The sequence below is a fragment of the Paenibacillus sp. 7541 genome (assembly GCF_002276395.1).
GTDB classification, from domain to species: Bacteria; Bacillota; Bacilli; order Paenibacillales; family Paenibacillaceae; genus Paenibacillus_AQ; species Paenibacillus_AQ campinasensis.
The window spans coordinates 57,672-168,319 of sequence record NZ_NQLZ01000021.1; the positions used below are offsets into that span (position 1 = coordinate 57,672).

General features: G+C 50.0%; 82 protein-coding genes (1 of these 82 only partly in view). 70 read left to right on the forward strand and 12 right to left on the reverse strand.

The annotated features are described in order from the left end of the window. The 23 genes from flgK to argH all read left to right on the forward strand — a co-directional run. On the forward strand, positions 1 to 112 hold the end of the coding sequence (gene flgK / locus CHH75_RS13145; RefSeq protein WP_095398380.1) for a flagellar hook-associated protein FlgK. The gene continues 1,460 nt to the left of window position 1, outside the view; only the last 112 of its 1,572 coding nucleotides appear in the window; its start codon lies beyond the left edge, outside the window; its stop codon occupies positions 110 to 112. 9 nt (positions 113 to 121) lie between these two features. Then, on the forward strand, positions 122 to 1,018 hold the full coding sequence (gene flgL, locus CHH75_RS13150) for a flagellar hook-associated protein FlgL (protein ID WP_230875810.1): 897 nt from the start codon (positions 122 to 124) through the stop codon (positions 1,016 to 1,018). Between the two features lie 13 nt (positions 1,019 to 1,031). Then, positions 1,032 to 1,607: a DUF6470 family protein gene (locus CHH75_RS13155; protein WP_095398382.1), complete on the forward strand. Its 576-nt coding sequence runs from the start codon at positions 1,032 to 1,034 to the stop codon at positions 1,605 to 1,607. Positions 1,608 to 1,681: 74 nt separating this feature from the next. Further along, complete coding sequence (gene fliW, locus CHH75_RS13160; RefSeq protein ID WP_095398383.1) at positions 1,682 to 2,146, forward strand: flagellar assembly protein FliW; 465 nt, start codon at positions 1,682 to 1,684, stop codon at positions 2,144 to 2,146. A 13-nt stretch (positions 2,147 to 2,159) separates the two neighbouring features. Beyond that, entirely contained in the window at positions 2,160 to 2,369 is a 210-nt protein-coding gene (locus CHH75_RS13165) for a carbon storage regulator (protein ID WP_342351964.1), read from the forward strand. A gap of 156 nt (positions 2,370 to 2,525) precedes the next feature. Further along, the gene (locus CHH75_RS13170) at positions 2,526 to 3,350 is read left to right on the forward strand and encodes a flagellin N-terminal helical domain-containing protein (RefSeq protein WP_095398384.1); all 825 of its coding nucleotides are present in this window, start codon (positions 2,526 to 2,528) and stop codon (positions 3,348 to 3,350) included. Between the two features lie 78 nt (positions 3,351 to 3,428). Then, positions 3,429 to 3,776, forward strand: a complete 348-nt coding sequence (locus tag CHH75_RS13175) for a flagellar protein FlaG (protein ID WP_095398385.1) — start codon at positions 3,429 to 3,431, stop codon at positions 3,774 to 3,776. 18 nt (positions 3,777 to 3,794) lie between these two features. Beyond that, positions 3,795 to 5,282, forward strand: a complete 1,488-nt coding sequence (fliD, locus tag CHH75_RS13180) for a flagellar filament capping protein FliD (RefSeq protein ID WP_095398386.1) — start codon at positions 3,795 to 3,797, stop codon at positions 5,280 to 5,282. 57 nt (positions 5,283 to 5,339) lie between these two features. Further along, entirely contained in the window at positions 5,340 to 5,735 is a 396-nt protein-coding gene (gene fliS / locus CHH75_RS13185; RefSeq protein WP_244908261.1) for a flagellar export chaperone FliS, read from the forward strand. Continuing rightward, the gene (locus CHH75_RS13190) at positions 5,732 to 6,043 is read left to right on the forward strand and encodes a hypothetical protein (RefSeq protein ID WP_095267038.1); all 312 of its coding nucleotides are present in this window, start codon (positions 5,732 to 5,734) and stop codon (positions 6,041 to 6,043) included. The genes fliS and CHH75_RS13190 overlap by 4 nt, the downstream gene beginning before the upstream one ends. 13 nt (positions 6,044 to 6,056) lie before the next feature. Beyond that, positions 6,057 to 9,221: an IPT/TIG domain-containing protein gene (locus tag CHH75_RS13195; RefSeq protein WP_176475559.1), complete on the forward strand. Its 3,165-nt coding sequence runs from the start codon at positions 6,057 to 6,059 to the stop codon at positions 9,219 to 9,221. 304 nt (positions 9,222 to 9,525) lie between these two features. Next, positions 9,526 to 9,723, forward strand: coding sequence for a cold shock domain-containing protein (locus CHH75_RS13200; RefSeq protein ID WP_009594275.1), 198 nt, complete (start codon positions 9,526 to 9,528; stop codon positions 9,721 to 9,723). Between the two features lie 368 nt (positions 9,724 to 10,091). Next, the gene (hpf, locus tag CHH75_RS13205; protein WP_095267035.1) at positions 10,092 to 10,652 is read left to right on the forward strand and encodes a ribosome hibernation-promoting factor, HPF/YfiA family; all 561 of its coding nucleotides are present in this window, start codon (positions 10,092 to 10,094) and stop codon (positions 10,650 to 10,652) included. A 475-nt stretch (positions 10,653 to 11,127) separates the two neighbouring features. Then, on the forward strand, positions 11,128 to 13,641 hold the full coding sequence (gene secA / locus CHH75_RS13210) for a preprotein translocase subunit SecA (RefSeq protein ID WP_095398388.1): 2,514 nt from the start codon (positions 11,128 to 11,130) through the stop codon (positions 13,639 to 13,641). A 236-nt stretch (positions 13,642 to 13,877) separates the two neighbouring features. Beyond that, positions 13,878 to 14,991 (forward strand): peptide chain release factor 2 gene (gene prfB / locus CHH75_RS13215; protein ID WP_141235842.1). Its coding sequence is split into 2 segments (ribosomal slippage): positions 13,878 to 13,949 and positions 13,951 to 14,991, totalling 1,113 coding nucleotides; the frame shifts between segments, so codons are not numbered across the junction. Positions 14,992 to 15,018: 27 nt separating this feature from the next. Then, entirely contained in the window at positions 15,019 to 15,933 is a 915-nt protein-coding gene (locus CHH75_RS13220) for a YitT family protein (protein WP_095398390.1), read from the forward strand. A 294-nt stretch (positions 15,934 to 16,227) separates the two neighbouring features. Continuing rightward, positions 16,228 to 17,280: an N-acetyl-gamma-glutamyl-phosphate reductase gene (argC, locus tag CHH75_RS13225; protein ID WP_095398391.1), complete on the forward strand. Its 1,053-nt coding sequence runs from the start codon at positions 16,228 to 16,230 to the stop codon at positions 17,278 to 17,280. Positions 17,281 to 17,300: 20 nt separating this feature from the next. After that, positions 17,301 to 18,527 carry a bifunctional glutamate N-acetyltransferase/amino-acid acetyltransferase ArgJ gene (gene argJ / locus CHH75_RS13230; protein WP_095398392.1) on the forward strand — a complete coding sequence of 409 codons (1,227 nt, stop codon included), beginning with the start codon at positions 17,301 to 17,303 and terminating at the stop codon, positions 18,525 to 18,527. Between the two features lie 134 nt (positions 18,528 to 18,661). Continuing rightward, positions 18,662 to 19,498 carry an acetylglutamate kinase gene (gene argB / locus CHH75_RS13235; RefSeq protein ID WP_095398393.1) on the forward strand — a complete coding sequence of 279 codons (837 nt, stop codon included), beginning with the start codon at positions 18,662 to 18,664 and terminating at the stop codon, positions 19,496 to 19,498. Between the two features lie 62 nt (positions 19,499 to 19,560). Further along, positions 19,561 to 20,748, forward strand: coding sequence for an acetylornithine transaminase (locus tag CHH75_RS13240; protein ID WP_095398394.1), 1,188 nt, complete (start codon positions 19,561 to 19,563; stop codon positions 20,746 to 20,748). A gap of 54 nt (positions 20,749 to 20,802) precedes the next feature. Further along, positions 20,803 to 21,759: an ornithine carbamoyltransferase gene (argF, locus tag CHH75_RS13245; protein ID WP_095398395.1), complete on the forward strand. Its 957-nt coding sequence runs from the start codon at positions 20,803 to 20,805 to the stop codon at positions 21,757 to 21,759. A gap of 136 nt (positions 21,760 to 21,895) precedes the next feature. Further along, positions 21,896 to 23,128: an argininosuccinate synthase gene (locus CHH75_RS13250; RefSeq protein ID WP_095398396.1), complete on the forward strand. Its 1,233-nt coding sequence runs from the start codon at positions 21,896 to 21,898 to the stop codon at positions 23,126 to 23,128. A 166-nt stretch (positions 23,129 to 23,294) separates the two neighbouring features. After that, entirely contained in the window at positions 23,295 to 24,713 is a 1,419-nt protein-coding gene (gene argH, locus CHH75_RS13255) for an argininosuccinate lyase (RefSeq protein WP_095398397.1), read from the forward strand. Positions 24,714 to 24,854: 141 nt separating this feature from the next. Here argH and CHH75_RS13260 read toward each other — a convergent pair whose 3' ends face one another. Continuing rightward, the gene (locus CHH75_RS13260; RefSeq protein ID WP_095267014.1) at positions 24,855 to 25,646 is read right to left on the reverse strand and encodes an alpha/beta hydrolase; all 792 of its coding nucleotides are present in this window, start codon (positions 25,644 to 25,646) and stop codon (positions 24,855 to 24,857) included. A gap of 272 nt (positions 25,647 to 25,918) precedes the next feature. Between CHH75_RS13260 and CHH75_RS13265 the strand changes: the two genes are divergently transcribed. Both CHH75_RS13265 and CHH75_RS13270 read left to right on the forward strand, forming a co-directional pair. After that, complete coding sequence (locus CHH75_RS13265) at positions 25,919 to 26,644, forward strand: polymer-forming cytoskeletal protein (RefSeq protein ID WP_095398398.1); 726 nt, start codon at positions 25,919 to 25,921, stop codon at positions 26,642 to 26,644. After that, positions 26,644 to 26,883 carry a hypothetical protein gene (locus CHH75_RS13270; RefSeq protein ID WP_095398399.1) on the forward strand — a complete coding sequence of 80 codons (240 nt, stop codon included), beginning with the start codon at positions 26,644 to 26,646 and terminating at the stop codon, positions 26,881 to 26,883. The genes CHH75_RS13265 and CHH75_RS13270 overlap by 1 nt, the downstream gene beginning before the upstream one ends. Here the strand turns inward: CHH75_RS13270 and CHH75_RS13275 are convergent. Then, positions 26,880 to 28,319, reverse strand: coding sequence for a VanW family protein (locus CHH75_RS13275; protein ID WP_095398400.1), 1,440 nt, complete (start codon positions 28,317 to 28,319; stop codon positions 26,880 to 26,882). The two genes, CHH75_RS13270 and CHH75_RS13275, sit on opposite strands and share 4 nt — an antisense overlap. A 227-nt stretch (positions 28,320 to 28,546) precedes the next feature. Here CHH75_RS13275 and ftsE point away from each other — a divergent pair, with 227 nt between their 5' ends. The 5 genes from ftsE to CHH75_RS13300 all read left to right on the forward strand — a co-directional run bounded on the left by ftsE (position 28,547) and on the right by CHH75_RS13300 (position 34,600). Beyond that, positions 28,547 to 29,233: a cell division ATP-binding protein FtsE gene (ftsE, locus tag CHH75_RS13280; protein ID WP_095267124.1), complete on the forward strand. Its 687-nt coding sequence runs from the start codon at positions 28,547 to 28,549 to the stop codon at positions 29,231 to 29,233. Continuing rightward, positions 29,223 to 30,131 (forward strand): permease-like cell division protein FtsX, encoded by a 909-nt coding sequence (gene ftsX / locus CHH75_RS13285; protein WP_095398401.1) that lies wholly within the window; start codon positions 29,223 to 29,225, stop codon positions 30,129 to 30,131. The genes ftsE and ftsX overlap by 11 nt, the downstream gene beginning before the upstream one ends. Positions 30,132 to 30,159: 28 nt before the next feature. After that, positions 30,160 to 31,434, forward strand: a complete 1,275-nt coding sequence (locus CHH75_RS13290; protein WP_095398442.1) for a murein hydrolase activator EnvC family protein — start codon at positions 30,160 to 30,162, stop codon at positions 31,432 to 31,434. Positions 31,435 to 31,661: 227 nt separating this feature from the next. Continuing rightward, entirely contained in the window at positions 31,662 to 33,146 is a 1,485-nt protein-coding gene (locus tag CHH75_RS13295; protein ID WP_095267121.1) for a S41 family peptidase, read from the forward strand. 122 nt (positions 33,147 to 33,268) lie between these two features. After that, complete coding sequence (locus tag CHH75_RS13300) at positions 33,269 to 34,600, forward strand: PDZ domain-containing protein (protein ID WP_095398443.1); 1,332 nt, start codon at positions 33,269 to 33,271, stop codon at positions 34,598 to 34,600. An 86-nt stretch (positions 34,601 to 34,686) separates the two neighbouring features. On the opposite strand, the gene CHH75_RS13305 is transcribed toward CHH75_RS13300, so the two are convergent. Both CHH75_RS13305 and CHH75_RS13310 read right to left on the reverse strand, forming a co-directional pair. Next, entirely contained in the window at positions 34,687 to 35,340 is a 654-nt protein-coding gene (locus CHH75_RS13305; RefSeq protein ID WP_095267006.1) for a response regulator, read from the reverse strand. 27 nt (positions 35,341 to 35,367) lie between these two features. Next, positions 35,368 to 36,528, reverse strand: coding sequence for a sensor histidine kinase (locus CHH75_RS13310; protein ID WP_095398402.1), 1,161 nt, complete (start codon positions 36,526 to 36,528; stop codon positions 35,368 to 35,370). Positions 36,529 to 36,700: 172 nt separating this feature from the next. Here CHH75_RS13310 and CHH75_RS13315 point away from each other — a divergent pair, with 172 nt between their 5' ends. The 3 genes from CHH75_RS13315 to CHH75_RS13325 are packed head-to-tail and all read left to right on the forward strand — an operon-like array spanning position 36,701 to position 40,008. After that, entirely contained in the window at positions 36,701 to 37,639 is a 939-nt protein-coding gene (locus tag CHH75_RS13315) for an ABC transporter ATP-binding protein (RefSeq protein WP_095267003.1), read from the forward strand. A gap of 40 nt (positions 37,640 to 37,679) precedes the next feature. After that, positions 37,680 to 38,855, forward strand: coding sequence for an ABC transporter permease (locus CHH75_RS13320; RefSeq protein WP_095398403.1), 1,176 nt, complete (start codon positions 37,680 to 37,682; stop codon positions 38,853 to 38,855). Next, the gene (locus tag CHH75_RS13325) at positions 38,848 to 40,008 is read left to right on the forward strand and encodes an ABC transporter permease (RefSeq protein ID WP_095398404.1); all 1,161 of its coding nucleotides are present in this window, start codon (positions 38,848 to 38,850) and stop codon (positions 40,006 to 40,008) included. Before CHH75_RS13320 ends, CHH75_RS13325 begins: the two co-directional genes overlap by 8 nt. 125 nt (positions 40,009 to 40,133) lie before the next feature. Here the strand turns inward: CHH75_RS13325 and CHH75_RS13330 are convergent, their stop codons facing one another. Continuing rightward, positions 40,134 to 40,931 (reverse strand): flagellar motor protein MotB, encoded by a 798-nt coding sequence (locus CHH75_RS13330; RefSeq protein WP_095398405.1) that lies wholly within the window; start codon positions 40,929 to 40,931, stop codon positions 40,134 to 40,136. Further along, positions 40,915 to 41,709, reverse strand: a complete 795-nt coding sequence (locus CHH75_RS13335) for a flagellar motor protein (protein WP_095398406.1) — start codon at positions 41,707 to 41,709, stop codon at positions 40,915 to 40,917. The genes CHH75_RS13330 and CHH75_RS13335 overlap by 17 nt, the downstream gene beginning before the upstream one ends. A 214-nt stretch (positions 41,710 to 41,923) precedes the next feature. Between CHH75_RS13335 and uvrB the strand changes: the two genes are divergently transcribed. The 9 genes from uvrB (at position 41,924) to CHH75_RS13375 (ending at position 56,471) form a co-directional block, all read left to right on the forward strand. Next, the gene (gene uvrB, locus CHH75_RS13340) at positions 41,924 to 43,915 is read left to right on the forward strand and encodes an excinuclease ABC subunit UvrB (RefSeq protein ID WP_095398407.1); all 1,992 of its coding nucleotides are present in this window, start codon (positions 41,924 to 41,926) and stop codon (positions 43,913 to 43,915) included. A gap of 208 nt (positions 43,916 to 44,123) precedes the next feature. Next, positions 44,124 to 46,991, forward strand: a complete 2,868-nt coding sequence (uvrA, locus tag CHH75_RS13345; RefSeq protein WP_095398408.1) for an excinuclease ABC subunit UvrA — start codon at positions 44,124 to 44,126, stop codon at positions 46,989 to 46,991. 191 nt (positions 46,992 to 47,182) lie between these two features. After that, entirely contained in the window at positions 47,183 to 47,389 is a 207-nt protein-coding gene (locus tag CHH75_RS13350) for a hypothetical protein (RefSeq protein WP_095266989.1), read from the forward strand. A 573-nt stretch (positions 47,390 to 47,962) separates the two neighbouring features. After that, positions 47,963 to 48,085 (forward strand): hypothetical protein, encoded by a 123-nt coding sequence (locus CHH75_RS25295; RefSeq protein ID WP_255223030.1) that lies wholly within the window; start codon positions 47,963 to 47,965, stop codon positions 48,083 to 48,085. Between the two features lie 130 nt (positions 48,086 to 48,215). Continuing rightward, a complete protein-coding gene (locus CHH75_RS13355; protein ID WP_095398409.1) occupies positions 48,216 to 49,118 on the forward strand; it encodes a transposase in 903 nt (300 codons plus the stop codon). A gap of 204 nt (positions 49,119 to 49,322) precedes the next feature. Continuing rightward, on the forward strand, positions 49,323 to 50,543 hold the full coding sequence (locus tag CHH75_RS13360; RefSeq protein ID WP_095398410.1) for an IS256 family transposase: 1,221 nt from the start codon (positions 49,323 to 49,325) through the stop codon (positions 50,541 to 50,543). A 633-nt stretch (positions 50,544 to 51,176) separates the two neighbouring features. Continuing rightward, positions 51,177 to 52,322 (forward strand): S1C family serine protease, encoded by a 1,146-nt coding sequence (locus CHH75_RS13365; RefSeq protein ID WP_095398444.1) that lies wholly within the window; start codon positions 51,177 to 51,179, stop codon positions 52,320 to 52,322. Next, positions 52,322 to 54,322 (forward strand): copper amine oxidase N-terminal domain-containing protein, encoded by a 2,001-nt coding sequence (locus CHH75_RS13370; protein ID WP_095398411.1) that lies wholly within the window; start codon positions 52,322 to 52,324, stop codon positions 54,320 to 54,322. Before CHH75_RS13365 ends, CHH75_RS13370 begins: the two co-directional genes overlap by 1 nt. A 196-nt stretch (positions 54,323 to 54,518) precedes the next feature. Next, positions 54,519 to 56,471: a GTP-binding protein gene (locus tag CHH75_RS13375; protein WP_095398412.1), complete on the forward strand. Its 1,953-nt coding sequence runs from the start codon at positions 54,519 to 54,521 to the stop codon at positions 56,469 to 56,471. A gap of 30 nt (positions 56,472 to 56,501) precedes the next feature. Here the strand turns inward: CHH75_RS13375 and CHH75_RS13380 are convergent, their stop codons facing one another. Continuing rightward, positions 56,502 to 57,713, reverse strand: a complete 1,212-nt coding sequence (locus CHH75_RS13380; RefSeq protein ID WP_095398413.1) for an MFS transporter — start codon at positions 57,711 to 57,713, stop codon at positions 56,502 to 56,504. A gap of 421 nt (positions 57,714 to 58,134) precedes the next feature. On the opposite strand from CHH75_RS13380, the gene CHH75_RS13385 reads away from it, so the two are divergent. The 3 genes from CHH75_RS13385 to galU all read left to right on the forward strand — a co-directional run bounded on the left by CHH75_RS13385 (position 58,135) and on the right by galU (position 63,074). Next, positions 58,135 to 59,241, forward strand: a complete 1,107-nt coding sequence (locus CHH75_RS13385) for a DNA alkylation repair protein (protein ID WP_095398414.1) — start codon at positions 58,135 to 58,137, stop codon at positions 59,239 to 59,241. A gap of 151 nt (positions 59,242 to 59,392) precedes the next feature. Further along, entirely contained in the window at positions 59,393 to 61,906 is a 2,514-nt protein-coding gene (locus tag CHH75_RS13390; RefSeq protein WP_095266979.1) for a U32 family peptidase, read from the forward strand. 295 nt (positions 61,907 to 62,201) lie between these two features. Further along, on the forward strand, positions 62,202 to 63,074 hold the full coding sequence (galU, locus tag CHH75_RS13395; protein WP_095398415.1) for a UTP--glucose-1-phosphate uridylyltransferase GalU: 873 nt from the start codon (positions 62,202 to 62,204) through the stop codon (positions 63,072 to 63,074). Between the two features lie 74 nt (positions 63,075 to 63,148). Here galU and CHH75_RS13400 read toward each other — a convergent pair whose 3' ends face one another. Together CHH75_RS13400 and CHH75_RS13405 are read right to left on the reverse strand one after the other, a co-directional pair. Next, a complete protein-coding gene (locus CHH75_RS13400) occupies positions 63,149 to 64,189 on the reverse strand; it encodes an acyltransferase family protein (RefSeq protein WP_095398416.1) in 1,041 nt (346 codons plus the stop codon). 315 nt (positions 64,190 to 64,504) lie between these two features. Then, complete coding sequence (locus tag CHH75_RS13405) at positions 64,505 to 66,964, reverse strand: O-antigen ligase family protein (protein WP_095398417.1); 2,460 nt, start codon at positions 66,962 to 66,964, stop codon at positions 64,505 to 64,507. A gap of 94 nt (positions 66,965 to 67,058) precedes the next feature. Here CHH75_RS13405 and CHH75_RS13410 point away from each other — a divergent pair, with 94 nt between their 5' ends. From CHH75_RS13410 to pcrA, 17 genes are all read left to right on the forward strand, one after another. Next, positions 67,059 to 68,006: an NAD-dependent epimerase/dehydratase family protein gene (locus tag CHH75_RS13410; protein WP_095398418.1), complete on the forward strand. Its 948-nt coding sequence runs from the start codon at positions 67,059 to 67,061 to the stop codon at positions 68,004 to 68,006. After that, positions 68,007 to 68,783, forward strand: coding sequence for an ABC transporter permease (locus tag CHH75_RS13415; RefSeq protein ID WP_095398419.1), 777 nt, complete (start codon positions 68,007 to 68,009; stop codon positions 68,781 to 68,783). A 17-nt stretch (positions 68,784 to 68,800) separates the two neighbouring features. After that, positions 68,801 to 69,538, forward strand: a complete 738-nt coding sequence (locus CHH75_RS13420; protein ID WP_095398420.1) for an ABC transporter ATP-binding protein — start codon at positions 68,801 to 68,803, stop codon at positions 69,536 to 69,538. A gap of 21 nt (positions 69,539 to 69,559) precedes the next feature. Beyond that, a complete protein-coding gene (locus tag CHH75_RS13425; protein ID WP_176475560.1) occupies positions 69,560 to 70,393 on the forward strand; it encodes a glycosyltransferase family 2 protein in 834 nt (277 codons plus the stop codon). Between the two features lie 21 nt (positions 70,394 to 70,414). Continuing rightward, positions 70,415 to 71,662: a glycosyltransferase family protein gene (locus CHH75_RS13430; protein WP_095398422.1), complete on the forward strand. Its 1,248-nt coding sequence runs from the start codon at positions 70,415 to 70,417 to the stop codon at positions 71,660 to 71,662. Then, entirely contained in the window at positions 71,659 to 73,722 is a 2,064-nt protein-coding gene (locus CHH75_RS13435) for a glycosyltransferase family 4 protein (RefSeq protein WP_095398423.1), read from the forward strand. The genes CHH75_RS13430 and CHH75_RS13435 overlap by 4 nt, the downstream gene beginning before the upstream one ends. Next, a complete protein-coding gene (locus CHH75_RS13440; RefSeq protein ID WP_095398424.1) occupies positions 73,719 to 76,133 on the forward strand; it encodes a glycosyltransferase in 2,415 nt (804 codons plus the stop codon). Before CHH75_RS13435 ends, CHH75_RS13440 begins: the two co-directional genes overlap by 4 nt. Then, the gene (locus CHH75_RS13445; protein WP_095398425.1) at positions 76,130 to 77,230 is read left to right on the forward strand and encodes a hypothetical protein; all 1,101 of its coding nucleotides are present in this window, start codon (positions 76,130 to 76,132) and stop codon (positions 77,228 to 77,230) included. The genes CHH75_RS13440 and CHH75_RS13445 overlap by 4 nt, the downstream gene beginning before the upstream one ends. Before the next feature lie 282 nt (positions 77,231 to 77,512). Continuing rightward, entirely contained in the window at positions 77,513 to 78,256 is a 744-nt protein-coding gene (locus CHH75_RS13450) for a sugar phosphate nucleotidyltransferase (protein ID WP_095398426.1), read from the forward strand. A 22-nt stretch (positions 78,257 to 78,278) separates the two neighbouring features. After that, entirely contained in the window at positions 78,279 to 78,827 is a 549-nt protein-coding gene (rfbC, locus tag CHH75_RS13455; protein WP_095398427.1) for a dTDP-4-dehydrorhamnose 3,5-epimerase, read from the forward strand. Positions 78,828 to 78,842: 15 nt separating this feature from the next. After that, a complete protein-coding gene (gene rfbB, locus CHH75_RS13460) occupies positions 78,843 to 79,865 on the forward strand; it encodes a dTDP-glucose 4,6-dehydratase (protein ID WP_095398428.1) in 1,023 nt (340 codons plus the stop codon). Then, on the forward strand, positions 79,862 to 80,743 hold the full coding sequence (gene rfbD / locus CHH75_RS13465) for a dTDP-4-dehydrorhamnose reductase (protein WP_095398429.1): 882 nt from the start codon (positions 79,862 to 79,864) through the stop codon (positions 80,741 to 80,743). Before rfbB ends, rfbD begins: the two co-directional genes overlap by 4 nt. Before the next feature lie 62 nt (positions 80,744 to 80,805). Beyond that, complete coding sequence (locus tag CHH75_RS13470; RefSeq protein WP_095398430.1) at positions 80,806 to 81,735, forward strand: glycosyltransferase family 2 protein; 930 nt, start codon at positions 80,806 to 80,808, stop codon at positions 81,733 to 81,735. 119 nt (positions 81,736 to 81,854) lie between these two features. Continuing rightward, entirely contained in the window at positions 81,855 to 82,769 is a 915-nt protein-coding gene (locus CHH75_RS13475; RefSeq protein ID WP_095398431.1) for a glycosyltransferase family 2 protein, read from the forward strand. Beyond that, positions 82,766 to 84,166: an undecaprenyl-phosphate glucose phosphotransferase gene (locus CHH75_RS13480; protein WP_095267874.1), complete on the forward strand. Its 1,401-nt coding sequence runs from the start codon at positions 82,766 to 82,768 to the stop codon at positions 84,164 to 84,166. Before CHH75_RS13475 ends, CHH75_RS13480 begins: the two co-directional genes overlap by 4 nt. A 339-nt stretch (positions 84,167 to 84,505) precedes the next feature. Further along, positions 84,506 to 85,195, forward strand: a complete 690-nt coding sequence (pcrB, locus tag CHH75_RS13485) for a heptaprenylglyceryl phosphate synthase (RefSeq protein ID WP_095398432.1) — start codon at positions 84,506 to 84,508, stop codon at positions 85,193 to 85,195. Positions 85,196 to 85,247: 52 nt separating this feature from the next. Continuing rightward, positions 85,248 to 87,596 (forward strand): DNA helicase PcrA, encoded by a 2,349-nt coding sequence (gene pcrA, locus CHH75_RS13490; RefSeq protein ID WP_095398433.1) that lies wholly within the window; start codon positions 85,248 to 85,250, stop codon positions 87,594 to 87,596. Between the two features lie 346 nt (positions 87,597 to 87,942). On the opposite strand, the gene CHH75_RS13495 is transcribed toward pcrA, so the two are convergent. Further along, positions 87,943 to 88,935 (reverse strand): LacI family DNA-binding transcriptional regulator, encoded by a 993-nt coding sequence (locus CHH75_RS13495; protein ID WP_095267877.1) that lies wholly within the window; start codon positions 88,933 to 88,935, stop codon positions 87,943 to 87,945. A 292-nt stretch (positions 88,936 to 89,227) separates the two neighbouring features. Between CHH75_RS13495 and CHH75_RS13500 the strand changes: the two genes are divergently transcribed. The 8 genes from CHH75_RS13500 (at position 89,228) to CHH75_RS13535 (ending at position 106,728) form a co-directional block, all read left to right on the forward strand. Continuing rightward, positions 89,228 to 90,505, forward strand: a complete 1,278-nt coding sequence (locus tag CHH75_RS13500) for an ABC transporter substrate-binding protein (RefSeq protein ID WP_255223031.1) — start codon at positions 89,228 to 89,230, stop codon at positions 90,503 to 90,505. 83 nt (positions 90,506 to 90,588) lie between these two features. Further along, positions 90,589 to 91,470, forward strand: coding sequence for a carbohydrate ABC transporter permease (locus tag CHH75_RS13505; RefSeq protein ID WP_095398434.1), 882 nt, complete (start codon positions 90,589 to 90,591; stop codon positions 91,468 to 91,470). Next, the gene (locus CHH75_RS13510) at positions 91,467 to 92,294 is read left to right on the forward strand and encodes a carbohydrate ABC transporter permease (protein ID WP_425320455.1); all 828 of its coding nucleotides are present in this window, start codon (positions 91,467 to 91,469) and stop codon (positions 92,292 to 92,294) included. The genes CHH75_RS13505 and CHH75_RS13510 overlap by 4 nt, the downstream gene beginning before the upstream one ends. Then, positions 92,294 to 93,793 carry a glycoside hydrolase family 32 protein gene (locus tag CHH75_RS13515; RefSeq protein ID WP_095267879.1) on the forward strand — a complete coding sequence of 500 codons (1,500 nt, stop codon included), beginning with the start codon at positions 92,294 to 92,296 and terminating at the stop codon, positions 93,791 to 93,793. Before CHH75_RS13510 ends, CHH75_RS13515 begins: the two co-directional genes overlap by 1 nt. Positions 93,794 to 93,839: 46 nt before the next feature. Then, positions 93,840 to 95,519: a glycoside hydrolase family 13 protein gene (locus CHH75_RS13520; protein ID WP_095398435.1), complete on the forward strand. Its 1,680-nt coding sequence runs from the start codon at positions 93,840 to 93,842 to the stop codon at positions 95,517 to 95,519. A 353-nt stretch (positions 95,520 to 95,872) separates the two neighbouring features. Further along, on the forward strand, positions 95,873 to 97,885 hold the full coding sequence (ligA, locus tag CHH75_RS13525; RefSeq protein WP_095398436.1) for an NAD-dependent DNA ligase LigA: 2,013 nt from the start codon (positions 95,873 to 95,875) through the stop codon (positions 97,883 to 97,885). 323 nt (positions 97,886 to 98,208) lie between these two features. Then, the gene (locus CHH75_RS13530) at positions 98,209 to 102,789 is read left to right on the forward strand and encodes a S8 family serine peptidase (protein WP_095398437.1); all 4,581 of its coding nucleotides are present in this window, start codon (positions 98,209 to 98,211) and stop codon (positions 102,787 to 102,789) included. A gap of 258 nt (positions 102,790 to 103,047) precedes the next feature. Next, positions 103,048 to 106,728 carry an S-layer homology domain-containing protein gene (locus tag CHH75_RS13535; protein ID WP_176475561.1) on the forward strand — a complete coding sequence of 1,227 codons (3,681 nt, stop codon included), beginning with the start codon at positions 103,048 to 103,050 and terminating at the stop codon, positions 106,726 to 106,728. A 65-nt stretch (positions 106,729 to 106,793) separates the two neighbouring features. Here the strand turns inward: CHH75_RS13535 and CHH75_RS25475 are convergent, their stop codons facing one another. Both CHH75_RS25475 and CHH75_RS13545 read right to left on the reverse strand, forming a co-directional pair. Continuing rightward, positions 106,794 to 108,611, reverse strand: a complete 1,818-nt coding sequence (locus CHH75_RS25475; protein ID WP_095267884.1) for a protein kinase domain-containing protein — start codon at positions 108,609 to 108,611, stop codon at positions 106,794 to 106,796. Between the two features lie 238 nt (positions 108,612 to 108,849). Then, positions 108,850 to 110,109, reverse strand: a complete 1,260-nt coding sequence (locus tag CHH75_RS13545) for an MFS transporter (RefSeq protein WP_095267885.1) — start codon at positions 110,107 to 110,109, stop codon at positions 108,850 to 108,852. Between the last annotated feature and the right edge of the window lie 539 nt (positions 110,110 to 110,648).

Consider the following 110,648-nt stretch of genomic DNA (forward strand, 5'->3'; position numbering starts at 1 on the left):
GTCGGATCTTATTCGCTTCCAGCATGCATATACTGCGTCTGCGCGGGTGGTTACTACAATCGATGAGATGCTGGATAAACTGATCAACAGCACCGGCATCGTCGGCAGATAGGAGGAATGAATGATGCGAATTACGCAATCTATGATGACTAGTAACATGATGGGCGGTCTGCAGGGCAATTACAAGCGGCTTGACAAATATCAGGAGCAGATGATGACCCAACGCCGTATCAATCGTCCTTCCGACGATCCGGTCGGAGTTGCAGGTGCGCTGCAATACCGGAGTCAGATTACGGCCACAACGCAATTTGAACAAAACGCAGAAGATGCGGATTCTTGGCTCAAGTATGGGGACACGGTGCTGACAGAGACGACTCAGATTATCCAACGCTTGGCTGAATTGGCGGTCCAAGGCTCGACGGAGACGACCCCTGCTGATGCTCGAGTTAATATTGCAGCTGAAGTGGAGCAATTATATAATCAGTTGGTTTCCCTTGGTAATGCTCAATTTAAAGGGAAGTATATTTTCAATGGGGAGCGAACGGATCAACGACCGTTTCCGGATGACCCTACTCAAACTCCTTATGATCTGGACAAAGGAGTTGTTATGTACCAGGTAGGGGCTGGCATTACGTTCCCTGTGAATACGCTTGGAGAGGAAGTTTTCGGGGCTTTTGGAGATCCGTCAGGGATCTTTGTGGTCGTGGATAATTTTAGGCAGGCATTACTTGCCGATGATACTGCAGGCATTTCAGCCGCTATACCTGCCCTTCAGAAGAACCTGGAGACTACAATTATAGCGCAGGCAGAAATTGGCGGAAGGCAAAATCGCCTGGAATTTACACTTAGTCGACTCGGCGATCTCAATATAAACTATATGGACCTTCAGTCCAAAGTAGAGGACGCGGATATCTCTAAAGTGATTATTGAGCTTAAAACTGCGGAAAGCATCTATCAGGCTTCACTCGATACCATGGCCCGGATTATCAGGCCTAGTTTAGTGGATTTTCTAAGATAAGGGGGAGTTACTTATGAATATCCCCCGCATTCAAATTCAGCAGGGATTTTCTCGGTTGGGTATTGAAACAACGAAGGGGCGGCATAGCATAGAACAGCCCCGTCCTTCGCTCAATATGAAACAGCATCGCGGTGTCCTAGAAATGGAGCAGACGATGCCCGGACTCGAGATCGATTCAAGAAAAGCCTGGTCTGCACTCGGTAAGCCGAGATTTGAAGAGATGACTGATCGGATTGCTCAATCCTCCCTTCAAATTTCCATGCATAACATTGCTGAGATTGCCCGTAATGGAGATAGAATGATGGCTTTTCAAGAAGGTGGAAATGTCTTTGCTGAGATTGCTAGAGACAATGTGTTTAAGGATCGACCTAGGGTTGAATTATCGGGAGAGCCGGGATATGACAATGTAGATATTACATTTATCCCTGGACAAGCACATATCACTTATCGTCTTGGTGGCGTTACGTTCAATCCAGAAACCTATAAACCCGTCATTGACTATTACCCCGGTAAAGTGAATCCGTATTTAATCCAGAAAAATTTTATATTTATGTCTGCCGCGGGCAAACAATTGGATGCGGTTGTCTGATGGCAGATATACAATAGCTATAATGATTTTAATGCATTATAGCTATTGTTTTTTAATTAAGGAGGAAGGATGTCATGATGGTCAACACGAGAAGATTTGGGCTCATAGAAATTAACGAGGATCAGGTTATAACATTTATTGGACCGGTATTAGGCTTTGAGACTTTAAAGAAGTATGCCTTTGTTTCAACTGGAGAGGATCGCCAACCCTTTGAATTTTTGCAAGCAATCGAGGATGAGAATTTGACATTTATCGTAACAGATCCGTTTGTCTTCTTTAAGGACTATGAATTTCAGCTTGATAAACATTGGACTGAGGCTTTGGATGTACATCGTGAAGAGGACATTCAAGTCATGGTTATTGTCACGGTGCGTTCACCTGAGGATATTACTTGTAATTTGAGAGCCCCTATTGTGATTAACCGGACAAAAAGAGTAGCAGCTCAAGTCATTTTGGAGCAAGGAAGTTACCCGACAAAGCAACCTTTACTTGGAGGGAAGAAGGGAGCTGATGCCGATGTTAATCCTGTCTCGAAATAAAGGTCAAAAAATAATGATCAATGACAATATTGTTCTTACCGTTATTGATATTAATGGGGATCAGGTCAGGATTGGCATTGAAGCACCTTCAAATATATCGATTTACCGAGAAGAGATATACGAAGCCATCAAACTGCAGAACCAAAATGCCGTTGATTTCAATGATAATGTTGAAGATATCCTTCACGAAATTGTCGCCAAGAAAAACAATAAAAAAATATAAAAAAATCATATAGAGCTATAAACATTAAGGTAACTCGACCGATAAATATATTAAGGATCGCGCGACATGGTATGGACGGCCGAATGCCATAGTCCCGATCACTAAGGGTGAAGCAAGGATGCTCATCACTAACATATTCCAAGGAGGAATTTTATCATGCGTATTAACCACAATATCAGCTCTTACAACACACAGCGTCAACTGACTTTCAACAACACTCAACAAGGCAAATCCCTTGAGAAATTGTCTTCCGGTTACCGTATCAACCGTGCCGCTGACGATGCTGCTGGCTTGGCGATTTCCGAGAAAATGCGTAACCAAATTCGTGGTCTGGAGCAAGCCAACCGTAACGCATTGGATGGCATTTCCCTGATTCAGACCGCTGAAGGTGCATTGAACGAAACTCACGCAATGCTTCAACGTATGGCCGAGCTGTACACGCAAGCAGCGAACGAAGTGTTGACAGATACAGACGCTCAAAAGATTGACGCTGAAATTTCTCAGCTGAGTGAGCAAATCGACTCTATTGCTACACAAACGAAATTCAACACGAAAGAACTGATCAGCGGTACTGTTGCTGGCGAGACATTGACTTTCCAAGTTGGTGCAAACAACGGTGACACCATTACTCTAACACTCGCTGCTGCTGATGGAGCTGCTCTTAGCCTGGATAACCTCGTAGCTCTTGATGGCACCAACGCTACTGCTGCTGGTAACCTGGATATCGTTCAAGCTGCAATCGACACAGTTTCCGCGATCCGTTCTGATCTTGGTGCTGTACAAAACCGTCTGGAGCACACAATCAACAACCTCGGAACAACTGCCGAGAACCTGCAAGCTGCTGAATCCCGGATTCGTGACGTTGATATGGCTAAAGAAATGTCCGAATTCACGAAAAACAATATTCTTCAACAAGCTGCGACTGCAATGTTGGCTCAAGCCAATCAGCAACCTCAAGGTGTGCTTCAATTGCTTCGTTAATTTTTATCGCAGCTCATGGAAGCCGGCCGGATTATCCGGTCGGCTTTTTTACAATGAATATTAAGGGAGTTGCAGTGGATGCGAGTTAACCCAATAAATGAACCCATGACTTCATCCCATGACTTCAATGTAGTTACTGCTAAGGCACAAGGGGAAGCGGATAGACATAATGATATGACATCAAATTCTAGTCTCTCATTAGGAGACAAATACTTTAATGAACTGATAGAGAAGACCAACAAAAAGCTTGCTTCGCAAGGTACTCATTTGCAGCTGTCTGTTCACGACATGAGCCGTCAAATTGTAGTGAAGGTCGTTGATACGGAAACGGATGAAGTCATCAGGGAGATACCGCCAGAGAAGTTCATAGACCTTGTTTATAATCTTTGCAGACAGGTTGGTCTGATCGTAGATGAAAAGGGATAAACTCAGGAGGTGTGAACAATGATATCACCTATTCGGTTTGGAGGTATCGCCTCGGGGCTAGATACAGATATGCTAGTTAGCCAGCTGATGACTGCAGAAAGAATGCCTCTAAACAAATTAAATCAACAAAAACAGAAGTTGGCATGGAAACGGGAAGCTTACCAGGAAATGAACACCCAACTGACTGCTCTTCGCACGTTAACGGATAAGCTCAGGTTCACTACATCATTCAACAAACAGGCAGCCTCAAGCAGTAATGAATCCGTTATTAAGGCTACATCATCTTCGAATGCTGTTAGTGGAAGCTATAGCATCCAAGTGAATAGCCTGGCTTCGTCAGCACTTGTAACCGGAGACACTACCAATATTAATTTAAAGGATAAGATAGGAGTCTCCTCCGAACAAACATTCACAATTACAGGTCCTAAGGGCGACATCGAGGTTAAAGTGACTCCCGATTCGACATATGAATCGGTCATGAAGCAAGTAAACGCAGCGAATACAGGTGTTAATCTTAGCTTTGACAGCATTAACAAACGTTTTATGGCGACAACAACTTCCACTGGTGAGTCGGCAGTTTTGAAGGTAGATGATCCTGACGGTGTTCTTCAAAATTTCTTTAAGCTGGACTCAGCTTCTTTTCCCCAGAGCGGAAGTAACGCATCAGTAACTATAAATGGAACAACCATGGAGCTGGAGAATAACTCCTTTGAGTTTAATGGCGTACGTTTTGATATTCAAGGAGTGTCGACTTCGGCGGTGTCCGTTACGGTGTCGCAGGATACCCAAAATATTGCATCCGTCATTAAGGAATTTGTTGAGCAGTATAATGCTCTTGTAGATTCAATTAATGGAGCAACAAAGGCAGTGCCGAATCGGAGCTATACTCCGCTCACGAGTGAGCAAAAAGAAGGTATGACCGAAAAGCAAATTGAACTCTGGGAATCGAAGGCCAAGACTGGACTTTTATACCGTGATAGTATCTTACAGGAAACACTGACGTCTCTTCGGGGGATGCTTCTCCAAAGTGTAGAGGGTCTGCCAGAGGAATTTAATAGTTTGTCGGATATAGGAATCACATTTAAGAAGTTTGTCCCAGGCATGACAGGTGAGTTGGGAAAGCTGGAGTTGGACGAGCAGAAACTCCAAGATGCTATCACGAATAATCCGGAAGCGGTTATGAATCTATTTACCAAGACCACCAGCTTGAAACCGGGCGAGCAGGGTTATGTTGAAGAGGCAGGCTACGGGGACAGGCTCTATAACGCATTGAATACGAGCATCAATAAAATCATCAAGCAAATCGGTACAACGACGATATCTGACAGTGCGGACAGCAGTATATTCGGTCAACAATTCAGAGATCTTAACAGCAGGATTGACACACTGGAAAACCGCCTTAAGGCCGTGGAGGAACGTTACTATAAGCAGTTTACAGCCATGGAGAAAACACTGCACAAACTAAATTCTCAAGCAAGCTGGATTGCACAGCAGTTAGGCCAATAGTATCGAAATGCCGCCTATTTATGATGGAAACTTACGTTAATAAGGAGAGGTTAACAAATGATGGCACCGACACCCAATTATCAACAACAGTATCTAAAAGCGAAGGTAGAAACCGCTAGCCCCGGTGATTTAACACTCCTGTTATACGAAGAGTTGCATCGTAAATTAAATATGGCAAGGGTACTCTATGAGAAGGGGCAATTTCCAGAAATGATGGATCGGTTGCATGGGGCTCGCTCAATACTGTATGAGTTCATAGCAACACTAAACTTCGAATATGAAATCTCTCATCAATTAAGGCAGCTATATGATTATTATATTCGAAGAATAGGGGATTTTGCAGTGAATAAGGATATCTCTATTCTTGATGAAGTCATTGAGTTTGCGAGAGAGTATACCGATACTTGGAGACAAGCATTGGCCCAAGTCAAAAGTGCTAAAGGTAAATCATGAACCGAGAAGAGATCTTAGAGCAATTGCAGAGCAAATATTCGGAAATTGTAAAGTGCAATCAAATTACCCTCTACTACGAACTTGAGAAGGAAATAGATTCATGTTATGAAGTGCTCCAATCCTCGAGCCAAGATGCCTACAGTGAGAAGGAGCTTAATTTGCTGCAAGAAGTAGCCAGTCTTCATCAAACCATTGTTGGCATGATGGAAGTGAAGAAACAGCAGATGACGAAATTGAATCAACTAGCAAAGGACAATTATGCCCGGACAGCCGTCACAGAATCATATTTCTTTGATAAACAATCATAAAAGGAGGAGAGTTATGAATAAGAAGTCAATAGCTTTATTGCTTCTATCCTTTGTTCTGCTTATAAGCGGTGTACCTGTACAGCCTGCATCAGCCAGTTCTGCAAGCTATGTCACAGCTACAAAAAGCTTAAATCCATCAAGTATTCTTGTAGGAGGAGAAACTGAAGTTACGTTAAATATTCAGGGAACGCCTCCCGTCAATGTAGTAAAACCGAACGATGTCTTACTGGTCATCGACCGTTCCGGAAGTATGGGAACGGAGAAGATGAACGCTGCTAAATCGGCAGCAAAAGGATTTATTGATTTGATGGATCTGACCCAGCATAGAGTAGGTATTGTTGACTATAGCTCGGATGTAAGATCCTATGACTTAACCACAGATGCAGCGGGTGCCAAGAGCTATATCGATACTCTGTTTGCTAATGGCGGAACGGCTACAGGGGATGCCATTAACGTCTCGACAGAACTGCTTGCTAATCATCGGGATGAAGCACAGCCAGTTATTGTCTTATTGACTGACGGTGAAGCGACAGGTACTGGTGATGGACTGAATGCATTCGATTACGCGCTAAAGAAAGCTAACGAAGCGAAGGACGCGGGGATTGTATTCTATACAATCGCTTTATTAAATGTCGGAGACAATCCGGATAATAGTGCGCCGAATAATTTGCTTAAGAACATGGCAACAACTTCTCATCACCATCATTTTGTGCTGGGATCCGTTGGCTTGAGCGCTATTTATGAGGCCATCGTTCAAGAGATTGGTCTTGCCAGCGCGTATGACGTCGTAGTTAAGGATGTTGTGGCTCCTGGCTTTGAGATTGTCCCAGATTCTTATCTCAATAATATTCCAAAACCCGAAGTTGTAGGTAATACGTTAACATGGCGATTCCTCGAGTTAAAGGACGATACCCTTACCTTTACTTACAGTATTCGACAGAAACCTGGAGGAAAGAACGGTACCTTTCCTGTAACAACCACCGAATCTGTGATTACTTATAAAGATTACACAGGATCTTCCAAAACATATAGAATTCCAACGGCAAATCTTGAGGTCACCTATTTGCCGCCTGTGATTGATAGTATTACGCCTGATAAAGGGTTGACTGCCGGTGGAGAGCCGGTAACCATTACAGGCGCCAATTTTAGGGCAAATGCAAAAGTGATGTTCGGAACTAAATTCGCGACAAATGTGGTTGTCGTAAATGAAAACGAGATCACTGCGACTACACCTGACGGAACACAAGGTATGACCCAGGTGAAGGTAATTAATGATGATTCCCAGTCGGACACCATCGATTTTGCTTATTATGCAATACCTGAAATCACAAGTATCACGCCGACAAATGGTCCAATATCAGGGAATACGAATGTAAAGATCTATGGTAAGAACTTCATGAACGGTGTTAAAGTTAAATTCGGAGATCGATATGTAACATCTCTAACCTACTACAACTCCGGGTATTTATATTTACAAACACCTGCAACAGATACTTGGGGAGCTGTAGACGTGGTTATTGAGAATCCGGACGGCACAACCACCGTGCTCGAGGATGGATTCTTTTATGATGAACCTCCTAAATTGACACTTACTGATGTTGCACCTAATGAAGGTCTTACGACTGGAGACGAGATCGTGGTGCTCACTGGAATGGAGTTTAAAGCAGGGGCCAAGGTTTTCTTTGGAGATATTGAGAGTCCTTCTGTGACGGTTAACTCAGCTTCAAGACTTACTGTTAAAACCCCGGTAGCGCCAGAAGGTACTGTGGATGTAAAAGTAGTAAATACGGATGGGGCCGAATCAGTTTTATCACAGGCGTTTACATTTTTACCTCCGCCGCCTCCGAACCCACCCCAAATTACTGCTGTGTCTCCAAACTCCGGTAGGTTGGATGAGTCTACGCTTGTATATGTAGATGGTAAAGACTTTGTTAGTGGAGCCGTCGTTTATTTTGATGAAAATGAAGTTTCAACTAGTTATCTTAGTGATACGAGACTTCGATTCAGAACACCGACTGGCAACGAAGTGAAGTCGGTAGCAATTAAAGTCGTCAATCCAGATGGGCAATCAGATGTTCTAGAGGATGCCTTTAGTTATCTCCCTCCTCCTGAGAAGCCCGATCCGGTCATTAACGGTGTAACGCCAGCGAACGGACCGATGGCAGGAGGAACTTTGATCTACGTTGACGGTGCAAATTATCAGCAGGGGATTCAATTATTTATGGTTCGTGATGGAGTAGAGACACCTCTTTCCGCTGATTATCTCAGCTCCTCTCGTCTCAGACTTCGCACCCCGGCCGTCAACGCGCCTGGAGCTGTCGATTTTAAGGTCGTCAATCCAGATATGAAAGAAGCAACGTTGTTATCAGCGTTTACTTATGATCCGCCACCTGTAATTCCGGCGCCAACAGTTTCTCTGATTTCTCCTTCTGTAGGAAATACGAAAGGTGGAAATATTGTTGAGATAACAGGAGAGAACTTCCAAAGAAATGCAACGGTTAGCTTTGGGGGTTATACAGTAGGATTGCATACGTTTGTAAGCGACACGAAAATCCGGGTAAGAGCACCAGAAGTAACAACAGCTGGAATTGTTGATGTTACAGTGACCAATCCAGATGGTCAGTTTTTTACCGTCAACAATGGGTATACTTTTGAGGAGTTACAGCCTATCATTACCAATGTAAGTCCTTCTAATGGTCCGCTTGCGGGTGGTACGCTAGTATACGTTGATGGCATGTATCTTGAGCCTTCTTTAACCGTTACGTTTAATGGTAATGTTATAAATTATGATTATTTGAGTGCAACTAGAGTTCGATTTAGAACTCCAGCAGGTACAGCACCAGGCCCTGTTGATATCGTGATTACCAATCCAAACGGTAACTCGGCAACTTCACAGTTTACTTATGACGCACCACCTCCAGTTCCTGCACCTACACTGCGGGCACTTTCACCTACCAGCGGTCCTGTCAATGGAGGTACGCTGCTGTATGTAGATGGTTCTAATTTTGTCAGTGGGGCAAAAGTTCATATTGACGGTGTTGAATATTCTGCCGATCTGCTTAGTGCAACTAGACTCAGACTACGCACTCCTAGAGCAAATGCGCCTGGTGCAGTCGAGGTAAGAGTTGTTAATCCTGATGGTCAGCAATCCGGAGCTCTATATTTCGAATATAGATGATGGACATAGCAATTGATTGGGAAAAGGGTGCTCGTAGAGCGCCCTTTTTTCATATCAGAGAGTCAGCAATGTTTCACTTCCCGCCCCTTGGGTTAATAATATGACAGACATACTCGTTCATTTTTTTGTCTATTGCTGCCGAATTCTGGTGTCGAAGACCTATAGACAATTTCCGACGTTTTTTTTGACGGAAAAAACTGTCTCCGGGGCGATTGACACTGGATAACGCGGGGTGCTATAGTCGGAAATGTGGACGGACAAATTACTGTCACACTTTATTTGACAATGAAGGGAATGTTAGTGCATGCAAGGTAAAGTTAAATGGTTCAACGCAGAAAAAGGTTATGGCTTCATCGAAACTGAAGATGGCGGCGACGTTTTCGTACACTTCTCCGCAATCCAGTCTGAAGGCTTCAAGACCCTGGAAGAAGGACAGTCCGTTGAATTTGAAATCGTTGAAGGAGCACGTGGCCCGCAAGCAGCTAACGTAATCAAATTATAATCATCCCGGCACAGCCGACCTACATAAACATGGTATAGATGGTTAGCAATTGAGGATTCGCTAGCGAGAGACCCTGATTCGTCAGGGTCTTTTTCTGTTTTTTGTAAGCGGTGTCGCGGCGGATGCCCGTCCCGTGTGCGACCGGGGTTCCGCTCACAGCCAGCTCATCGCACACGAATACGAATGATGCCGCCAAGCCACGATTCCTTAGCCGGCCACAAGAGGCGAGTATCCATAACAATGACGCAATCTTTCCACGGCAATCCCCCAATATTTTCCTTTCCATATTATGTGCGAAAATTCACAAAACTGCCTTTTACACAGCATTAACATAATGGTATAATAAGGTTGCAAAGGAGGAGTGCCCTATGCAATTCAGTATTCGAGGTCAACAAATTGAAGTGACCGAAGCTTTGAAGGACTATGTTGACAAGAAGCTCAGCAGACTTGAGAAGTACTTTGATGCACCCCCCGCCTCAGAAGGATACGTTACACTTAGTGTCATTCGAGGATTGCACACAGTGGAAGTGACGATTCCGCTCCCAGGCGTGGTTCTGCGCGCGGAACATCGAAGCGATGATATGTATGCTTCCATTGACGCTGTTGTGGACAAGTTGGAACGTCAGATTCGCAAACACAAGACGAAGCTGAACCGTAAGTTCCGTCAGGAAGGCAGTCTGAAGATGCTGATTGCCGAGAATGACCAGGCCGCAGGGAACGCTGTTCATGAGGACGAACATGAAGAGGACCAGTATCAGGTCGTCCGCACGAAGCGTTTTGCCATGAAGCCGATGGATGTGGAAGAAGCTATTTTACAAATGAACTTGGTTGGACATGACTTTTTCGTTTTCTCAAACATTGACACCAAGGAAGTGAATGTCGTCTACAAGCGTGATGACGGCAAGTATGGACTGATTGAGCAAGGCTAAGCCAAGTGCTGCTAGCTCCCCGCTAGCTGCTATCCATCTGCATGGCCAAGCCGCAGGCTCCATACGCAAGCGACGATAGATTTACCATGACATGAGACTGCAGGATGAGCCTTCACCCGAATGCCGGGTGGGGCTCTTTATTTGAGTTGCAGGATGCGCTTGAAGGCGCTCAGAACAGCTCGCCTGGAAGCAGCAGAAAAATATGGTGTCTCCCGGCTTCGCAACTTTTCATATAATTAAGGCGTCTTAAAGAAGAAGAGAAAATGCCGCTATCTCACTCTTGAAGTAACCCTAATGTTGCGGCATCACATACAAACTGTTACAATTTATGCAAACCCTATTCCGGTGGACGGACTTCAAGAGGCCTGCCAGGAATGGGAAATCATAAGGAATCCATGAATCGATTTCATCATTTAACCCTTTGGCATTTAATGAAGTTGATTCGATCACTTGTTTTGCACGAAAGGGGTTAACCATGCTAGGACTTGTCAAAAAGATTTTCGGCGACACCAACGAGCGTGATGTCAAACGTCTCATGAAGACGGTCGATGTAATCAACCAATTGGAACCGCAGTTTGAGGCGCTCTCGGACGAGCAGCTACGAGCTAAAACAGAAGAGTTCCGCGCACGGATCGAGAAAGGTGAGACGCTGGAGGAACTGCTCCCTGAAGCGTTTGCGACAGTCCGCGAGGCTTCCAAACGGACACTGGGCAAACGTCATTATGATGTCCAGCTAGTCGGAGGTATGGCCCTCCACGAAGGGAAAATCGCTGAAATGAAGACCGGTGAAGGTAAGACCCTGGTGGGTACACTGCCGGTTTATTTGAATGCCCTCCTGGGGAAAGGTGTTCACGTTGTTACCGTCAACGATTATCTGGCGCAGCGTGACAGCTCTGAGATGGGGCAAATATATAACTTCCTGGGCATGACCGTCGGGGTGAACCTGAGCGGCATGGAGCATGCGGAGAAGCAGCATGCGTATGCATGCGATATTACGTATGGAACGAATAATGAATTCGGCTTCGACTATCTCCGCGATAACATGGTGCTGTATAAAGAGCAGATGGTACAGCGTCCGCTGTATTTCTGTATCATTGACGAGGTTGACTCCATTCTGATCGACGAAGCACGGACACCGCTGATCATTTCAGGTCAAGCGCAGAAGTCGACGGAGCTGTACTTTGCGGCAGACCGTTTTGTGAAGCGTCTCGTGCCGGAGGAAGACTACACGGTCGATATCAAGGTCAAGGCCGTTTCGCTGACCGAGAAAGGTGTGGCGGCAGCCGAGCGCGCTTTTGGCATCGACAACCTGTACGACCATAACCATGTAACCTTGAATCACCACATTGTTCAGGCGCTGAAGGCCAATGTCATTATGCGCCGGGATGTCGATTATGTTGTGACGGAAGATGAAATTGTCATCGTCGACGAATTTACGGGCCGCCTGATGGCAGGTCGCCGTTATAGCGATGGTCTCCATCAAGCGATCGAAGCCAAGGAAGGCATTGAAGTTCAGAATGAGAGCATGACGCTTGCGACGATTACGTTCCAGAACTACTTCCGGATGTACCGCAAGCTGGCGGGTATGACAGGGACGGCGAAGACGGAGGAAGAGGAGTTCAAGAAGATCTACGGTCTTGAAGTGCTCCAGATTCCTACCAATAGACCGAACCGTCGTAACGACATGCCGGATGTCGTCTATAAGAGTGTAGACGGCAAGTTCAAGGCCGTTGTTAACGAAATCGTGGAGCGTCACCAGAAGAACCAGCCGGTGCTGGTTGGTACGGTCTCCATCGAGAATTCCGAGCGACTGTCCGAGATGCTCAAGCGCAAGGGCGTTAAGCATAAGGTGTTGAACGCGAAGTATCATGCGGAGGAAGCTGAGATCATCTCCAAGGCGGGCCAGCCAGGCGCGGTTACGATCGCAACGAACATGGCAGGACGCGGTACGGATATTATCTTGGGTGAAGGCGTTCAGGAGATTGGCGGTCTGCACATCATCGGTACAGAGCGCCATGAATCCCGCCGGATCGATAATCAGCTCCGCGGTCGTGCGGGTCGTCAAGGGGATCCGGGCTCGACCCAGTTCTACCTGTCGCTCGGGGATGAACTGATGAAGCGTTTTGGCACTGATAACGTGCTGAACATGATGGAGCGCCTGGGCTTCGAAGAAGACCAGCCGATTGAGAGCAAGATGATTACACGCGCGGTGGAATCGGCTCAGAAGCGGGTAGAAGGCAACAACTTCGACATGCGTAAAGTCGTTCTGCAATATGACGACGTGATGAACCAGCAGCGCGAAATCATCTACAAGCAGCGCCGTGAGATTCTGGAATCCGAGGACATCAAGCAGATCGTCCTGGATATGATCAAGCCTGTTATCCAGCGTGTGGTAGAGGCGCACTGCAGTGACGATATTCCGGAGAACTGGGAACTGCAGGAAGTGGCCGATTACGTTAACAACAAGCTGCTTGATGAGGGCGCGATTACCCGTGAAGATCTGTGGAGCAAAGAGCCGGAAGAGATGGTGGAATACATCTTCGGACGCGTGCTGAGCAAGTATGAGGAACGCGAGCAGGCACTCGGCCATGAAATGGTTCGGGAGTTCGAGAAGGTTATCGTTCTGCGTGCCGTAGACAGTAAGTGGATGGACCATATCGATGCGATGGACCAGCTTCGTCAAGGTATTCATCTCCGTGCTTACGGCGGTACCGATCCGCTGCGTGAATACCAGTTCGAGGGCTTCGAAATGTTTAATGCCATGATTGCGACGATCCAGGAAGAAGTGTCGACCTACATTATGAAGGCACACATCGCTACGAACCAGGAGCGCCAGGCTGTCGTGGACGAGAACAAGGTATCCACCAACAGCGGCAGTGAGCCTGCACAGAAGCGTCCGGTTCAGGTCGGCGATCAGGTGGGCCGTAACGATCCATGTCCATGCGGCAGCGGCAAGAAGTACAAGCATTGTCATGGGCAGAACGCTTAAGTAACCAAGCGTTGTCCCGTATGATGTGAAGTGAATATTGACCCGCGCTTAGGAACGAGCGTGATTACCGGCTCCCTTAAGAGCAGTGGCAATCTTGGCGGCCTTTAAATGGCCTTCTGGATACCGCTGTTCCTTAAGGGAGTTTATGTGAATAAATGGATATTTCGTCACGCTTTTCGTGTAGAACAGGATATACTATAAATCGAAATACGGATTAGAGAAAGGGCGATAAACATATGATCGATCCAAGTGTAAAGCAAGACCTGCGCGAGATTAGCAAGAAACTAACCAACCTTAGGGGGTCTCTTTGACTTAGATTACAAGCAGGAGGTCATTGAGAGCTTAGAAGAAAAGATGGCTGCACCGGATTTCTGGGATGACAATGAGAAGGCCCAGAGCATCATTTCGGAATTGAATGGCGTCAAATCCAGTGTGGAGCAATATCAGAAGCTGCAGCAGGAATATGACGATGCGGTTGTCATGATCGAGCTTGCGGATGAAGAGGGCGACGAATCGCTCAGCGGTGAGCTCGGCGAGTCCGTCAAGGAGCTGGTGAAGCGGGTGGAGGATTTCGAGCTTCAGCTGCTGCTGAATCAGCCCTATGACAAAATGAATGCCATTCTGGAGCTGCACCCGGGCGCTGGCGGAACCGAGTCTCAAGACTGGGGGCAAATGCTGCACCGAATGTATACCCGCTGGGCGGAAAAGCGAGGCTTTAAGGTAGAGACGCTGGATTATCTGCCGGGGGATGAAGCTGGCATCAAGAGCGTGACGCTTCTTATCAAAGGCTTCAACGCCTATGGCTACCTGAAGGCGGAGAAAGGGGTGCACCGTCTCGTACGCATCTCGCCGTTCGACTCTTCCGGTCGGCGCCATACCTCGTTTGTATCCTGTGATGTTGTGCCGGAGATTACGGATGATGTTGAGATCGAAATCCGTACCGAGGATTTGAAGATCGATACGTACCGCGCTAGCGGCGCTGGCGGACAGCATATCAATACAACGGACTCAGCGGTCCGGATCACCCATATCCCGACCGGGATCGTTGTCACCTGTCAGAACGAGCGCTCCCAGATCAAGAACCGCGAGCGCGCGATGACGATGCTTCGCTCCAAGCTGTATGAACGGAAGCTGGAAGAACAGCAGAAGGAACTGGCCGAGATTCGCGGTGAGCAATCTGACATCGCTTGGGGAAGTCAGATCCGTTCGTATGTGTTCCATCCTTACAGTATGGTCAAGGATCACCGGACCCAGGTGGAAACCGGAAATGTCGGTGCGGTGATGGACGGAGATCTGGATGCTTTCATTGATGGTTATTTGCGCAGCCAGATCCGGCACGACGCCGAATAAGACCCCTGAGGAGAGATTTGACCCGTTATGGCCCAATCCGTTCGTAACGCGAATGTTCGCAACCCAAAGAAACGCGAGCCGCTCATCCCGATGAACGGCCCGCTTCGACAGACTGTCGATACTTTGTTTATCATTATCGGCTCATTTATTATGGCCGTATCGTTTAATTTGTTCTTTCTGCCGAACCAGATTGCTTCAGGCGGCGTGGCCGGCCTGTCGGTTCTGGCTGAAGCCTGGCTAGGCATCGAGCCGGCCTATACGCAGTGGGGGCTCAACATCCCGCTCTTCATTCTGGGCTTCTGGCTGCTGGGCAAGGAGTATGGCATTCGCTCGCTGCTTGGGAGCATCGTGCTCCCGCTATTCGTTTATTTGACGAAGGACTGGCCGGTTCCAACCTCCAATGCCCTGCTGGCCTCCATTTATGGAGGGATCGGCGTCGGGATTGGGATGGGGCTGGTCTATCGCGGACGCGGCTCCACCGGCGGAATGACGATCGTGGCACAGCTCCTGCAGAAATACAGCGGACTCAGCTTCTCTATCAGCGTCGTGCTGATGGACGCAATCGTCATCTCCTTGGCTGCGCTGGTGCTGTCGCCTGAGCAGGCGTTGTTTGCGCTTATCGGTCTTTATGTGACCGGCAAGGTGATCGACGGTATCGAGCTTGGTTTCAGCTTCACCAAGGTCGCATATATTATATCGGATCATACGGAGCCGATAACAAAAGCCATACTGGAAGATATGGATCGTGGATTAACAAAGCTGACGGCCGAGGGAGGCTACACCGGCGAGAAGCGAACGGTGCTGATGGTCGTGGTGAGCCAGAGCGAGATTCCGAGGCTGAAGACGGTTGTCCAGTCGGTAGCGCCTGATGCATTTGTCATTATCAGCAATGCGCATGAGGTGCTCGGCGAGGGCTTTCGGGATATTAAAGGATCGTCCTGATTCTCCTGGTGAGCGGATGACCACGAACACGACAGCTTCTATCACGATATGTGCTTTTTGAAGGATCCTTATAATAGGGAAAGTATAGATACAGCTTCTGCAGGCTGACCGCCTGCGGGAATCTGTATTTTTTTTGTTTTTATGAATAACCATTGTATTTATATGAATGTGGTCGTATAATAATACATGTTTATGAGACGGATAACAGAAATCGATGATCGTTTAGCCCGGCGGCCAGAGCCGCTTGTCGTATACATGCTTGCCCAGCAGTACGTGGAGAGAGGATGAGTCATAATGGTACAAGAGAAGTTGAGAGTTGCAATCGTAGGTTCAACAGGCTACGGCGGAGTGGAGCTGATTCGACTATTGCAGGCGCACCCACATGTGGAGATCACATCGGTCATTTCTTCGTCCAGCGCAGGTGTGCCGATATCGGAGGGCTTCCCGCATTTAACCCATATCATTGAACGGAATCTGGATGGTGTTGAGCCGGCTGACATTGCCGCTGTGGCCGATGTCGTGTTTACGGCCACCCCTTCGGGCGTCAGTGCCAAGCTCGTTCCGCAGCTGCTGGCGGCGGGGCTGAAGGTCGTTGATTTATCCGGTGACTTCCGCCTCAAGGACGGCAGCGTATATGAAGCGTGGTATAAGCACCCGGCGCCGGACAGCGAGTGGCTGGCCAAGGCGGTTTACGGGTTAAGCGAAGTATTTGGCAGCGAGGTCACGGGACAGTCCTTCATTTCGAACCCGGGCTGCTATCCGACCGCGACGCTGCTGGGACTTATCCCGGCGCTCAGCGCGGGCTGGATTGACCCGAAGACGCTGATCATTGATGCGAAATCAGGCGTTTCGGGCGCAGGCCGCGGAACGAGCCTGACGACGCATTATGCGGAGATTAACGAAAACTTCAAAGCCTATAAAGTGAATAAGCATCAGCACATTCCTGAAATCGAGCAGGTACTGAGCCAGGTGAGCGGAGCGCCGGTGACGGTTACGTTCACTACCCATCTCGTACCGATGACAAGAGGAATTATGAGTACGATGTACGCATCGCTTCTGGGCACATATACTGAAGATGATTTGATCGAACTGTATCGCCAGTATTATGAAGGACGCCGATTTGTCCGCATCCGCGATAAAGGCGTATGGCCGGCAACGAAAGAGGTTAGCGGGTCCAACTACTGCGATATCGGCTTTTCCGTCGATGCCCGCACCAACCGGGTAACCTTCATATCGGTCATCGATAATGTGGTGAAAGGTGCTGCAGGTCAGGCGATTCAGAACCTCAACTTGATGATGGGATGGGAGGAAAGCCTCGGACTTACGTTTACACCAGTGTATCCGTAAGCGGACGAGGGGACATGAACATGGAACAGAAGCTGTATGCGATCGTTGATGGTGGAAGTATTGTAACGCCGAAAGGATTCAAAGCCGCAGGTTTGCATTGCGGGCTTAAGAAGACGGATCGTCATGATCTCGGGGCCATTGTATGCGACGTGGCTGCAACTGCGGCGGCGGTCTATACGACAAACGCGGTGCAGGCTGCCCCGCTTCAGGTGACGCGGGAGAGCCTCCGCAGCGGCAAGCTGCGGGCGATTGTGGTCAATAGCGGGAATGCGAATGCCTGCACAGGCAAGCAGGGATTGGAGGACGCTTACGTCATGCGTTCGAGCGCTGCTGAGCAGTTTGACGTGGCAGAGGACGATGTGGCTGTTGCTTCGACAGGCGTTATCGGCGAGCTTCTCCCGATGGACCGGGTGACCTCGGGCATTACCGGGCTGCCTGCCCGCCTCAGCGGGGATGCGGAAGGCGCTGAAGCGTTCAGCCAGGCGATTTTGACAACGGATCTGGTGAAGAAGGAAGCCTGCGTCACCGTCAAGGTGAACGGAGTCGATGTGACCATCGGCGGTGCAGCCAAAGGCTCCGGCATGATTCATCCCAATATGGCAACGATGCTCGGGTTCGTGACGACCGATGCGGTTATCGATCAGGAAGCGCTGCAGCAGCTGCTGCGCGATACAACCAATACAACCTTTAATATGATTACGGTAGATGGAGATACGAGCACGAATGACATGCTGATTGCAATGGCGAGCGGCCTTGCAGGCAACGAACCGCTAACGCCGGCTCATCCGGACTGGGAGGCCTTTGCGGCCGGATTCCATGATGTGTGCCGGGTGCTGGCGATGGCGATTGCCCGTGACGGCGAAGGGGCCTCGAAGCTGATCGAAGTGCGGGTCAAAGGCGCAGAGTGCCACGAGGACGCGCAGGCGATTGCGAAGACCGTGATTGGCTCGAGCCTGGTCAAATCGGCGATGTTTGGCGCGGACGCCAACTGGGGCCGAATTATTGCAGCCGTCGGGCGCGCAGGACGTCCAGTGAACCCGGAGACGGTGGACATTCACATCGGCCCGATCCATGTGCTGGAGCAGTCCAGACCGGTTCCTTTTGACGAGGAGGCTGCGCTTGCTTACCTGCAGGGCAGTATGGTGGAAATTGACGTGGACCTGCATATCGGAAGCGGCAGTGCAACTGCGTGGGGCTGCGACCTCACATACGACTATGTGCGGATTAATGCGGCATACCGGACATAATAGGCCGGTCAAGGCAACGGGGAAGCGGCGATATCGAGAGACGATATTGAGATCAGATTACGCGTGAGAACCTAAATTCACGGGTATGAAATATGGAAACAGCTTAACAAGTTCGGATCAGGAGGGGACGAAACATGAAAAGTGTGACAGAACACCAGGAGCAGCAGCAGGGGGCTGTAGCCGCCGGCGGGACGTTTGTCATGAAATGCGGGGGCAGCACGCTGGCTGCCCTTCCGGATAGCTTTTTCGAGGATTTGGAGAAGCTGCAGCAGCAGGGAGTCCATGCGGTCATCGTTCATGGCGGCGGACCTGCCATCTCCGGCAATCTGGAGAAGCTGGGCATCGAGACGGAGTTTGTGAACGGACTTCGGAAAACGACGGAAGAGGTGCTGGACGTGGTCGAGATGGTGCTTGCAGGCACCATTAACAAGCAGATCGTGCGCCGAATCCAGCGTGCGGGCGGCCAGGCGATCGGTCTGTCAGGCTCCGATGGCGCGCTCATTCAGGCAAAGCCGGTGACGAATCATGCGGAGGTCGGCTATGTAGGCGATGTTACTGATGTAAAGTCCCCGATCCTGACGGGCATGATGGATATGGGGTATATCCCGGTTGTAGCCCCGATTGGCGTGGACGCTGCAGGACAGCGATACAACATTAATGCCGATACGGCGGCAGGGGCAGTGGCCTCTCATCTCGGCGTGCAGCAGATGATCGTGGTTACTGACGTGCCGGGCATCTTGAAAGGATCCGGAAGCGAGAAGCGGGTACTTCCTTCCGTGACCGTCCAACAGATCGAGGATATGATCGGAACGGGTGAAATCTACGGCGGCATGATTCCGAAGGTCAGAGCAGCGATCAGCTGCATCCATGGCCAGGTGCGCGAGGTCGTGATCGTGGACGGAAGCGAGCCGAATGTGCTGAGCCGCGTGCTGGCAGGGGAGAAGCTCGGTACACGCATTGTGCGGATGTAAATGCAGGCGGAGTTATTTCATACATCATTAAACCATTGAAAGCCGAAGGAGCGTGGAGGGTCATGGGAAAAGAAAGCTCGTTGTTCCAAACGTATGCGAGATATCCGATCAGTCTGGTGAAAGGGGAAGGCAGCTGGCTATGGGATGACCAGGGGAACAAATACCTGGACTTTATGTCAGGCCTGGCGGTGACCAATCTTGGTCATGCCCCTGCCAAGGTCAAGGAGAAGCTGAAGGGACAGCTGGATGAGCTGTGGCATGTATCTAATCTGTTCCACATTCCGGGCCAGGAAAAAGCGGCCGAGCTGCTGACGGCAAATACGTGCGCGGATGCGGTCTTTTTCTGCAACAGCGGGGCAGAGGCGAATGAAGCCGCCATCAAGCTGGCGCGCCGCTATCACCAGAAAGTGAAGGGAACGCAGCGCTTTGAGATCATCACTTTCGCGCAATCCTTCCATGGACGCACGTTGGCAACGTTGACCGCAACCGGTCAGGACAAGGTGAAGGACGGATTTCTTCCGCTTCCAGCCGGCTTCAAGACGGTGCCTCTGCATGATCTTCCGGCACTGGAGGCAGCGATTACGAAGGATACAGCGGCGATCATGCTGGAGATGGTCTTGGCCGAAGGCGGCGTGCATCCGGTGGATCCGGAGTTTCTGAAGGCGGTCAGCGAGCTGTGCAAGCAGCATGGCCTGCTTCTCATCGCCGACGAGGTTCAGACCGGCATGGGGCGTACAGGCAAGCTGTTCGCGCATGAGCATTACGGGATTGAGCCGGATATCTTCACGGTGGCCAAAGGCCTCGGCTCCGGCTTTCCGGTAGGCGCCATGCTCGGCAAGGGCTTCCTGCGCGAAGCCTTCACGGCGGGGAGCCACGCCTCCACCTTCGGCGGCACGCCGCTGGCAAGCGCAGTGGTCACTGCCACCATCGAAACGATGCTGGAGGATCAGGTGCCGCAGCGAGCGGCAGAAGCGGGCGAGTACTTAATGGGCAAGCTGAACGAGAAGCTGGGCAGCCATCCTTTTGTCAAAGCGATCCGGGGCAAGGGCCTTCTGATCGGGATGGAATGCGCGGAGCCGGTCGGTGAGCTGGTGCTGAAAGGTCAAAGCCGGGGGCTGCTGTTTGTCACAGCCGGACCGAACGTGATCCGTCTGCTTCCTAATCTGTATGTCACCCGTGAGGAGATGGATCAGGCAGTCGAACTGCTGGCTACACTCATTCAGGAGCATACGGCGGTTAACCAGGCATAGAGAGTCGTGATACAATGAGAACATCGATTAGATACAGCAAGGAGGATGCAGTTTATGGCCGCTAGCGGACAAGTGCAGCAATTGAACCTGAAAGGGCGCGACATGATCGAGCTGGACGATTATTCAAACGAGGAAATCCAGTATCTGCTTGACTCGGCGATAGAGCTCAAGCGCAAACAGAAGAGCGGAGAGGTGTACCAGCCGCTGAAGGGAAAGACGATCGGACTGATCTTTGAGAAGTCGTCCACACGGACGCGGGTTTCGTTCGAAGCCGGTATGTTCCAGCTTGGCGGACACGCGCTGTTCCTGAGCAAAAACGACATTCAGCTCGGGCGCGGAGAACCGATCAGCGACACGGCCCAGGTCATGTCCCGCTATTTGGACGGCATCATGATCCGCACATTTGGCCATGACAATGTGGTCAATCTGGCGAAATATGCTTCGATCCCGGTCATTAACGGGCTGAGCGACATGGCGCATCCTTGCCAGGTGCTGGCTGACCTGCAGACGGTGCTGGAGCATAAGGGCAAGCTGAAGGGGCTGAAGATGGCCTTCATCGGGGACGGCAACAACATGGCCCACTCCCTCCTGATCGGCGGGGCGAAGATGGGGATGCATGTGGCTGTCGCAAGTCCGGAGGGCTACCAGCCGGATGCCGGCATCGTGCAGCTGAGCCGTGAGATTGCAGCCGAGTGCGGCGGTCAGATTACGGTGACCCAGGACCCGATCGAGGCGGCCAAGGATGCCGATGTTGTATATACGGATGTGTGGGCAAGCATGGGCTTTGAAGAGGAGCAGGCGCAGCGGGAAGCGGCTTTTGCCAACTATCAGGTGAATGAGGATCTCGTCAAGGCTGCGAAGCCGGATTATCTGTTCCTGCACTGCCTGCCAGCCCATCGCGGGGAAGAGGTCAGTGAAGGCGTGATCGACGGACCGAATTCCGTCATTTTTGATCAGGCGGAGAATCGCCTTCATGCGCAGAAAGCGCTGATGGTTGCTTTGATGGGATAATAAGCTAGAACGATCGTAAGAACATCGGCTGCTGGTCTGCAACAGCAACAGGCTGAATACGATGGCGGCACGAACGACGGATAAGATGAGATTCTGATGAGATTTTGAAGTAACAGGGAGAGGGAGTTTGGATAAGATGGCTAAACAAAAAATCGTACTGGCGTATTCGGGCGGTCTCGACACGTCGGTCATTCTGAAATGGCTGAAGGAAACCTATGACGCAGAGATTATTGCATTCACCGCGGATATCGGGCAAAAGGAAGAGCTGGACGGCCTGGAGGAAAAGGCGCTTGCGACCGGTGCTTCCAAAGTGTATATCGACGACCTGCGGGATGAGTTTGCCAATGACTTCATCTTCCCGATGTTCCAGGCGGGCGCGATGTATGAAGGGCAGTATCTTCTCGGTACAAGCATCGCCCGTCCGCTGATTGCCAAGCGCATGGTAGACATTGCCCGTGCGGAAGGAGCAACTGCGATCGCGCACGGCGCGACTGGCAAAGGGAATGACCAGGTTCGCTTTGAGCTTGGCGCGGCAGCGCTGGCGCCGGAGATTGATGTCATCGCGCCATGGCGGCTGGAGGAGTTCCGCAACCAGTTCCCGGGTCGCGCAGAGATGATCGCTTATGCGGAAGCCCACGGCATTCCGGTAACGGCTTCTGCAGCGAAGCCGTACTCCATGGACCGCAACCTGCTTCATATCAGCTATGAGAGCGGCGTGCTGGAGGATCCATGGTTTGATGCAAGCGCTGAGGAGAACAAGGATATGTACCTGCTCAGCGTGTCGCCGGAGGATGCGCCGAATGAGCCTGAATACGTTGAGCTTGAGTTCAAGCAGGGGAACGTAGTTGCGATCAATGGCGAGTCGTTGACGCCGCTTCAGGTTATGGAGAAGTTGAACGAGCTTGGCGGCAAGCACGGCATCGGTCGGGTGGATATGGTGGAGAACCGCTTTGTGGGCATGAAGAGCCGGGGCGTGTACGAGACACCGGGCGGAACGATTCTGTTCACCGCGCACCGCAAGATGGAGTCGATCACGATGGACCGCGAGGTGATGAACCTGCGGGACAGCCTGATCACACGCTACAGCACGCTGGTGTACAACGGCTTCTGGTTCGCGCCGGAGCGGCTGGCCATTCAGGCGCTGGTTACAGAGAGCCAGAAGAATGTCAGCGGTACGGTTCGCCTGAAGCTGTACAAAGGCAACATCATCGGCGCTGGTGTGAAAAGCCCGGTCAGCCTGTACAATCCGGACATCGCAACGATGGAGGCGGATCCGACGCAGGCCTACGACCAAGGCGATGCTACAGGCTTCATCCGTTTGAACGCCCTGCGGCTTAAAGTAGCCGCCGGTGTCGATCAGAATCAGTAACGAACCGGTTTCGTGCCGGAATCGCGAAGATACAAGTTTAGGCGGAAGGCCGTTTTCATGTCGGAGTGAGGGAGGTAGCGGTCTGGGGGATCCGGATCGAATGCCAACTTGCCATTCTTTCGGCGGGAAGCGGCCATCTGCCTTAAGTAAGAGAGGGGCAAAAGGTGTGAGCAAGCTATGGGGCGGACGTTTTACGAAGCAAACAAACACATTGGTTGAGGAATATACGGCGTCAATCGGGTTTGACAAACAGCTGGCCGAAGAGGATATCCAGGGCAGCCTGGCCCATGTGACGATGCTGGGCAAATGCGGCATCCTGCCGCAAGAGGACGTGGAGACGATCAAGGCGGGGCTGAACAAGGTGCTGGATCGCATCCGCGAAGGCAGCGTCGACTTTTCGGTGTCGGATGAAGACATTCACATGAACATTGAGAAAAATCTGATTGCGGAGGTCGGGCCGGTCGGCGGCAAGCTGCATACCGGACGCAGCCGTAACGATCAGGTGGCAACGGACATGCATCTGTATTTGCGGAACCGGGTAGTGGCGCTGACGGGCATGCTGCATGAGGTGCAAGCGGCGCTGCTTGGACAGGCCAGAGAGAATCTGGACACGATTATTCCGGGCTACACCCATCTGCAGCGTGCCCAGCCGATTCTGTTCGCGCATCATTTGATGGCGTATGTGTCGATGTTCCAGCGGGATGTGGACCGCCTGATCGACAGCTACAAGCGCATTAACCTGCTGCCGCTCGGCGCGGGGGCGCTGGCGGGCACGACGTTCCCGATTGATCGTCATTTTGTAGCCGAGCAGCTTGGCTTTGATGGCGTGTACGAGAACAGCCTGGATGCGGTCAGTGACCGGGATTTCATCCTTGAGTTTTTGTCGCATGCCTCCATCATCATGATGCATCTGTCCCGCCTGAGCGAGGAGCTGGTGCTATGGAGCAGCACGGAGTTCAACTTTATTGAACTGGACGATGCCTTCTGCACAGGCAGCAGCATTATGCCGCAGAAGAAAAATCCGGATGTGCCGGAGCTGGTGCGCGGTAAGACTGGCCGTGTCTACGGCAACCTGATGGGTCTTCTGACCGTGCTGAAATCTCTTCCGCTGGCCTACAACAAGGATATGCAGGAAGACAAGGAAGGCATGTTCGACACGGTTGCAACGCTGGAGGGAGCGCTGCAGCTGTTCGCGCCGATGATTGCGACGATGAAGGTGAACAAGGGGCGGATGCGTGAGGCGGTGAATACCGATTTCTCCAACGCGACCGATATTGCCGACTTCCTCGTTGGCAAAGGCATGCCGTTCCGTCAGGCGCATGAAGTGATCGGCAAAACGGTACTGTACTGCATTCAGAACAACAAATATTTGCTGGATCTGAGCATCGAGGAGTTCAAGCAGTTCTCCGAGCTGTTCGATGACAGCATCTATCATGTGCTCCAGCCGGAGACGGTTGTGAATGCCCGTAATGTGTATGGAGGTACTGCCGAGCCTCAGGTTCAAGCCGCGATCGGCCGTGCCGAGCAGACGCTGAGTGCAACGAAAGCATGGGTCGAGGCGCACAGCGTATCAAGCAACGGGTAAGTCAGCCGGTGTATGACAATAGTAAAGGTCGAAGACCTGCTCGTGATGAGCGGGGACTTCGACCTTTTTTGCTTGCGATTCGGATCAGCGATCCAGCCAGGACGAAGCGTCGGTGCTCGTCTTTCGTGGTGCAGGGCGAAGTTACGCCTGCGTTGATCTCAGCGGAAGCCATTTCAGCACATCCTGGATTTTGGCATCCCAGTAGCCCCATTCATGGGAGCCTGGACCTTCTTCGTAAGTATAGTCAAGCGAGGTTTCTTCACACACCTGCTTGAAATTCTGATTGCTCTCATACAAGAAATCTTCAGTTCCGCAGCATTGATAGAGTTTAGGCTTCGGCCCTTCGGAGCGATCCAGTTCCTTTACCAGATGCAGCAGGTCGTTCTCGGTTCCGGTAATGTCCTGCTCGCCATAGATGAGCTTGAAGTCAAACTGACGCTCGGGCGCATACGGATTACGGAGGGCGCCGGCCATATCGAGCGCGCCGGACAGGCTGGCTGCAGCGGCAAAAGCATCCGGCCGGCGAAGCGCCAGCTTGAATGCCCCGTAGCCGCCCATCGACAGTCCGGCTACGAAATTGTCCTCCCGCTCATGCGACAGCGGGAAGAAGGATCTGGCCAGCGTAGGCAGCTCTTCGCTGATAAACGTCCAATACTTGCCGCCGTACTCCATGTCGGTATAGAAGCTGCGATGAACCTGCGGCATGACTACGGCGATGCCCATTTGGGCGACATACCGTTCAATCGATGTCCGGCGCAGCCAGATGGAGTCATCGTCGGACAGCCCGTGCAGCAAATAAAGCACCGGATGGCGCTCGGCGCGCACGCGGCCCTCCATGCCGATCTGGGTGGCGGTCTGCTGCGGGAGAATTACGGTCATGGACGTGCTCAAGCCGAGCACTTCCGAGAAGAAACGACATTCGATCAGTGCCATGATGAACGAACTCCTTTCAGAATAGAAGGTTGGAATGACATCTAACGGAATTTCTTGGCAGCATCATTAGCTGTACTTTGATCATATCATATCCGGCGCGCTAGAATGATAGCTTCTTCTCGGTCTTGAGACCGAGGCGTCTATCCGCCAGCGGTCGGTTACAGGCAAGCGGGCAATGTGCTACAGTGGGTGTAATGAAATAGAGCGTTGGCAGACCCGGACGACGGACCCGGGATGCTGATATCTAACCTGAGAGAATCGGAGGGCCTCCCATGAGTGCATACGAAAAGAGAAGCGACCTGAAAATATCCGGTGCAGGAAACGGTTCAGGCGGCGTGTACGATAAAGTGAAGATCGACGGCGCTGGCACAGTAAACGGCGATGTGGACTGCCATGACTTTGTTGCCAACGGCAGTGCGAAGGTGCAGGGACAATTGAAGGCTGAAGCGATTCGCATTCATGGCTCGGCAAGCGTGGAGGGACCTGTCCAATCGGAGTCTATGAAAATATATGGAAGCGGCGGCTTCAAACAAAATGTCAGGTCTCGTTCAATCTATGTGGCAGGGCATTGTGCCATCAAGGGGCAGTGCCAGTCCCAGGAGCTGGAGCTGACAGGCAGCCTTAGCGTGCACGGCGACGTGCAAAGCGAGGTGATGCAGTCCAAGGGAAGCTTCCATGTGGACGGCAGACTGCATATCGGCAAAGCGGATATCCAGATGGTTGGCCCCTGCAAGGCGATGGAGATCATCGGGGATGACGTTGCCGTCACAAGAAAAGGAAAGAAGTTCTGGGATCTCCTGAATTTTTCTTGCAAAATGCCGGGGCTTGAAGCCGATCTGATCGAAGGCGATGTTCTTCATCTGGAGTTTACCGAGGCCGATATCGTGCGCGGAAATCGCGTGACGCTCGGTCAAGGCTGTAAGGTACGTCTGGTGGAATACAGGGACGAACTGCATCAGGACCCTCAAGCCAAGGTTGGCGAAGCGCGGCGGATCTGATGCGTCAAGGTCGTTTGGCCTTCAACTTTCGTGAAAGCCCGCAGATGCTGAATGCTCAGCTGTCTGCGGGCTTTCACGCGGTTCCCGGGCGGTGGAGTGAGTGGGCCACCACATGCAGTCCATCGATTGCCGTCAGCCATGTGACGCCGTACGCAGGCCAACAGGCAGGCGCAGAGGGCATCCCACCTCATGAGCCTGGGCAGGGAAGTATGCTGGTGTCAGGTCTCGCTGCCGTTTAAGGCGTGTCTGTGCTGATACCGTCCTCGACGATTTTCTCCTGCGGCGTTTCGGGCGCCTCAGGCATTCCGGCCCCTTTCGGATTAATGGCGATGATGCTGCTTTGTGCCCGGTACGTGTCCTTGGAGATTCTTTCGGTTTCCACCACGCTGCCGTTCACCTTCTTGGTCCGGTAGGTTTCGACGACATACCCCGGCTTTCCGTTCTGGATCACTTGCCGGAATCCGGGCGGAAGTGCGGCGTTATGAATGATTTTCTCCGGGGAAGGCAGCGTCTCAACCGTTTTCGATTCCAGCTCATAGACGGTGTTTTCCGGGAAGGTCCCGAACATTTTTAGTGTCAGGGTTCCGTTTATAACCTCGGAGCGGATTAACAGATGCTTGCCGGTGTTGTTGCGAAACCGGAAGTTGATCGCCCCTTCGGCGAAGGTAGCATCCTGCCCCTTCGGCATGTAACTGACGGGCAAGGAATGATTGCGACGCTCGGTAATCTCGAGCCCGATCAGCAGCGCCGCATGATAAACCGTGCTCGATACCTGACAGATTCCCCCGCCGATTCCCGGCACCAGCCTGCCGTTCACGATGACCGGAGCCTCCTGGAAGCCGTATTCCTTCTCGGCAATCTCGATAATATGAGCATAGTTGAATTCATCGCCGGGCTTGAGGATCATCCCGTCCACCGCCTTGGCCGCAGCGGTGACGTTATGTACCCTGCCGGGTGCGCTCGCCCCGAGGGAGGTTGAGGTCTCGATGATTTTCCGCTCGATTCCTTCCGCCTTGAGCGATTTGACCGTCTGCGCAGGCTGCATCAATGTGAGGGGAAGCTCGACGGCGATGCCCTCCTGCTGCCCGGCTTCCAGATCGGAGAATTCACCCGGAATGGCGGCGCTGAACCGGTCGTAGAAGAGCGGCCAGTCGATCCGGTAAGCGGTTCTTTCCGGCGTGTACCTGACCACATCATCCTCTGAAATGCTCCGCACGGCGTTGACGGGTTCCCCGAAACGCTTCTTCTCCCATTCTTCGGAATATCGTGCCTTCAGAACATCCCGGTTCCAGTGAGCGGACAACTCGAAGTTTCTCTCGAAGTTTTTCCGGTACATGGCCCGGGTCCATATATCCCCCTCGGACAGTTTATTGACTGCGTCGATAAATTCCTCTGCATGAAACGTCACTCCTGCCTCACCGAGCGAGAGTTGCTCTGTTTGCCCCTTCAAACCGTCGGCTTGAAGCTCCAGCCTGACGTCTTGCATCGTGTTCAGCCGCTGCTCCAGCTCCTCAAGCACCGTTTGCGCCTCCTGTCCGCCGACATCCCAGCCGGACACCACGACGCCCTTTGGCAATTTGGTCTGATCTGTATACAAGTGGAGCAGACCGTACCCCACTGAACTGATTAGCACCAAACCGATAACAACAATAAAACCAAGATGAATTTTTTTCATGAAGAGACCACCTTTTACTTCGTATTGGCCGGAGTTCATGCACGGGATCTGTGTGTGACATGCACTTGTTCATATATATGTCAGAGAGCCTTCAAACTTTCGGCTACTCAAAAGGTAACAAATTTGTTACAATAGGTAATGTCGTGAGGAAATTCCGTGGTTTTTAAAGGAATTCCATGGAAACTGTCGAAAGTATAAAGGCTAACTATGTGTTGGGAAGTGATGAAGTGATCGAAATGCAGGACGTGTGGAAGACTTATCCGAACGGAGCGCATGCGCTTCAAGGCGTATCGGTTAAGATCAACCGCAATGAATTTGTATACGTCGTCGGTCCGTCCGGCGCGGGTAAATCAACATTCATGAAGCTTATCTATAGAGAAGAAGTGCCTACCAAAGGGCAGATTTCCGTGAATGGATTTAACATCGGAAAGCTGAAGCAGCGCAAGATCCCCTATGTTCGCCGAAATATCGGGGTTATTTTTCAGGACTATCGTCTTCTGCCCAAGCTGACCGCTTACGAGAATGTGGCGTTTGCGATGGAGGCGATCGAAGCGCCGCCGAAGCTGATCAAGAAGCGGGTCATGGAGGTGCTGGATCTGGTCGGTCTGAAGGCCAAGGCGCATCGTCAGCCATCCCAGCTGTCAGGCGGGGAGCAGCAGCGGATTGCCATCGCACGGGCGATTGTCAACAACCCTGCGGTCATTATTGCGGACGAGCCCACCGGCAACCTGGATCCGGAGACGTCCTGGGGCATTATGCAGCTGCTCGACGAGATTAACTTCCGGGGAACGACCATCGTAATGGCGACGCACAACAAGGAAATTGTCAATACGATGCGCAAGCGCGTACTTGCCATAGAACGCGGACAGATCGTCCGTGACCAGCAGAGAGGGGAGTACGGCTATGAGTTTTAGAACCCTCTTGCGGCATTTGCGGGAAGGGGCGAAGAGCGTTATTCGAAACGGGTGGATGTCGCTGGCATCCATTACGTCCATCATCGTGTCCTTATTTATTCTCGGCGTTTTCATTCTGCTTGTCATGAATGTCAATGCGCTTGCCGATAAAGCAGATAGTAATGTTCAAGTCAACACATATCTGAATCTCAATGTGGATGAGGAGATGCGCGAGACGGTTAGGCAGGAGATTGAATCGATGCCTGAGGTCAAGTCGATCAAATTCGTGTCCAAGGACGACGGTTTGAAAGAGCTGGAGGAGACGCTGGGTTCCGAATGGCTGGAGGGTTACAGCGAGGGAGATCGCAACCCGCTCCCTGATGCGTTTGAAATCTCGGTCATCGAGCCCACTACGGTACCATTTGTAGCCGACAAGATCAGCGCGCTGAATGAGAAGTATCCGGTGGAGCCGATTCTTCGGGTGAAGTACGGGGAAGACACCGTCGAAACGCTGTTCAAGATTACACGCACCGTCCGGAATATCGGATTTATATTTGTAGCCGGGCTCGCGCTGATGTCGATGTTCCTGATCTCGAATACCATTCGAGTGACGATTCTGGCCAGACGCCGCGAGATTGGCATTATGAAGCTGGTGGGCGCTACCAATTCGTTCATCCGCTGGCCTTTCTTTGTGGAGGGCGCTTTGCTTGGATTTTTCGGTTCTATCATTACCGTCGGGCTCCTGTTTGCCGGCTATCAGCGGCTGTTCGCCGCAGCACAGGCAGATATGACGCTGGCGCAAAGCCTGATCCCGCTTGGAGATCTGTGGCTGCTTCTGGGCGGCATCATCATCGCGCTTGGAATGGCCATCGGAATCTGGGGCAGCACCATGTCGATTCGGAAATTTTTGAAGGTGTAAAAAAATGACAAAGGATGGGGAGCGAAAGTTGAAGAAAATCGCCGCTGCAGCAGCCGTTCTGTTACTGGGCGCTGCATTGATCCAACCCTCTGACGGACAAGCTGAGAAGAAAACGGCAGCCGATGTGGACCGCGAGCTGAAGGCCTTGCAGGAGCAGGTTCAGAAGGCCCGGGAACAGAAGAACAAGGCTGCGGAAGAGAAGAAGGAAGCACAGCATTACAAAAACAAAGAGACGCGCAATCTTCAATATGTCATGCAGCAAATTGAGATCGTGAGCAATGAACTGACCAAAATCACGATGCAGATTGAGGAGACGGAAGACCTGCTTCGCAAGACCACGCAGGAGCTGGAGGCTGCCGAGGAGCGCATCGTCGCACGTGAGGAGCTGCTGGACTCCAGGCTTCGCCTTATTTACATGGACGGGCAGGTTTCCTATCTGGATGTGCTGCTGTCCTCCACAAGCTTCAGCGATTTCCTGGAACGGGCGGATTCCTTGAAGACGATCGTAGATCAAGACCAGGATCTTCTGGTCCAGCATAAACAGGACAAGCTGCTCGTGATCGAGAAGAAGAAGGAGCTTGAAACCCAGTATGCAACGGCCAAGGATCTGTACGCTCAGATGGAAGACCGCAAGAGCGAGCTGAATGAGAAGGAGCAGGAGAAGCGTGTGCTTCTGGCTCAGTATGATCAGGAAATTGAGGATGCTGAAATTTTAAGCGAGGAGCAGGATCGTCTGCTGGTTCAACTGGCAACGAAACGTTCCGAGCTGGAGAAAGAGAAGAACAAGCTCGCGGCTGAAGAGGCGGCTCGCAAGGCAGCCGCAGCGAAAGCGGCCGCAGCGGCAGCGGCCAAGAAAGCCCAGGCCACGACCCTTCGCGGCAGCTCCGGCGGAGGCTATACCGGCAATGGCGGACCGTTTGCTCTGCCTGTATCCGGTGCGCGGCTCTCTTCCAATTATGGCCCGCGTGTGCATCCGGTAACGGGCGAGAGAGGCAAGATGCATACCGGCGTCGACTTTGCAGCACCACAAGGGACGGACATTCGGGCTGCCGATAGCGGCACGGTCATTTTGGCCCAATGGTGGAGCGGTTACGGAAACTGTGTTATTGTTGATCATGGGGGCGGAGTATGGACGCTGTACGGACATATCCGCAATGGCGGCATCATGGTTAGCGAAGGCGAGAAGGTATCTCGGGGACAGAAAATTGCCGAGGTTGGCTCCACGGGGCAAAGCACAGGACCGCATCTGCATTTTGAGGTTCGTATCAACGGCAGTCCGGTGAACCCGATGCCTTACTTGTAAAGACCCGATATTGTTCGGAAAATGAGACGGTGTTATCGGATCAGGAATGTATAGCATTTGGAAGTCAGGCGATACTTATGAATCCGGGGTTACAACCAGTCCCAGGCGCAGCTATCCGATGCAACCTTTGACCGCTGTATAAATATTCCCGTATAACCAATCATATACTAGGTGGACGGGGTTACCCCATGAATGAATCATTGAATCGTGCAAAGGCGGTGAAATACATGCTGAAAAAAAGGACGGCTGTCTTTCTGGTCATCGCAGCCATGCTGTTTGGCGGGCTGTTTACGATGGTCGTGTCGGAGCTAGCCGGCACGGAGCAGACGGGAGAAGCCCAGGGCTTGCTCGCGAGCAGCCTTGCCGAGAGCCAGAAGGCGAGCGGCCAGGCCGATCAGGATGAGACCAGGAAGCTGCAAGTGGCTCTGGATCTGATTGAACAGAATTACTACAAGGATGTTGACCGTTCCAAGCTGATTGACGGTGCGATTAACGGCATGATGGGTGCGCTGGAGGACCCGTATTCGAACTATATGGGCAAAGCTGCGGCAGAGCAGTTTGAGGACAGCATCTCCGGCTCGTTCAGCGGCATCGGCGCGGAGGTATCCTCCGAGGATGGCCATGTGGTGGTCGTGTCCCCAATCAAGGGATCCCCGGCGGATAAGGCCGGCATTCGTGCGAAGGACATTATCTTGTCGGTGAACGGCGAATCGCTGCAGGGACTGGACTTGAATACAGCGGTATCCAAAATCCGGGGGCCTAAAGGCTCCGAGGCCGTGCTGCAAATCAAGCGGGCAGGATCGGAACAGCCGATTGAATATGTGATAGTCCGGGACGATGTCGATTTGCAGACGGTGTCCGCACGCATGGAGGCTGACGGAATCGGCGTGATCGAGATTTCCCAGTTCTCTGAAAATACCGGCAAACGGTTTAAAGAGGAGCTCAAGAAGCTCGAGGATCAAGGCATGGAAGGCTTGGTCATTGATGTCCGAAACAACCCGGGCGGGGTTCTGTCGGTCGTGATCGACATTGCCGAGCAGTTCGTTCCGAAAGGCAAGCTGATCGTGCAGGTGGAAGATAAAGATCAGAAAAGACAGAAGCATGTCTCGGGCGGAAGCGCGAAGCCATACCCGGTTACCGTCCTGATGAATAAAGGCAGCGCAAGCGCCTCTGAAATTTTGGCCGGTGCGCTGCAGCAATCGGCAGGCGCGGTGCTGGTCGGCGAGCATTCCTTCGGAAAAGGCACGGTCCAGACGAGCTTTGACAAACCATTTGGGGACGGAAGCCTGCTGAAGGTGACAATCGCCAAGTGGCTGACGCCAAACGGATCGTGGATTCACGAGGATGGCATCGAGCCGGATATCAAAGTGGAACAGCCGGAATATTTCACGGTAGCGCCAATTGACAAGAAGAACACCCTAAAATTCGATATGAACAACAACGATGTGAAGAGTGCCCAGATTATGCTGGAAGCGATCGGCTTTGAGCCGGGACGGAAGGATGGTTATTTCGACCAGACGACCGAAAAGGCAGTGAAGAGCTTCCAAAGCAAACACAAGCTGGAGGCCGACGGGGTCATCAACAGTGCAACAGCGGAAGCGCTGGAAACTGTGCTGATCGAGAAAATCCGCGATCCGAAAGAGGATAATCAATTGAATCGCGGGATTGCCGAGATCAGGAAGGAGATCGCGGCCAAGGCGTCGAAACATTAAGAAGGCTAGCACTTAGCCTTCTTTTTTTCTTGCCGGAATATCCGAGGCGAGGGCGGGATATTCGCGGACATGGTATGTATAGCTTGCTTGTTCAGACATTGGGAAAGGAGCGTGGCATGCTGTTGGAAACGGCAATACAATTGTTGTGGCTTTGGACGGATGCAGGGTTGCAGCTGCTGACGCAGCCCTTTTATTATATCTCCATCTTGTTTGTCATGATGTTCTACCGAAGGCAGGTGCTGCTGGAGCGGAAGCTGTTCCATGTGCGGCTCCATGCATGGGGCCGGCAAACCTGGCGAACGGTGCTTGGCGGCTTGGCCGCTGGCCTGGCCGTATCCATCGTGGTTGCCTTCCTGGGCGTGTCGCTGAGTCTGGAAGCGATTCTGTGCATCTGGATAACTGCACTCATTCTGATGTTGTTTCGCATACGTTTTCTTTGTTTTGCGTACGCGATCGGTCTGCTGGGGCTGATCCAGGGGGCACTAAGTCTGTTCCCCAGCTGGCAGCCTCAGCCGCTATGGCTTGAAGCGGCCGTCTCGGCCATTCGCGGGCTGGACATCCCGTCGCTGCTGGCCTTGTCGGCGGTGCTGCATTTTGCCGAAGCGATGCTGATCATGATCCAGGGGGCGGGCTTTGCAACGCCTCTGTTTCTTGAAGGCAAGCGTGGCAAGCTGGTTGGCGGCTATCATATGCAGAGCTTCTGGCCGCTGCCGCTATTCCTGCTTGTCCCTGCTGCGGAGGGAGGCGGCATGCTGCCGTGGACGCCGTTCTTTGGCGGGGATGCATGGAGCGGGGGCTTTACGATGCTGGCGCTTCCGGCCATGATCGGCTTCGGCGAAATGACACAGAGCATGCTGCCGAAGGAGAAAGCGAGAGTGACCTCCCGGCGCATGGTCGTCTATGCGGCGATCGTGCTCATTTTAAGCCTGCTGGCCGAGTGGTGGTCCCCGGTCATGTTCGTGGCGGCGCTGGCGGCCCTGGTGCTGCATGAGGGCCTTACGTGGCACAGCCGGTATGAGGAACAGCAGCGCAGCCCGGTCTTCGTGCATCCGGCTCAAGGGCTACGTATATTGGCTGTGCTGCCGAACAGTCCGGCAAGCGAGCTTGGACTGCTGGCGGGAGAGACGATTCTCAAGGTGAACGGGACGCTGGTGCACAGCAAGGAGCAGCTGCATGCCGCGCTCCGCCAGAACCCGGCATTCTGCAAGCTGGAGGTACAGAACCATGAAGGCGAGAGCAAATTTGTGCAGCGGGCCATTTATGCCGGCGAGCACCATCAGCTCGGGGCGATTGTAGCGCCAGATCCGAATGACGGGATCGCGGTGCAGCTGAAGCCGATCAGCCTGGTGGCGCTGATAGCCAACAAGCTTCATGTTGGCGGCAGGCAGGGCGCGAGTTCCCGCAAACGGAAAGGGAAGATCCACAGCGAAGCGGACAAATCGATGGATCTGTAAATTTGATCGTTACCGGATAATGAATAAGCCTGCATTCTCTCTTGAACGCTTGAAGAGAGAATGCAGGCTTATTTTGCGTGCATTGGTCAGGACGTGCCGACCTGTTTTAAATAAAATATGGCGATCTGGGTTCGGTCCCGCAGCTGCAGCTTGCTCAAGATGTCGGTGACATAGTTTTTGACAGTCCCTTCACTCAAGAACAGCCGCTCCGCAATTTCTTTGTTGGATAGCCCGTCCGCGATGAGGGAAGCGATGTTTCGTTCTGCGGGTGTGAGTCCATAGCGTTCGAGCACCGAAGGGTCTGTCTGCACCCGATCAGCCGGACGAAGCATGCCTGTCAGCTTGCGTGCGATATCCGGATGAATCAGCATATTGCCATCATGCACGGTTTTGATCCCCTGGATGATCCGGTCAGGCGGAATGTTCTTCAGCAAATAGCCGCTGGCTCCGTTCTGCAGCGCCTGGACGATATAATCATCATCATCGAAGGTGGTCAGCATCAGCACACGACTATCGGGGTATTTCGTCCGGATTAAACGCGTGCCCTCCACGCCGTCACAGATCGGCATCCGGATGTCCATCAGGATTACATCAGCGGCCACTCCGCTGTCCAGCAGTGCGAGTGCCTCTTCTCCATGACCGGCGACAGCCGTTACCTCAATGTCCGAATCCATGCCGATTAATAGTTTCAGGCTTTCCCGAATGAACGGATCATCGTCTACGATAAGAACGGAAATCAAGCGCCGTCACGCCCTTTCTATATCGATTTACACCATATCGGTTGTGCGATAGACAGGAAGCTGAGTAATGACCGTGAAAGCCGGGGTGCGGCGAATTTCAAGCAGGCCACCGATCAGCTCGGTCCGCTCCCTCATGCCCCGAATGCCCATCCCTTGCTCCATCGGGCTTGACGAACTAGCCGCGTGGTCGCCAGTTTCACCATTGTTGGAAACTTCCATTCGCACATGCTCTTCGCCATAATGGATTACAATGTTCACCTGACTGGCGCCTCCATGACGAATCGCATTGGTGATCGCTTCCTTGGCGTTTCTGTACAGCACAACATGCTGGCTGGGGTATAGCGGGTAAGGCAGTCCTTGAAGCCGCAGATTCGTAATTATCCCGGTCTCCTTCTCCGTCTCCTCAAGCAGCCGGTCCAAAGCGTAATCGTCGGACAGGCTGCGCCGCGGGTTCACCCGTTTCACGGCAGCGCGCATTTCCTCCATGCTCTGGCTGAGCTGATCCCGAATCTGATGCAGCATTTCCATCCCTTTGGCCGGATCGCCCGGCGTGACTTGAATGGCGGCTTCGGTCATCATTTTAACGCGGATCAGCCGGTGGCCGATATCATCATGAAGCTGGCGGGAAATGCGGGTTCGCTCAGCGGTCTGGGCGGCGCTTTCCACCTGATGGGCGAAATGAAGGAGTCGCTTGCCCGCTTCATCCTGCCGATAGTGATCCTGCTTCAGCTCATCATAGAGGCGGAGCGTATGCTCCTGCTTGCGCATCCCTTCCAGAATCAGGCTTACAGAGACGAGAACAAGCACAAATAAGAAGTTGGCGCTTGTCCTAATGAGCGGTTCCGAGTCCATCAGCGCATGGTTGATCAGCACCAGATGAAGTGCTGCCAGACTCCAGCCATATGTGCGCGTGAATAACGGAAGATAAGCGCACAGGCTGGATACGGACAAGAAGGCCATCATAAAGCCATAGTTGCGGCACAGCCACCAGGACAATGCGATTTCCAGCAATATCGCTGCTTTCAGACTGGCATCCCCGGGCAAATAGCGGCTGAGCACGGCAATGGCAAGAAACAACAGAACATAGACCATGTACTCGCCGTAATGCTCAAGCGGATTGAGATAGATGGCGGCGATCGCCGGCAGCAGAATCATCCCGTAGCGGAGGATAGAGAGCGACTGAGACATATGCAACCCGCCTTTTTGTTCTTTAGCTCGTTGTCTTTACTATAACACAAGGGGGGAGCCCCAGAGGGGGTGACTTTGGTCACCAATGAAGGTGACCTTATCTACCTTTATCCTGACGGGGTCTGGGGTACAATCGAGATATCAGAGACAGGAAGAATGGAGTGGGATAACGATGGCACCCTTTCTTGAAATGAAGGATGTTGTGAAACGATATGGCGGCAAGCTGTCCGTGGACCATTTGAATCTCAGAGTGGATCAAGGTGAAATCCTGGGGCTGCTCGGGCCGAACGGGGCCGGCAAGAGCACATCGATCAACATGATCTGCGGTCTGCTGGACATGGATCAGGGAAGCATCCATGTGGACGGTATCTCCGTGAAGGAGCGTCCGCTGGAAGTGAAGAAGAGGATCGGGCTGGTTCCCCAGGATTTGGCCCTGTATGAGGATATGACGGCACAGGATAATGTCGCTTTTTTTGCCAAGCTTTACGGGCTTCGCGGGGCGCTGCTGAAGGAGCGGGTAGCGGAAGCACTGGCTTTTGTCGGTCTTCAGGATCGCGCGAAGGAGCGGCCGTCTACCTTTTCCGGCGGGATGAAAAGAAGGCTCAATATCGCCTGCTCGATCACGCATCATCCGAAGCTGATCATTATGGATGAGCCAACCGTCGGCATCGATCCGCAATCGCGCAATCATATTTTGGATTCCGTCAAGAAGCTGAATGAGATGGGGTCCACCGTCATCTATACGAGCCATTACATGGAAGAGGTATCGGCGATCTGCGATCGGGTAGCCATTATGGATCAGGGACATGTGATTGCCTTCGGAACGCTGGCAGAGCTGAAGGAGCGCGTGAGCCATGAGGAGAAAATCATCATGACGATGGAGGGCATTACGCCTGCGCTGATTCATGAGCTGTCGGAGCATAACCGGGTCATTCGCGTCATCCAGAGCGAGCAGCAGGTCGAGGTATATCTTCCGTCCGCCCAGCAGGAACTGCAGGATATTTTGTATATATGCGGCAAGCATCAAGCCGTCCTCCAAACGCTACAGTGCGAAGAGGCTGGACTGGAAACGTTGTTCCTCAGTCTGACGGGACGAACACTTCGAGACTGATGGCCGCGCTGAAAAGGGAATGGAGAAGGGAGAGCCTGACATGAAAATCGCAGCGATCGCCTGGTTTGAACTGAGAAGAATGGCGACAAGCCGGTCTGTTTTGATGAATCAATTTTTGCTGCCGCTCCTTTTGATTTTTATATTAGGAAATGCGTTGTCCGGCTTTTTTGGCGGCGGGCAGGAGTATGTGCAGCAGATGGTCCGGGTTGGAATAATAGCTGAGGGTCCGGGCCGGGAGGTGCCGGCAAGCCTGCAATCCGTGATCGACTCGCCGGAAGTGGAGAAGCTGCTTGTTCCGACCTATATGATGGACCGGGAAACCGCTGAGAAGCAGCTGCGGAGCGGAGATCTGGATTATGCCGTTATCATTCCGCAAGATTGGGAGCAGCGGATCAGCAGCGGGGAGGAGACAAGGCTGGAGCTTCTGCCGGGCAAGGACCGGGAGCTTAATTTGATTGCCGACACGGTGTTCAAAAGTTATACAGCGGAGCTCAACCACCGCATGGCAGATGCGGCCATCCTGGGGATGGACAGCATGTCAGCGTGGTTGGCAGCGGGCGGAGAAACGGCACCAGGCCCCTTCGTGGAGGTTGGACAAATGAGCGAGCAGGGGGCGACTTACTCGGCTGCCCAGTATTATTCGGTGTCTATGCTGGTCATGTTCCTGTTATACTCCGGCTTGATGGCCAGTGTCAGCCTGTTTGAAGAGAAGGACAGCCGGACGCTGTACCGTCTCCAAAGCGCCCCGGTGCCCGGCAGCAGCATATTTATCGGGAAACTGACTGGCGCCAGCCTGATTGCAGTCATACAGGCGGTGGTCATCGTGCTTGGCTCCATGTGGCTGTTTGGGGTGGAATGGGGCGACAGACCGTTGTTCCTCGTTCTCGTCTGTATGCTGGTTACCCTGGGATCGATGGCTCTGGCGGTCGTGGTCACATTGTTCTCAAGGACAGCTGCCGGAGCGCGGGGCGTGATGCAGACGGTCATCATTGCGATGACGTTTGTCAGCGGGGGATTTACCCCGATTGCGGCCGAGTGGGTGCAGCAGATCAACACCGTCACCGTGAATTTCTGGGCGATGCAGAGCTTGCTCCGGATCATGCTGCACAGCAGCGGCTCCGAGATTCTATTCAGCATGGGCATGCTTGCTGTTGTCTGCGTCGGATTAACCGCGGTTGCCTGGATCACGTATCGGAAGGTGGGGTATCATGCATAGCTTAACGATAGCCTGGAATATGGTCAGACGTACGCTGGGCCGTAAAAAAGGCTGGGTTGTATATTTGGTCATGCCCTGTATCGTAGTCGCGCTTGCCGTACTGCTGTTGGGTCAAACGAAGGCGGTCGGCATTGTCGTCTCTTATGTGAACGATGATGAAGGCCCAGCCGGACAGTATGTGATTCGGGAGCTTGCCAGGCATGATCAATACGTGCTGAAAGAGGCTGCATCTGAAGCTGAACTCCGGGACGGCTTACTCCATAATACAAGCACTGTCGGGATCCGGATTCCTTCCGGGCTTAGCCAAGGGCTGATCGAAGGGGAGGTTCCAGGCGTGAAGCTGTATGAACTGACCGCCTCCGAAGGGGCAGCCTCGGTACGGCTGACGGTCGAATCGGCCATTAAGCGTCTTCATGGCACCGGTTCGATCATTCGGACAGCAGGGGAGGAAGCCGGCGGCATGCAGATGCTGGAGCAGGTGCTGGGGCAGGTGGAGCGGTATACCATCGATACGGCAACCACGGATCTCCATCTATATTCGCGGCCAGGTCTGGCCAATGTCACAGGCTTCACGTTGATGTTCATGATGGGACTTATCTCCAGTGTCGTCACCTTGATTGTTGATGACCGCAGGCAGCGGACGATGTCGCGTATCTATACAGCGCCGGTGCGGGCGTACGAGATTGCGCTTGGCAATTTTCTCGGCAGCCTCGTGGTCGGATCGCTGCAAGTCATGGTTGTGCTGCTTCTGAGCAGAACGGTGCTGAGGTATGACTACGGCATTCCGTTTGGGCTTCATTTTCTGATCCTGACCGCCTTTATGATGGTGTCGCTGGGCCTGGCAACCACGGTTGCAGGCATGATCCGCAATGATAAAAATACCGCGCTCATCAACTCCCTGATTATTACTCCCACCAGCATGCTGGGCGGATGCTTCTGGCCGATCTCCATCATGCCGGATTTCATGCAGAAAATCGCCAATTTCATTCCGCAGAAATGGGCGATCGAAGCGGTGGAGATCGGGGCGACCGGCGGCTCGCTGGCCGATATCGGCCTGCCCTTGGCGGTGCTTGGACTGATGGCTGTCATTTTGCTGGCGGTCGGATCAGCGGTGCTGCGCCCGAGTGAGGTCGGTACCGGCGGCCGGGCTTAACGGCTGGCTTGAGTGGCTTGTCAGTGCCCCAAGGACCCAATCGAGCAAAATAGAGCGCCAGGTGGAGAGATACGGCAATCTGTCTACCTGGCGCTTTTTGGATTTAGGATGTGGCTGCTGCGCTGCTATTGCTGCAGCTGTCTGAGCACGGTAATTTCAACGCGCCGATTCTTTCTCCGGCCCTCATCAGTAGCGTTGTCAGCTGCGGGCCGCGTATCGGCATAGCCTGCGTACTGGAAGCCTGCAGGGTCCAGCCCGCTCTCGTCAATGAAGAAACGAAGCACCGACATCGCTCGCGCACCGGATAGCTCCCAGTTGTCCTTATAGCTCGACCAGCGGCTGACCGGCACATTGTCGGTATGCCCTTCGATGCTGATCGCTGCATCGAGGCCCTCAAAGAGGCTGGCGAGCTTGGTCAGGACTGGCGCTGCCCCGGGCTTGAGCTCGGCGTGACCGGTGTCAAACAGGAAGCGGTCGCTTAAGGTGATGGCGATGCCGCGAGGCTCGTCCGCAATAAAGATATCTTCCTCCAGCTGATGCTCCTTGACGTACTGCTCGATCACGGCCATGAAGTCGGACAACGCCTTCTCCTGATCGCGGAAGGCCAACTCGCGCTCCGTCATGGCTTCGGCGGGCGCTTCCGGTTCGGCTTGAGGAGCATCGGGATTTTTATGCTTCTCGGTATCGGCTTTGCCCGTGATGCCCGAGCCCATCTCCAGAATGCTGTCCCCGCTCTGGAAGGTGGCCTGCAGCGACTGTGTGACAAGCTGATATTTGTCAGAATCGAGCTGGCTCATCGCATACATGACTACAAAAAAGATCAGCAGCAGCGTGATCAAATCCGCATAGGTAATGAGCCAGCGGTCGCGTCCGCCCTCACCTTCCTTCCTTAGAGGCCGCCGGCGTTTATTCGGCTGTCTCATGCGAAATCCCCCTTGAATGTGAAGACACAGCAGCGTCCTTATTCGTGAAGGCCGCGAGCTTTTTGCGAACGATCAGCGGGTGCTCCCCGTTCTGTATGGCGAGAATTCCTTCGAGCGCCAGCTCCATCCGCTGAATTTCTTCCTCGGCGCGTGCTTTAATTTTGGATGCAATGGGCAAAAAGATAATATTGGCACTGGCAACCCCGTACAAAGTCGCGGTAAATGCAACGGCAATCGAGGGGCCAAGATCGGTCGGGTCCTGGAGGCTGCCCAGGACGTGGATAAGCCCCATCACCGTCCCGATGATGCCCATCGTTGGCGCATAACCCCCTGCCGATTCGAATATTTTGGCATAGCCTTCATGCTTTTGCTCGGCTGCATGGATCTCCAGCTCCATGATTTGGCGTGCCATTTCGGGATCTGTGCCGTCGATAACCATTTGGATGCCTTCCTGGAGAAATGGGTCCTCGTCATCGGCTGCACGCTGTTCAAGCGCGAGCAGCCCGTCCCGGCGGGCAATGACAGACATGCTGACAATCGCTTCGATGAGATCCTCCGAGGAGCGTCCGCCTCGTCCGAAGGCCAGCTTCAGGGCGGTTGGAATCGTGCGTAGACGGGAGGACGGGAAGCTGATGACAACCGCAGCCAGCGTCCCTCCAAAAACGATGAGCGCAGCCGTTCCCTGCAGCAGTCCGCCGATATGTCCGCCTTCCCATAAAAATCCTCCGATCAGCGCGGCTAAACCGGCAAGCAGGCCAATGATGATTGTAATGTCCATTCGCTGTCTCATCTCCTTTTGTAATATGAACCATTAAATTAAAACTTCATTAAAGTGTTTGCAACCAAAAATCGTTAGCGGTATAATGGGACGGGAACAGATATTCTTATTTACTGGACCATAGGCGATCTATTTCCCGGTAGTTATTTCATCGGGAAATTTCGATATATCTTTTAGACTTACTTAATTTTAGACGATGAGGGTGATAGGGACAATGAGCGATATTGTTGTCAGTACCAAATCCTTTGAAATCGTGTCGGAGTTCCAGCCCCAAGGGGATCAGCCGGCTGCGATTGACGCATTGGTCGAAGGGCTGCGCCAAGGGAAAAAGCATCAGACGCTGCTGGGAGCAACAGGGACGGGGAAGACGTTTACGATCGCGCAAACCATTGCCAAGGTGAATCGCCCCACGCTTGTGATTGCGCATAACAAGACGCTGGCTGCACAGCTGGCCAGCGAGTTCAAGGAGTTCTTCCCCAACAATTCAGTGGACTATTTCGTGAGCTACTATGATTACTATCAGCCGGAGGCGTATATTCCTTCTTCGGATACGTATATCGAGAAGGACTCCAGCATTAACGAGGAGATCGATAAGCTGCGCCACTCGGCGACCAGCTCTTTGTTTGAGCGCCGGGACGTTATCATTGTGGCGAGCGTATCGTGCATATACGGCTTGGGATCCCCGCGGGAATACGGCGAGCTGCTGCTGTCGCTGCGGGTAGGGATGGAGAAGCCCCGAAACCAGATTTTGTCACGGCTTGTGGATATCCAGTATCAGCGGAACGACATTAACTTTGTCCGCGGCACGTTCCGGGTACGGGGAGACGTTGTTGAGATTTTCCCGGCCTCCCACGGCGAGCATGCGATTCGGGTGGAGCTGTTCGGCGATGAGATCGAACGCATTACCGAGATCGATGTGCTGACGGGCGAACTGATTGGCGAGCGGGAGCATGTCGCCATCTTCCCGGCCTCTCACTTTGTTACGCGTGAAGAGACGATGCGTGCTGCGCTCGTCAATATTGAACGTGAGCTGGAGGAGCGCCTGGAAGAGCTGCGCTCCCAAGGCAAGCTGCTCGAGGCCCAGCGTCTGGAGCAGCGGACACGCTATGACATCGAAATGATGAAAGAGGTCGGTTTCTGCTCCGGTATCGAGAACTATTCAGGGCCGCTCACCTTCCGGGAAAGCGGAGCCACCCCGTACACGCTGCTGGATTATTTCCCTGACGACATGCTGATCGTGGTCGACGAATCCCATGTGACGCTGCCGCAAATCCGGGCGATGTACAACGGGGACCGGGCGAGAAAGACGGTACTGGTGGAGCACGGATTCCGTCTGCCGTCAGCGCTCGACAACCGTCCGCTCAAGTTTGAGGAGTTCGAGGAGAAGGTAAGGCAGATTATCTACGTATCGGCAACGCCGGGGCCTTACGAGCTTGAGCACTGCGATACGATGGTAGAGCAGATCATTCGTCCGACCGGTTTGCTTGATCCGATTATTGATGTGCGTCCGACCGAGGGCCAGATCGATGATCTGATCGGTGAGATCCATGACCGCATCGATCGCGATGAGCGGGTGCTGGTCACCACGTTGACGAAGAAGATGGCTGAGGACCTGACCGATTATTTGAAGGAAGTCGGCATCAAGGTCCGGTATATGCACTCTGACATCAAGACACTGGAGCGGATGCAGATTCTACGGGATCTCCGGCTTGGCACATTCCATGTCCTGGTCGGCATCAACCTGCTGCGGGAAGGGCTTGACCTGCCGGAGGTATCGCTGGTGGCGATTCTGGATGCCGACAAGGAAGGCTTCCTGCGTTCGGAACGATCGCTCATCCAGACGATCGGCCGGGCTGCCCGGAACTCCGAGGGCAAGGTGATCATGTACGGTGACACGATCACCGAATCGATGGATCGGGCAATCAAGGAGACCGAACGCCGCCGCAGCATCCAGATGGCGTACAATGAGAAGCACGGCATCACGCCGCAGACGATCCGCAAGAAGATTCGCGACGTGATCGAGGCCACGAAGGTGGCCGAGAGCAGCGCCGACTACTTGACGGACGCCGCAGGCAAGATGTCCAAGAAGGAGCGTAAGAACCTGATTCAACGCCTGGAGGCGGAGATGAAGGAAGCGGCGAAGAACCTCCAGTTCGAGCGGGCCGCCGAGCTGCGCGATGCGCTGCTTGAGCTGCAGGCGGAATAGTCTGTCTATAGGGAGTCTGCGGAGAGGGAAGGGCATTTGCGACCAAGCGATGGACTCCTGAACTCCTGAAGCAAGCAGTACAGTCGGGGAAACCAGTGATACAACGTCATAGGACGTTTATGTATAGATAGATACTATTTTGATACAAACGGTGCTTGATGCGGGATTTATTTATTCGTGGTTAAGCCGCCATAGGAGATGATATCATTTGGCAAGTGAAAAGATTGTGATCAAAGGCGCCCGCGCCCATAATTTGAAAAACATTGATGTCACCATTCCCCGCGACAAGTTCGTAGTTCTGACGGGACTCAGCGGATCAGGCAAGTCGTCTCTCGCTTTTGATACGATCTATGCCGAAGGACAGCGCCGCTACGTAGAATCGTTGTCTGCCTATGCGCGTCAATTTCTGGGGCAGATGGAGAAGCCGGACGTCGATTCAATCGAGGGCTTGTCTCCGGCGATATCCATTGACCAGAAGACGACCAGCCGCAACCCGCGTTCAACGGTCGGCACGGTGACGGAGATCTATGACTATTTGCGCTTGCTGTTTGCCCGCATCGGTCATCCGCACTGTCCGGAGCATGGGGTTGAGATTACCTCCCAGACCGTTGAGCAAATGGTAGACCGGATTATGCAGTACCCGAAGAAAACCAGGCTGCAGATTTTGGCGCCGCTTGTGTCCGGCCGCAAAGGGGAGCATAAAAACCTGTTCGCCGATATTGCGAAGCAAGGATTTGTCCGGGTACGGGTCGACGGCGAGCTTCGCGACCTGTCCGAGTCCATTGAACTGGAGAAGAACAAAAAGCATACGATTGAGGTTGTTGTTGACCGGATCGTGGTGAAGGAGGATATCGAAGCGCGGTTGGCCGACTCTATTGAGACGGCGCTGAATTTATCCGGCGGACAGCTTCTCGTTGATATTATCGGTCAGGAGGAGCTGCGCTTCAGCTCGAACTTTGCCTGCCCGATCTGCGGGTTCAGCATGGAAGAGTTGACACCGCGCATGTTCTCCTTCAACACGCCGTTTGGCGCTTGTCCGGATTGTGACGGACTCGGGGTGGAGATGATCATCGATCCCGAGCTGCTGGTTCCGGATCCGAGCAAGAGTGTGGAGCAAGGGGCTTTCCAGGCTTGGAGCGGAGGCACCTCTAACTATTACCCGCAGTTTTTGAGATCGGTATGCGAGCACTACGATATTCCCCAAGATGTGCCGGTCAGCAGCCTGAGTGAGGATCAGATGAACAAGCTTCTGTACGGAACAGGCGGCGAGAAGGTACATTTCCGTTATGAGAACGATTTTGGCCAGCGGAAGGAAGCGTATGTGCCGTTTGAAGGAATTATTCCGAATCTTGAGCGGCGCTACAGAGAGACGAACTCGGAAGGCATCCGGGAGTTCATTGAAGGCTTCATGAGCAGCAAGCCGTGCGACACTTGCAAAGGGCACCGCCTTAGAAAGGAAAGCCTTGCGGTCACGGTCAACGACCGGAACATGGCGTATGTGACCAACCTGTCGGTTGGCGAGTCGCTTCACTTCTTCGAGGGTCTGGAGCTGAGCGAGAAAGAGCAGCAGATTGCCAATCTGATTCTGAAGGAAATTCGCAGCCGGCTCGGCTTCCTTGTGAATGTCGGCCTCGATTATTTGACGCTCAGCCGTTCGGCAGGCACGCTGTCCGGCGGTGAGGCACAGCGGATACGACTGGCTACGCAGATCGGCTCAAGCCTCATGGGCGTCTTGTATATTTTGGACGAGCCAAGCATCGGCCTGCACCAGCGGGATAATGATCGTTTGATCTCGACGCTGGAGCATATGCGCAATATCGGCAACACGCTGATCGTGGTCGAGCATGATGAGGACACGATGATGGCAGCTGATTACATTATCGATATCGGACCTGGAGCAGGGATACACGGCGGTCAGGTCATCGCACAGGGAACGCCGCAGGAGATCATGCAGGATCCGAATTCCTTGACCGGCCAATATTTGAGCGGGCGCAAGTTCATTCCTGTGAACACCGACCGGCGCAAGCCGGACGGGCGCTGGCTGGAAGTGCGCGGAGCCAAGGAGAACAACCTGAAGAACATCAATGTGAAAATTCCGATTGGCGTATTCACCGCAGTGACTGGCGTATCCGGCTCAGGCAAATCGACGCTTGTTAACGAAATTGTATATAAGACGTTGGCGCGGGATCTGAACAGGGCGAAGGTTCGTCCGGGTAAATACCGGGAGATGAAGGGCCTTGAGCATATCGAGAAGGTTATAGATATTGACCAGTCCCCGATTGGAAGAACACCGCGTTCGAATCCGGCCACGTATACCGGTGTGTTTGACGATATTCGGGATATCTTCTCCCAAACGAATGAAGCGAAGATCCGCGGCTACAAGAAAGGCCGCTTCAGCTTCAACGTGAAGGGTGGACGCTGTGAGGCGTGCCGTGGAGATGGCATTATCAAGATTGAAATGCACTTCCTGCCGGACATCTATGTGCCTTGCGAGGTGTGCAAGGGCAAACGGTATAACCGCGAGACGCTGGAAGTTAAGTACAAGGGCAAAAATATTTCTGATGTGCTGGACATGACGGTGGAGGACGCGGTGGAGTTCTTCCAGAACATCCCGAAAATTCACCGGAAGATCCAGACACTGATGGATGTCGGATTAGGCTATATCAAGCTTGGGCAGCCAGCTACGACGTTGTCAGGAGGCGAAGCCCAGCGGGTCAAGCTGGCGTCCGAGCTGTACCGGCGCAGCACCGGCAAAACGATGTATATCCTCGATGAACCGACAACAGGGCTTCATGTGGACGATATTGACCGATTGCTTGTCGTTCTGCACCGCCTGGTGGATTCCGGTGAATCGGTGCTTGTCATCGAACATAACCTAGATGTAATCAAGACCGCTGATTATATAATCGACCTTGGTCCCGAAGGAGGAAGCGGCGGCGGTACGATCATCGCAACCGGCACGCCGGAAGAGATCGTGAAGGTGGAGGAGTCTTACACCGGCAAATATCTGAAGCCGATTCTCGAACGAGACACGAAGCGGACGAAGGAGCTTCACAAGCTGGAGGCGGCTCGCTGATATTCAGATTCAGCGGGCCTTGAGCCTTCCTTACGTATCCCCCCTCTCCGGGGTGTGCTATGACGTAACGCACGTTGGAGCGAGTTTTTTTTGAATTTTTTGGAGTAAGGGCTTGCATCCGGACGGGCGCACGGATAACATAGAAGGAGATATGCTAAAATGCTCGAGAAACCCACGAGGAGGTACGTTTCATGTTCCTTGCAGCAGTATCGGATGCCAACGCGACGTTCAAAACATTCGATATTTTCATGATCCTGTTTACGATTCTGATCTTTATCGGCGTGGTGCGCCTGTTGACGGCTCGCCAGAAAAATAAATTCGCAATCGCTTTCGGACTTGTCAGTCTGGCTGTGTTCCTGTATTCGGACTATGCCATGATTACCGGCTGGTTCAAATAGTCAGCTTTATCGCGAATCGAAAAGACAGCTTCATTACAGCTACATACAAATGAGACGTCTGGTCCACATGGGTGGAATGAAGGCGTCTTTTTTGTTTGCAACGAGTCGTAATGTCGCGTCCAACAACGATGGATCTCATCGATAAACCGTTTTCTTGATGATGCCCCTAGCATAGCTGTTGCCTAAATCTGTTACCTAGAGGGGCCCCAGGCTGCTATTCTTGTGCGCGTGTCTCCAGGTTACGATCCTTGTGCCGGTGTCTCTAGGTTGCGACCCTTGTACGGCTGTCTTTAGGTGCTATCCTTGTGCAGCTTTCCCAATGCTGCTACTCCTGTGCCGTCTGCCCCCGGGTTCCTATTTAATGCGATTGCTCCTGGAATGTTATCTTGTGCCGCTGCTTTTGCATGATTATCCCTTTTGTTCAGGGGGAGGATGAAGATGGATGTTTGAGGCCGAGGGCGAGGGGGCTAGACAGGTGAATGGACAGATGAATAAACAGATGAATGAACAGGTGAATAAAGATGAATGAACAGATGAATGAACAGATGAATGAACAGATGAATGAACAGATGAATGAACGAGCAAATGGACAAGGAAAGAGACAAGGAAATAGAAAAGGAAATAGAAGAGGCAATGGGTCGAAAATTAGCCTTCGCAACGCTTGACGATTCAATCGAAGAAGAGGAGAAATCATGAGTTGATAAAAGAAATTAAGGAAAAAGATAGGAATTAAACGAGGATTTTAGTTGAAACAGATAACATTATTCTGGTATAATAAGGATATAAAAGAACGCATGTTCGATACCATTGTTCGAGGTGAATAATTATGGAGGTTCATGGGCTAACAGATCTTCAACCATTCCATCGTCGTTTTCAGAACGAGCAGGCCTGTTTGGAGGCCGTGATCGCGATGAAGTGGCCAAACGGCTTCGTTTGCCCGCGTTGTGAACACACCGGGTGCAGCCGTCTGAACTCCCGACGTGTTCCCTTGTTCGAGTGCGGACGGTGCAAGCATCAGACATCGGCTTTGGTGGGCACGATTTTTGAAGGAACTCGTTTGCCTCTGCTCAAGTGGTTTATGGCTCTGGACTTGTTCCTTCTCCCGGATGGCATCTCGGCGTTGCGTCTTAGTCGAGCGATCGAAGTCACCTACAAGACCGCTTGGTTAGTGCTGCACAAAATTCGTCATGCTGTCGGCGAATTCGATGCGCGGGAGCTGCTCTACGGCGAGGTGAAGGTGAACAGCGATCAGTATGGCCGCAATCCCTCCCGATTTGAAGTTGTGCATCCGCATGCCTCTGTGGTTGTCGCTGGTTGTACGGTCGATGAGTCAGGTGAACCTCAGCAGGTCAAGCTTGAACTCGTCCCACAGAAGAGAGGAAGCGATAAAAGGGCAGCTCGTCGCGAACTAACTGCATTTATCGATGAGCACGTGGATCGTCTTTTATCCGAGGTACAGCTGTTCTCCCAAGCTTTTCGACTATATACACCGCTGCGGAACATAGTAAGAGAGGCTTGGAAGTTGCTGAAGAGTACATATGGCCCGTTAGGACAGAAGCATCTGCAGGCGTATCTGAACGAGTACACAGGACGCCGCTGGCTCCGCATATCTGAAACGGAGGAATCGATGGGGCAGAAGTTGCTGCAGATGTGCACGGCGATCCCCGGGATTTCCTACCGCCAGCTGATCACTCGCCAACCGAAACAGTCCCTTGCTGCGGTTGCTTGAAAGAGAGGGGTAACAGTTGGATTTGTGGGTGAAGAGTGCTGGTGAGACAGATCGATTTGAATTGTGAGCTCGCGTGAACAAGTACTGATGAGATGGTATTGCTTCGCTGAGGCGACAAGGAGTCAAGCATGAGTCTGTAAAATAGTTTGTGTAAACTCCCAAATCTATTAAAATGGAAAGTAATAGAAAGGTTGGGGAGAATACATGGGACTTTGGACGAAAGAGCAATTACGAGCCTTCATTAAGGAGAACAAGCTGGTAACGGCACAAGACGCGCAGAACGCCCTGAAAGAACTGTTTGCTGAAACGCTTCAAGAGATGCTGGAAGCAGAACTCGATACGCATTTAGGCTACGAAAAGCATGAGGTCAAAGCCAAGATGACGTCAAATAGCCGAAATGGCAAGAGCAAGAAGTCGGTAGTCAGCGAATACGGAGAGCAGGAAATTACGGTTCCACGGGATCGACTCGGTGAGTTTGAGCCGGTTGTTGTGCAGAAGCACCAGAAGAATGTAACCGGCATCGAAGATCAAATCATCGCCCTGTACGCCAAAGGTGTCAGCACACGAGAGATTCAAGACCATCTGCAAAACCTGTATGGCATCGAAGTCTCGCCTACGCTCATTTCCAATGTGACCAACAAAATCGTACCTCTCATTAAGGAATGGCAGAATCGGCCGCTTCAAGGCGTGTACGCGGTCGTTTACATGGATGCGATTCACTTCAAAGTGAAGCAGGACGGGGCCATTGTAAACAAAGCGGCCTACATGGTGATCGGCATCGACCTGGACGGAAACAAGGATGTACTCGGCATGTGGATCGGGGAGAATGAATCCAGTAAGTTCTGGTTAAGTGTCCTAAATGACCTGCGAAATCGTGGTGTTCAAGACATTCTCATTATCTGTGTAGACAATCTGAATGGCTTCTCCGAAGCGATTGCGGCCTGCTATCCAAAGACCGAAATCCAAAAGTGTATCATCCACCAAATCCGTAATTCCACTCGCTACGTGTCGTACAAAGATCTGAAGAAAGTCACCGCTGACCTGAAGCCCATTTACAAGGCTGCAACAGAGGAAGGAGCGCTGCTTGAACTGGACCGCTTCGAGGAAGTCTGGGGCGCCAAGTATCCGCTCATTATCCGCTCATGGCGCAGCAACTGGGGGGAGCTGGCAACTTTTTTTAAGTACCCACCTGAGATCCGCAAACTCATCTACACCACAAATATGATTGAGAGTTACCACCGACAGCTTCGCAAGGTGACCAAGGGTAAGAGTATTTTCCCCACCGATGAGGCACTGCTGAAAATGCTCTATCTGGCCACGATGGATGTGACCCGGAAATGGACAGGCCGCGTCCAAAACTGGGGACAGATGCTGCTCCAGCTTTCGGTTTTCTTTCCGGATCGGGTCAGCAACTACTTACGTTAGAAACGCCAAATCCCCCCTCGGGGGGATTGCTTGAAATGGGTTTACACAAAAAGATTGACAGACCCTCAAGCATAGTATAATCCGCTTTTTCATTTGGTCCGTGCGCTTATCCTGTAGCCTCATTCCAAAGTTACATCCCAAAACTAAATTCCAAAACTACAATCTAATTTACATCCCAAATACATCCCAAGTACATCCCAAAACTATATTCTTAGTCTACATTTCTAATCTACATTCTAAGGAGTGCTACTAAGCTGTCCTTCACAAGCTATTCTTCTATGCTATTCTTCTATGTTGTTCATCTAAAATGTACTTTCTAGCTTATCTATCAAGCTAATCTGTAAAGTTATTCTTTTAGGTTATTTTTTAAAATTATTCTTTTAAGTTATCCTTCTAACCTCTAAGCTGTTCCTTAAAGCTTCCTCCTAAGCTACCTATTTCTAGAGATCGACAATTCCCAGTCTTTTTAATCATTTCTATGCTGCCTGATTAAAAGGGATAACGATGCAAGGGATCCGGGACAGACTATACTTTACACGTGCTGGATAATAGAATGGAGGAATATGGAAAACTATGCTACATTAATAAGGAGAACGTTTGGTAGGGAAAACGGGAGAGGGACAGGGTGAATCCATGAACAAAAACTTAGTCAGAAAGTCCACGCTGCTGCTCGGTGCAGCTCTGGTGCTCGGTAGCGCTGCCGATTGGGGAATTGGCAAAGTCGAAGCGACAGCGGCAGTTCCAGGATCAGTTTCAGGATCAATTCCAGTGACCGCCTCAGCGGCAGTGTCGGTGGCAGCAGCAGGGTCAGTTTCAGGTGTGAAGAGTACATATGAGGATCAAGTACCGAGGATCATTCAGAATGCATCTCCCTCGGTAGTCGGCATTATCGGAAAAACTGCGCAAGGAGTTTCGTACCAGGAGGATCGCTATAATCTGGCACATGGCACAGGCGTCATCTGGACAGCGGACGGATGGATCGTCACGAATGCACATGTGGTGGATGGATTAACCGAGCTTACTGTGGTCACATCGGACGGGAAGTCTTACCGGGTCCGTGAGGTTTATAGCGATACCAAGAGCGACATTGCTCTGATTAAAATTAATGCGAAGTCTTTGAAGCCAGCTAAATTCGCCAAGACAGCCCAGACTTCTCAAGTAGGGGAGCGGGTGGTGGCCATTGGAACGCCGATTTCCTTCTCACTCCGTAACTCTGCAACCGTTGGGGTTGTAAGCGGATTGAACCGGAGTGTAGACGGCTCCTATCGTCTGATCCAGACGGATACTGCGATCAACCCTGGCAATAGCGGGGGGCCGCTGGTGAATATGAAAGGAGAAGTCATCGGGATTAACTCGATGAAATTTGCGGCCATCGGGGTCGAAAATATGGGCTTCTCGATTCCTGTGGAAACGGTACGTTATGTTGCCGAATATTTGCTCGAATACGGCGAAGTGCCAAGACCAACGCTTGGTCTGGAGCTGGAGGAGAGCTGGTCGGCGATCGTTGGCCTGCCAAGCGATGATCCGTTGATGGTTACGCAGGTCTTAAGTGATGCCGCATGGAAAGCCGGAATTCGAGAGGGGGATGTGCTGTATGCCATTGATGGCAAGCGCGTCTACTCGGTTGTGGATATCAATGAAATTTTAAAGTCTTTTTTGCCGGGACAGAAGATTAACCTGCTTATGCAGAGTGATGGAGACATCGTGAATCGCCGGCTGACTTTGGGCTGGGACGCCTATGACGGAATCCTTGCCGATGAAGAGGAGGCCGACCAATAATGTTGACGTGGGAGAGAGAGAATAGCCATCGGCGGCAGTGGATGAAAAAGGCAGGGGTGGCATTGCTGGCGCTGTGCCTGATGACACCGTTGATGATGACAGCGGCTTGGGGAGACAGTGTAACTGATGAGCAATATGAACAGCAGGAGCAGACGAAGCAGGAGCAGACGAAGCAGGAGCAGCAAACGAAGCGGGAACAGCGGTTGTTGGCCATCCAGACAGGCAGCTCCAAAGCGACGGTGAATGGTGAGAGCCTTGGGATTGCTAAGCCAGTGATACATCAAGGCGCTGTGATGGTGCCGCTCGGTGTGTTCAAGCAGGCTTTCGGCAGTGAGATTCGGCTGGAAGGAAACAATCGGATTCGGATACTGCAAGGGCCGCACAATATTGTGCTGGTCATGGACAGCAAGACAGCCTGGATTGACGGACAGAAAGTTGAACTTTCCGTTGCTCCAACCATGATTTCCGATACGCTGATGGTGCCTCTGCGTCAAGTGGCCTCGGGAATGGGAGCGAAATTAAGCGCAATCGGTTCCGGCGCCTATACGGTTAGCCTCAATGTGGTGGTTAAAGAACAACCGGATCCATCCGGCATGGAAGGCCCGGGTTCATCGCGCATAGGGAACAGTTATTATACTTGGAGCATCAATTATCCATCCTGGATGATGATCATTCAGGGGGCTTCGGACGAAAGCGCGTCCTATTTTACAGATCCGACGGGACGCTATTATTTGGAGGTCCATGCCCTTAATCAGACAGTGCCTTTAAACGCTGAGGATCTGCTGGAGATAGTCATTAGTGATGTGAAGGAATCGAGGGAAACGATTCTGCACCGGGAGGCCGCCTCCAGTGCATCTGTGGCGTATGCCAGAGCCGTCACCAGGGATATGGACGGATTGCTGTGGGAGACCCGGGCATATTACGCGAATGATCGGGTGTACATGCTCTATTTTTCCGATGCGAATGCAGAGCACTACACCGATATGAATACCCATGCTGCGTTTCTGAACTCCTTCAGGCCTTCCTTTCCGGCAGCGGATCCTCATGTGAAGGATTTGTCCTCGGTTGTGGACGGGCTTATGGATGTAGGCAATGATGAGTATGGTGTCTACCTGAGTGTGCCGGCTGATTGGAACATGAACGATGAGGAAATGATGTATTTCAAACAGAAGGAAGGAATACTGGCCGTCACCGTTACCTCTGTTCCGAAGGGGGCGAGATCCGGTATAACTTCATGGGTCGATGAGATCAAGAAATGGTATGCGGAGTCGTTTGTAGAGGATGCTTACAAAATGACCGGGCAATCGCCAATCGAAATTTCAGGCGTGGAAGGCCAGCTCCTGGAACTGCAATATAACTCAGGCAACGGCTGGATTTACACATATCAAATCCTGATTGAACACAACGGTTATCGGTATCATATTGAATATGCCTATCCGGAGCGGATAGAAGATGGTGCTGGGTTGTGGGAGAAGATGCTGGATTCCATCGACATCGATTATGACCGGGTACCGGATCAGTTCGGTGATCTCGGAGAAGACAATACGCTTGTCGACAAAACAAAAATGAGTACGAAAAGCTCCTCTGCATACCGTTATCATATAGATATTCCATTGTACTGGACACCGATCAGTGACCGGTTTGAGCAATCGGATATTCAATATTCCTTCATGGGAGGAAACTTTGAAATTATGGCGCGGTGGAATAGTCCAGCCGACCGGATCATCCAAGAGATGAAGCGTTATTACACCGAAGCTAACGCGTCTAACAGCAAGCTCAAGCTGCTGAGTGTGGAGAATATCACTTTTGCTGGTGTGTCCGCGGTATCTTTTACGACACACCAGGTGAAGGATGGGGTCGGCTTCACGACGCGTGAAATCGTATTTGAGAACAACGGCATCACCTATATGATTGTTGCGGAGCTGAACGATGCGAATGCAACTAAGGAGCAGACCGATGTGATCGAGCGGACGTTAGCTTCCTTTGGATTGACGAAGTAAATGGGTGTAGTAAGTCGTTGTGGCTTTCGAAGTATCAGGATGTCATGTTTGTATATCCGCATATGATTGTGAATAAAGCTGTTGGCAGCTGCTTGTGGTCCACGAAATCGTGTGCCATGGGCGGCTGTTTTTGGTGTAGGGGATACGCGCCGCCTATGCTACAATAAACTCCAGTAGATGGATAACGGGGGAGCTTATGAATAAGACGATAGGCATGTTCGCCCATGTGGATGCGGGCAAAACAACACTGGCTGAACAGCTGTTATATATGACCGGCACGATTGCTCAGCCTGGGCGGGTGGATCATCAGAGTGCCTTTATGGACAATCATGGGATCGAGAAAGAGCGAGGCATTACCGTGTTTGCGGACCAGGCGGTGATGGCGTATAACGGCAGCACCTATTATTTAATGGATACGCCGGGTCACGTCGATTTTTCACCTGAAATGGAGCGGGTGATCCAGGTGATGGATGCCGCTGTTGTCGTGATTAGTGCAGTGGAGGGTGTTGAGGGGCATACGGGAACGGTGTGGCAGCTGCTTCGAAGATATGGTATCCCTGTGTTCGTATTTATTAATAAAGTTGATCGGGTCGGTGCCGACGTTCGACGGGTGCTTGAAGAGATTCGAAGAGAGCTGTCGGCAGACGCTTGTCTGATAGAAGAAGGGGATGATTTCACTTCGGGGGCGCTTCGTCCAGCGTTAATCGAGGCCATTGCCGAAAGGGATGAAACCCTGTTGGACTTTTATATGGAGCATGGCTATGAGGCTGAAACCTGGACAGAGGCGATACGGACGCTGGTCCGCGAAGGCCGGATCTACCCTTGCTTTAGCGGCTCGGCACTGCAAAATATCGGGGTGTCCCATTTTATGAAGCAGCTGGACGTGCTAACGGAGACGAACTACCGCAGTGAAGGGGAGTTTGCCGCCAGGGTATATAAGATCCGTCATGATGCAGGCACAAGGCTTACGTACATGAAGGCGGTCAGCGGTTCGCTGCAGATTCGGGATGAGCTGGAGTATCATACCGGTTCAGAGGTGGTGACTGAGAAAGTGACCGGTATCCGATGGGTCAACGGCAGCCGCTTGTCGAGCGTGGACAAGGTTAAGGCGGGTGAACTGTTTGCAGTCACCGGAATTACGGCTGCGGGCGCAGGTGATGGTGTCGGGGCGCTGTCCGGGAAAACCGTGTACGAGCTGGTACCGGCCTTGAAGAGTAAGGTGGAGTTTAACAGCGATATTCATCCCAAGGATATGCTTCGCTGCTTCCAGCTGCTGGATGCAGAAGACCCTTCACTATCAGTGCAGTGGGAAGAGCAGGTGCAGGAGATTCATATTCATGTGATGGGTGTCATTCAGTTGGAGGTGCTTCAGCGAATCGTGCTGGAGAGGTTCGGATATCAGGTTGCATTTGGTCCGCCGGAGATTTTGTACAAGGAGACAATAGCGGAGGAAACGGTCGGATGCGGGCATTTTGAGCCGCTGAAGCATTATGCCGAGGTGCATCTGAAGCTGGAGCCCGGGCCAAGAGGCAGCGGCATCGTGTTCCGTAATGCGTGCCATCCGGACGTGCTGCCGGTCAATTATCAGCATCTGGTAGAGCAGCATATCGGGGAGCGGGATCATCGAGGCCTGTTGACCGGATCGCCATTGACGGATATCCAGGTCACATTGCTGAAAGGTCGTGCTCACAACAAGCATACCCATGGCGGAGATTTCCGGGAGGCTACGTATCGTGCGCTGCGGCAAGGGCTTGAGAAAACGAACAATATTCTGCTGGAGCCTTATTATCAGTTTAAAATCAAAGTGGATACCGCGTTTGTCGGGAGATTAATGTCGGATCTGACGCGGGCCAAAGCCAGCTTTGAGCCGCCGGAGACGCTTGGAGATCAGGTGGTGGTTGTCGGATCTGCGCCAGTCGCGACCATGATGAATTACAGTGTGGAGCTTGCGGCCTTCACGCACGGGAAAGGCATGATCTCCCTTCAGTTTGGCGGATATGATCGCTGCCATAATGAAGAGGAGGTCATTGCCCGAAAGGGATACAACAAGGATGCTGATCCGGAGTACAGCTCCTCGTCGATCTTTTGTGCGAAAGGCCACGGCTATAGTGTACCGTGGGATGAAGCGGATGCGCATATGCATGTCTAAGAAGCATGGAAATGCCGATAAGGCTGGAGCTTATCCTGCTGCCGACCTTCCTGAGTTCTCGGCATGCGTGTCAGTGCCACGCAGTGACCAATAGGTGAGGCCCGTGGTGATCAGCATGAGGATACCGGTTATTAGAAATACGGAGTGAATATCCAGGAATCCACTGATCGCACCGCCTGCGAGCGGGCCTGCCATGCCGCCGATCTGTGTGGCGGTCTGGTTCAGACTGAATGCCCGGCCGCGGAAATCGCTCGGGGTATGCCGAACAACCAATCCGTTCAGTGCAGGGAATACCGCACAGAAGAAGATGCCATAAACGAAGCGGATGGCCGAGAACGCCCAAATATTGCTGAACAGCATCTGTGCCAGGGAGCCAATGCCGCCGGCGAGCAGGCCGATCAGAAGCACCCGATGAAATCCGATTTTGTCGGCAAGCTTGCCCCAGCGTGCGGCAAACAGAATGCTGGCGATCCCGACGATGGAGAAAACAAAGCCGGCGATCATTGAGGTATGCTTGCTGGATCCGCTGATATCGGCGACATACAGAGGCAGGACCGGCTCGATGGTCATGACGGAAAACTGGGTCAGCAGGGTCAGCATCAGCACGATCATCAAGGTTTTGTTATGCCCGGCTATACGGAACGTGTTGATGACGGATACCCTTTCCTTGCTCGGGACAAACTTCTCTTCCTTCACCCATAATATGACCAGCACGGTTGCAATGAAGCACAGGCCGCCAGCGAGCCCGAAAGCCATCCGGTTGCTGAACAGGGAAGCGAGCGTGCCTCCGATCAGCGGGCCAAGAATGCTGCCCGTTGCAGTCGCGGTGGACATCATGGACAAGGCATACCCGACCTTGTGCTCGGGAGTGTTCGTCCCGACAATGGCGATGGCGCCCGGAATGAAGCCGGAGAGCAGACCTTGCAGCAGCCGCAGCACGAGCACCTGATACTCGTTCGTCACAAATGCCATAAGCACATAGATGACAAACAATACGAGCCCCGCGCGGATGATCATCGGCTTGCGTCCGTATTTGTCACCGACGGCTCCCCAGAACGGCGAGGACAGTGCCCCGGCAAAAAAAGCGGCGCTAAACAGTAAGCCGGACCACATTTCGGTATTCTTGGTCACCCCAAGCTCAATGAGAAAGAGCGGGAGAAAGGGGATGACCATCGAGAAGCTTGACGCCACGATAAAGGAGCCAAACCAGAGGACCCACAGATTTTTCTTCCAACTTTCCATAATTTCTTCATCTCCTGATGTTTATGCTGATATCGCTCCGGCCCCCTTTACATTGCAAAGTTATATGATGAAAAATAACAACCCTAGCGAAATTCCACCTATCTATTACCCTGATTCCTTAGGAGCATGCCATGCGGAATAGCACACTCATACCTATGAATCGCAAACCGTACGGCATATAAAAGGTAAAATTTAATAGAATGAATGCTTCACGTGCTTAAAGACGAGATTTTATAATTTCAGAATGGAATGAGTAACATGTGCGTTTCTTAAGTAAACGCTGTACAAAAGCAAACACCTCTCCAATTTGGTAAACTGAAAGCAGCGAAAGCTGCCGTTTCCAAAATGAAAGGCGTAAGTTCATGGTACACCACATTTCATGTTCTGGGAAGGCATGGGAAAGAAGTTAGGAGCGTTGAAGATGAGAGAGACGTTAAAAGGGTTGTATTCATCGGCTTTGCTGAGCAATGTGGCAGAACAATTGAAACAGGCTTACCCGGCCTTTGATTCGAATCAATTTATGCAGTTAATCCAGGACGAGGCCTGGGAGCAGGAGGAGTTCAAGCAGCGAATTAGGCATATTGCCCAGGCCTTGACGGACACGCTACCCTCTGCTTACCGGGAGGCGCTGGACATATTGAAGCAGGTGGCCCCTCATTTTCGCGGGGTGGAATATTTGTTTTTCGCGGATTATGTGGAACTGAACGGACTTGAGGACTTTGAAGCCTCGATGCAGGCACTTGAGGTGTTCACGGTGTATTGTACGGCGGAATTTGCGGTGCGGCCGTTTATTATGCGGGATCAAGAGCGGATGCTCATACAGATGAAGGCGTGGGCGCTGTCGGACAATGAGCATTTGCGCAGGCTGGCCAGTGAAGGCAGCAGGCCGCGGCTTCCCTGGGCGCCCCAGCTGCCTGCTTTGATAGCGGATCCGAAGCCCGTACTGCCGATTCTGGCGCAGTTAAAGGAGGACCCGTCCCTTTATGTGAGAAAAAGTGTGGCCAACCACCTGAACGATATTTCCAAGGATCATCCGGAACTCGTACTGGATATTGCGGCAGAGTGGTACGGCCATCATTCGTTAACGGACTGGATCGTGCGGCATGCGCTGCGGACATTGCTTCGGCGCGGGGATGTGCGGGCGCTGTCTATCTTTGGTTATGAGGAGCTGGACGAGCTCCCGGGGCTGGAGATTACCGATCTTCGGCTGAAGCGGACCGTTATTGCCGTGGGGGAGGAGCTGGAGTTTTCATTTCGCGTTGTGAATGAGACCGGGGAGCCGCGCCAGCTTCGGATTGACTATGAGATCGATTATATGAAGCAAAGCGGCAAGCATGCGCCCAAGCGCTACAAATGCTCGGATAAAGTGTATGAGGCGGGAAGCTGGGTGGTGGAGAAGAGGCAGTCTTTCAAAATCATCTCCACGCGCCGTTTTTATGCAGGGGCGCATCGGCTTCATATTGTGGTCAATGGCAAACGATTGGCTTCGGCTGATTTTGTGCTGGAGGGTGCGGAATCTATAAAATAATTGGGAATGGAAAAGTCCCCGCAGACAGCTGACGTCAGGCAGCAGTTCTGGTACACTAGATAAGTTGAAAAGACGTTTATAGAATAGGAATTGTTACAAGACTAGATAGAAACTAGAGTGTACCGGTGATGTTACCGGCGGGAGGATATAGATGGATACAAAAGCGTTACGAAGAGAAGATGTGGAGTTGCTGGCGCCAGCGGGCGATTGGGACTGCATGCGCGCGGCGGTGGCCAATGGTGCGGATGCGATCTTTTTCGGTGTGGAGAAGTTTAATGCACGTGCGCGGGCGAACAATTTCCGGATGGACGAGCTACCGGAGATTATGGCTTTCCTGCACAGCTACGGGGTGAAGGGCTTCCTGACCTTCAATATCCTCGTATTCGAAAATGAGTTGGTAGAGGCCAAAGAGCTGATCGATGCCTGTGTTGATGCAGGCGTGGACGCCGTGATCGTGCAGGATCTCGGCCTGGTGAAGCTGATCCGCGAAATTTCGCCGGATTTTCCGATTCACGGTTCTACCCAGATGACGATCACTTCCCCGGAGGCGGTGGAGTTTACGAAGCCGTTCAACATGGAGCGGGTGGTGCTGGGTCGCGAGAACAATCTGAAGCAGATTCAGAAGATCGGGGAGCAGGCCAAGCTGCCGATGGAGGTATTCGTCCATGGTGCGCTATGCGTATCTTATTCGGGCCAATGTCTGACCTCGGAGATGTGGGGCGGCCGCTCCGCAAATCGCGGAGAATGCGCGCAGGCTTGCCGTCTGCCGTATGACCTGATTGTGGACGGCGAGCCGAAGCCGATGGGCGATGTCGCTTATCTGCTCTCGCCGAAGGACCTGGCGGCCATTGACCTGATGCCAGAGCTGATCGAAGCGGGTGTGACCTCCTTCAAGATCGAAGGGCGTCTGAAAAGCCCTGAGTACGTAGCGAACGTTGTGAGCAAATACCGGAAGGCGATTGACCGGTATTTCGACGGGGAGGATGCAAGACCGAGCAAGGAGGAAGTGCGCGAGCTGCAGCAGAGCTTCTCGCGCGGCTTTACACACGGCTTCCTGGAAGGGACCAACAACAAGCAGCTGGTTGAAGGGACGTTCCCGAAGAGCCGCGGCGTGTATCTGGGCCGGGTGGAGCAGATCCTGCGCGACGGCGTTGTATGCCGCCTGGAAGCGCCGCTGAAGCGTGGTGACGGGATTGTGTTCGACGCAGGAGACCCGACGAAGCAGGAAGAGGGCGGACGTGTTTATGACGTGCGCCGCAAGGGTGTGAAGATCGAGGGCGAGGCCCAGGAGGGCTGGATCATCGATATCGTCCCTGGCCGCAGCGACGTCGATCTGCGCAAAGTGCATGTAGGCGACCGGATCTGGAAGACCAGTGATCCGGCGCTCGACAAGCGTCTGCGTCAAACCTTCGAGACCGACAAGCCGTACCGGGTGTTCCCGGTACATGTGCGGGTCAGCGGCCGCCCAGGGCAGCCGCTGTCGACGTGGTGGACCGATGTGCAGAAGGGCACGACGGTCCAGGTGAATTCGGAGCTGGAACTGGACATCGCCCAGAAGCGGCCGCTGAACCAGGAGCTCCTGGAGGAGCAGCTTGGCCGCCTGGGCGGAACGGTGTTCCAGCTGGAGCAGCTTGACGTCGAGCTGTATGGCGACGTCATTGTGCCGATTCGCGAGCTGAACAGCATCCGCCGCCGTGCGGTGGAGCTGCTCGCTGGCGAGCGGCCGAAGCCGCCCGTGTATGTGAAACGGGTGGTGGAGGTGTACGGCGATGCGGCTGTGCCGGCATCGCCGGTGGCGCGCGGTGAGGCGAAGCTGACCGCGCTGTGCCGCAGCCTGCCGCAGGTGCAGGCTGCGCTCGAAGCCGGCGTGGAGATGATATACGCCGACTTCGAGTTTATCAAGCAGTTCCCGGCAGCGGTGGAAGCCGTGCGTGCAGCCGGCAAGCAGATTGCGCTGGCGACGCCGCGCATCCATATGCCGGGCGAGAACGGCTACCACAACAACATCCTGCGCCTCCAGCCGGATGCCGTGCTGGTGCGCAACACCGGTGCGCTGTATTATTACCTGCGCCACCGGATGGAGAACCCGGGGGCTGCGCATCCCCGGCTGATCGGCGACTTCTCCCTGAACATTGCCAACCACAAAGCGGTTGACCTGTTCACCGAAGTCGGCTGTGACATCGTCACGCCTTCGTATGATCTGAACATCCAACAGATGGTGGATCTTCTGCGCAAGGCGGACACGGCTAAGCTGGAGATTGTCATCCACCAGCATCTGCCGATGTTCCATACCGAGCACTGCGTGTACTGCACCTTCTTAAGTGAAGGTACGGATTACACGAACTGCGGCCGTCCGTGCGAGGAGCATCGTGCTTCCCTCCAGGACCGCATCGGCATGTCCCATCCGGTCCGCGTGGACGAGGGATGCCGCAACACGGTATACAACGCGATCGAGCAGTCCGGAGCCGAGTATTTGGCCAACTTCATGGAGCTGGGCGTGTCCCGCTACCGTGTAGAATTCCTGGAAGAGACGCCGGAGAAGGTTCACGAGGTGATTGACCTGTACAACCGTGCCCTGCGTGGGGAAATCAGCGGCACCCAGGTATGGAAGAAGCTGAAGGCCACGAACCAGCTTGGCGTAACGCGCGGTCAGCTGGTGAAGTAACGCGCTGGCTGATCGCGGGGCCTGCAATGCGATCAACACGAGCGGGTTTGTCCGCGAGCAGACTTCTGGTCTGGCGGTAGATGATAGGGATATAAGAGGAAAGCAGAGGCAAGGCAGACCTAGCGCAAAGCTGGTATGCCTTGCCTTTTATGTGGGAGGGACTGGGTTGCAGTTGTTGAAGGGCTGCTGTTTATTTGCTAATTTTCATGATTTTATGACAAACACGGCCTATTTTCGATATAATGGCACTAATCTTGTTTATTACTATGTTTGGTGTTGAAAAGGAGAAGCTTTCATGAAAATACGCAAGGCCATTATTCCAGCAGCAGGACTAGGAACACGGTTTCTGCCTGCAACCAAAGCGATGCCCAAGGAAATGCTACCCATTGTGGATAAGCCGACGATTCAGTATATTATTGAAGAAGCCGTAGCTTCTGGTATTGAGGATATTATCATTGTCACGGGAAAGGGAAAAAGAGCGATTGAGGATCACTTCGACTCCTCGTTTGAGCTGGAGCATAACTTGGCGGAAAAGGGAAAATGGGGGCTGCTTGAGGAGGTGCGGAAACCTTCGGAGATGGCCGACATTCACTATATCCGTCAGAAAGAGCCGAAGGGTCTTGGTCATGCGATCTGGTGTGCCCGTAAGTTTATTGGCGACGAGCCGTTTGCGGTTCTGCTGGGCGACGATATCGTCGAATCGGAGACGCCATGCCTGAAGCAGATGATGGATGTATATGACAAGTATCAAGCTGCAATTGTAGGCGTGCAGCCTGTAGCTAAGGATCAGGTGGACAGGTATGGAATCGTCGATGGAAGAGAAATTGCAGAGCGAATATACGAAACTTCCAGGCTTGTAGAAAAACCATCTCGTGAGGAAGCACCTTCGAATCTGGCTATTATGGGGCGATATATTTTGCCATCTATGGTCTTTAATATACTGGAAGCTCAACAACCCGGGAAAAACGGAGAAATTCAACTGACAGATGCACTATCTGAACTATCACGCAACAGTGCAATCCTCGCGTATCAATTTGAAGGGATTCGCCATGATGTTGGTGAAAAGCTTGGATTTATCGAAACGAGTATACATTATGCTCTGCAGCATGAGGATTTACGCGAAGATTTAATTACATATTTAAAAACTACCTTGTCAAAGTTAAATTGATATGGCCCATGGCTAATTCGATTTCGGTTTCTTGAGAAGATGAGGTTTAGAGAGCGGAGTTTAAGAAAGAGGAGTTAAAACTCCTCTTTTTTTTGAGCTTCTTTTGCCTTGCGCCGAATCCTTTTCTTGAATAAAAATTGGACATTAGGCTCGACAATCCAGCCGAAGCAGCGTCTGACCCACGCGGAGGAAAGCATACAAGTGACAGCTATGCCCACCACGACTAACATAACTCTGCCAAAGGCAGAATCGAAGAGCTCCAGCAAGCCATAATGCAGCATGCCCTTCACCAGGAAGCCATGCAGCAAAAACACATACATCGTATGCTCTCCCAGATGGGTAAAGGGAAGCTTCGAATCCGGAACGATGGTGAGCACAGCCAGCCCCATGACAACGGTAAAAAGGTACGTGAGCAGTCGATAGCCAGCGGCGTACCAGGCATCGATGCCAAATTCCAGATAAGGCAGTGAACCGTAGAACCAGCTTGTGCTCAAAACAGGTGATAGCCTATATAACAGGCCGAAACCTATCGTTACAATCACCACAGAGCTAATCACATTTCGGCGAGTCTTTAATCTGTCTAACCACTCTCGCTTGAAATAGAACCCCATAATAAAGAACGGGAAGAAATAGAGCGTGCGCGAAATGCTTGCATAGTAATCCACGTCCAGTGCGTATCCCATCATCAAAGACATTCCGATACAGATCGCTAGCGGATATTTGAGAATGAGCAGGTAGGGCAGCAGCATTTTCCACAGCATCATACTAAACAGAAACCACAGGATCCAGTAAGGATAGAAATAGGTAAAGTTCAGTTTGTCGTGCCCTTGAGTATAGAAATCAAACAGGGTGTAGAGTGTCTCGAAAATGACATACGGGACAAGCAACGACGAAACCAGATTAACGTAATACTTCGGATAGCGAATACTCTTGGAGAAGTAACCGGCAGCAAAAATAAACAGTGGCATATGAAAAGAGTAAATAAATTGATAGACCGCTTTGGTGGTTCGTTCGCCGTTAAAGGGCTCCATAAAATGTCCGATAACGACCAGCAGGATCAGTAAGAATTTAAGGTTATCGAAATAGACGTCTCTCTCTTGAAGTCTTTCTTGCATAGGTGACGCTCCTTTGGTTGCCTACCACAGATGTTATGTATAAGGATAAAAGACTTATAGGCGAAGCAGCTATGGTGAAATTCAGGAAGAAGGCTTTGAGTGTGGGGAGGGCCAGGGTCGCTCCAATGAGTGCGGGGCGGGGCTTTACATTACGGGTGTGAACTTTACAAAGTCCATTTTTGCTCAATAAAAAAGGATATAAGTCATTAACCAATGAACCGGGTGATATAACATGGATTGTCCGTGTATCTGCATAAAATAACAAAACGGGAATGCTCATCAGGACAATCGCCCTGACAAGCACTCCCGTATTTATTAGAATTGAAGTTCTGCTAGCTGTTTAACACTTTGCTCGGCATTTGGATCAACCTGGAGCAGACGCTCCATGAGTGCTTCATCGTCAGTGCCAAGTTTTTGCAATGAAGCGAGGTACCAGCGAGCAATTTCCTGCGGGATCGTCTGTGATAAGTCCTCCTGGATTCCCAGCTTGAGAGCATCCGCAGCCTCCTGCGGCTGATTCATCATATAATACATTTTACCTGCGTTTAAGATCATATCTGGTGTATTTTCGAATCGACGACCTTGAAGCTGACCTTCAGGCAATGTTTCCAAGTGACGAATACCAGCCTGAACCTCGGCGAATGCATCGGTAGCCTGTTTGAAGTACTGGTCTTTCGTTGCAATGTCCCCAGTGCCCAAGGCTTTGCTTCCCAGATCATATCCTTGATGGATGATTTTCTCGTACCATTCGATATCCCACTTGAACTTATACGCGTTGTTAATGAGTACCTCGTAAGCCAGTTCCGGCTGCTGTTTCAGTTCATACCCTTCAATCAGACGTAAAAGCATGAATTTATTGTAGGGCTCGTCTTCTAGCGCACGATTCAGAAGGTCAACGGCTAGATTGTAGAAGCCCTCCTCTTGCGTCTGTCGATACCCCGTATAATAGAGCGAGCTTAGCAGAAGAACCGAATCCGGATGGCTGGAGCGAATGCTCAGATCTTTGTCCAGCGGAGCTTTGATCTCCTCAAACGAATTACTTGTCTGAGCTAAACGGCGTGCATCCATAGCGGCATCTGCTGCTTGTACGTAGCGGATGGACGTGATCAGAACAATGATCGCACCGATGCCGACAACTGCGCTAAATGCGCCTCTAGCGGCTGATTCAGGTAACGTCCACTTCTTCACCGGTCTGCTGTCCATGGTTGCAGCCATACCAGCGAGCCCCAGGAAGACAAGAATCCCCATAAATACGTAACTCAGGTTAAAGTCCAGAATACTATGCAGCAAAATCGACAAGACGATAATCAGATACAGAAAATGACTGTTCTTTCCGTCGGTATCCTGCTGTACGTATCCACGAATGTATTTATAGAAAATAAAAATGATAAACGCCATAAATACCAGGAAGCCCAGGACACCAACCTCGATCAAGTATTGCAGGAAGAAGTTATGGGCCTGACGGCTTGTATACGGGTTGTTCTGATACTGCTCGTACAATGAGGCCCAGGCTCCCCCGCCGGCTCCAATAATCGGATAATCGGCTAACACCTTCATGGCATCCTTGTAGAATGTGAAACGTTCCAGCACACTGTGCTGATTGAAATTGATGTTCTCAAGTCGAACGCTAATATTCTGTGGCAGAATGTTCTTCAGACCCGTTCCGATAAACAGGAAGATCAGTACTCCGCCGATGACAACAGAGCCAACGGGCAGCAACAGACTCGAGCCCTTCTTCTCTGACCAGCTGCTTAATACCGATTCGAGCTTCGGAGCGACGAAGCGCTGGATCACCCAACCAAGCAATCCCATAATGATCGAGGCCGCGATCAGGATTCCCCAGCCTTTCAGTGCCCCGCTGCCGCTGAAGGTTTCATTAAGCTGCAACCCAAGGTCCGTAACGGATTTGGATATGAGCAGTGATATAACACCGGCCATTCCACAGTAAAGTATCCATAATAGCTGCTGTGCTGGTTTCAAGAACAGGAGCAGGAGTACAAATACGACCGGCAGCATCACGAGTCCACCCCGTGATAGGGTCAGGAGAAGCGATACGATGATCGGAACAAGCATGAAGCTGTGAAAAGCCTGGCTGTACCATTTGCGAGATGTCGTAACGAAAAAAACGGCTGCAAACAGGAAGGCCATCAGAAAGGCAGCATACGTGTTAGCATATTGGAATACGGAGGTCAGGCGCAGACCGTTGGAGTCTGTCATAACCGCGTGGGTATAAATGCCGTTTAGTACCGTGCTAGAGAACCATTTGGCAATTGAGCCTGCGGTTTCTCCCTGGCCGAACCAGTGGAGCAGACCAAATCCGACAATCAGATAGGCAACAGCCATGATAGCTCCTTGGATCATCCTGTTCCCTAACGCGTCGCGAAGGACATACAATCCAATAATGAATATGATGGCGTAAATACAATTAATGAGGACCATGTTAGCGGCTTGGGTCTGTGAAGCAGCGCTAAGCATCGAAGTTATGTAAGTTAACGGCAATAGCAGTACACCTACCGCAAGCCAGTCTCTCTGTTCCGTTAGCTGGATCCTTTTATAGTACTGTGCAATCCAGAGGAAGAGTAACAAACATGATAATATCGCAGTCCAAAAAATAGGCTTCTCAAAATCTAGCTGAAATCCGTTAAACAAAGCCGTTTGGAAGGGAGTCCAGGCTAGAAATAGGACAATCCCAATTATTAGTATCCAAAACAACATGGATTTAGTTTCACGGTTCCTCGACTCAGCGGCTTTTTTGCCGTATACTGGTTTCGACAACGTAATTAGCTCCTTTTCTTGTAGATACGACAATATTTTAGCATACTATGTTAGTATTATAAATTATTCATTATGTTTTGGAGATGATCTGATTATGAAAGCTTTAGTAACAGGTGGTGCGGGTTTCATAGGTTCTCATTTGGTCGATTTGCTAATAAATGAAGGACACGAAGTAACAGTTATTGATAATCTTATTACGGGAAATAAAGAAAATATTAATTCTAATGCTCGTTTTATTTTTATGGATGTATGCTCACCAGACCTTGAAACTGTGTTCACTGAACATGGACCTGATTGTGTATTTCACTTAGCAGCCCAAGCCAGTGTGGGGGAATCAATTAAGGATCCGATTAAGGATTCGGAAATTAATATTAAAGGACTTATTAATGTATTAGAGAATTGCAAGAAAAATAACGTTAAGAAGATTATCTTCTCATCGACTGCGGCAGTATATGGAACACCAATGTCCTTGCCTATTACTGAGGAGCACATTACTGATCCGATATCTTTCTATGGTGTTTCGAAACTTGCTGCAGAGATGTACATAAAGACATATAATATATTATACGGAATAGATTACACAATTTTGAGATATGCAAATGTATATGGGCCTCGGCAAAACTATAACGGTGAGGGTGGAGTAATATCAATTTTTATTAATCGTATATTAAATCATGAACCACCGATAATATTAGGCACTGGAGAGCAAACGAGGGACTTCATTTATGTTAGTGACGTTGCAAGAGCAAATTTGAAAGCCTCAATAAGCGAAGACGTTGGGACCTTTAACATTAGTTCTGGAACCGCTATAAGTTTAACTCAACTGCTTGACAGCTTATCATACATAAGATCTGTCAAAATTTCACCTCTGTATCAGAATCATAGAATTGGTGATATTGCCCACAGTTGTTTGGAAAACAGAATGGCAGAGTTAAAGTTAAATTGGAAACCAATTTACAAACTCGAAGACGGACTTAAAATTACATTAGATTATTACACAGAACATCAATCTAATTTGGTAAAGGGAGCTATACACAAGTAGATGAAACAGTATTGGAATAATTTCCTTAAATACAGATTTTTACTTAATGAGCTTGTAGTTAATGACATTAAACTAAGATATCGAAGGTCTGTTTTGGGTGTTTTATGGAGCGTGTTACATCCACTGTTAATGATGGTGGTTCTGACCCTGGTTTTTTCAAATTTATTCAAAAGCGATATACCTTACTTTCCTGTATATGTATTAACCGGTCGGATTATTTGGGACATGTATTCAAATGCTACCATTCAATCTATGGGTTCTATTGTCGGAAATGCATCCCTGATAAAGAAGGTATACGTTCCGAAGTATATTTTTCCTTTGTCTCGTTGTATCTCTTCTCTAGTAAATACAGGATTCTCTTTGATAGCGATGGTATTGGTTATGTTAGTTGTAGGAGTGAAGATAACCCCAGTTTTGTTGTTACTGCCGCTAGCGCTTGTCTATGTATTTTTATTCTCAGTGGGTATTGGTATGCTGCTGTCCGCAGTAACTGTTTTCTTCAGAGATGTTAGTTACTTATATGAAGTGCTTCTTACTGCTTGGATGTATTTCACACCGCTATTTTATCCAGCCAATGTACTTCCTGATAATATGCAATTTATATTTAAAATAAACCCACTGTACTATATGGTGGATTATTTCAGGCAGATTGTAATGTATCAGACATTCCCGAGCATACAGGAAAATGTCATTTGTCTACTTATCGGATTATTGAGTTTTGTTACAGGGTTCTATGTTTTTTATAAGAAACAGGATAAGTTCATTCTTCACGTTTAACTGTAAGGAGGGTTTTAATGAATCGTGATAACGTGATTGAAGTGGAAAATGTTTCAATGTTATTTAATTTAAGCAGAGAAAAGATTGATAACTTTAAAGAGTATGTAGTTAGGATGTTAAAGAGACAATTATTCTATGACGAGTTTCAGGCTTTGCAAGATGTGTCTTTCAGCGTCAAAAGAGGTGAGACGTTTGGATTAGTTGGGTTGAATGGTGCAGGTAAAAGTACTATGTTAAAAATTATCGCAGGAGTATTGAAACCAACATCAGGGAAAGTTTCAGTTCAGGGGAATATGGCACCTTTAATAGAATTAGGGGCGGGTTTTAATTTTGATTTAACAGCTAAGGAAAACATCTATTTAAATGGGGCTATACTAGGGCACTCACGGGAGTATATGGAATCCAGGTATGATGAAATTGTTGATTTTTCTGAATTGAGAAAATTTATCGATGTTCCTATAAAGAACTACTCTTCGGGTATGGTAGCTAGATTGGCATTTTCAATTGCAACTATGATCGAGCCAGAAATCCTTATTGTGGATGAAGTACTTGCTGTAGGGGATTACAAATTTCAAGAGAAATGCAAAGAAAAGATGAGTTCTCTCTTAAATGGAGGAGCAACCGTTTTATTTGTTTCACATTCTTCTGAACAAGTTAAGGAAATATGCGATAATGCTATATGGTTAGAACAAGGAAGAGTACGAATGATAGGGTCAGCTAATGATGTAATCAATGCTTATAGTGGTGCCAGCTAACTATAAAGAGGTGTAGTTATTTTGAATAAGAACCGTGTATGTGTCATTGTCCGAACAAAAGACCGACCATTGTTATTAAAAAGAGCGTTGAACAGTATATTTGAACAGACATATACGGATTGGGGAATTATTCTCATTAATAACGGAGGAGAAGTGGGCCCACTTGAGATTTTGCTCGAACAGTATGAAGAAAACATGCGTAGTAAAATTAAAACAATTCATTTGAAACAGCCTGCATTTATGGAGGTTGCTACTAACACTGCAATTAAACAAAGCGACAGTGAATTTATAACTTTGCTTGATGATGATGATACATGGGATCCAGAATTTTTAAAAGTATGTGTAGATGCACTTGATACTTCCGGTGACATAGATGGGATAGTGACACACTCAATAATTATTGTTGAGTATATTGAAGATAAAAAACTTTATGAAGTCTCTAGGAAGAATTTTAATGAACGATTGGCAAATATCTCATTTTGGAAATTATCGCGAAAAAATCTATTTACTACAAATGCCTTCGTTTATAGAAGAAATGTGATTCGAGATATAGGACTATATAGGGAGGATTTGCCAGTTTTGGGTGATTGGGAATTTAATATGAGATTTATAAAATCGAAGAGGGTGAAGGTTGTGCCACAACCATTGGCCTATTATCACAAGCGTGACTCAACAAAGATAGACTCTTATTCTAATACTAACTTAGACCTACATATTAAATATGACGAATTAATTAGAACAGAGTACTTAAAACAATGTATTAATGAAAGAGAAGTTATAAAGGGAATCGTAACTTTTGGATTTGGCAAGTTGAATCAAATAATCAGGCTCATAAAAACAAGTTTCAATAGGTAATAGAAGTAGGTGAGTTTTGGGATGGATCAAAAATATAAGGTGCTTCTAGAAGAAAAAGAACTAGAAATTTATGAGCTGAAAAGAAAAATAAGCGAATATGAATCAAGATTAAACACATTATCGGAGGACCATGGTACTAAATTATCAAATGAAAGAGAACTGATTAAATTAATGGAGACGAAGATTTTTTCGTTATATCGAAAGTTGAGAACCTGGAAAGATAAATATTTTTTCACTAAGAGGAATGATTTAATTTATCGAAATTCAAAGGAAATCGTCAATCTAATTCCATATAAATCAAACTTAGCAATACATCACCCTGACTGGATGGGAGTAAGTAATTCTACCAAAGATTTGTTTGAACATAGGTTACCGCTGCCTGAAATGCATTCCAAATTGTTGATTAATAAAATTGCGGATCTAATTATAGATAGACAAATTAAACATGTGATTTTCAGTGGTTTTGCAGAAGGTTATTTACAACTTTCTCGAAGATTGAAAGAATTGGACTATAGCATTATGATTTCAGTTTTTTGGCATGGTAATACAACTCACATGTATGAGAATTATTCCTGGCAACGACACAATGAAATAATTCAATTACATCAAGAAGGGCTTCTGTATAGATGGGGGTTTGCAAAAAAGACTATGGCAGAACTTTATGCATATGCAGGGTTTCCTAGTTTTTTTGTAAAGAACGCTGTAAACAACCGAAATTTACAAGTGAGTCAATCCAAGCAGCGTGGGATATCCATGCAAAAAGATAGGGTGGGGATATACGCCTCCGGGGAAACCTGGAATAAGAACGCATTTACCCAGATTGCTGCAGTAAAGCTAATGGGGGATTTTAAAATTGATGCTCTCCCATGTAATGATAGGATGAAGGAATATGCAAATCAGATTGGTGTGGAGATTTGCGGATTTCAAGGGGGGGTATCTAGAGCCGAACTAGCAGAGCGCCTCACTGGAAATCTAATAAATCTATATGTAACATTTTCTGAGTGTGCACCATTACTCCCTTTAGAAAGCTTATCCCAAGGAGTTCCTTGTTTAACAGGCCCTAATCATCATTATTTTGAAGAGAACCCTATTCTTAAGCAGTATCTTGTTGTAAACGAACCAGACAATCCGGTTGAAATCGCTCGTAAAGCCTTAATTGCGATTGATAAAAGGGAAGAAATAATTCAACTGTATAACTCTTGGGCTCTAGAGAATGATATTACATCAAAGAAAACTGTTCGCCTTTTCTTGATGGGGGTGAGAAGTTGAGCGAGAATAAACATATCGTTTTTGTATCCTATGAATTGCATCCCATAAATGATGGTGGGTGTGGGGTTTTTATTTGGAGTGCCGTGAAAGAAATTCTGAAACACATAAACAACGTGCGGATTACGTTATTACTTGATATTACAAAAAGCGAAACAGATAGGTTTAATAAAGAATTCAAGCAGCTTCTTCCTAATCATACACGAATTAATGTAAGGACACTTTCAGATATATTAGCAGAAGAAAGAATAGATAGTGATTTTTCCGATTTCAACAACATTTATTTATGGAAAAGTTATCAATTTTATTTTGCTTTACGTTGGTTATATTCTAGGGATCCATTTGATTATTTGGAGTTTTTTGATTATGCAGGTGCTGCGTATTTTTCAACACTTGCTCATAAATATGAGAATCAATTTCGTGATTGTAAGTTAAGTATTCGAGCACACTGTACAATTGATTTGATGGATATCGAGCAGAAACAAGTTGATTTTAATTATGAGAAAATATTGATGTACCAAATGGAAAAGGAATCGTTAAAGGCAGCGGACATTATCCTTGTTCCTTCCGAAAAGTGGGGGGGCTTATATAAGGAAAGATATGGTCTGAATTCTGGACAATTTATTATCTCACCTCCACCGATTGATGCTGAGAAAATACCGGAATACCAAATAGACGAAGCTAAGCAAAATATCCTTTACTATGGAAGGTTGTTCGAGTTAAAAGGTGTCGAGATTTTTATAGATGCTGCGGTAACTTTCCTAGATGAAAACCCTACCTCGAACAGTTGTTTTTATTTAGTGGGATATTCAGGAATGAGCGTTACCGGTATACAAATGAAACAAGCCCTTAAGGAAAGAATACCGGCGAGATATCTTAATAGATTTGTATTTACCGACCAGGTTGATAAAAATCAACTAAATATCATTTTAAAAAGTATCGGATACGCGGTTTTTCCAAACTATGTGGAGTCCTTTTGCTATAGTATTCATGAATTGTATTTGAGTGGCGTTCCAATTATATGTGGAGATATTCCTGCTTTTGAAAAGTTTGAGAATTTAAGAAACTGTATTAAGTTTAATGGAAGTTCTTATGATTTAGCTCAAAAGATGAAGTTGCTTAGCAACAGTTTTGAGACTAGAAAAAAAATTAGCAAGCCCTATAGTATCTTAGATGATACAATTTTTATATCTAGTTATAAATATATACTTGATTATGAAAAAAAGCCTACTCACAAAGAAGTTACCGGAAGAGTATCGCTCGTTATTTTTGATGACGATACAGCGAGTTACGAGGAAATTATTAAGCATAATATCATAGATTCCAGTACGTCGTACCTTTTATCGAAAAAAGCATCAAATAAAGGGGAGACTTCTATTTTCCTATTTGGCGAACTTTGGTATGTTCAAGCTTTGTTGCACAACGATAATAATAATTGGCTTCATTTGCCGTTAAATGATTACTATTGGATCGGAAGAAGCAGTGACTTAGTAGATTATAAATTTTTCGCTGTAGCAGTAGATAGTTTGGAAAAGCATTTAGAGATTGACTTTGTAAGTTCATTTTCCATACAAAGGACAAAAAGTAATTTGGAAAAAAACTGTATCCCATTAAGTCTATGTATTCACGATAGTAGTTATCAAATAAATGATTTGTTAAGAATTGTTATACGAAATACTAGTGGAAAAAACTTGCGGGAAATAAATGATGTTAGACTCAGTTTTACAGGCCAAAAAGTTGGGCTGGGAACCGGCTATACTATACCGGAGTTTTTAATAAATCTTAAATCGACCAAGAAAAAAGAGCTGAATTCAGTTAACGCGGAAGCAACTCTTTTAATCCACCAGTCAACTAGACACAAGGAATGGAACCCATTTATATTATACCCTACATTGGTCCCCAAGAAGCAAATTCGTCCGTATTGGCAACAAACTCTAAGAAAATTCTATCATAAGACACGAGACTTCGCTAATCGAAGTAACTTTAAAGTTATCAATAAAATACCTAATAAGTTGCATCAGCTCTACATGAAATATAAAAAAATTTGGAGGAATCCTCAGTGAAAAAGAAACTGCTATTTGTTACAACTGAATTGAATAGGGGAGGTGCAGAAATAGCGTTAATAAATCTGCTTTATAAACTAGACCCTAGAGATTTTGAAGTGGATTTACTAATTACTGATCATAAGAAAAACAGTGGTATATCTCTCTTAGATAAGTTACCTACCTGGGTCAATTTATGTGTATCCGATAAATCTAATTCTGGGTTCATTAGAAAATTAAAACGCAAGTTTTTCTACAAACAAGAAAAAGTAGAGAAATATGGACTTGATGCACTTGATTTCGTTTACAACAAACATTACGATATAGCCTTTTCTTATGGGGAATGGTTTGCTCCTGATTTTGTGGCATTAGAAGTTAATGCTTCTACAAAAGCAGCATGGATTCATAATGATCTATCAAAGGCAGAGTATTTTGGTGCAGAGAACTTTTTTGCCAGCTACAACAAGATTAATAAATATATTTTCGTATCAAATCATTCCTTGGCAGAAAGCATAAGACTATACCCGTTTATAAAAGAAAAAACTCATGTTATTCATAATATGATAAATGAGGATGAAGTTAGGGAGCTTTCAAAGGAAAAGGTTGAGGACTTTGATTTTTCTCAGTCAAAAGTCGTAATAACTGTAGCAAATTTAAGGGAACAGAAGAATCATTCAAGAGCAATTGAAGTCTTTATGGATTTAAGAAAAAAAGGTATAAATTTTAAATGGATCAATATAGGGGAAACTCCAGATGAAAAAATTCTAAATGAAGTAAAAAATAGAATCAACAAATATGGAATAGAAGAGGATTTTATCTTACTAGGGCCAAAGGAAAATCCATATAGTTATATAAAAAACGCAGATGTAATGGCCGTTTTCTCGGATTATGAATCGTGGTCTCTTGTTATAACCGAAAGTAAAATCCTTAACACTCCTGTTGTTGCTACTAAGACGTCCGGTGCTAAAGAACAAATTATTCATAGAGAGAATGGACTTTTAACGGACTTTAATGTATCTGATATGTCTGAGAAATTAGGAATATTATTGGAGGATAAAAATCTACAAAATCATATAAAACAAAACCTAGTGGAATTTTCTTTTGAAAAAAATGTATTGAATGAGTTTCTTGATTTTGTAAATATAAGTATTCAAATAGAAGAGGATCACTCTTCTAGTAACAGAAAAGGTTTCTTGTTTATAATCGATAATATCAACTACCAAGGTGGGGGGCATCTTTCGTCCCTTAGGATGATAAAAAAATTACAAAGCCAAGGAGAAAAAGTTTCAATTTTTTCAGGCGAGACACCAAACACCTCCACTTTAAAAGAGTATGAAAACATTGATATTATCACATGGGAAAATATTAAAGAAAATAATCTCTTTAATGAAAGATTCCTAGGTATAATATTGGGCCGTCATTATGCCAATAATGAGAAAAAATTAAAACTTTTAATGACATTGAAATCCAAATTAAAAAGCGCGGAACGATCCTTTCTTGAATATGTAACGCCTTCTTTAAAAAATGAGTTTAACAAATACCAAGCCATTTGCATTACTTCGGAAGGTTCGGGTTTTCGTTCCCTCGTATCCAGCATGGATAAAAAAATCATCAAAATCCAATGGATACATACAGATTACGCCAATTGGTCGGGGTTTAATTCTTGGACTCAGTCTATTACAAAAAATGATGGAGAAATTTATAGTCAATTCAATAAAATAATATTTGTTTCCGAGTATAGCAGATCAGGTTTCATTAGAAAGTTCCCTGATTTAAAACATAAGACGGAAGTAATCCCGAATATCATGCCGCTTGAATCTATTAAAAAATCGGCATATGTGATGCAGAAGTACGATAAATTAAAAATTATAACCATCGGGCGCTTAGAAAGCGAGAAGGGTTACGAGAGATTATTATCAGTAGCAAAACAATTGAAAGATCAAAACTTTGATTTTCGTTGGAATATTATTGGGGAAGGCAGTCAAAAACAGTATATTAAACACTTAGTCCAGGAATATTGTCTAGAAGATTACGTTAAAATTTTGGGGCATAAACAGAATCCATTTCCATATCTGGTGGATTCTGATCTATTTGCATTATTATCTTATTATGAAGGGTTACCAAATACAATATATGAATCATTAATACTAGGCGTTCCTGTAATTGCAACAAATGTTGGCGGAATTTCCGAACAGATTGACCATACTAAGACAGGATGGCTTGTAAATAATAGTGAAAAAGATATTTTAGAAGGTATGGTTTATCTATTTAAGAATCAACATATTATTAAGGAAATGAAAAATAAACTAGAAAACTATCAATACGATAATGACGAGATATTTATGAAAATAAATAAATTATTCAATGATACAAATGAAAAAGAAACTAATAATTTTATAAATAGAGATATACTATTAAAGGATGCATTATGAATAGAAAAATATTAGCTTTCTTGTTCTTTATTATTAGTAACTCGATTTATTTAACTGATGTTGTAAATAGATATACTATTCAATCAACAATAGAATATATATTTGTACTTCTTTATTTTATTGCAACTGGTGTTTTTGTTGTTTATCTTTTTAATTATCTTTCAATTAAGGTGAAAGTCCTGAGTCGGAGATTAAATATTATTTTTCTACTATTAAGTATTCTTGTGGTAGGAGCCGGAGGAGAGCTGTTTGATAATCATAAATATCAAAGCAGTTATATAGAAGTACATGCTACAGGTGAAGAGGGTGAAAGTTCTCAAGGCTCGGAAGTGTGGATTACTAAAGTTTCAGTCGGCGGTATGGAAATGGATATAACTAAATTACAGAATCAGGAGTGGGAAGCTAGAGATAATTCGTTATTAAGTTATAAAGGACAACCGTCAACAATCACAATAGAATTCCCTGCTGCAAGAGATATTACTGTATCGTTCTTACAGCATGAATGGTCCGGAATTGTAAAAATAATAGATGGAGATCACAACGTTACTTTTGATTTATATAGTCGCGAAACCAGTACTTTAACATATACTGTCAAGAGTAACATTGCTCCAGAAACGATCTACTCAAAAGTTGATTTTCTAATGGCTGTTATTTTGGTTTATGGTTTAATCAGATTTATCTTTTTGTTGGGACGAACACAATCAATCTGGTATGGTTTGGGACTTGCATCTATTTATGCTGTTGTTTTTATTTATAGTAGAATGTTCAATATTAGTAAATTCATTGATTTAGCTCTGATTTTGGCTTCTATAGCTAATGGAATTGTCCTCTCAAAAATAATAAAGAATACTAAGAAGACAGCTATTAAAAATAAGTTTTATCTCTACTCATTGATTGTTGCTGCATTGATTATTTCTTTTGCAGTAGCTGGTAGATCTCTTTTCTATAGGACTGGGGCTTTAGAGATAAGTTTTGAAGGAGTTTCTGGTTATTTACTTGTGTTTTTATGGATTGTTTCATTTGGAGTTGTAATAATTTCTATAATCAAAGAATCAATTAATAAATCGAAGTTGAAATCAAATCTTAAAAGACACTGATCCTTGTTAGAATGGAGAAGGAACGATGGTATATTGAAGATGACTTAAAAAAAGAGTGAAATATATGGAAGTTTGGATTAGCATGATTTCTTTAGTGGCATTTTGATAGGTGTTAAACCACCATGATTTAAATTATTTAGCTAGTTCCGCTTATACAGTGTTGCCTCACTAAGTGTATTGGTTTTTAAGAGAGCGCAAAAAACTTTGGGTGCTTCGTTTTATATTTATTGAGGCTGAATTATATATAACTATACTACGATCCATTAATTAAAGGGGGATGAAATGAAAGCCATAATCCTAGCAGGCGGGACAGGCTCCCGCCTCTATCCCTTAACCAAAGTCACCAATAAACACCTTTTACCAGTTGGGAAATACCCGATGATTTTCCACCCGGTATATAAGCTCCGTCAGGCAGGTCTTACGGATATCCTCATTGTAACCGGCAAAGATCACATGGGGGATGTTGTGAACCTTCTCGGCAGCGGAAGTGAGATGGGCGTCTCCTTTACCTATAAAGTTCAGGACGAGGCTGGAGGTATCGCGCAGGCGTTGTATCTTGCTAAACAATTTGTCGGTGATGAGAAGATGGTTGTGATCTTGGGGGATAATGTATTTGAAGATGATATTTCGTCCTATGTGTCCAATTTTAAGCACCAATCATCTGGTGCTAAGATTTTGATTAAAGAGGTTGAAAATCCTACCCGTTTCGGGGTTCCAGAGCTTCAGAGGGATCAGATCATTTCCATTGAGGAGAAGCCGGCACAGCCCAAATCCAGTTATGCTGTGACCGGCATTTATATGTATGATCATCATGTTTTCGATATTATCCAAACGTTAAAGCCTTCGGCACGCGGTGAATTAGAAATTACTGATGTTAATAATGCATATATTGAACGTGGAGAGCTTACTTTTGATGTGCTTCAGGGCTGGTGGACGGATGCGGGAACACATCCATCACTGGCAAGAGCGAATGAATTGGCCAGGGATGTCCACTTTGGCGAAGACTTTGGTAAGTTCAAATCGTAAACAAGGAGGCGTTTCCAGTCCCATGAACATCACTCCTTTAAAACTCGCCGATGCTTATCTAATTGAACCGGTGGTCCACGGCGATCACCGGGGTTTTTTCATGGAAAGCTATAATGAGTCGGTGCTTGCAGCGCACGGGATCACGTACAATTTCGTTCAAGACAATCAATCCTTGTCCGCAGAACCTGGGGTACTCCGCGGGCTTCATTATCAGCTTAACCCTAAGGCCCAGACGAAGCTTATTCGAGTGCTGTCGGGAGCGATTTACGACGTAATCGTAGATATTCGCAAAAGCTCCCCTACTTTCGGCCAATGGGTCGGCGTTATCCTAAGTGAATACAACAAACGCCAGCTGCTTGTTCCAAAGGGATTTGCTCACGGCTTTTGCACACTCGTGCCGAATACCCAAGTCCTGTACAAGGTGGACGAATACTATTCCCCTGAACACGACCGCGGCATATTATGGAATGATCCGGCCCTTGGCATTGATTGGCCGGTATCTAATCCTGTACTGTCGGATAAAGATCAGCAGCATCCATTACTTCAGGATGCTGAGATGAATTTTGAGTAGGGGAGTACGGAAACCATGAAACTTCTAGTTACCGGCGGCGCCGGATTTATAGGTAGTAACTTCATTCTATATATGATGCAGCAGCATCCAGATTACAAAATCGTGAATCTGGATGCTCTTACCTATGCAGGGAATTTGGAGAACCTTAAGTCTGTGGAGCAGGAATCCAACTATTCCTTTGTCCAGGCGGATATTGCGGACAAAGACGCAGTGGATCAGATCTTCCAGGAAGGCATTGACGTCGTAGTCAACTTTGCCGCTGAGTCTCATGTCGATCGCAGTATTCTGGAGCCAGAGGTGTTTGTCAATACGAATGTTCTCGGCACTCAGGTACTGCTGGATGCAGCTAAAAAGTACGGCGTTGCCAAGTTCGTTCAAGTATCCACGGATGAAGTCTATGGATCGCTTGGGGAGACAGGATTATTCTCCGAGACAACGCCGTTGGCTCCAAACAGTCCATATTCGGCGAGCAAGGCCGGGGGAGACCTTCTTGTAAGAGCTTATCATGAAACGTTCGGGCTGCCAGTGAATATTACCCGCTGCTCTAACAACTATGGGCCTTATCAATTCCCGGAGAAGCTGATTCCGCTCATGATCTCCCGGGCTTTGAACGACGAGTCTCTGCCGATCTATGGGGACGGGATGAATATCCGGGACTGGCTATACGTAGAAGATCATTGCAGCGCGATTGATCTTGTCATTCATAAGGGACGCCTCGGTGAGGTTTACAACATCGGCGGCAACAACGAGCGCACGAACATTCATATCGTCCAAACGATTCTCAAGGAGCTCGGGAAGCCGGAATCGTTGATTACCTATGTTGAAGACCGTCCTGGTCACGATCGTCGTTATGGCATCGATCCGACGAAGATTACGGAGGAACTGGGCTGGAAGCCGAAGCATAACTTTGAGACTGGGATTAAGGAAACGATTCAATGGTACTTGGATAATCAGGACTGGTGGACCCGAATTCAGTCGGGTGAATACCGGCAATATCTAACGAAGCAATACGGCACTCGTCTGGGTGACAAGCAATGAAGGTATTGATCACCGGAGCGCAAGGACAGCTTGGGCAGGATGTGGTGGCGATCTGCAGTCAAGCTGGGTTTGAGGTGGTTGGTTGTTCCCGGGCTGATCTGGATATTACGGACGAGGCTCAGTGCCTACAGGTTGTTACTGGGCACCGCCCAGATTGCATTATCCATTGTGCCGCTTATACGGCTGTGGATGCCGCGGAAAGCGACATAGACGGAGCCTTTCTGGTTAACGCTATCGGCACTCGAAATGTGGCGATGGCGGCCGAGCAGGTGGGTGCTAAACTCGTATATATCAGTACGGATTATGTATTTAACGGGGAGAGCGGCAAGCCGTACCTGGAGTATGATCTTGTGGATCCTCAAACGGTATATGGAAAATCCAAGTATGCCGGAGAGCAGATGACTCGAGATTTTTGCACCCGCTGGTTTATTGTGCGGACCTCGTGGGTGTTCGGGCTTCATGGAGGCAATTTTGTGAAGACGATGCTGCGTCTGGGGCAGGATAAACCGCTTCTCCAGGTGGTGAATGACCAGAAGGGATCTCCCACCTATACCGTTGATTTGGCTCGTTTTCTGATTGACCTGATCACAACGGAGAAATACGGTATTTACCATGCCTCGAATAGTGGCTCCTGCACATGGTATGAGTTTACGGAAATGATTTTTGTCGAAGCGAAAAAGGAACTAGGTTTATCCATAGCTGCTACGCTTCAGCCGTGTTCAACCGAACAGTTCCCGCGCCCTGCCAAACGTCCTTCGAATTCCGTAATGGAGCATCTTGCGATTCGCGTTAACGGTTTGGAAGAGCTGCCTCATTGGAAGGACGGATTAAGGCGGTTTATGCTGGAAATGAAACAGCAACCTGATCTATACTTGTAGTAAATCCTAAAGACCTGATATGGATGCAGGTCTTTTTTGTTATCCCGGAGGTTTTAGTTGAGATGAAGAAGGTACAGGTGTTACTGTCCGCCTACAATGGGGAGCATTATATAGCAGAGCAAATCAATAGTATTATTCACCAAAGCTATCCCCATATCTCGATTCTTATTCGGGATGACGGGTCCTCTGATCGGACAATGGAAGTGATTCAGGCATTGGTTAAGACTTATCCGGAGCGAATCAAAGTGATCCAAGGGAGGAACGTTGGCGTTGTCGCCAGCTTTTTGGAACTGATGCGGGATTCGGATCCTCATGCAGATTATTACTGCTTCTGCGATCAGGATGATGTATGGCTGGAGCACAAGGTGGAGTCGGCACTCGATAGAATGGAAGCTTCGATACATAACGGGTCGCCAGCTATGGTATTCACCTCAGTATACCTGACCGACAGTGAGTTGAACCGCAAGAGCAAGTGGCCTAAACCGCCTGAACGGGGTCCTTCCTATTTCAACGCCTTATACGAAAATATTGCAATAGGAGCAACGATCACGCTGAATAAATCGGCCAGGGACTTATTCATTCATAGTAAGAATCCGGACAGCAGCTGTGTATTGATGCATGATTGGTGGTTTTACTTACTTGTGTCAGCGTTTGGTACGGTGATCTATGATCATCATCCTTCCATGTTATATCGGCAGCACGACCATAACGTCGTCGGTGGCAGCGATACGTTGCTGGGCAAACTGAAAGGGAAGTGGGGTAGCTTCCGGAGGCATTTCGGGAAGGCTTTGCTTCAGCGTCAGGCACAAGAGTTTTACCGTATCTATGGCAGCCGCTTAAGTGATGATCATAGAGAGCAGCTCGAGTTATTCATAGCGCCCCGTCGACGTATGCGTGATCGAATCAATTATATCAGGCACAGCAAGCTGCACAGGCAGTCCAGTCTTGAAAATCTATTATTTAAACTATTCATACTGATTGGATTTGTTTAGAAACTATTTAGGCATTGTTCGACTCCATATAGCAGGATTTCCTTGTAATTCCGACATTCCCAACAAACTCTATGCTATAATGTCGATAGATTACTATATTTGTCAGGAGACATTAGCGTATGGATTTAAGCATCTTAATCGTGAACTATAACACCTGTCAGCTGACGGTGGACTGTTTGCGATCGGTATTCGCATCGGAGACCGGATATACATATGAAGTCATCGTGATCGACAACAATTCGAAAGATGCGTCCGTACAGACCCTTCGCGAGCAGTTCCCGCAAGTGAAGCTGATCGAGAATACGGAGAACACCGGATTTGCCAAGGCGAACAACCAGGGGATGGCGGTGTCGCAGGGGCGGTATGTGCTGCTGCTGAATTCCGACACGGTCATTCAGACGGATACAATTCAGACGATGGTCGCTTTTATGGATGAATATCCATCGGTGGGGGCTTCGGGCTGCAAAATCATTCTCCCGGACGGTTCCCTCGACAAGGCCTGCAAAAGAGGCTTTCCTACGCCTTCCGCCTCCTTCTATTATGCATTCGGTCTGAGCAAGCTCTTTCCGAACAATCCGCGGTTCAACCAGTACCAGCTCGGTTATCTGGATCCGGATCAGGAGTATCCGGTGGACTGCCTGGTCGGTGCGTTCATGCTGGTGCGCAAGGAGACGCTGGAGCAGGTTGGCGGGCTGGATGAGACCTTTTTCATGTATGGAGAGGATATCGACTGGTGTTACCGGATTAAAGAGGCCGGCTGGGGCATTCACTATGTTCCCCGCACCACGATTGTTCATTATAAAGGCGGGAGCGCGCGGCGACGCCCGTTCAAGATTATATACGAGTTCCATCGGGCGATGATTTTGTTCCATCGCAAGCATTACCGAAAGAAATACAACATATGGGTTAACGGGGCCGTTTATGCCGGAGTAGGGGTGAAGCTGGTGCTCTCCCTGCTGACGAATCGGCTGAAGCCGATTCGGCCGGCGACGATGTCCCAGACATCCTCTGGCGGAGTGGAGGTGAAATCATGATCCGTAAAAATCAAGGCTTTCTAACGAAGCTGTATATGCTGTCTGACTTTGCGCTGGTGCAGCTTTCTTTCCTGCTGGCCTGGTGGCTCAAATTCGAAAGCGGCTGGTTCCCGTACGAACAACCGCTGCCTGTCGGCACATATGGGATGTGGAGTCTGATCTATGGCGTCATTGCCGTAATGGTGGGGATCATGGTATCCCTGTACTCGCCGAAGCGCAAGAAACGTTTTGCCGATGAATTCATGAAGATTTTCCAGGCGCACTTTATCGGCTTGTTCATTTTGCTTAGCGTGATGTTTTTCGTGAAGGAGATTAACATCTCCCGGATGTATCTGGGGATCTACATGATCCTGAACGTTGTGCTGATCATTCTGTATCGTTACTTCCTGAAGAAGGCGCTGCGCCATTTCCGGGAAAAAGGCTACAACCGCCAGTTTGTGCTCATCGTGGGTGCGGGCTCCCTGGGCAAAAGGTTCTTCCGGAACCTGCGCCAATACCCGGAGCTTGGGTACGAGGTCATTGGCTTCCTGGATGATTACCAGCAGTGGGGCGAGGCCGAATCCAAACGATTCAAGCCAATTTTGGGCAAGGTCAGCGATCTTGCGCATGTATTGGACAACAAGCTGGTGGACGAGGTTGTACTTGCCCTGCCGCTTGATGCTCATCATAAGTACCCGGAGATTATCGAGACCTGTGAAAAAGCGGGCGTGCGCACGCTCATTATTCCGGATTTCTTCGACTATCTGCCTGCCCGGCCGACGTTTGACAACTTTGCCGGCATGCCGATGATCAATGTGCGGGATATTCCGCTCGACTTGACTGCGAACCGGCTGTTCAAGCGGGCGTTTGATATTGCATTCTCGCTGATTGCCATCATACTTACACTGCCGGTGATGATATTCATATACATCGGAATCAAGCTGACCTCGCCTGGACCGGCGATCTTCAAGCAGGAGCGGGTCGGGCTGAACCGGCGCACATTCTATATGTATAAGTTCCGCTCGATGAAGCCGCTGCCGCCGGGTGTGGCTGATACGGGCTGGACGGTGGAGAATGATCCGCGCCGCACCAAATTCGGCTCCTTCCTGCGCAAGACGAGTTTGGATGAGCTGCCGCAGTTTTTCAACGTGCTGCTGGGTCATATGAGTGTGGTCGGGCCGCGGCCGGAGCGTCCTTACTTTGTTGAGCAGTTCAAGGAGGAAATTCCGAAGTACATGGTGAAGCACCATGTACGCCCGGGCATCACCGGCTGGGCACAGAGCAACGGCCTTCGCGGGGATACGTCGATTGAAGAGCGAATCAAACACGATATTTTCTACATCGAGAACTGGTCGATCCTGTTTGATATCAAAATCATTCTGCGCACGATCCGCAACGGCTTCAAGAATGCGTACTAGTCTTCCAGGCTTTGTGAATGCTGAGAGGCCGTCAGCCTCGGTTGCTGGCATCGTTGCGGCATCTGAAATGACGAATATGAAAGATCCAATTTATGGGTTCGATGAGCCTGTCTCTCTCGATTAGAGAGTGGCGGGCTTTTTGAATTGAGGGTGTACTAATTCAGGTCGAATCTCCTAAACTGAGGGATAACATGTGTTCGCATGAAATACGAACATTGACTTGCTATGCCCTGCTGGCATAGACTTGATGAAGAGACAATACAGGGTGGGCTGGATATATCATTTCATCATTCAACTTATCCTCATCACCAGCTACTGAAGAACGTGGAGGTATGACGCTTGAAAGACTTGATACAATCCTGGAGGCATGTGTTTAAGCTGGATCCCGACAAGGAGATCGGAGATGACACGCTTGAAGCGGTATGCATGTCAGGCACGGATGCGATTATGGTAGGCGGCTCCACCGGAGTCACCTATGAAAATACCGTGGATCTCCTGTCCCGAATTCGCCGCTATGAGCTGCCATGCGTGCAGGAGGTATCCGATCTGGAAGCGATTGTGCCAGGCTTTGATCTATATATGGTTCCGATGATTCTGAACACCGGGGATACCACCTGGATCATGGGGCGGCACCGGGAAGGCATTGAGCGCTACGGATACATGATACCATGGGAGCTGATTGTAACCGAAGGATACATCGTCCTGAACGGCGAGGCTGCGGTCGCCAAGCTGACCGGCGCCGATGTGTCTCTGGAGGCTGGCGCTGTCAGCGCCTATGCCCAGATTGCGGACAAGCTGATGCGGCTGCCGATCCTCTATCTGGAGTACAGCGGCACTTTTGGCGATATGGACATCGTGCGGACCGTTGGCAGGAGCTTGGAGCAGGCTCGCCTGTTCTATGGCGGGGGAATTACGAACGCGGAACAGGCTGCGGAAGCAGCTGCCGCTGCGGATACCATCGTCGTTGGCAATATCGTGTACGACAATCTGGAGCAGGCGCTCGATACCGTCAAAGCGGTGAAAGGCTGAACCTGACCTGTTTTTATTTTCTATTCTATACCTATGCTAGGAGGCAAGCTCTATGTTTTCCATTGACATACATGAGGCGATCAAGCGTCTCAATCCCCAGCAGCGCCAAGCCGTGGAGGCTACGGACGGACCGCTGCTCATCATGGCCGGAGCCGGTTCAGGCAAGACGCGGGTGCTGACACACCGGATCGCTTACCTGATTGCTACGCGCAAGGCGGCGCCGTGGAGCATACTGGCCATCACCTTTACGAACAAAGCCGCGCGCGAGATGCAGGAGCGGGTATCCAAGCTTGTCGGCAGGGAAGGCCAGGATATTTGGGTATCGACCTTCCACTCGATGTGTGTTCGTATTTTGCGGAGAGATATTGAACGGATTGGATTCACCTCCAATTTCAGCATTTTGGATTCCACCGATCAGCTGTCGGTCATCCGCAATGTGATGAAGAACCTGAACATTGATCCGAAGAAATTTGAGCCCAAGGCTGTTCAGGCGGCGATGAGCGCCGCGAAGAACGAGCTGGTTACCCCGCAGCAGTATGAGCAGAAGGTTGGGGACTATTTTGAGAGCATTGTGGCCCAGGTGTACACCGAATACCAGAAGCGCCTCAAGAGCAACAACTCGCTCGATTTCGATGATCTGATCATGGCCACGATCCAGCTGTTTAAGGAAGTGCCTGAGGTGCTGGATTTCTATCAGCGCAAGTTCCAGTACATCCATGTGGATGAGTACCAGGATACGAACCGGGCCCAATATATGCTCTGCCGGATGCTGGCGGACAGCCATCACCGGATCTGCGTCGTGGGGGACAGTGACCAGTCGATTTACCGCTGGCGGGGTGCGGATATTACCAATATCCTCAATTTCGAAGAGGACTATCCCGAAGCGAAGACGATTATGCTTGAGCAGAACTATCGTTCGACCTCGAACATTCTGGATGCAGCTAACGCGGTCATCAACCTGAATACGGGCCGTAAGCCGAAGAAGCTGTGGACCGAGCAGGGCGAAGGCGAGAAGATCAAAGTGTTCCGCGGCGATACGGAGCATGATGAAGGGTATTTTGTCACCTCGGAGATCAGCAAGAACGTCAACGCAGGCAAAAGCTATCAGGATCACGCCATCTTGTACCGCACCAATGCGCAGTCCCGGGTCATCGAGGAAATTCTGATCAAGTCGGACATTCCGTATCAGATTGTCGGCGGCATCAAGTTCTATGATCGCAAAGAGATTAAGGATATTTTGGCTTATTTGCGCCTCCTCTCCAACCCGGATGATGATATCAGCTTGACCCGGATTATTAATGTGCCGAAACGAAGCATCGGGGACACGACCGTAGCCAAGCTGGCGACGGCGGCGGCAGAGCGGGGGATGTCCATCTACCGCGTGCTGGAAATCGTCGATGATCTTGGTTTTGCAGGCCGTACACGCAATGCGCTGGTCAACTTCTATGATATGATCTCCGCGCTGAATCGCATGGTGGAGTTCCTGTCCGTTACCGAGCTTACGGAAAAAATGCTGGAAATGTCGGAATACCGGCTGGAGCTGCAGAACGAGAATACGATCGAATCCCGGTCACGCCTTGAGAACATTGACGAGTTCCTGTCGGTCACGCAGGAGTTTGAGAAGAATAACGAAGACAAGTCGCTGGTCTCCTTCCTGACCGATCTTGCGCTCATCGCGGATATCGATACGATGAATGATGATGAAGAGGATCGCAGCGATGCGGTTGTGCTGATGACGATGCACAGCGCGAAGGGGCTGGAGTTCCCGTATGTGTTCATTATTGGCATGGAGGAAGGGGTATTCCCGCACAGCCGGGCTTTTATGGATCATGAGGAATTGGAAGAGGAGCGCCGCCTGGCTTATGTCGGCATTACCCGTGCGGAGAAGCAGCTGTTCCTGTCCTGTGCCCGCATGCGGACGCTGTTCGGCCGCACGACGGCCAACCCGCCTTCACGCTTCCTGGATGAAATCCCGGATGAGCTGAAGGAGGACACGCAGGTGGCGCATGACCGCTATCGCCGCGGTGGCGGCAGCAATCTTGGCGGCTCATACGCCGGCCGTGGGTTTAACAGCGGCGGTGGCAGCAACTTTGGCGGAGGGAATCGAGCACGTGATCTTTCGCTTGGCGGCAGTACAGCTTCTGCCCCAGCTCGCTCAGCCGCTCCGAACAGCCGTGTAACGGTCACGACCGGTGGGGCGGCCCACCAGAAAGCCGGGGAAAGCTCGGGAGCCGGGGAATTCAAGGCTGGCGATAAAGTGGCCCATGGCAAATGGGGGACAGGTACGATCGTATCGGTGAAGGGCTCCGGCAATGATATGGAGCTGCAGATTGCCTTCCCTGCACCGGTCGGTGTGAAGCGGCTATTAGCCGGATTTGCTCCGATTACGAAGGTGGAGTAGTAACACGTAGATGAACGGACACAACGGACACTAGACCCTATTATATAGGGAATGTTAAACAGGGAAGTGCGCGACGATGCGGCACTTCCCTGTTTATATTTGCATCCATACCTGGTATGACGCATGACAGGATGTGACTGTCATCCCATAGCATATCGCTCAACACGATGAGCACGCATGTAATCGGCCCCAATCCAATCTGTCCCACCGTATTACTGTAGCTCGGAACAAGCCAGGTCTCCCCCTAGATTTCGGCTCACCATGGTATAGGCATATGGTCGACGACCGCATCATGCAGCGAAACTCCGCACCCTGGGAGCTGCGCGTGGTGCGAACTCGCCCTCAGTTAAGTCGTCTCCCCGACAACCAGTTCCACATCCAAAATCGTGGTGTTATTAATGTCCCCGGGCTCTTTCTCGATCATTTGGATCAGCGTATTAAGCAGCAGCCGTCCGATACGGTCGATCGGTTGTTTGATCGTGGTTAATTTCGGATTTTGCAGCATGCGGGTGAAGGTGTGATGGTCATACCCGACAATCTTTAGTTGCTCAGGGACTTTTATTCCTTGCTGTTGGGCATAGATATAAAGTGCGTAGGCCACGATATCATTACTGCAGAATACCCCGTCATATCCGGTCAGCTCAACCGACGACAGCTCATGGGTGATGAAATCCCAGAAATAGTCGAAGGTCAGCTTATTGCGGGCTCCCTGAATGAAATCGTATTCGACGCCATGTTTCATGCAGGTGAGAATAAAGGCGTCTCCCCGCCGGTTAGATAGCATGTCGAGATCCAGCGGCCCCGAGATATGCAGTATTTTCTTGCAGCCCTGCTTGATCAAGTGTTCGGTTGCTAACTCGCCCCCGCGATAATTGTCTGAACCGATGCACGGAATGTTGGGAGAGATCATTCGGTCAAATGATACTATAGGCAGCGCAACCTTCTTATACTGTTCGATATCCAGCGTATGGCTGCACATAATAATTCCGTCCACCTGGTTTTGCCGGAGCATGTTGATATAATTCGCTTCCTTTTCGGGATCGTCGAGCGAATTGCATACGAGCACTTTGTAATTTCGTTCATTGGCCAGAATCTCAATATATTTAATCAATTCGGAGAAAAACGGATGATTGGAATCCGGAACAATGACCCCGATGAAAAAGGTCTGGCTTCTTTGCAGGGCCCTGGCAATTTGATTGGGATGATAATCAACCTCTTGCATAGCCCACTCGACTTTTTTGCGGGTATCCTTGCTGATATAGCCTCGGTTGTTGATGACCCGCGATACAGTGGTGACGGAAACCCCGGCCTTTTTGGCCACATCTTTAATGCTTGTCATATGATCATCCTTTTTTAGTTTATAGCCTATTTTTTAATTCTAGAGTGATGGTGTATTTCCTTTTTCAACTATAGCATGATTGTGTTAACGTTACCACATAATTATGGCATATACGCCACAAGGACACAATAAAATACCTAAAACAAAGAAGTTTTTTATGTGAAAACGTTTGACATAAAATCTAAAAGTAATATAATAGGCATGAGCTCACATCAATCTAACTTAAAAATGCCAGATTGGGGGAAGACACATGAAAATGAGGAAATGGGCGTCTTTATCGCTTGCCACGATCATGCTTACAGCAGTTTTGTCGGCTTGCGGGGGAGGCGGAAAGGCGAATGAAGAGGGTCAGACAGGAGATTCATCATCCAACAAGCCGGTAGATATCACGGTGTTGGTCGGCAAGGAAGAAATTGCTAAGCCGTTCGAAGAGATGGTCCGGGAATACAACGAGCTGCAGGATCAGGCTAAGGTAACGATTATTCCATTAGCCGGGGCGAATGGATATGAGAGAATGTCAACGCTGTATGCATCCAACAATGCTCCGACTGTGATCAGTATCGGCCAGGAATTGCCGCTGATGCAGGACAAGCTGCTCGACTTGTCAGATCAGGAGTGGGTACAGCATGCGTCAGCAGGCACACTGGACTATGCCACCTTTGACGACAAGGTATTAGGAATGCCGATGGCTGTTGAAGCATTTGGCTTTATTTATAACAAGGCTGTGCTGGATGAAGTGAGCGGCGGCAGCTTTGATCCAGACAGCGTAAGAACTGTCGATGACTTGAAAGCGCTTTTCGAGAAAATTGAAGCGAGCGGAATGGCTCCGATAACGGTCAGCCCGTTGGATTGGTCGCTTGGTGCCCATTTTGCCAACATTATGTTCACGAATCAGTCTGCTGACCGCGATGAGCGCCATCAGTTTCTTGAGGAGATCAAGAATGGTGCTGTTGACCTCGAGAACAACGCGGTGTTTAACGGATGGATGGATACGTTCGATCTGATGAAAGCGTACAACTCGGCGAAGAACGCGCCGCTCGCGGCTCAATATGACGAAGCGCCGCTGTATCTGGCCGATGGTCAAGCTGCCATGTGGTTTATGGGCAACTGGGCTTATCCGCAAATCAAGGAAGCTGATCCGGACGGAGACTATGGCTTCTTGCCGGTGCCAATCAGCAATAACCCTGATGATTATGGCAACAGCCAGATCTCCGCAAGTGTTTCCTTGTACTGGGCGATTGACAAAGAACAGTCCACACCTGAACAACAAGCTGCAGCTAAGGACTTCCTGAACTGGATGATCGGCAGTGAGAAAGGTCAGGATTATTACGTTAACCAATTCAGTGCCATCCCAGCATTCACGAATTTCCAGATCCAGCCGGAAGACAGTCTGTCTCAATCCGTGTTGTATTACATGGATAACGAACGGACGCTGGAGTGGATGAACCTGTACTTCCCGCCAGACGGCTTCCCAACGATGGGAGCGTCGTTGCAGAAGTATTTGACCGACAACTTGGATCGGGCTGGCGTTGCGAAGGAATTTGAAGATTATTGGAAGACGAAGGAATAAAACCGCATGATTCGGAGGGGTAAGCCACTTGGCTTATCCCCTGCTGTATATTGAGAACCCTTCTTGAAGGAGCGTCCACAAACATGTATAACGAGAAAACTTGGTTAGGGAAGTTGAAGGTGTTCGGGCTGTTTGCGGCTGTGCCGCTGTTTGTGTTTTTTACAGTTGTCATTCTGCCCTTTTTGGCAGGTTTATTCATGACACTGACAAACTGGACCGGGACCGGCAGTTATGAATTTACGGGTCTAAGCAATTATGCCGTGGCATTGCGGGATTCCGTATTCTGGGATTCGATGTGGCTGACGCTGAAATACGTACTCTTTACGTTGCTGTTGACCAATGTGCTTGGCTTTGGCCTTGCTCTGCTCGTCACCAGCGGGCTGCGCAGCCAGAACTTTTTCCGGGCCGGATTTTTCACGCCGAACTTGATCGGCGGAATTATTCTTGGCTTTGTCTGGCAGTTTATTTTCACCCGGGTCCTTGTATACTTGGGAACCGAATTTAACCTTGGCATATTCTCATCATCCTGGCTTGCCGATCCTGGCACGGCATTCTGGTCACTCGTCGTGGTTGGTGTATGGCAGAATGCGGGCTACATGATGCTGATTTATATCGCTGGTCTTACGGGAATCTCTGCTTCGCTGACCGAAGCGGCTAACCTGGACGGTGCCAGCTACTGGAAGCAGCTGACGCGGATTCGCATTCCACTGATGGTGCCTGCCTTTACAATCAGCCTCTTCCTGACATTGCAGCGCAGTTTCATGGTTTATGATACGAACCTGTCTCTGACCCGGGGCGGACCATACCGTTCAACAGAGATGATTGCCATGCATGTCTATAACGAGGCATTTGTTTATCAAAATTATGGACCGGGCCAGGCGAAGGCGTTTGTGTTGTTCTTGATTGTCGCCTTAATTGCCATCCTTCAGGTTAGAGCGATGAAAAAGGTGGAGGTGGAAGCATGATGAGCGGCAAAACGGGAAAAAGAATTCTCTTGTTTATTGTGAGTTTGCTGTTTCTGGCCGTGTTTATTTTTCCGCTGCTTATGATTTTTCTGAATTCCATGAAATCACGTCTGGATATTGTGCGAGATCCGCTGGGCCTGCCCACGGAACTGAGCTTTGTGAATTACAAAGAGGCCTATATGACGATGAATTTCTCGCATGCGCTGATGAATTCCGTGATCGTTACGGTGCTCTCAGTCGCTCTGATTATCGTATTATCGGCGATGCTGGCTTATTTTCTAGTCCGCTGGAATTGGAAAATCAATAATTACATTCTGATGATTCTGGTATCGTCGATGATCATTCCGTTCCAGGCGGTCATGATTCCGTTTGTGTCGATTTTTGGCGAATTGAACATGCTGAACAGCAAATGGTGGCTGGCTTATTTTTATCTCGGCTTTGGCCTTTCACTGGCTACATTTATGTACCATGGCTTCGTTAAAGGGGTCCCGAAGGAGTTGGAGGAGGCCGCATTGATCGATGGCGCGGGGAAATTCCGGGTATTCGGCCAGGTGGTATTCCCGATCCTGAAGCCGATCTCGACGACGCTGGCGATACTGGACGTACTGTGGATTTGGAACGACTTCCTTCTGCCGTCACTCGTGCTGATCTCGGAAGAGGATCGAACCTTGCCGCTGTCCACGTTCTATTTCTTCGGGAAATATACATCGGATTATGGCGTGGCCATGGCAGCCCTTGTATTGTCCATCATTCCGGTCATCATATTTTATCTCTTTATGCAAAAACAAATTATTCAAGGTGTCGTTGAAGGAGCAGTTAAATAATGTCATATAAACCAATGGATTTTTCGAACGATTCCATCGCCAGGGCTGAAGCGTATCTGGAGCAGGTGAGACCCGCGGCTGAAGCGAGCCGCTGGAAACCGAAGTATCATGTGTCTGCCCCGGCCAACTGGCTGAGCGACCCCAACGGTTTTTGCCGGTTCAAAGGCGAATACCACTTGTTCTATCAGCACCATCCATACGCTCCCAAGTGGGGGAACATGTACTGGGGGCATATGAAAAGCCGGGATCTGGTTCGCTGGGAGCATATGCCAACCGCTTTGGCGCCGGATCAAGACTATGACAAGGACGGTTGTTTTTCCGGGAGTGCGATGGAGAAGGACGGGAAGCTGTATTTGCTGTATACGGGGAACGTTTGGACCGGATCGGACTGGACGCGCGATTTGCAGCAGGTGCAGTGCGCGGCGGTCAGCGAGGACGGTGTCACTTTCACGAAGGTGCCGCAAAATCCATTGATCTCGTCCGCACCTTCGGGGGATATCCATCCCAATCATTTTAGAGATCCGAAAGTGTGGCGGCAAGGCGAGTATTACTATTTTGTCCTGGGCTCGCGAAGCCGCAGTGATCGGGGGCAGGCGCTGCTGTACCGTTCCTCTACGCTGCTGGATTGGGAGTTTGTCAGTATATTGGCGCAAGGGGACGCACGCTTGGGTTACATGTGGGAATGCCCTGATCTGTTTGCCTTGGATGATAAGCATGTGCTTATCATTTCTCCAGAGGGGATGGCACCGGAGGGCGATCTGTACCACAACAAAAGCCAATCGGGCTATCTCGTAGGGAAGTTTGATGAAGAGCGCGGCACGTTTGAACATGGTGATTTTCATTTGCTGGATTATGGATTTAACTTTTACGCGCCACAGACTACGCTCGACGACCAAGGGCGCCGGGTCATGGTAGGCTGGATGTCCATGTGGGATGACGAGATGCCGGAGAAGGCTGATCAATGGGCGGGCATGATGACCATGCCTAGAGTTATTACGATGAAAGATAATCAGGTACTGAGCATGCCGCATCCAGAGCTCTCCCAGCTGCGGGGAGCAATCATTGCGTATAATGACATCACGCTAATAAATGAAGTGAACTTGGAAGGTGTTCGCGGGCATTGCCTGGAGCTGGAACTGAAGGTTCGTGCAGAAGAAGGCTCGGTGTTCGGTCTGAAATTCGGCTGCAGCGAAGACGGCACGGAGGAAACAGTGCTGACCTATGACGGCCGGGAGGGGAAACTGATTCTGGACCGCACGCGTTCTGGACAGGGTCCAGGGGGAGTTCGCAAGGCCCCGGTGCAGTTGCGGGATGGGCGACTGGTTCTGCGCATCTTTATCGATCAGTCCTGCGCCGAAATATTTGTGGGCGATGGCGAGCTGGCGATGAGTGCCAGATTCTATCCAGGCGAAGCCTCGGACCGCATCGTGTTGTTTGGCGACGGCTCTGCCGTTGTGGAACAACTGGATAAATGGGAGATGAACAGCTGCTGGCTGTAATGATAGATGCATTGATTCTCTGAAGGAATGGGGACGGAGGTTCATGATGAGAGAGCAGAAACGACAATGGTGGAAGGAAAGTGTGGCGTACCAGATTTATCCGCGCAGCTTCCAGGATTCGAACGGAGACGGCATCGGCGACTTGCGCGGCATTACGGAACGCCTCGATTATTTGCAATACCTGGGGATCGATTTGCTATGGTTAAGTCCGGTTTACGATTCGCCGAACGACGATAACGGATACGACATCCGCGATTATCACGGCATCCTGGATGAATACGGCACGATGGAGGATATGGATGAACTGCTGGAGGAGGCGCGCAAGCGAGGCATCCGGCTGGTGATGGATTTGGTTGCCAACCATACCTCGGATGAGCATGCCTGGTTTATCGAGTCCCGTTCCTCGAAGGACAGCCCGAAACGGGACTGGTATATTTGGCGCCCGGGGAATGAGGGGGCGGAACCCACCAACTGGGAATGTGCATTTGGCGGGTCGGCCTGGGAATACGACGAGAACAGCGGGGAATATTACCTCCACTGCTTCTCGAAGAAGCAACCGGACCTGAACTGGGAGAATGAAGAAGTGCGGCAAGCGCTCTATTCCATGATCCATTGGTGGATGGACAAGGGCATTGCCGGCTTCCGGGTGGACGCGATTACGTATATTAAGAAAAATCCGGCGTTCCCGCAGCTTGCTGCTGCAGATGGCAGACGTTACGCGCCGGTGGAACAGGCCAGCCTGAATCAGGAAGGCATCCTCGACTTCCTGCGTGAATTGAAGCAGGAAGCGCTGGAGCCGCGGAGCGCAATTACGGTTGCCGAAGCGCCGGGCGTGCCGCTGGAGCAAATTCGGGACTTTGTTGACGAAACGGACGGCGTATTCACGATGCTGTTTCAGTTTAGTCATGTCGACCTCGACATCAAGCCCGGAGGCAAAGCCGAATTCACCGACTGGGATATGAAGAAGTTCAAGGAGGCATTGTCTCTGTGGCAGCGGGAATCCAACCGGCACGGCTGGATGGGATTGTTTCTGGAGAACCACGACCATGTCCGTTCGGTATCCAAATTCGGCGATGATGGACAATACCGTGATTTGTCGGCCAAAATGCTGGCGACCTATTATTTCCTGATGCGAGGGACGCCGTTTATCTATCAGGGGCAGGAGATCGGCATGACCAACTGCCCGTTTGATTCAATCGATGAATACCGCGACATCAGCAGTCTTAATCTGTATCGAGAGGAGACGGCCAAGGGCCGGCCGGCATCAGAGATATTGGACTATCTCGGCAAACGCAGCCGCGACCAGGGACGGACACCTATGCAGTGGAATGCTGATCGGGAAGCGGGCTTTACCTCCGGGACGCCGTGGATTAAGGTGAACCCTAATTACACCGAGATTAATGTGGAGAACAATATGCGGGATGAGCACTCGGTGCTCCAGTTCTACCGGAAGCTGATCGCCTTGCGGCGTCAGTATTCAGCGCTGGTGTACGGGTTCTATGAGGAGCTTTGCGAAGATTCCGCGGACATCGGCATGTACCGGCGCACCCATGAAGGAGAAACGTTTATCGTTGTCTGCAATTTTACCGCTGACCGCGTGGAGTGGGCTGGGCTGACGGAGACGCTGGCAGGCGGAGAACGGGTGTTGTCCAATTATGAGACAGAGGCGCAAGGAAGCCTGCGGCCTTATGAGGCTGCAGTGTACAGATGGGCAGCTGTAACGTAAGAACACATGATAGAGCACCCTATGGAGATATTACTACGGTGATCTATTTCCGCAGGTAGAGCAAGCGCTGCTCGGCCAGAATGGATAATGTCTGCAATCCATAGGAGCGGGGCTTGCAGGATCTTCGAATACTTCTTGGAACACCCCTGGTTGTCCCTTGTTTGAGGCGAGGGCAGCCGTTGACTTCAAAGTGCAGGATTCGATATAATATTGGCTAATCAACCGATGTTAATATGAATCTGCCCACGGGGAAACTTCCTCTCGTCCCTGGCGATGATACGCTATGGGGCGGGAGGTTTTTTGAGTTGAATCAATCGGGATACATGAGTAAATTGAAGGAGGCTTGTCCCTGCATGGACGTCAAGGGAACAATGGAGGAGCTCATTGCGGAGCTGAACAAGTATAACTATCATTACTACACACTCGACGAGCCGCTGATCAGCGACAAGGAGTATGATGCGCTGTATGATCAGCTTGTGGCACTCGAATCAGAGTCGGGGATCATCCTCCCGGACTCGCCGACGCAGCGGGTGGGCGGAGAGATTCTGAAGGGCTTCACACCGCATCGTCATCTGGCTCCGCTATGGAGTCTCGATAAAGCGCAGAATATTGATCAGCTCCGCACCTGGCATGAACGTGTGGTCCGGCTTGTCAACGACTACAACACGAAGAACCCGGACACTCCTCTACCTAGCCCGTGCTACGCGCTTGAGCTGAAGTTTGACGGACTGACGCTTAACCTGACCTATAAGGACGGCAAGCTTGTCCAGGCTTCCACCCGCGGCAACGGTACGGTGGGGGAAGGCATTCTGCCACAGGTGAAGACAATTAAATCCGTTCCGCTGACCATTCCTTATACCGGCGGGACGATCGAGGTTCAGGGCGAGGGCATTATGAACCTGTCCGTGCTGGAGGAGTACAACAAGACGGCGGCAGAGCCGCTCAAGAATGCCCGCAATGCTGCCGCAGGCGCCCTGCGCAACCTCAATCCGAAAGTGACGGCAGAGCGGAAGCTAAGCGCGTTCTTCTATAATATCGGTTATTCCGATGCCATCTCCTTTCAGGATCATCGGGAAATGATGGCGTTTCTGCAAGAGAACCGCTTCAAGGTGAATCCGTATATTTTCTACTTCGAACAGTTTGATGATGTGATGGAGCAGCTTGCGGATATTGAAAAGCGGCGCTCCGAGCTCGACTATCTGATCGATGGCGCAGTTGTTAAAGTTACCGATTTTCGCACCCGAGAGGTGCTCGGTTACACGGACAAGTTCCCGCGCTGGGCGGTCGCTTATAAATTTGAGGCAGAAGAGACGACGACGGTGCTGCAGTCCGTCACCTGGAATGTTGGCCGAACCGGGAAGATCACCCCGCTTGCCAGAGTGGAGGCTGTCGAGCTGGCCGGAGTCACCGTACAGAACTGTACCCTGAACAATATCGGCGATATCGAGCGCAAGAATCTCAAATTCGCACTCGGCACACGGGTGTTTATCCGCCGCTCCAACGATGTCATCCCTGAAATTCTCGGCAAAGTGACCGAGGAGAACGACGGGGAGGAGATTGTGTACCCGGAACAGTGCCCGGCGTGCGGATTCCCGCTGGAGCAGCGCGGCGCGCATTTGTTCTGCAACAACAAAACCGGCTGCAAGCCGCAGATTATCGCGCGGATTACGCATTTTGCCTCGCGGGATGCGATGGATATCGAGACGTTCAGCGACAAGACGGCGATCCAGCTGTATGATGAGCTCGGGGTGCGAGAGCCGGCAGATTTGTATGAGCTTTCGTTTGAGAGCCTGCTGAAGCTGGAACGGTTCGGTGAGAAAAAAGCCCAGAATTTGTTGGATGCCATTGAGAAAAGCAAGGAGCGGGATTTAGCCTCATTCCTCTTCGCGCTGGGCATTCCGAACACCGGGAAGTCTACCACCAAGATGCTGGCGGATCACTATCGTGATCTTCATCGAGTGATGGAGGCGACGGCCGAGGAACTGGTCGAGCTGCCGGACATTGGCGGCATCGTGGCCGAGAGCATCGCGGGTTACTTTGCCGATCCATTCGCCCAGGCCAGCATTGAACGCCTGCTGAGGCTTGGCGTGCAGGCGAAAGCGCCGGAAGCGCCGCAGCAAGTGACCAGCGACTCCTTCTTCAGCGGCAAGACGGTTGTGCTGACCGGTACGCTGCATCTGCTGACACGCGATGAGGCGACTTCGAGGCTGGAGGCGTTGGGAGCGAAGGTCACGGGCAGCGTCTCGAAGAAGACCGATCTGCTGATTGCCGGGGAGAAGGCGGGAAGCAAGCTGGCGAAGGCGCAGCAGCTGGGGATTGATATTATCGACAATGAAGAAGAGTTTGTGCGGCTGTTGAACGAATAGAGCGTCTTCTTCATCCCTTCAACGATAACGATGTGTAGCGATAAGTTTTTTGAATATGGAAAAGGATCCCACCCTCGACGGTGCGGGTCCTTTCTTTTTTTACATCATTCTACATAATTGATGGTTATATATATCGACATATGATGTCATTTTATGCTACACAAAGCTAAAAAACGATAAAGGATATTTTATTTTCTATCTAGAATTATTTACCTTGGGTCAGTTTTGTTGACAAAGGAGGGATGCGATTCATTGACGATATGCATGATGCATTCAGACCCGGACGATAGGTTGCAAGTCATTTATTGGGGAGGGGCGAAGCCTTGAGTAAAAAAGTGTTGTCTACATTGCTTAGCTTACTGTTATTGTTATCCTTGATCATCCCAGCAGCAGGTGCTGCACCATCAACGATTGAGCTGAAACAGGGATTAAGTGCAGAGGAAGCGCTGCAGCTTAAACGGATTCTGGATGAACGGGCTCTGCTTTCCCAGTCGCCTGTACTCGATGAAGCATTGGAGAATGTCGGGTCTGGTCCGGTTCATGTCATTGTTGAATTGTCTGAGGAGCCTGTCGCTTTGGCGAAGGGGATCTCCACGTTTTCCGGCCGGTCGTTCACCACATCGGCTGAAGCGAGAGTGGAAGCCCAGGTGCAGAAGCAGCAGGAGAGCTTTGAGCGTACTTTGAATGCAAATGATATTGAATTTGAGATTCATAATCAGTACAGCCATGCTTTTAATGGGGTGGCGCTTGAGGTGGAAGGCAGCCAGGTGGAAGAGCTGCTGGAAATTCCGGGGGTGCTTGGCGTATACCCGGATCTGGAAGTTGAGGTTGAACCGAAGAAGGGCGAGGCTAGCCCTTATATGAAGGATACCGGACCTTACATCGGAGCTCCTGAGGTGTGGGATCTGGGTTACAAAGGAAAAGGCATTAAGGTGGGGGTTATTGATACAGGCATCGATTACACCCATCCTAATTTAATAGATGCTTATAAAGGCGGATACGACTTCGTTGATAATGACGATGATCCTTATGAAGCAACGCCGCTTGACTGGGAGAATGATCCGCAGAACCGTCCGCCGGTGAATGCCAACGGAAGAACCTTCTGGACGGACCATGGCACGCATGTCGCGGGTACGATTGCGGCTCGCCCAGCCGGGGAATTCGGGGTGGTCGGCATTGCGCCGGAAGCCGAGATCTATGCTTATCGCGTGCTGGGCCCGTACGGCAGCGGATATTCCAGCTGGGTGCTGGGCGGGATTGACCGCTCGGTTGCGGATGGGATGGATGTGATCAACCTTTCGCTTGGCAACTCGCGCAATGATCCGGATTATATTACGTCCGTGGCGATGAATAATGCCGCGCTCGCGGGTGTCGTGCCGGTCGTCTCTGCCGGAAACAGCGGTCCGGCTCGCTGGACGCTGGGATCGCCGGCGGCGTCTGCGTTTGCGATTTCGGTGGGCAACTCAACGGGTCCAAGCGATCAGATTACCGCTACGACGTACTTTTTCACGGAGGATGATCCGGATTTGAATCTGCCGCAGACTGATGGAAGCAAGGCTCCGGCGGAGCTTGGTCAGTCCGGTAGTGTGGAGCCGGCGGTTCCGAATGCGGACGCTTCTCCGGAGGCATCTCCTGGAGAGGATGAAGCTGCAGGGCAGGGGGATGCCCCGGCTGAGATCGCCGCTGGATCCGACGGAAGCGCTGAAGCTCAAGCAGCAGAAGTAGCGAACGGCGACGTGGTAGAAGATAACGCGGCTGCGGGGTCTGATGAGAGCAGCGCGAACCTGCAGCAGGCTGGTGATAACGCGGAGGCAACGGATCATTCTTTAGCCGAGGCGGCAGATGAAGCTGCGCTCGAAGCTGCCGCTGCTGCAATCGCGCCTGCACCGGCGCCGGTGAGCGTAGTGTCTGCGACCTACGATATTGATTTTATGGCCTGGAATCTGGCTCATGATCCTGCTGATGTGTTACAGGGAGATTATGAATTGGTATTCGCCGGTCTTGGTTATCCTGAGGACTTTGCAGGACTGGACGCCACGGGCAAAATTGCGTTAATCCAGCGGGGGGTAATCCCGTTTGTGGACAAGATTGAAGCTGCCCGAGTGGCAGGAGCGGCGGGAGCGATCATATACAACAATGTGGATGAGTCCAATCCGGTCGCTATTCTTGGAGACAGCTTTTTCTTCATCCCTACGGCCAGAATGACCAAACAGGATGGGGAGCAGGTCAAAGCGCTGCTCGAGGCCAATCCTGGATTGAAGGTTCGATTCACTGATTTTGACCGGGTTCAGATTGAGGGCGATGACATCAACAGCTCGAGCTCTCGCGGACCGGCCAAGAAAACGCTGGATATCAAGCCGGATGTCGTTGCACCAGGAACGAGCATCCTGTCCTCGATCCCAGCCTACGGCAGAGATGATCCGCAAGCGGATTACGAACAGGCGTATGACCGTTTTACAGGAACGAGTATGGCTGCGCCGCATGTAGCGGGGCTGGCTGCGCTTCTGGTGGAGAAGAACAGAAACTGGAGTCCGTTTGATGTCAAAGTAGCGTTGATGAACAACGCGAAGGTACTGGATACAACAACGTACGACGTGATCGACCAAGGAGCGGGCCGGGTGCAGGCGCTGAAATCGATTCAGGCAGAAGCCTTGGTGAAGGTGCTCGATAAGACGTCTTACGAAGAATATGGTGTGAGAAACGAACATGATAATATTACGGGCAGCATCAGCTTTGGCAATTTCACAGGGTTGACGTCCAAGACGATCAGCAAAAAAATAAGGGTTGAACAGCTGGGGCCAGCCGGAGGCGGAGCGTACACGGTGGATGTGCGCACATTCAAACAAACGCCGGGGGTGTCCGTCACTGTCGATAAGACGTCCTTTACATTGAACGGTCAAGAGGAATTGACCGTCACGATCGAGGTTCCGGAGGGCATCTCCGGTGTGTATGAGCATCACGGATATATTACCTTGAGCAATGGTTCGCAGTCCTATTCCGTTCCGTTTGCCGCTTTCTTCAATCTGGAGATGACGGGCATTAAATACACCAAGGTATATAGCGATACCGAAGCATTTTTACCGCATTTCCAGCTGGATCAATTCCGGGAGCTGGATAAGATCAATCTGGCGTTTGAATTTTATAATCCGATGGAGATTGTCATTGTAGATCTGTACGACAGTTTAAATCCCGAATCCGGCAAGGATAAAGACGGGATTATCGGTCAAATCTTTGGTGCTCAGGGGTCGTTTGGTGCCAATACCGCCTACAGCATCGGCTGGGACGGGAAATATATCGACTACGAGACCGAGGAAGAGCGTGAAATCGAAGATGGGCTCTACTCCATTGAGATTGCAGCTTTGGGAACTAATGGCCGAGTGTTCGGTGACTATGCTTCGATACCATTCTTTGTGAAAAGAGAAGCGCCGGTTATTCAAGCGGATGCTCCTGTTAACGGAAGCCAGCCGGTGCTGACAGGAACGATTGACGACCTGTACGTCACAGCGGCACCTGCCGTGTGGGATGAATGGGCGCTGAAGCTGGATGTGAGTGAGTGGCTGGATGCCCGTTATACCATCAAACGCGGCAACCAATCGGTGAAGCAGGGAACCTTTGATGTGGAACAGGACGGTTCCTTCCGCATCGCGCTTGACGGGCTTGCGAATGGTAATTACGCTATTGAACTGTCTGTGAAGGATCGCCAAGGGTTCGAAGGCAAGGCGTCCGTCTCGGTTCAGGTGACGGGTAGACCTAGCAATCCTGGTCCGGGTAGTCCGGGTGCGCCGGGTGGCGGCGGTAGTGGCGGCAGCGGTGGCGGCGGCGGCTCCAATGCGGGCGGCGCTCCATCTCCTGCCCCGTCACCGGCTCCAGAACGGATCGGAGATGCCAGGGTGACCGAGAAGAAGAATGCTGACGAATCGGTTTCGGCTACGATTGAATTGCTAGAGAATGAAGTGACGGCACAACTGGCTGCGGAAAGTGAGGAAGTGCGGCTGGATGTTTCGAAGATTGATTTTGCGAAATACAGTGATTTTACATTTACGCTAAGTAAAGCAGCAGCGGATAGCATCAAGGAGTCCGGCAAGCCATTGGTGATTGAAGGTGCAGGATTTACGCTGACTTTGCCGGCAGATTCATTGAATGAGTTTGCGGTTTCCGGCGGAGGAATCGGGATCACGGCAGCCTATACAGGCATCGAGCGCAGCGATGACTCCAATCTGACGACGGTGACACCTGCGTTTGTGCTCAAGCATGAAGGCGAGCTGGATCAGCCGATCTTGCTCTCGCTGCATTATAATCCCGGTACGGTGAAGGACGCTCGCAAGGTCGGCATCTTCACGGTTTCGGCTGAGGGGACCTTGACGTATGCAGGGCTGCCGCACTCTTCTGCGCGAGGCATCATCAGCATCGAGATCGTTTCTCCTGGCAGCTACATCGCGGCAGAGAATAATGTGACCTTCAACGACATTTCCGGACACTGGGCGCAGCAAGAAATTGAGGTTGCAGCAGCTCATCACGTTACGAACGGCACCGGAGCTGGTCGATTCTCTCCAAGCAGTACGATCACGCGTGCCGAGTTCGCGACATTGCTTGACCGAATTTTTGCGACTGGCATCAGCTGGGAAGAACGAAGCCAGGAGCCGGGAGCCCGTGCCGCACTGACGCGTGAAGAGATGGTGGTCATGATCACAGGGGCGCTTGGCGCAGAGCTCGGCACCGGACCGCTGAATTTCCTGGATGCCGGATCAATTGCTCCGGAAGCTCAGGCGTCGGTAGCTTTTGCGGTAAACAATGGACTGATCAAAGGGATGAACGGCAACCGCTTTGCTCCGGAAGAAACCTCGACCCGGGCCCAGGTATCGGTGATTGTATACCGTCTGCTCGAGTATCTGGATAAGATCTGAAGCTTTAAAGCGAGACAACAAAGACCCTGATATCAGGGTTTTTGTTGTTTTTTTCTGGGGATGCCCCTATGAATGGGGCAGGAACGCTTCATCTCACCAAATATCCCTCTTATGAGGGATGTATCTTGGTCTGGGCAAAAGATACTATTTTACTAGGTATGCAGTCTGAATTGGGGTGATTTTGTGTACCGCAAATATGACGCAAGGAGGGAAAGAGCTATTAAACGTGTTGCAGCACAAGCATTTAAGATAATGGCCATGATTGTACCATTGCTACTGAGTACACTGGTCATACCAGTGAAGGATCAGGCATCTGCGTTTAATGTACAGGCCGAAACGATTGGTGCCGTTTATTATGATCCTAGAGGAGTATCCACGGTGCTCCACATCTACAGCGACGGGACAAGCATTAAGTCATTGTCAGACATTAGTCAAGTTCCTTCGGACGCACGCTGGGTTACGTTCATGGTGATTTACATGGAGGGAGCCGAGATTTATTACAGCCGGGACGGTGTTACAACCGAGAAGAAAAAGATTAGCAGCTGGAACGAAATACCTGCCGATGTAAAGTGGCTGACATTAAGCAATTTTGATGGGTCCTTCAGCGAGAATCAGCTTATCTCCAACCAGCAATATACGTACAGCGTTGATGGAGTCAATGTATTAAGTGGTCCTGAAGTGCCGGCCAATGCGTTATGGGCAACATTGAGCTACTATACAACGACCTGGGCTGGCGAGGGTAGGGCCTTGAATTACAGTCGCTCCCGAGAGACTTACACACTTAATGTGGACCCTATTCGGAGCGCTTCGATTCGATCTAATGGGGCGGATCCCACCTATGCCAAAGCCGGCGATGAGGTGACCCTTAGAATTACTTCTCTTCCATCGCGGCGATTGACCGGCCTAAGTATAGCTGGACAGGCTGTGACGGCCAGCTCGAACGCGGACTTAACCGAGTCTTGGGCCACTGTTACACTAGGTCCCTCAACTCCTGAAGGGATAATAGATTTCCTCGTAGAATACGAGGATGGAAGCCAAGGCAGGACCTTAACGGCAACGACTGACGGAAGCTCTGTGCTTTTTGACAATACGCCCCCTTCCGTAACACTTACGCCATCCACATCGGATTGGACGCAGGATAACGTGATCATTAACGTACAATCGCAAGATCTTGGGAGTGGAATTCAAGTCGAAAAATGGGCAGAAGGCCGGCTCGATGCAGCATACTTCCGAAGCGGGGGCAACTTGGCTTCAGGTAAAGTTATAACTGCAGATCAGAACGGGTGGTATACCTGGTATGCGAAAGATCGAGCGGGAAATGAAACGGTACAGTCCATTGAAATTGCAAATATAGATCGTATCGCGCCTTCCTTGAACCTGTCTTCTTCTCCGACGGATTGGACTTCAGTGGTTACCATATCAGCAGATGCCGTGGATCATGAGAGCGGAATCTACTTCACGCATTGGGCTCCGGGCGTCCAGCCTGTTTCGTTCTTTAAAAATCGCAGGGGAAACTTTTTTCGAGGCAGCTTTAATGTAACGAGCAATGGCGACTATACCGTTTATGCCGAAGATTATGCAGGAAATGCAGCGACAAGACAGATCGCTATTCATAATCTGGACGACATTCCGCCGGCCATTTCGTGGACACCTTCTACAATTGAACCAACCGCAAAGGATGTCGTCATTACGGTCGATGTCTCTGATCAGGAAAGCGGAGTCGATATCGTGAAGTGGGCGGCTGGACAGCAGCAGGCCTCTTATTTTGCCACAGGTGGCACGGAGGTGCAGGGTGCGAATTTCGCGGTTTCGGAGAACGGGTTATATACGATTTATGCCAGGGACAAAGCTGGGAATGAACAGTTGGAGACCGTAGAAATCACTAATATTTATAACAACGGTTCGAGTCTTCAAGTATCTCTCGACAATCCTGGCTGGACGAATATGCCCGTTCGCATTCAACTCGATATTACGGGTAACGGAAGTGGTATCGCTGTTCAAAAATGGGCTTACGGCCAGCGGGATTCCCAATATTTCGAAAATGAAGGAACTCTGTTGGCGGATACGAGTTTTACAGTTGACAGCAACGGGATGTATTCCGTTTATATCAAAGACAATGCCGGATATGAGGATGTGGCTGTTATTGAGGTTACCCGCATCGATCGAGAAGAGCCGGTCATATTGGAGCCGAATCTAACCCCAGATACATGGACAAACCAGTCTATTGAGGTAAAGGCAGATGCCACTGACAATTCAGGGATGGTATCTCGAATGAAGTGGGCGCCCGGTGTGCAGGACGATGTATACTTCCAGCAAGGCGGTGGGAAACCATTCCAAGACGTATTTCTCGTTGATATTAACGGAGATTATACGATTTATGCGGAAGACGCTGCCGGTAACGGGAGTGTGAGGGGTCTGAAGGTGAATAATATTGATGTGCAGCTGCCGATCGTGCATCTGCAGATCTCCACCGATCTGCCAACCAATGAGAACGTTACTGTGATGGCTGACGTTTACGGTACCCTCAGTCCGATAGCCGCGATGAAATGGGCGCCGGGGCAGCGGTCGATATCCTATTTTGGCACGCAGGGGACCGAATTTGACGGAGGCTTTGAGGCGGAGTTAAACGGATGGTATACCATATATGCCGAGAGCGCTGCGGGAAATAAGCAGATTGAAATGATTGAAATTCATAACATATTTAAGGATAAGCCTGTCATTCAGCTTGCAGCCTCCCCAACTGTACCGACGAAAGATAATGTAACGGTTACGGCTTCGGTTTATGCTCCGAACCCGATTGTCGATCGGAAGCTTGCGTATGGACAGCTTGATAAGGCTTATTTCAGCCACGGAGGTGACCTGTGGAGTGATCAGCTGGAGGTCCATGACAATGGCTGGATCACTTATTATGTACGGGATCATGCTGGCAATGAAGCGTTGAAGCAGCTGGAAATTACGAATATTGACCGTGAGAAGCCTGTAATTACACTGCTTGGTGATGCCAGCATTACGATAGTTCAACATACTGACTTTGTTGATCCTGGAGCGGTTGCAAGTGACAATATGGATGGTGACGTCACGGATCGTATCCAGGTTACAGGTCAAGTGGATTCATCGAAACCGGGACAATATATACTTCAATATTCAGTAACTGATCGCGCAGGGAATGAGGCCGAGGAAGTAATTCGAACCGTTACTGTTACGCCTCTGCCTGATAAAGGAGATTCGGAATGGCCTAATCCTTGGCCGGGAAGCGGAGGCACCTGGTCGGGTCCGCCTGCTGCTGATAAGGGAGAGGGGGATGGAGGGACTAAAGTGCCGATTCCTGGAAAGGGAACGGAAGAAACGCCTCCTGAACCAACGGTCCCTGACGCAGGTAAAGAACCTATGGCCTTGCATGATATTTCTGGACACTGGGCAGAAGTGGCAATACGAGCACTATATGATCGGGAGCTGGTGAAGGGATATCCTGATGGGACTTACAAGCCTGACATTCCGGTTACCCGGGCGGAATTTGTTACACTGCTCGTGCGCAGCCTTCAATTGGACGGAGAAGGTAAGGCTCCTTTTACCGATTCAGCCGATCATTGGGCTAGCAGCGCCATCAATGCTGCAGTTGAACACGGAATTGTTGAAGGATACAGCAGCCGGGCCTTCGGCCCCAATGATCCAATCACCCGGGAGCAGATGGCTGTCATGCTGTCTAGGTCCGGCCAGCAAGCGGGCATTCTTTCCCGTGATTCCGATCCAGGAGAGCTATCCTTTAAGGATCAGAGCTCCATTTCAGCTTGGGCACGTGAACATGTATCTGCCCTCATTGATAGTCGGATGATGAACGGTTATCCTAATGATCGCTTCCTGCCTCAGGGGTATGCAACACGAGCCGAGGTGGCCGCAGTTATATACCGCTTTATCCTAACTCAAGAGCACCGCAAGTAAAATGAAAAAAGCTTACTTAAGGATTATGCCTTAATGTAAGCTTTTTAATTTTCCGAAAGGGGGCTTCAATAGTATGTTGAATTATCCTCCTGAAGCAGACCGAGCGTATTGGCCACCGCCACAGCTTTTCCTCTTCGGTCAACGTTCAGCTTTTCGAGGATTTTCTTAACATGGGTCTTGACCGTCTCTTGACTGAGGGTGAGGTTTGCTGCAATCTCTTTATTGGATAGACCTTTCGAGACCAGACGAAGCACTTCCTTCTCCCTTGCCGTTAAATCGTAGGTATGTCCTGCCCCCTGCGGGCTTGCAGATTGGAGGCGGGGCCCGGAAGGAGACGGGCTGGAATGAAGGCTGGCTTTGATGGCGAATAATGCCTGGGAGGCAATGTTTCTCAAGACGGGAAATCGCTCGGGTACGAACGCTTTTGCGGTCATCTCGTTTTCTAAATATAATACGCCCAGAAGCTGCTCCTGAGTTATTACGGGAAGATAAAGTACAGATCCCTTTGGTGTGCGAGATGGAACATTTGCCTTAGATTCGATAAAGCCCTCTCCCTGTGCCGCGGCGGGTCCATACACAACCCCCTTCGTTTCTGCCGATTGATAAAGCAAATGTCGGTTAATCCGATGGGCGGACTCAAGTGGTTTATTCCTGAATGCGGTCTTCATCTGTCTGCCATCAAATTCTGCTTCAGTCACCACATGCCAGGTTCCGTCCTGCTGCATCAGCATGAATCCGCAATGAGCGCCGGCATTCATGACTAACAGCTGCATAAAGCTTTCAGCTACCCGCTTCATCTCCGTTTCCATAGTGAAAATATGTGAGGCCTGAACCACAGCGGCTAACTCCAGCACTTGCGGATAATTGGCTATATGTCCGGATAGGGGCATGGAACCTGCTCCGCCTAAGGCCTGGTCGGTTTTCTGCATTGTTTTGAGAGCGAATGCTTGTTGCGGCGGTTGAACCAGAATCGATTCGGAGGAGACTTGGTTCGTGGCATCGTCTTTGTATAGCGATGTAGTTATCTTGTTCTCAACAGCTAACTGATTTTGTTTAATTGATTCCATAATGTCTTTCATACTTGAATAACGGTCATCCGGGTCTTTTTCCAGCATCTTCATGATGAGCTCGGCTATCCATAGAGGGATGTTTACATCATGGAAGGGCTCAGGTTTCAAGGTTAGATGGGCGTGAGCCCATTGCAAAGCGTCTTGGGCAGCAAAAGGAAGCCTCTGACATAACAGTTCGTAGAACGTCATACCAAGTGAGTAGATATCGGCCCTTGCATCCAACTGATGAGCCATTCTTCCGGTTTGCTCCGGAGACATATAGACAGGGTTGCCTTCCAGGCTCCCATAACCGTTCGGCTCCAATTGCTCCTGGCGTGCGGCGTATCCGAAGCCCGTCAAATACACGTCCTGTGAGCTTTCCTGGATCAGGAGAGTATCGGGCCTGATATTAAGATGAAGAATACCGTGTGAATGGAGTTCATGCAGACGGTAGGCGGCCCGATCTAGCATCTGTATTAACTTTAGAGGAGATGCGCCGTGCCTTCGTACATACTCCCTGGCAGTAATAGCATGGATAGGGTGAAACTCTAGCACCATCATCGTTTTGAGCAAAGTATAGGATACGGGTCTCAGCAGCCCATCCATATTCAGATCTTTGAGAAAATGATATTCATGAATAAGCTTCGCGTTTTCGATTGTTGTTCGTACGCCCTCTTTAACGACTTTTAGGAGCATGGTTTTTCCGGTTCGTTCTGAACGGGCATACACTACCAGTAGATGTGAATCCTGGTAGACGATACTTGTGATCGTATATCCTGGGATTTCCAACATTTCGCTAGTTCCTTTTTCTCGGCCTGTAGTATGCAACTTCATCTATTGCCTCCTACTGTGGCTCGTTTTTATCAGTATACCATGCCTGTTGAGCAAGAGAGTGAAAGAATATAGGTTAACTCATGGCAGAAATCTATGTTTGGATTGGTGGTTATCAGGAAATATGAAAAAACACCCAAACACCCGCATTGGTGTGCGGATGCTGAGTGTTTTGGTGGATAGTATCTCAAGCTTAATTAAGGGTCATCAATTTATTCTTAGCCTTATCTTAGACATATAGTTACTCGCTTGCCCATTCATCCAGCTTGCTGTCTGTTGGCAGCAGCCAGGCAAGGAAGCCGAGGAGCGGAAGGAATCCGACGGCAATCATCACGTGATCAATGCCCCATGCGTCACCGAGATTTCCGAGAACGAGTGACCCGATGCCGCCCATGCCGAAGGCAAAGCCTGTGATTAGTCCTGATACCGTCCCGATATTCCCGGGATGCAGCATCTGTGCATAGACAACGGTCACCGAGAAGCTGGACAGGAGCACGAAGCCGCTAATAACCAGCAGTACCCCGGCCCAGAACGAGGATACGAACGGGAGTATCAGTGCAATTGGAGCTGTCCCGATCATGGAGAACATGATCATGTTGCGTCTGCCGTAACGGTCGGCCAGCGGCCCGCCGAAGAAGGTGCCTATCGCGCCGGAAGCCAGGAACAGAAAGATGTAAATCTGAGCGTTTTCTAAAGAGATCCGGTATGTGTCCATCAGATAAAAAGCATAATAACTGCTAATGGCAGCCCCGTACCATGAACGAATAAATACGAGGACAACGAGAACGATGGTGGCATTTCGCACGCTTTTGCGGCGAGCAGGACTGATCGTTTTGTTGGCTGCTCTTTTCTTGAAGGTGTAGCCTGCCTTGAGCATGCCGGCATACCACGTGGCGATGTAGCTCTGAACAAGGATGCCTGCGCCCGCAACAAAAGTAAAGAACATCGCGCCTGCCTGGCCGAAAGGAACGAAAATGAATTTGGTCAGCAGCGGAGCCAGGGATTGGCCAGCATTCCCGCCCACCTGGAAGATGGATTGAGACAATCCTTTTCGCATCCCGGCAGCCATATGGGCTACCCGCATGCCTTCCGGATGGAAGGTGGCTGAACCCAGTCCGATCAGAATAACGGCTAACAGAACCAGGGCATACGTTGATGCGTAGGCAAGCAGAAATACGCCGGCAAACGTAAAGCACATGCCGATAGGCAGCAGGATCGGGGTGGGTCTGCGGTCTGCTGCGTACCCGATCACCGGTTGGATAATGGAAGAAGTGAAATTGATAGCGAATGAAATCCAGCCAATCTGGGTGAAGGTGAGCAATAAGTTATCTTTTAATATAGGAAAAATGGCAGGAATCACCGATTGGATCGAATCGTTGAACAAGTGCACAAAACTGATGGCAAGCAGTATTCGGTATACGGTTGCCTGCTGGACACCTCCCGTTGCAGGATTGGGGGGAGGAGATGAAGCTTTATCAAGCGCGACGCCTCTGTCCGCCATATATGAAACTCCCTTCTTATGTAGGTTGTTGAATATAAGAACACGGATGACCTAACCTTAAAACCTTTTCGGATTGAAATCAATGGGGAATTCAACAAAATCCCCGAAGGGATTCATTAACGGAGATTCAGCGCCCTTCGGCAAGAAAAGATATTTTGGCAAAGGTCTTGCTATTTTTTTGTCTCCATGCTATATTACTAACTGTCGCTTTTTTCATATGCTTTATTGCTAGTTTGGATGGCATTGAAAAAAAGATGTTGACATTAGGTTGGTATCTTGATATGATATAAACCTGCGCTGCTGACGAGAGATCGTCACGGTCGCGAAATCAAGTTCTTTGAAAACTGAACAAATGGAACACGTCAATTGATAAAGTAACGTTTAAATACGTTAGCTTCTAAATGAGCTTAATCGCTCTTGACAATACTCGACAGATTGGATTCGCTCAGCCGAGTGGAACCCCGATCTGACGAGATCGATCATCCTCTGGGTGGTCGTTGATGGAACACCTCATGACCTTCGGGTATGAGATTCCTTCC

Excerpts from the sequence above, each read along its gene's own strand:
- CHH75_RS13165 (WP_342351964.1), top strand. The coding sequence starts at position 2,160 with ATGATCAATGACAATATTGTTCTTACCGTTATTGATATTAATGGGGAT.
- CHH75_RS13385 (WP_095398414.1), top strand. The coding sequence starts at position 58,135 with ATGAGAGAGACGTTAAAAGGGTTGTATTCATCGGCTTTGCTGAGCAAT.
- CHH75_RS13535 (WP_176475561.1), top strand. The coding sequence starts at position 103,048 with ATGATTGTACCATTGCTACTGAGTACACTGGTCATACCAGTGAAGGAT.
- CHH75_RS13470 (WP_095398430.1), top strand. The coding sequence starts at position 80,806 with ATGAAGAAGGTACAGGTGTTACTGTCCGCCTACAATGGGGAGCATTAT.
- CHH75_RS13520 (WP_095398435.1), top strand. The coding sequence starts at position 93,840 with ATGAGAGAGCAGAAACGACAATGGTGGAAGGAAAGTGTGGCGTACCAG.
- fliW (WP_095398383.1), top strand. The coding sequence starts at position 1,682 with ATGATGGTCAACACGAGAAGATTTGGGCTCATAGAAATTAACGAGGAT.
- argJ (WP_095398392.1), top strand. The coding sequence starts at position 17,301 with ATGGAACAGAAGCTGTATGCGATCGTTGATGGTGGAAGTATTGTAACG.
- pcrA (WP_095398433.1), top strand. The coding sequence starts at position 85,248 with ATGTTTTCCATTGACATACATGAGGCGATCAAGCGTCTCAATCCCCAG.
- CHH75_RS13475 (WP_095398431.1), top strand. The coding sequence starts at position 81,855 with ATGGATTTAAGCATCTTAATCGTGAACTATAACACCTGTCAGCTGACG.
- uvrB (WP_095398407.1), top strand. The coding sequence starts at position 41,924 with ATGAGCGATATTGTTGTCAGTACCAAATCCTTTGAAATCGTGTCGGAG.
- flgL (WP_230875810.1), top strand. The coding sequence starts at position 122 with ATGATGCGAATTACGCAATCTATGATGACTAGTAACATGATGGGCGGT.
- CHH75_RS13370 (WP_095398411.1), top strand. The coding sequence starts at position 52,322 with ATGTTGACGTGGGAGAGAGAGAATAGCCATCGGCGGCAGTGGATGAAA.
- CHH75_RS13375 (WP_095398412.1), top strand. The coding sequence starts at position 54,519 with ATGAATAAGACGATAGGCATGTTCGCCCATGTGGATGCGGGCAAAACA.
- CHH75_RS13310 (WP_095398402.1), bottom strand. The coding sequence starts at position 36,528 with ATGTCTCAGTCGCTCTCTATCCTCCGCTACGGGATGATTCTGCTGCCG.
- secA (WP_095398388.1), top strand. The coding sequence starts at position 11,128 with ATGCTAGGACTTGTCAAAAAGATTTTCGGCGACACCAACGAGCGTGAT.
- fliS (WP_244908261.1), top strand. The coding sequence starts at position 5,340 with ATGATGGCACCGACACCCAATTATCAACAACAGTATCTAAAAGCGAAG.
- CHH75_RS13390 (WP_095266979.1), top strand. The coding sequence starts at position 59,393 with ATGGATACAAAAGCGTTACGAAGAGAAGATGTGGAGTTGCTGGCGCCA.
- CHH75_RS25475 (WP_095267884.1), bottom strand. The coding sequence starts at position 108,611 with ATGAAGTTGCATACTACAGGCCGAGAAAAAGGAACTAGCGAAATGTTG.
- CHH75_RS13450 (WP_095398426.1), top strand. The coding sequence starts at position 77,513 with ATGAAAGCCATAATCCTAGCAGGCGGGACAGGCTCCCGCCTCTATCCC.
- argC (WP_095398391.1), top strand. The coding sequence starts at position 16,228 with ATGGTACAAGAGAAGTTGAGAGTTGCAATCGTAGGTTCAACAGGCTAC.
- CHH75_RS13320 (WP_095398403.1), top strand. The coding sequence starts at position 37,680 with ATGAAAATCGCAGCGATCGCCTGGTTTGAACTGAGAAGAATGGCGACA.
- CHH75_RS13195 (WP_176475559.1), top strand. The coding sequence starts at position 6,057 with ATGAATAAGAAGTCAATAGCTTTATTGCTTCTATCCTTTGTTCTGCTT.
- rfbC (WP_095398427.1), top strand. The coding sequence starts at position 78,279 with ATGAACATCACTCCTTTAAAACTCGCCGATGCTTATCTAATTGAACCG.
- CHH75_RS13545 (WP_095267885.1), bottom strand. The coding sequence starts at position 110,109 with ATGGCGGACAGAGGCGTCGCGCTTGATAAAGCTTCATCTCCTCCCCCC.
- rfbB (WP_095398428.1), top strand. The coding sequence starts at position 78,843 with ATGAAACTTCTAGTTACCGGCGGCGCCGGATTTATAGGTAGTAACTTC.
- CHH75_RS13170 (WP_095398384.1), top strand. The coding sequence starts at position 2,526 with ATGCGTATTAACCACAATATCAGCTCTTACAACACACAGCGTCAACTG.
- CHH75_RS13325 (WP_095398404.1), top strand. The coding sequence starts at position 38,848 with ATGCATAGCTTAACGATAGCCTGGAATATGGTCAGACGTACGCTGGGC.
- CHH75_RS13350 (WP_095266989.1), top strand. The coding sequence starts at position 47,183 with ATGTTCCTTGCAGCAGTATCGGATGCCAACGCGACGTTCAAAACATTC.
- CHH75_RS13270 (WP_095398399.1), top strand. The coding sequence starts at position 26,644 with ATGCGTCAAGGTCGTTTGGCCTTCAACTTTCGTGAAAGCCCGCAGATG.
- argF (WP_095398395.1), top strand. The coding sequence starts at position 20,803 with ATGGCCGCTAGCGGACAAGTGCAGCAATTGAACCTGAAAGGGCGCGAC.
- CHH75_RS13365 (WP_095398444.1), top strand. The coding sequence starts at position 51,177 with ATGAACAAAAACTTAGTCAGAAAGTCCACGCTGCTGCTCGGTGCAGCT.
- argB (WP_095398393.1), top strand. The coding sequence starts at position 18,662 with ATGAAAAGTGTGACAGAACACCAGGAGCAGCAGCAGGGGGCTGTAGCC.
- CHH75_RS13420 (WP_095398420.1), top strand. The coding sequence starts at position 68,801 with ATGAATCGTGATAACGTGATTGAAGTGGAAAATGTTTCAATGTTATTT.
- CHH75_RS13295 (WP_095267121.1), top strand. The coding sequence starts at position 31,662 with ATGCTGAAAAAAAGGACGGCTGTCTTTCTGGTCATCGCAGCCATGCTG.
- CHH75_RS13250 (WP_095398396.1), top strand. The coding sequence starts at position 21,896 with ATGGCTAAACAAAAAATCGTACTGGCGTATTCGGGCGGTCTCGACACG.
- CHH75_RS13220 (WP_095398390.1), top strand. The coding sequence starts at position 15,019 with ATGGCCCAATCCGTTCGTAACGCGAATGTTCGCAACCCAAAGAAACGC.
- CHH75_RS13155 (WP_095398382.1), top strand. The coding sequence starts at position 1,032 with ATGAATATCCCCCGCATTCAAATTCAGCAGGGATTTTCTCGGTTGGGT.
- CHH75_RS13510 (WP_425320455.1), top strand. The coding sequence starts at position 91,467 with ATGATGAGCGGCAAAACGGGAAAAAGAATTCTCTTGTTTATTGTGAGT.
- CHH75_RS13500 (WP_255223031.1), top strand. The coding sequence starts at position 89,228 with ATGCTTACAGCAGTTTTGTCGGCTTGCGGGGGAGGCGGAAAGGCGAAT.
- CHH75_RS13315 (WP_095267003.1), top strand. The coding sequence starts at position 36,701 with ATGGCACCCTTTCTTGAAATGAAGGATGTTGTGAAACGATATGGCGGC.
- CHH75_RS13415 (WP_095398419.1), top strand. The coding sequence starts at position 68,007 with ATGAAACAGTATTGGAATAATTTCCTTAAATACAGATTTTTACTTAAT.
- CHH75_RS13200 (WP_009594275.1), top strand. The coding sequence starts at position 9,526 with ATGCAAGGTAAAGTTAAATGGTTCAACGCAGAAAAAGGTTATGGCTTC.
- CHH75_RS13410 (WP_095398418.1), top strand. The coding sequence starts at position 67,059 with ATGAAAGCTTTAGTAACAGGTGGTGCGGGTTTCATAGGTTCTCATTTG.
- CHH75_RS13240 (WP_095398394.1), top strand. The coding sequence starts at position 19,561 with ATGGGAAAAGAAAGCTCGTTGTTCCAAACGTATGCGAGATATCCGATC.
- CHH75_RS13495 (WP_095267877.1), bottom strand. The coding sequence starts at position 88,935 with ATGACAAGCATTAAAGATGTGGCCAAAAAGGCCGGGGTTTCCGTCACC.
- hpf (WP_095267035.1), top strand. The coding sequence starts at position 10,092 with ATGCAATTCAGTATTCGAGGTCAACAAATTGAAGTGACCGAAGCTTTG.
- CHH75_RS13400 (WP_095398416.1), bottom strand. The coding sequence starts at position 64,189 with ATGCAAGAAAGACTTCAAGAGAGAGACGTCTATTTCGATAACCTTAAA.
- rfbD (WP_095398429.1), top strand. The coding sequence starts at position 79,862 with ATGAAGGTATTGATCACCGGAGCGCAAGGACAGCTTGGGCAGGATGTG.
- CHH75_RS13355 (WP_095398409.1), top strand. The coding sequence starts at position 48,216 with ATGGAGGTTCATGGGCTAACAGATCTTCAACCATTCCATCGTCGTTTT.
- CHH75_RS13515 (WP_095267879.1), top strand. The coding sequence starts at position 92,294 with ATGTCATATAAACCAATGGATTTTTCGAACGATTCCATCGCCAGGGCT.
- CHH75_RS13330 (WP_095398405.1), bottom strand. The coding sequence starts at position 40,931 with ATGAGACAGCCGAATAAACGCCGGCGGCCTCTAAGGAAGGAAGGTGAG.
- CHH75_RS13335 (WP_095398406.1), bottom strand. The coding sequence starts at position 41,709 with ATGGACATTACAATCATCATTGGCCTGCTTGCCGGTTTAGCCGCGCTG.
- galU (WP_095398415.1), top strand. The coding sequence starts at position 62,202 with ATGAAAATACGCAAGGCCATTATTCCAGCAGCAGGACTAGGAACACGG.
- CHH75_RS13265 (WP_095398398.1), top strand. The coding sequence starts at position 25,919 with ATGAGTGCATACGAAAAGAGAAGCGACCTGAAAATATCCGGTGCAGGA.
- ligA (WP_095398436.1), top strand. The coding sequence starts at position 95,873 with ATGGACGTCAAGGGAACAATGGAGGAGCTCATTGCGGAGCTGAACAAG.
- CHH75_RS13430 (WP_095398422.1), top strand. The coding sequence starts at position 70,415 with ATGGATCAAAAATATAAGGTGCTTCTAGAAGAAAAAGAACTAGAAATT.
- CHH75_RS13380 (WP_095398413.1), bottom strand. The coding sequence starts at position 57,713 with ATGGAAAGTTGGAAGAAAAATCTGTGGGTCCTCTGGTTTGGCTCCTTT.
- ftsX (WP_095398401.1), top strand. The coding sequence starts at position 29,223 with ATGAGTTTTAGAACCCTCTTGCGGCATTTGCGGGAAGGGGCGAAGAGC.
- CHH75_RS13360 (WP_095398410.1), top strand. The coding sequence starts at position 49,323 with ATGGGACTTTGGACGAAAGAGCAATTACGAGCCTTCATTAAGGAGAAC.
- CHH75_RS13260 (WP_095267014.1), bottom strand. The coding sequence starts at position 25,646 with ATGGCACTGATCGAATGTCGTTTCTTCTCGGAAGTGCTCGGCTTGAGC.
- CHH75_RS13175 (WP_095398385.1), top strand. The coding sequence starts at position 3,429 with ATGCGAGTTAACCCAATAAATGAACCCATGACTTCATCCCATGACTTC.
- CHH75_RS13190 (WP_095267038.1), top strand. The coding sequence starts at position 5,732 with ATGAACCGAGAAGAGATCTTAGAGCAATTGCAGAGCAAATATTCGGAA.
- CHH75_RS13480 (WP_095267874.1), top strand. The coding sequence starts at position 82,766 with ATGATCCGTAAAAATCAAGGCTTTCTAACGAAGCTGTATATGCTGTCT.
- fliD (WP_095398386.1), top strand. The coding sequence starts at position 3,795 with ATGATATCACCTATTCGGTTTGGAGGTATCGCCTCGGGGCTAGATACA.
- CHH75_RS25295 (WP_255223030.1), top strand. The coding sequence starts at position 47,963 with ATGAACGAGCAAATGGACAAGGAAAGAGACAAGGAAATAGAAAAGGAA.
- CHH75_RS13275 (WP_095398400.1), bottom strand. The coding sequence starts at position 28,319 with ATGAAAAAAATTCATCTTGGTTTTATTGTTGTTATCGGTTTGGTGCTA.
- CHH75_RS13445 (WP_095398425.1), top strand. The coding sequence starts at position 76,130 with ATGAATAGAAAAATATTAGCTTTCTTGTTCTTTATTATTAGTAACTCG.
- CHH75_RS13505 (WP_095398434.1), top strand. The coding sequence starts at position 90,589 with ATGTATAACGAGAAAACTTGGTTAGGGAAGTTGAAGGTGTTCGGGCTG.